This is a genomic window from Streptomyces sp. NPDC051662 (assembly GCF_040681655.1).
Taxonomy (GTDB): domain Bacteria; phylum Actinomycetota; class Actinomycetes; order Streptomycetales; family Streptomycetaceae; genus Streptomyces.
Map to the genome: position 1 here is coordinate 1 of NZ_JBFAZD010000022.1, position 115,343 is coordinate 115,343.

83 protein-coding genes and 5 pseudogenes (1 of these 88 running past the window's edge) are annotated in these 115,343 nt (G+C 70.0%); 50 read left to right on the plus strand and 38 right to left on the minus strand.

Features of this window, described 5'->3' with window-relative positions; genetic code table 11:
• Both AB0M67_RS30010 and AB0M67_RS30015 read left to right on the plus strand, forming a co-directional pair.
• On the plus strand, positions 1-1,030 hold a 1,030-nt coding region (locus AB0M67_RS30010; RefSeq protein WP_365750541.1), incomplete at its 5' end, for an alpha/beta hydrolase.
• Positions 1,031-1,175: 145 nt separating this feature from the next.
• A pseudogene (locus AB0M67_RS30015) lies at positions 1,176-4,564 on the plus strand (LamG-like jellyroll fold domain-containing protein).
• A 117-nt stretch (positions 4,565-4,681) separates the two neighbouring features.
• On the opposite strand, the gene AB0M67_RS30020 reads toward AB0M67_RS30015, so the two are convergent.
• Complete coding sequence (locus AB0M67_RS30020; protein WP_365750729.1) at positions 4,682-6,952, minus strand: AbfB domain-containing protein; 2,271 nt, start codon at positions 6,950-6,952, stop codon at positions 4,682-4,684.
• A gap of 597 nt (positions 6,953-7,549) precedes the next feature.
• Between AB0M67_RS30020 and AB0M67_RS30025 the strand changes: the two genes are divergently transcribed.
• The 7 genes from AB0M67_RS30025 (at position 7,550) to AB0M67_RS30055 (ending at position 15,851) form a co-directional block, all read left to right on the plus strand.
• Positions 7,550-8,635, plus strand: a complete 1,086-nt coding sequence (locus tag AB0M67_RS30025; RefSeq protein WP_365750543.1) for an ABC transporter substrate-binding protein — start codon at positions 7,550-7,552, stop codon at positions 8,633-8,635.
• A 147-nt stretch (positions 8,636-8,782) separates the two neighbouring features.
• On the plus strand, positions 8,783-10,411 hold the full coding sequence (locus tag AB0M67_RS30030) for a sugar ABC transporter ATP-binding protein (RefSeq protein ID WP_365750545.1): 1,629 nt from the start codon (positions 8,783-8,785) through the stop codon (positions 10,409-10,411).
• The gene (locus AB0M67_RS30035; RefSeq protein ID WP_365750547.1) at positions 10,408-11,394 is read left to right on the plus strand and encodes an ABC transporter permease; all 987 of its coding nucleotides are present in this window, start codon (positions 10,408-10,410) and stop codon (positions 11,392-11,394) included. Before AB0M67_RS30030 ends, AB0M67_RS30035 begins: the two co-directional genes overlap by 4 nt.
• Positions 11,391-12,452, plus strand: coding sequence for an ABC transporter permease (locus AB0M67_RS30040; RefSeq protein WP_365750548.1), 1,062 nt, complete (start codon positions 11,391-11,393; stop codon positions 12,450-12,452). The genes AB0M67_RS30035 and AB0M67_RS30040 overlap by 4 nt, the downstream gene beginning before the upstream one ends.
• Positions 12,453-12,553: 101 nt before the next feature.
• Positions 12,554-13,597 (plus strand): LacI family DNA-binding transcriptional regulator, encoded by a 1,044-nt coding sequence (locus tag AB0M67_RS30045; protein ID WP_365750550.1) that lies wholly within the window; start codon positions 12,554-12,556, stop codon positions 13,595-13,597.
• Between the two features lie 95 nt (positions 13,598-13,692).
• On the plus strand, positions 13,693-14,793 hold the full coding sequence (locus tag AB0M67_RS30050) for an aldose epimerase family protein (RefSeq protein WP_365750552.1): 1,101 nt from the start codon (positions 13,693-13,695) through the stop codon (positions 14,791-14,793).
• Between the two features lie 173 nt (positions 14,794-14,966).
• The gene (locus AB0M67_RS30055) at positions 14,967-15,851 is read left to right on the plus strand and encodes an NAD(P)-binding domain-containing protein (RefSeq protein WP_365750554.1); all 885 of its coding nucleotides are present in this window, start codon (positions 14,967-14,969) and stop codon (positions 15,849-15,851) included.
• A 77-nt stretch (positions 15,852-15,928) separates the two neighbouring features.
• On the opposite strand, the gene AB0M67_RS30060 is transcribed toward AB0M67_RS30055, so the two are convergent.
• The gene (locus tag AB0M67_RS30060; RefSeq protein ID WP_365750556.1) at positions 15,929-16,675 is read right to left on the minus strand and encodes a class I SAM-dependent methyltransferase; all 747 of its coding nucleotides are present in this window, start codon (positions 16,673-16,675) and stop codon (positions 15,929-15,931) included.
• Positions 16,676-16,804: 129 nt separating this feature from the next.
• Here AB0M67_RS30060 and AB0M67_RS30065 point away from each other — a divergent pair, with 129 nt between their 5' ends.
• The 3 genes from AB0M67_RS30065 (at position 16,805) to AB0M67_RS30075 (ending at position 19,962) form a co-directional block, all read left to right on the plus strand.
• Positions 16,805-18,070, plus strand: a complete 1,266-nt coding sequence (locus AB0M67_RS30065) for a glycosyltransferase family 4 protein (protein ID WP_365750558.1) — start codon at positions 16,805-16,807, stop codon at positions 18,068-18,070.
• Complete coding sequence (locus AB0M67_RS30070; RefSeq protein WP_365750560.1) at positions 18,067-18,972, plus strand: hypothetical protein; 906 nt, start codon at positions 18,067-18,069, stop codon at positions 18,970-18,972. Before AB0M67_RS30065 ends, AB0M67_RS30070 begins: the two co-directional genes overlap by 4 nt.
• Positions 18,973-19,248: 276 nt before the next feature.
• Complete coding sequence (locus AB0M67_RS30075; RefSeq protein WP_365750731.1) at positions 19,249-19,962, plus strand: nucleoside/nucleotide kinase family protein; 714 nt, start codon at positions 19,249-19,251, stop codon at positions 19,960-19,962.
• Between the two features lie 79 nt (positions 19,963-20,041).
• Here the strand turns inward: AB0M67_RS30075 and AB0M67_RS30080 are convergent, their stop codons facing one another.
• From AB0M67_RS30080 to AB0M67_RS30090, 3 genes are all read right to left on the minus strand, one after another.
• Positions 20,042-20,965, minus strand: coding sequence for an alpha/beta hydrolase (locus AB0M67_RS30080; protein ID WP_365750562.1), 924 nt, complete (start codon positions 20,963-20,965; stop codon positions 20,042-20,044).
• Positions 20,966-21,194: 229 nt separating this feature from the next.
• Positions 21,195-22,184 (minus strand): LLM class flavin-dependent oxidoreductase, encoded by a 990-nt coding sequence (locus tag AB0M67_RS30085; protein WP_365750564.1) that lies wholly within the window; start codon positions 22,182-22,184, stop codon positions 21,195-21,197.
• 103 nt (positions 22,185-22,287) lie between these two features.
• On the minus strand, positions 22,288-23,496 hold the full coding sequence (locus tag AB0M67_RS30090) for an MFS transporter (protein WP_365750566.1): 1,209 nt from the start codon (positions 23,494-23,496) through the stop codon (positions 22,288-22,290).
• Between the two features lie 169 nt (positions 23,497-23,665).
• Between AB0M67_RS30090 and AB0M67_RS30095 the strand changes: the two genes are divergently transcribed.
• A complete protein-coding gene (locus tag AB0M67_RS30095) occupies positions 23,666-24,598 on the plus strand; it encodes a UTP--glucose-1-phosphate uridylyltransferase (RefSeq protein ID WP_365750568.1) in 933 nt (310 codons plus the stop codon).
• An 85-nt stretch (positions 24,599-24,683) separates the two neighbouring features.
• Here AB0M67_RS30095 and AB0M67_RS30100 read toward each other — a convergent pair whose 3' ends face one another.
• Positions 24,684-25,358: a ScbR family autoregulator-binding transcription factor gene (locus tag AB0M67_RS30100; protein ID WP_365750570.1), complete on the minus strand. Its 675-nt coding sequence runs from the start codon at positions 25,356-25,358 to the stop codon at positions 24,684-24,686.
• Between the two features lie 118 nt (positions 25,359-25,476).
• Entirely contained in the window at positions 25,477-26,112 is a 636-nt protein-coding gene (locus AB0M67_RS30105) for an SRPBCC family protein (protein ID WP_365750572.1), read from the minus strand.
• Between the two features lie 280 nt (positions 26,113-26,392).
• Here AB0M67_RS30105 and AB0M67_RS30110 point away from each other — a divergent pair, with 280 nt between their 5' ends.
• From AB0M67_RS30110 to AB0M67_RS30125, 4 genes are read left to right on the plus strand one after another with little or no spacing between them, the layout of a single operon-like run.
• A complete protein-coding gene (locus AB0M67_RS30110) occupies positions 26,393-26,701 on the plus strand; it encodes a hypothetical protein (RefSeq protein ID WP_365750574.1) in 309 nt (102 codons plus the stop codon).
• A gap of 26 nt (positions 26,702-26,727) precedes the next feature.
• Complete coding sequence (locus tag AB0M67_RS30115; protein WP_365750576.1) at positions 26,728-27,225, plus strand: toxin; 498 nt, start codon at positions 26,728-26,730, stop codon at positions 27,223-27,225.
• Positions 27,222-28,427 (plus strand): MAB_1171c family putative transporter, encoded by a 1,206-nt coding sequence (locus AB0M67_RS30120; RefSeq protein WP_365750578.1) that lies wholly within the window; start codon positions 27,222-27,224, stop codon positions 28,425-28,427. Before AB0M67_RS30115 ends, AB0M67_RS30120 begins: the two co-directional genes overlap by 4 nt.
• Positions 28,424-29,857, plus strand: a complete 1,434-nt coding sequence (locus AB0M67_RS30125) for an amidase (RefSeq protein ID WP_365750580.1) — start codon at positions 28,424-28,426, stop codon at positions 29,855-29,857. Before AB0M67_RS30120 ends, AB0M67_RS30125 begins: the two co-directional genes overlap by 4 nt.
• Positions 29,858-29,890: 33 nt before the next feature.
• Here AB0M67_RS30125 and AB0M67_RS30130 read toward each other — a convergent pair whose 3' ends face one another.
• Positions 29,891-30,124, minus strand: coding sequence for a hypothetical protein (locus AB0M67_RS30130; RefSeq protein ID WP_365750582.1), 234 nt, complete (start codon positions 30,122-30,124; stop codon positions 29,891-29,893).
• A 210-nt stretch (positions 30,125-30,334) separates the two neighbouring features.
• Here AB0M67_RS30130 and AB0M67_RS30135 point away from each other — a divergent pair.
• A pseudogene (locus AB0M67_RS30135) lies at positions 30,335-31,216 on the plus strand (FAD-dependent oxidoreductase); the annotation flags it as partial.
• Between the two features lie 59 nt (positions 31,217-31,275).
• Here AB0M67_RS30135 and AB0M67_RS30140 read toward each other — a convergent pair.
• The gene (locus AB0M67_RS30140; protein ID WP_365750584.1) at positions 31,276-32,052 is read right to left on the minus strand and encodes a MerR family transcriptional regulator; all 777 of its coding nucleotides are present in this window, start codon (positions 32,050-32,052) and stop codon (positions 31,276-31,278) included.
• Positions 32,053-32,407: 355 nt separating this feature from the next.
• Between AB0M67_RS30140 and AB0M67_RS30145 the strand changes: the two genes are divergently transcribed.
• Positions 32,408-33,007, plus strand: a complete 600-nt coding sequence (locus AB0M67_RS30145; RefSeq protein ID WP_365750586.1) for a hypothetical protein — start codon at positions 32,408-32,410, stop codon at positions 33,005-33,007.
• A gap of 146 nt (positions 33,008-33,153) precedes the next feature.
• Here AB0M67_RS30145 and AB0M67_RS30150 read toward each other — a convergent pair whose 3' ends face one another.
• Complete coding sequence (locus tag AB0M67_RS30150) at positions 33,154-33,681, minus strand: universal stress protein (RefSeq protein WP_365750733.1); 528 nt, start codon at positions 33,679-33,681, stop codon at positions 33,154-33,156.
• A gap of 344 nt (positions 33,682-34,025) precedes the next feature.
• Here AB0M67_RS30150 and AB0M67_RS30155 point away from each other — a divergent pair, with 344 nt between their 5' ends.
• Positions 34,026-35,180, plus strand: a complete 1,155-nt coding sequence (locus tag AB0M67_RS30155; RefSeq protein ID WP_365750588.1) for a site-2 protease family protein — start codon at positions 34,026-34,028, stop codon at positions 35,178-35,180.
• 27 nt (positions 35,181-35,207) lie between these two features.
• On the opposite strand, the gene AB0M67_RS30160 is transcribed toward AB0M67_RS30155, so the two are convergent.
• The 3 genes from AB0M67_RS30160 to AB0M67_RS30170 form a co-directional block, all read right to left on the minus strand.
• The gene (locus AB0M67_RS30160; protein ID WP_365750590.1) at positions 35,208-35,723 is read right to left on the minus strand and encodes an MgtC/SapB family protein; all 516 of its coding nucleotides are present in this window, start codon (positions 35,721-35,723) and stop codon (positions 35,208-35,210) included.
• 90 nt (positions 35,724-35,813) lie between these two features.
• Positions 35,814-36,341, minus strand: a complete 528-nt coding sequence (locus AB0M67_RS30165; RefSeq protein ID WP_365750592.1) for a carbonic anhydrase — start codon at positions 36,339-36,341, stop codon at positions 35,814-35,816.
• A 331-nt stretch (positions 36,342-36,672) separates the two neighbouring features.
• Complete coding sequence (locus tag AB0M67_RS30170) at positions 36,673-37,044, minus strand: VOC family protein (RefSeq protein WP_365750594.1); 372 nt, start codon at positions 37,042-37,044, stop codon at positions 36,673-36,675.
• A 224-nt stretch (positions 37,045-37,268) separates the two neighbouring features.
• Between AB0M67_RS30170 and AB0M67_RS30175 the strand changes: the two genes are divergently transcribed.
• The 10 genes from AB0M67_RS30175 to AB0M67_RS30220 all read left to right on the plus strand — a co-directional run bounded on the left by AB0M67_RS30175 (position 37,269) and on the right by AB0M67_RS30220 (position 52,384).
• Entirely contained in the window at positions 37,269-38,261 is a 993-nt protein-coding gene (locus tag AB0M67_RS30175) for a substrate-binding domain-containing protein (protein WP_365750596.1), read from the plus strand.
• Between the two features lie 68 nt (positions 38,262-38,329).
• Complete coding sequence (locus AB0M67_RS30180) at positions 38,330-39,391, plus strand: galactitol-1-phosphate 5-dehydrogenase (protein ID WP_365750598.1); 1,062 nt, start codon at positions 38,330-38,332, stop codon at positions 39,389-39,391.
• Positions 39,392-39,416: 25 nt separating this feature from the next.
• Positions 39,417-40,928, plus strand: coding sequence for an FGGY-family carbohydrate kinase (locus AB0M67_RS30185; protein ID WP_365750600.1), 1,512 nt, complete (start codon positions 39,417-39,419; stop codon positions 40,926-40,928).
• A 95-nt stretch (positions 40,929-41,023) separates the two neighbouring features.
• Positions 41,024-41,989: a sugar-binding domain-containing protein gene (locus AB0M67_RS30190; RefSeq protein WP_365750602.1), complete on the plus strand. Its 966-nt coding sequence runs from the start codon at positions 41,024-41,026 to the stop codon at positions 41,987-41,989.
• 55 nt (positions 41,990-42,044) lie between these two features.
• On the plus strand, positions 42,045-43,586 hold the full coding sequence (locus tag AB0M67_RS30195; RefSeq protein WP_365750604.1) for a sugar ABC transporter ATP-binding protein: 1,542 nt from the start codon (positions 42,045-42,047) through the stop codon (positions 43,584-43,586).
• Complete coding sequence (locus tag AB0M67_RS30200; RefSeq protein WP_365750606.1) at positions 43,583-44,602, plus strand: ABC transporter permease; 1,020 nt, start codon at positions 43,583-43,585, stop codon at positions 44,600-44,602. Before AB0M67_RS30195 ends, AB0M67_RS30200 begins: the two co-directional genes overlap by 4 nt.
• Positions 44,595-45,536, plus strand: coding sequence for a deoxyribose-phosphate aldolase (deoC, locus tag AB0M67_RS30205; RefSeq protein ID WP_365750608.1), 942 nt, complete (start codon positions 44,595-44,597; stop codon positions 45,534-45,536). The genes AB0M67_RS30200 and deoC overlap by 8 nt, the downstream gene beginning before the upstream one ends.
• A 16-nt stretch (positions 45,537-45,552) precedes the next feature.
• Entirely contained in the window at positions 45,553-47,013 is a 1,461-nt protein-coding gene (locus tag AB0M67_RS30210; protein ID WP_365750610.1) for an aldehyde dehydrogenase family protein, read from the plus strand.
• Positions 47,006-47,908, plus strand: coding sequence for an aldehyde dehydrogenase family protein (locus AB0M67_RS30215; RefSeq protein WP_365750612.1), 903 nt, complete (start codon positions 47,006-47,008; stop codon positions 47,906-47,908). The genes AB0M67_RS30210 and AB0M67_RS30215 overlap by 8 nt, the downstream gene beginning before the upstream one ends.
• 159 nt (positions 47,909-48,067) lie before the next feature.
• The gene (locus AB0M67_RS30220; protein ID WP_365750614.1) at positions 48,068-52,384 is read left to right on the plus strand and encodes a trypsin-like peptidase domain-containing protein; all 4,317 of its coding nucleotides are present in this window, start codon (positions 48,068-48,070) and stop codon (positions 52,382-52,384) included.
• A 127-nt stretch (positions 52,385-52,511) separates the two neighbouring features.
• On the opposite strand, the gene AB0M67_RS30225 is transcribed toward AB0M67_RS30220, so the two are convergent.
• Positions 52,512-53,627 carry an ABC transporter substrate-binding protein gene (locus AB0M67_RS30225; protein WP_365750616.1) on the minus strand — a complete coding sequence of 372 codons (1,116 nt, stop codon included), beginning with the start codon at positions 53,625-53,627 and terminating at the stop codon, positions 52,512-52,514.
• A gap of 230 nt (positions 53,628-53,857) precedes the next feature.
• Here AB0M67_RS30225 and AB0M67_RS30230 point away from each other — a divergent pair, with 230 nt between their 5' ends.
• Positions 53,858-54,268 (plus strand): hypothetical protein, encoded by a 411-nt coding sequence (locus AB0M67_RS30230; RefSeq protein WP_365750618.1) that lies wholly within the window; start codon positions 53,858-53,860, stop codon positions 54,266-54,268.
• Between the two features lie 136 nt (positions 54,269-54,404).
• On the opposite strand, the gene AB0M67_RS30235 is transcribed toward AB0M67_RS30230, so the two are convergent.
• The 8 genes from AB0M67_RS30235 to AB0M67_RS30270 form a co-directional block, all read right to left on the minus strand.
• A complete protein-coding gene (locus AB0M67_RS30235) occupies positions 54,405-55,652 on the minus strand; it encodes a cytochrome P450 (protein ID WP_365750620.1) in 1,248 nt (415 codons plus the stop codon).
• 114 nt (positions 55,653-55,766) lie between these two features.
• Entirely contained in the window at positions 55,767-57,491 is a 1,725-nt protein-coding gene (locus AB0M67_RS30240) for an NAD(P)/FAD-dependent oxidoreductase (protein ID WP_365750622.1), read from the minus strand.
• A gap of 121 nt (positions 57,492-57,612) precedes the next feature.
• Positions 57,613-59,277: an NAD(P)/FAD-dependent oxidoreductase gene (locus tag AB0M67_RS30245; protein ID WP_365750624.1), complete on the minus strand. Its 1,665-nt coding sequence runs from the start codon at positions 59,275-59,277 to the stop codon at positions 57,613-57,615.
• The gene (locus tag AB0M67_RS30250; RefSeq protein WP_365750626.1) at positions 59,267-68,782 is read right to left on the minus strand and encodes an amino acid adenylation domain-containing protein; all 9,516 of its coding nucleotides are present in this window, start codon (positions 68,780-68,782) and stop codon (positions 59,267-59,269) included. Before AB0M67_RS30250 ends, AB0M67_RS30245 begins: the two co-directional genes overlap by 11 nt.
• 146 nt (positions 68,783-68,928) lie before the next feature.
• On the minus strand, positions 68,929-69,849 hold the full coding sequence (locus AB0M67_RS30255) for a sterol desaturase family protein (RefSeq protein WP_365750628.1): 921 nt from the start codon (positions 69,847-69,849) through the stop codon (positions 68,929-68,931).
• Between the two features lie 241 nt (positions 69,850-70,090).
• The gene (locus AB0M67_RS30260; RefSeq protein ID WP_365750630.1) at positions 70,091-71,536 is read right to left on the minus strand and encodes an MFS transporter; all 1,446 of its coding nucleotides are present in this window, start codon (positions 71,534-71,536) and stop codon (positions 70,091-70,093) included.
• A 489-nt stretch (positions 71,537-72,025) separates the two neighbouring features.
• Positions 72,026-74,380 (minus strand): glycoside hydrolase family 95-like protein, encoded by a 2,355-nt coding sequence (locus AB0M67_RS30265; protein ID WP_365750632.1) that lies wholly within the window; start codon positions 74,378-74,380, stop codon positions 72,026-72,028.
• Positions 74,381-74,467: 87 nt separating this feature from the next.
• Complete coding sequence (locus AB0M67_RS30270; protein ID WP_365750634.1) at positions 74,468-76,387, minus strand: glycoside hydrolase family 97 catalytic domain-containing protein; 1,920 nt, start codon at positions 76,385-76,387, stop codon at positions 74,468-74,470.
• Positions 76,388-76,659: 272 nt separating this feature from the next.
• On the opposite strand from AB0M67_RS30270, the gene AB0M67_RS30275 reads away from it, so the two are divergent.
• From AB0M67_RS30275 to AB0M67_RS30285, 3 genes and pseudogenes are all read left to right on the plus strand, one after another.
• Positions 76,660-77,376 (plus strand): SDR family NAD(P)-dependent oxidoreductase, encoded by a 717-nt coding sequence (locus tag AB0M67_RS30275; RefSeq protein ID WP_365750636.1) that lies wholly within the window; start codon positions 76,660-76,662, stop codon positions 77,374-77,376.
• A 274-nt stretch (positions 77,377-77,650) separates the two neighbouring features.
• Positions 77,651-78,385 (plus strand): 2OG-Fe(II) oxygenase, encoded by a 735-nt coding sequence (locus tag AB0M67_RS30280; RefSeq protein ID WP_365750638.1) that lies wholly within the window; start codon positions 77,651-77,653, stop codon positions 78,383-78,385.
• An 87-nt stretch (positions 78,386-78,472) separates the two neighbouring features.
• A pseudogene (locus tag AB0M67_RS30285) lies at positions 78,473-78,607 on the plus strand (DUF6461 domain-containing protein); the annotation flags it as partial.
• A 43-nt stretch (positions 78,608-78,650) separates the two neighbouring features.
• Here the strand turns inward: AB0M67_RS30285 and AB0M67_RS30290 are convergent.
• The 4 genes from AB0M67_RS30290 to AB0M67_RS30305 form a co-directional block, all read right to left on the minus strand.
• Complete coding sequence (locus AB0M67_RS30290; protein WP_365750640.1) at positions 78,651-79,964, minus strand: lanthionine synthetase C family protein; 1,314 nt, start codon at positions 79,962-79,964, stop codon at positions 78,651-78,653.
• Entirely contained in the window at positions 79,961-83,146 is a 3,186-nt protein-coding gene (locus tag AB0M67_RS30295; RefSeq protein WP_365750642.1) for a lantibiotic dehydratase, read from the minus strand. Before AB0M67_RS30295 ends, AB0M67_RS30290 begins: the two co-directional genes overlap by 4 nt.
• A gap of 128 nt (positions 83,147-83,274) precedes the next feature.
• Entirely contained in the window at positions 83,275-83,433 is a 159-nt protein-coding gene (locus tag AB0M67_RS30300) for a hypothetical protein (protein ID WP_365750644.1), read from the minus strand.
• A 378-nt stretch (positions 83,434-83,811) separates the two neighbouring features.
• Positions 83,812-84,507, minus strand: a complete 696-nt coding sequence (locus AB0M67_RS30305) for a type 1 glutamine amidotransferase domain-containing protein (protein WP_365750646.1) — start codon at positions 84,505-84,507, stop codon at positions 83,812-83,814.
• Between the two features lie 279 nt (positions 84,508-84,786).
• On the opposite strand from AB0M67_RS30305, the gene AB0M67_RS30310 reads away from it, so the two are divergent.
• Positions 84,787-85,206, plus strand: a complete 420-nt coding sequence (locus AB0M67_RS30310; RefSeq protein WP_365750648.1) for a nuclear transport factor 2 family protein — start codon at positions 84,787-84,789, stop codon at positions 85,204-85,206.
• Here the strand turns inward: AB0M67_RS30310 and AB0M67_RS30315 are convergent.
• A pseudogene (locus AB0M67_RS30315) lies at positions 85,197-85,322 on the minus strand (RNA polymerase subunit sigma-24); the annotation flags it as partial. The gene AB0M67_RS30310 and the pseudogene AB0M67_RS30315 sit on opposite strands and share 10 nt — an antisense overlap.
• Before the next feature lie 43 nt (positions 85,323-85,365).
• Here AB0M67_RS30315 and AB0M67_RS30320 point away from each other — a divergent pair.
• Positions 85,366-86,235, plus strand: a complete 870-nt coding sequence (locus AB0M67_RS30320; protein WP_365750649.1) for an alpha/beta hydrolase — start codon at positions 85,366-85,368, stop codon at positions 86,233-86,235.
• Positions 86,236-86,496: 261 nt separating this feature from the next.
• Here AB0M67_RS30320 and AB0M67_RS30325 read toward each other — a convergent pair whose 3' ends face one another.
• Positions 86,497-86,874 carry an HGxxPAAW family protein gene (locus AB0M67_RS30325; protein WP_365750651.1) on the minus strand — a complete coding sequence of 126 codons (378 nt, stop codon included), beginning with the start codon at positions 86,872-86,874 and terminating at the stop codon, positions 86,497-86,499.
• A 101-nt stretch (positions 86,875-86,975) separates the two neighbouring features.
• Between AB0M67_RS30325 and AB0M67_RS30330 the strand changes: the two genes are divergently transcribed.
• Together AB0M67_RS30330 and AB0M67_RS30335 are read left to right on the plus strand one after the other, a co-directional pair.
• On the plus strand, positions 86,976-87,443 hold the full coding sequence (locus tag AB0M67_RS30330; protein WP_365750653.1) for a MarR family transcriptional regulator: 468 nt from the start codon (positions 86,976-86,978) through the stop codon (positions 87,441-87,443).
• A 349-nt stretch (positions 87,444-87,792) separates the two neighbouring features.
• A complete protein-coding gene (locus AB0M67_RS30335; RefSeq protein WP_365750654.1) occupies positions 87,793-88,491 on the plus strand; it encodes an SDR family oxidoreductase in 699 nt (232 codons plus the stop codon).
• A gap of 108 nt (positions 88,492-88,599) precedes the next feature.
• On the opposite strand, the gene AB0M67_RS30340 is transcribed toward AB0M67_RS30335, so the two are convergent.
• Both AB0M67_RS30340 and AB0M67_RS30345 read right to left on the minus strand, forming a co-directional pair.
• A complete protein-coding gene (locus AB0M67_RS30340; protein WP_365750656.1) occupies positions 88,600-89,313 on the minus strand; it encodes a TetR/AcrR family transcriptional regulator C-terminal domain-containing protein in 714 nt (237 codons plus the stop codon).
• Positions 89,314-89,953: 640 nt separating this feature from the next.
• Positions 89,954-90,580: a helix-turn-helix domain-containing protein gene (locus AB0M67_RS30345; protein ID WP_365750658.1), complete on the minus strand. Its 627-nt coding sequence runs from the start codon at positions 90,578-90,580 to the stop codon at positions 89,954-89,956.
• A gap of 133 nt (positions 90,581-90,713) precedes the next feature.
• On the opposite strand from AB0M67_RS30345, the gene AB0M67_RS30350 reads away from it, so the two are divergent.
• The 3 genes from AB0M67_RS30350 (at position 90,714) to AB0M67_RS30360 (ending at position 95,880) form a co-directional block, all read left to right on the plus strand.
• Complete coding sequence (locus AB0M67_RS30350) at positions 90,714-92,165, plus strand: amidase (protein WP_365750660.1); 1,452 nt, start codon at positions 90,714-90,716, stop codon at positions 92,163-92,165.
• A gap of 426 nt (positions 92,166-92,591) precedes the next feature.
• Positions 92,592-95,297, plus strand: a complete 2,706-nt coding sequence (locus AB0M67_RS30355) for an AAA family ATPase (protein WP_365750662.1) — start codon at positions 92,592-92,594, stop codon at positions 95,295-95,297.
• Between the two features lie 121 nt (positions 95,298-95,418).
• On the plus strand, positions 95,419-95,880 hold the full coding sequence (locus tag AB0M67_RS30360) for an aldo/keto reductase (RefSeq protein ID WP_365750664.1): 462 nt from the start codon (positions 95,419-95,421) through the stop codon (positions 95,878-95,880).
• Positions 95,881-95,985: 105 nt separating this feature from the next.
• On the opposite strand, the gene AB0M67_RS30365 is transcribed toward AB0M67_RS30360, so the two are convergent.
• Positions 95,986-96,792, minus strand: a complete 807-nt coding sequence (locus tag AB0M67_RS30365) for a tat (twin-arginine translocation) pathway signal sequence (protein ID WP_365750666.1) — start codon at positions 96,790-96,792, stop codon at positions 95,986-95,988.
• 377 nt (positions 96,793-97,169) lie between these two features.
• Positions 97,170-97,487: a DUF6086 family protein gene (locus AB0M67_RS30370; protein ID WP_365750667.1), complete on the minus strand. Its 318-nt coding sequence runs from the start codon at positions 97,485-97,487 to the stop codon at positions 97,170-97,172.
• A gap of 483 nt (positions 97,488-97,970) precedes the next feature.
• Here AB0M67_RS30370 and AB0M67_RS30375 point away from each other — a divergent pair, with 483 nt between their 5' ends.
• The 4 genes from AB0M67_RS30375 to AB0M67_RS30390 all read left to right on the plus strand — a co-directional run bounded on the left by AB0M67_RS30375 (position 97,971) and on the right by AB0M67_RS30390 (position 105,763).
• A complete protein-coding gene (locus AB0M67_RS30375; protein ID WP_365750669.1) occupies positions 97,971-99,047 on the plus strand; it encodes a glycoside hydrolase family 5 protein in 1,077 nt (358 codons plus the stop codon).
• A gap of 375 nt (positions 99,048-99,422) precedes the next feature.
• Complete coding sequence (locus AB0M67_RS30380) at positions 99,423-101,276, plus strand: glycoside hydrolase family 76 protein (RefSeq protein WP_365750671.1); 1,854 nt, start codon at positions 99,423-99,425, stop codon at positions 101,274-101,276.
• Between the two features lie 534 nt (positions 101,277-101,810).
• A complete protein-coding gene (locus AB0M67_RS30385; RefSeq protein ID WP_365750735.1) occupies positions 101,811-103,271 on the plus strand; it encodes an alkaline phosphatase family protein in 1,461 nt (486 codons plus the stop codon).
• Positions 103,272-103,483: 212 nt separating this feature from the next.
• Positions 103,484-105,763, plus strand: a complete 2,280-nt coding sequence (locus AB0M67_RS30390) for a right-handed parallel beta-helix repeat-containing protein (protein ID WP_365750673.1) — start codon at positions 103,484-103,486, stop codon at positions 105,761-105,763.
• Between the two features lie 12 nt (positions 105,764-105,775).
• Here AB0M67_RS30390 and AB0M67_RS30395 read toward each other — a convergent pair whose 3' ends face one another.
• Complete coding sequence (locus tag AB0M67_RS30395; protein WP_365750674.1) at positions 105,776-106,699, minus strand: SDR family oxidoreductase; 924 nt, start codon at positions 106,697-106,699, stop codon at positions 105,776-105,778.
• An 85-nt stretch (positions 106,700-106,784) separates the two neighbouring features.
• On the opposite strand from AB0M67_RS30395, the gene AB0M67_RS30400 reads away from it, so the two are divergent.
• Entirely contained in the window at positions 106,785-107,351 is a 567-nt protein-coding gene (locus AB0M67_RS30400; RefSeq protein ID WP_365750676.1) for a TetR family transcriptional regulator, read from the plus strand.
• Positions 107,352-107,396: 45 nt separating this feature from the next.
• On the opposite strand, the gene AB0M67_RS30405 is transcribed toward AB0M67_RS30400, so the two are convergent.
• The 4 genes from AB0M67_RS30405 to AB0M67_RS30420 form a co-directional block, all read right to left on the minus strand.
• Positions 107,397-108,278, minus strand: a complete 882-nt coding sequence (locus AB0M67_RS30405; RefSeq protein WP_365750678.1) for an MBL fold metallo-hydrolase — start codon at positions 108,276-108,278, stop codon at positions 107,397-107,399.
• Positions 108,279-108,537: 259 nt separating this feature from the next.
• The gene (locus AB0M67_RS30410; RefSeq protein ID WP_365750680.1) at positions 108,538-108,969 is read right to left on the minus strand and encodes a VOC family protein; all 432 of its coding nucleotides are present in this window, start codon (positions 108,967-108,969) and stop codon (positions 108,538-108,540) included.
• Between the two features lie 283 nt (positions 108,970-109,252).
• On the minus strand, positions 109,253-109,951 hold the full coding sequence (locus AB0M67_RS30415) for a response regulator transcription factor (protein WP_365750682.1): 699 nt from the start codon (positions 109,949-109,951) through the stop codon (positions 109,253-109,255).
• Positions 109,948-111,258, minus strand: a complete 1,311-nt coding sequence (locus tag AB0M67_RS30420; protein ID WP_365750737.1) for a histidine kinase — start codon at positions 111,256-111,258, stop codon at positions 109,948-109,950. The genes AB0M67_RS30415 and AB0M67_RS30420 overlap by 4 nt, the downstream gene beginning before the upstream one ends.
• Before the next feature lie 213 nt (positions 111,259-111,471).
• On the opposite strand from AB0M67_RS30420, the pseudogene AB0M67_RS30425 reads away from it, so the two are divergent.
• Positions 111,472-111,756 (plus strand): annotated as a pseudogene (locus AB0M67_RS30425) (ATP-binding cassette domain-containing protein); the annotation flags it as partial.
• Between the two features lie 76 nt (positions 111,757-111,832).
• Complete coding sequence (locus AB0M67_RS30430) at positions 111,833-112,468, plus strand: ABC transporter permease (RefSeq protein WP_365750684.1); 636 nt, start codon at positions 111,833-111,835, stop codon at positions 112,466-112,468.
• A 23-nt stretch (positions 112,469-112,491) separates the two neighbouring features.
• On the opposite strand, the gene AB0M67_RS30435 is transcribed toward AB0M67_RS30430, so the two are convergent.
• On the minus strand, positions 112,492-113,406 hold the full coding sequence (locus tag AB0M67_RS30435) for an aminoglycoside phosphotransferase family protein (protein ID WP_365750686.1): 915 nt from the start codon (positions 113,404-113,406) through the stop codon (positions 112,492-112,494).
• A gap of 294 nt (positions 113,407-113,700) precedes the next feature.
• Here AB0M67_RS30435 and AB0M67_RS30440 point away from each other — a divergent pair, with 294 nt between their 5' ends.
• Together AB0M67_RS30440 and AB0M67_RS30445 are read left to right on the plus strand one after the other, a co-directional pair.
• On the plus strand, positions 113,701-114,210 hold the full coding sequence (locus tag AB0M67_RS30440) for an N-acetyltransferase (RefSeq protein WP_365750688.1): 510 nt from the start codon (positions 113,701-113,703) through the stop codon (positions 114,208-114,210).
• A 319-nt stretch (positions 114,211-114,529) separates the two neighbouring features.
• On the plus strand, positions 114,530-115,343 hold the 5' portion of the coding sequence (locus AB0M67_RS30445; protein WP_365750690.1) for an alpha/beta hydrolase. 155 nt of this gene lie beyond the right edge of the window; only the first 814 of its 969 coding nucleotides appear in the window; the start codon lies at positions 114,530-114,532; its stop codon lies beyond the right edge, outside the window.

Sequence of the window (115,343 nt, forward strand, 5' to 3'; positions counted from 1 at the left end):
CCCCAGTACTGGACGTACTGGGGTGATCCCGACAACGCAGCGAGCGTGCGTGCCGGGCGTCGCAGGCCAGGCGGGACTTTCGCAACACGCCCTAGGCGGCCTCGGGATCCACTTCGCGCATGTACGGGCCGTCGCGCCGACCGGGCCCGTGCTGCCGCTGGTCCTCAGCCACGGCTGGCCGGACTCGTTCTGGCGCTATTCGAAGGTCATCCCACTCCTCACCGATCCCGGCGCGCACGGCGCCGACCCCGCCGACGCGTTCGACGTGGTCGTGCCCGACATGCCGGGCTACGGGTACTCGGACCGCCCCACCGGCCGGCCGCTCGACTCCATCGCCGTCGCGGGTCTGTGGGCCGAGCTCATGCACGGCCTCGGTTACGCGCGGTTCGGCGCGGCCGGCGGGGACATCGGCAGCCATGTGAGCCGCTACCTCGCGCTCGACTACCCGGATCGGGTCGTCGCCGTCCACCGCATGGACGGGGGGCTGCCCGTCCTCACCGGCGACCCGGCGGACCTCGCGCCCGAGGAGCGCGCCTGGTTCGAGGACGTCGCGGCCTGGGGCGCGACGGAGGGCGCCTACGGAGCCATCCACCGCACGAAGCCGGAGACCGCCGCCTTCGGGCTCACCGACTCGCCGGCCGGGCTCGCCGCCTGGATCGTCGAGAAGCTCCGGGCGTGGAGCGACTGCGACGGAGATGTCGAACGGAGCTTCACGAAGGACGAGATCCTCACGAACGTCACGCTCTACTGGCTCACCGGGACGATCGGCTCGTCGATGCGCATGTACCACGCGAACGCCGCGATTCCGCCCGAGCAACTCGCCCGCCGGGTCGAAGTGCCGTCCGGTTTCTCGCTCTTCCGCGGCGACATCGTCCGGCCGCCACGAGCGTGGCTCGAACGCATGGCGAATGTCGTGCGGGTGACCGAGCCCGCGCGCGGTGGGCACTTCGCGCCGTTCGAGGAGCCCGAGCTCTACGCGGCGGAACTGCGCGCGTTCTTCCGCCCTTTCCGGGCGGCGGCGATGGACTGAGGGCGCCGTCGAGAAGCGGACCGTCGCGTCCGTGGTGGCGTCCCCCCCCCGCGTGGATCCGGGCCGCACCCCGAGAACGCGGCTGCTTTCCATCGTTGAAAATGTGTCTGCACGACTGTTGTTATGTGTTTGGGGCTGTGGCTCAATGTTCGACTGTGTGCTGCCGCATCCCGCGGGTGCGAGGCACTTCTGTCCCTTCGACGAGGACGACGCCTTGAGACGACAACGACTTCGCCCCCGAACGCTGCTCCGAGCACTCGCGTGTGCCGCCGCGCTGCTGCTGCCCGTGGGCGCCACCCTGGTCCCGGCGGCCGCTGCCGCCCCGGCCGCCGGCGCCGCTTCCGCGACCGTGAACACCGCCACGCCCGTGACCGCCTCCACGCCCGTGACCGCCTTCGCGTCCGACGACCCGGCCACCGAGGTGCACGGTCTGAAGGGGGAGTACTTCCGTATGTCCGCGCCGGGCGCTCGCGACTTCGCCGAGCTCGGTGGCGTGGCACTGGACCCCGAGATCGACTTCCCCGGTCTCACCGGCACGTTCGAGTCCACGACCGGGCGCACCGAGCACACCACGGCCCGCTGGACGGGGCAGATCGAAGCCCCCGCGACCGGTGACTACACCTTCTCCGCGATCGGCGACAACGGGTTCAGGCTCTTCGTCGACGGTGAGGTCGTCATCGACCACTGGCAGCCCGACTGGGACGTTGAGCAGCACAGCGAGCCCATCGCGCTGACCGCGGGCGAACCCCGTGAATTCCGGCTGGAGATGTTCCAGGACACCGGCGGCGCCAACATGTTCCTCCGTTGGGCGGGCCAGGGCCTGAAGAAGCAGATCGTGCCGGAGGAGGCGTTCACACCGCCCGCCGACTTCGAGGTCTACCCGGTCGCGCTGAGCGTGGCCGAGGACGGCAGACGACTCCAGGCGACGTTCGACGACAAGGTCGGGAACACCGGCGGCGTCAAGGACCACCTCAAGATCGAGGCCGACACCTCACCGATGCCGGTGAAGTCGGTGGCCGGGCGGCCGGTAACCCCAAGGCCCTGATCGTCACGCTGGCCGCGCCGGTCCAGAAGGGACAGCGGGTCCGCTTCGGGTATGACGGTGCGGGAGGGCTGCGGGCAGGCGGGGAGACCGTCCCCGAGATCAGCCGTAGCGCCAAGAACCGGTCCACACTCCGGCTGACCACCACATGGGGCGACAAGCTGGACCGTAACCACCCGCTGCCGGAGTACCCCAGGCCGCAGCAGGTGCGCGATCAGTGGAAGAACCTCAACGGCCCCTGGGAGTTCGCCGGAGCCGCCGCGGGCGAGCGGCCGGCTTTCGGCAAGCGGCTCGACGAACGGATCTTCGTGCCGTTCCCGGTGGAGTCCCAGCTCTCGGGTCTTGAGCGGCACGAGGACCATATGTTCTACCGCAAGCTGGTCACCGTGCCCGAGAACTGGTCCATCGGCAAGGGCCGCGACGGCGGCAAGCGGCTGAGGCTCAACTTCGACGCCGTCGACTATCAGGCCGCCGTCTGGGTCAACGGCGAGAAGGTCGCCGAACACACCGGCGGCTACACCGGGTTCACCGCCGACATCACGGACGCCGTCAAGGGCACGGGTCCCCAGGAGATCATCGTCGCGGTCACCGATGTCACCGGACCGAATCAGCCGAAGGGCAAGCAGTCCACCAACCCGGGCGGGATCGTCTACACCCCGTCCTCCGGTATCTGGCAGACCGTCTGGATGGAGCCGGTCGCGCCCGCCGCGGTGGACTCCCTGACCACGACCCCCGATATCGACAAGGGCACCCTCGCGCTGACCGTCAACTCCGCCGACGCCTCGGCCGGTGCCCGGATCAAGGCCGTCGCCCGCGACACGAAGGGCAAGGTCGTCGGCACGGTCACCGGCCCGGCCAACCGCGCGCTGACCCTGCCGGTCAAGAACCCGCGCCTCTGGTCGCCGGACGACCCGTATCTCTATGACCTCCAGGTGAGCCTGACCGACGGCCGGTCCACCGACCGCGTCGACAGCTACTTCGGAATGCGTTCCCTCCGGGTCGAGAAGGTCGGCGGCTACCAGAAGCTCGTACTCAACGGGAAGCCGTTCTTCTCGCTCGCCATGCTGGACCAGGGCTTCTGGCCCGACGGGCTGTACACCCAGCCCAGCGACGCCGCGCTCACCTTCGACCTGAAGGCGCAGAAGGACCTGGGCTTCAACGCGGTACGCAAGCACATCAAGGTGGAGTCACCCCGCTGGTACTACCACGCCGACAGGCTCGGTCTGCTGGTGTGGCAGGACTTCGTCTCCAGCGACATCAACGGCGATCAGGGCAAGCAGGCGTTCCTGTCGCAGGGCAAGGAGATGATGAAGCAGCTGCACAACGCGCCCTCGATCGGCGGCTGGATCGTCTTCAACGAGGGCTGGGGCGAGTGGGACCGGGTCGAGACCGGGAAGATCACCGAGGCCGTCCAGGCCGATGACCCCTCCCGGGTCGTCAACGCCCACAGCGGGGTCAACTGCTGCTCGTCCAAGGGTGACTCGGGCAAGGGCGACATCATCGACCACCACGACTACCTGAACAACGACGCGCCGTTCCCCGACCACCGTGCCGCGATGGACGGTGAGCACGGCGGTTTCACGCTCCGTACCGCCGGACACATGTGGCCGGGCGCTCCCGCGGCGATCTACAGCGGGGTTCCGGACAAGGCCGCGCTGACGGCGAAGTATGTGGAGAACACCCGGACGTACTATCTCGCCGCGGCCGGCGCCGAACTGTCCGGCTCCGTCTACACCCAGGTCAGCGATCTGGAGAACGAGCTCAACGGGCTCTGGACCTACGACCGTCGTGAGATCAAGGTCGACCCGAAGAAGGTGCGGCAGATCAATCAGCAGGTCATCGCGGCCGGCGCGGCGGCGGGTGACCGCGACCGGCTGAAGGGCGGCGCCGCCTGGTCGCTGGACGAGAACAAGGGCACGACCGCCCGTGACAGCGGTCCCAACAAGGCGTCCCTGACCCTCGGCGAGGGCACCACCTGGGCGCCCGGCGTACGGGGCTCCGCGCTCAGGTTCAACGGCCAGGGGCAGTACGCCGAGACCCGCGGCCCCGTGGTCGACACCACCGGGAACTACTCGGTGTCCGCCTGGGCCACGCTCGACTCGCTTCCCGGCAACTACGCCACCGTGGTCAGCCAGGACGGCCGGCGGACGGAGAATCCCTTCTATCTCCAGTACGGCCAGGGCGCGTTCGCCTTCAGCACCCCCGGCGGTCACCGCGCCCGTCTGGAGATGAGGCCCGAGACCGGGAAGTGGTACCACCTCGTCGGTGTACGTGACGGCGACGACCTGAAGCTGTATGTCGACGGCACACTCGCGGCGACGGCCCCGGCCGGTCCCGCCGATGTCAGCACCGGGCCGCTCTCCGTCGGCCGCGCCCAGTGGAACGGCGGGAACGTCGACTTCTGGAACGGCTCGGTCGACCAGGTGAGGGTGTACGACAAGGCGCTCACCGCGGCGGAGGTGAGCACGCTCCACGACGGCGAACAGCCGTAACGCACGTCCGGCCAGGCGGCGACGGCCCCGCGGCGACGGCCCGGCGGCGGCCCGGCGGCGACGGTGCGGTCGCCGCCGGGCCGCCTCCGTGGACCTCATGGCCCGCGGAGGCTCGGATCAGGGTGCCCACGGGGCCTCCACCGCCCAGGTGGTGTCCTCGGTGAAGGTGGCCGGGTTGTCCCACGCGTGACCGCCGCCGGGAGTGGCCAGCCACACTTCGGAGTTGATGTGACGGATAAAGCTGCCGGGGAGGTTGGCGCTGGACAGGCGCACGCCGCCGGTGCCCGCGACCGTGCAGAAGGTGGCGTCCGCCTTGAAGAGGGCCGAGCCGTCGTCCGCGTCCCGCCGGATCCGGAAGTCCCGGTGCCGCAGATACTCGCCGGGGTAGTTGCGGGACTCGAAGGAATAGCAGTTGCTGTTGGCGAGACCGGTGACGACCTTCCAGGTCGCGTCGTTCTTGAGGAGCCCGTCGCTGCCGCCGTCGACGATCGCGGTGTGGGCGAGCTGCTCGTAGTGGCGCAGATACTTGTTGGTGTGGCCCGGGGTGGTGACCCGCAGCGACGTGTACTGCCCGGTGGGCAGGACGACCGGTGGGGCGGGTGTCCGCGAGGCCTGGATCAGCGCCTGGTTCGCCGCCTTGACCCGCGCGGCGTCGACCTTGACGACCTGGCGGTCGTACGTGAGCAGGCCGTTCACCTCGTTCTCGACGTCCGTGATCTCCGTATAGACCGACGCGGAGAGCCCCGCGGGGAGCTGACCGACGCGAATGCTGTCGAGCAGACCGACGAGGCGGTTGTCGAGGGCGGAGAGGCTCGGCTGATCCTCGTAACTGAAGCCGCCGCCCGGATACCACTCGTGCCCCGGCACCTTGTACCCGAGCCCGCCGAACTCGCCGAGGACGGCGGCCCGGGTGGCGGTGGGGGCGGTGTTGCCGGGACCGACGTAGATGTGGTTGTCGATCACATCCCCGTTGCCCCCGTCGACCGAGCCGCAGCAGTTGACCCCGCTCATGTTGTTGACCAGCCGGGACGGGTCGTATGCCATCACCTCGTCGGCGATCCTGGCCTGGTCGTACTGTCCCCAGCCCTCGTTCTGGTTGACCCACATGACCAGGGACGGAGAGCTGCGGTGCTGATCGATGATCGCGCGGTACTCGGCCTCCCACTGGGCGCGGGCCGCCGTGTCGGGGCTCTTCCCGGTGTCCATCGCCGGCATGTCCTGCCAGACCAGGAGCCCGAGCCGGTCCGCCCAGTAGAACCAGCGCTGGGACTCGACCTTGATGTGTTTGCGCACCATATTGAAGCCCAGGTCCTTGTGGGCCTGAAGGTCCGACCGCAGCGCGGCGTCGGTCGGCGCGGTGTAGATGCCGTCCGGCCAGTACCCCTGGTCCAGGGTGCCGGTCTGGAAGACGAACTTCCCGTTCAGCACCGGGCGCAGGACAGTGCCGACCTTCGCCGTGGCGATCGACCGCATCCCCGCGTAACCGCCGACCGAGTCGACGACCGTGGCACCGTCGAGCAGTTCGGCGCGTACGTCGTAGAGGAACGGGTCCTCCGGGCTCCAGAGCCGCGGATTCGCGAGGGATACGGAGATCTCCGCGCCCGTGGCGCCGGTCGCCGTACCGACCACGTTTCCGCCACTGGAGACCGTCACGCGGACACTCCGGCCGTTCGCCGCGGCGGCCCGCGCCGTCACCCGGAGTGTGCTGTCGCCCAGGTTCGGCGTCATGTCGAGACGGGTGATGTGGGCCGCGGCGACCGGTTCCAGCCAGACGGTCTGCCAGATGCCGGACGCCGCCGTGTAGAAGATGCCGCCGCCCGGATGCGGCTTCACGTCGTTGATCCGCTGCTTGCCCACCGCCTGGCCGCCGGTCTGGGTCGGGTCGTGGACGGAGACCACGACGGTGTTCGTACCGCCGTTCAGCCGGGGCGTGATGTCGTACGAGAACGCGTCGTACCCGCCCTTGTGCACCCCGACCTGGGTGCCGTTGACCCAGACGGTGGTCTGCCAGTCGGAGGCGCCGAAGTTGAGCTGGACCCGGCGACCCGTCCAGTCCGCGGGGACGGTGAACTCACGCTTGTACCAGAGCTTGTCGTTCTCGGTGATTCTGCGCTGAATACCGGAGAGGGCGGACTCGGCGACGAACGGGACCCGGATCCGGTCCGGGTACGTCGACGGCGGGCCGGCGTCACGGCCGGTCACCGCGAAGTCCCAGATGCCATTGAGATTGGCCCAGTCGGGGCGGGTGAGCTGGGGGCGCGGATACTCGGGCAGCGGATTGTCGACGGGCACCTGATCGGTCCAGGGCGTGGTCATCGGAGCGGGCTTCGGCGTCCAGGGCGCCGCCTGGGCGGGGGTCGTCGCGCCCCCCACCAGAGCGGTCGCCATCAGCGTCAGCATGGCGGTCGCGGCCGTCAGACGTCTCCACCACGGCCGGCGGCCGGGGATGGGCACACGCTTCATCGGTACGTCTCCTCCACGGATGACGCTCCCCGCGGCCGAACCGGCGTGGGGGAGCGGTGCGGGTGGTCGTGCGGCTCATTGCGTGGGTGTGTGTGGGGCAACTCCCTTGCAACGTTGGAGGATTGAGGGTCGGCGGTATGACAGCACGCCCTCGAACGAGTGTCCAGAGCCCTCGCGGAACCCGGCGCCCGCTGCCCGCCCCGCCGGAATCCCCCGGCCGGCGCGCGCGGCCGACACATTTTGGAAACGCATCGACAACTCTCTTGCCGCCTGCGCCGCAGCGCCTATATAACGTTGTAAACCGAGCCGCCGACAGGCAGCGCGGACTCTCACGACCGCCCTCGTCACCGCTGGTGGCCGGGCGTGAGGACGCGGCGTCAGCAAGCCCTGACGCGGCTGATGACCGTTCAGCGCCACCGCCCAGCGCCACCGTTCAGTGCCGCCCCCCGCCCCGTCCCTGCCTGCCCCAGCCCGACCGCACCCGACCGGAGTGCCGTCATCCCGCCAAGGAGCGTCCCGCGCATGATCAACCAGCGCCGATCCCGTACTCTCACCGTGGCCTGTGTGCTCGCCGCCACCGCCACGCTCGCCGTCGCCGGCTGCTCCAAGTCGGAGACCACCGACAACGCGGGCGGTGACAGCGGCCAGGGAGCCCAGGCGGCCAAGACCCCCGACACCACGTCCGGTTCGGGCTGCTCGCTGCAGACCTACGGCGCGCCGAAGCTGGACCTGAAGGACGCGGTGGTCGGCTTCTCCCAGTCGGAGAAGGAGGCCAACCCCTTCCGTATCGCCGAGACCCAGTCCATCAAGGACGAGGCGGCCAAGGTCGGCGTCAAGAAGCTGCTCACCACCAACGCGCAGTCGCAGCTCTCCAAGCAGATCAGCGACATCCAGGACATGCTGTCCCAGGGCGCCCAGTTCCTCATCGTCGCGCCGCTGAACTCGGACGGGCTGGAACCGGCACTCAAGGCGGCAGCGGCGAAGAAGGTGCCCGTCCTCACCATCGACCGCAAGGTCAACTCCACCGCCTGCAAGGACTATGTCGCCTTCCTCGGCTCCGACTTCGTGGAGCAGGGCAAGCGTGCCGCCGACGCGATGATCAAGGCGACCGGTGGCAGCGGCAAGGTCGCCATCCTGCTCGGCGCCTCCGGCAACAACGTCACCACGGACCGCACCAAGGGCTTCGTCGACCAGGTGAAGGCGAAGGCGCCCGGCCTCGAAATCGTCGCCCAGCAGACCGGCGAGTTCGCCCGGGACAAGGGCCAGCAGGTGATGGAACAGCTCATCCAGTCCAAGCCCGACATCACCGCCGTCTACGCGGAGAACGACGAGATGGGTCTCGGCGCGGTCACCGCGCTCAAGGCGGCCGGGAAGAAGCCGGGCAAGGACGTCAAGATCGTCTCGGTCGACGGCACCCGCAACGCCGTTCAGGCGCTGGTCGACGGGGAGTACAACGCGGTCATCGAGTCGAACCCGCGCTTCGGGCCGCTCGCCTTCGCCACCGCGCAGAAGTTCTACGCGGGCGAGGAGATCCCGGAGAACGTGATCATCGCGGACCGCGCGTACGACGAGTCCAACGCCAAGGCGTCCCTCGGCGGCGCGTTCTGACCCCTCCGCCGCCCGGCGAAGGGCACTGACTCCTTCGTCGCGCGGCGAGGAGCACTGACTGCTCCGTGCTACGGCCGCCGGGGCGCCCCACCCGCCACGGCGGTCCCGGGCCCACCCCCTTGGAACAGCGGAAGGCCAAGAAGACCCATGGCACCACCCGAAGCAGCGGCTCAGGCGCCGGAGGAGACCATCCCGCCGGCGGCCGACACCGTGCTCGAAGCCCACGCGGTGAGCAAGCGGTTCCCGGGCGTCGTCGCGCTCGACAACGTTTCCTTCTCCCTGCGCGCGGGCGAGACCCATGCCCTGGTGGGCGAGAACGGCGCCGGGAAGTCCACCCTCATCAAGGTTCTGACCGGCGTGTACCGGCCCGACGAGGGCGAGGTACGGATGACCGGTCAACAGGTACGGTTCGCCCGGCCGTTCGAAGCGCAGCAGGCGGGCATCTCCACCATCTACCAGGAGGTGAACCTCGTCCCGCTGATGAGCGTGGCGCGCAACATCTTCCTCGGCCGTGAGCCCAAGAACCGCTTCGGCCTCATCGACTTCGGCCGGATGCACCGCGAGACCACGGAACTGCTCGACGGCTTCGGTGTCCAGGTCGACCCGCGCCGACCGCTGCACACCCTGGGCATCGGCACCCAGCAGATGGTCGCGCTGGCCCGCGCCGTCTCCGTCAACGCGCGGGTGGTCGTCATGGACGAACCCACCTCCTCCCTGGAGCCGCGCGAGGTGGAGACCCTGTTCCGGGTCATCGCCGGCCTGCGCGCCCAGGGCATCGCCGTGATCTACGTCAGCCACCGTATGGACGAGCTCTACCGGATCTGCGACCGCGTCACCGTCCTGCGCGACGGCCGCCACATCCACACCGGCGACCTCGCGGAGCTGAACCGGATGCGGCTCGTCTCGATGATGCTCGGCCGTGACATGGCCGAGGTCCGACGCGACGGCGTGACCGGCTTCACCGCCGAGGGACATGACGCGGAGCGCACTCCCGTACTCACCGCCCACGGCCTCACCCGCCGCCACCAGCTCCAGGACGTCTCCCTGTCACTGTACGGCGGGGAGGTGCTCGGTCTCGGCGGCCTCCTGGGCTCCGGGCGCAGCGAGACGGCGAAGGCCCTGGCCGGAGCGCTGAGCCTGGACGCGGGCGAACTCACCGTCGGTGGCCGCAAGCTGCGCCGGCTGACCTCCGCGGGCGCGATCCGGGCGGGCATCAGTCTGCTGCCCGAGGACCGCAAGGCGGAGGGAATCATCCCCGGCCTCTCGGTGCGCGAGAACATCGTGCTCGCCGCCATGCCCCGTCTCTCCCGCGCCGGAGTGGTCTCGCGGCGCAAGCAGGACCGCGTGGTCGAGATCTTCATGAAGCGGCTGCGGATCAAGGCCGCCGGTCCCGAACAGAAGGTCGGCGAACTCTCCGGCGGCAACCAGCAGAAGGTCCTGCTGGCCCGCTGGCTCTGTCTGGAGCCCAAGGTCCTCCTGCTCGACGAACCGACGCGGGGCATCGACGTCGGCGCCAAGGCCGAGGTCCAGGGCCTGATCGACGAACTCGCCCGCGAGGGCCTGGCCGTGCTGCTGATCTCCTCGGACATCGAGGAACTCATCGAGGGCGCCGACCGGATCGTCGTCCTGCGCGGCGGGGCCGTCGCGGGCGAACTGTCCGGCGACGACGTGGGCGAGAGCCAGCTGCTCGAAGTGCTCGCCGACCACGCGCCGATGCCCGAAGGGAGGGCCCCGGCCGCACAGAAGGCCCCGGCCGCACAGGAGGACCCGCGATGACCCAGGCCACTCTCACCCCCACCCCCACCCCCACCCCGGCGCGCCCCCTGGCCCGGCTCCGTGACCCCGCCTGGTACCAGGAGTACGGCGTGTACGCGGCCGTGGCGGTGCTCCTGGTCTTCAACGCGCTGTTCACCGAGCACTTCATGACCGCCGACAATCTGCGCACCCAGCTCGTCCAGGTCGCGCCCATCGTGATCGTCGCGCTGGGCATGGCGCTCGTCATCGGCACCGAGGGCATCGATCTGTCGGTCGGCTCGACCATGGCGCTCGCCGCCGCCCTGCTCCCGCTCTATCTCGGATACGGGCTCGTGCCGGGGCTCGTCGTGGCCCTGCTCGCGGGAGCCGTCGTCGGTGCTGTCAACGGCACACTGGTCTCACTGATCGGGCTGCAGCCCATCGTCGCCACCCTGGCCCTGTTCGTCGGCGGCCGGGGCATCGCCCTGGTCATGGCCGACGGACAGCTCAAGCAGATCATCAACCCCGACGTCCTCGCGCTCGGCACCGGATCCTTCCTCGGTGTCCCGCTGGTGGTGCTGATCGCGGGGGTGCTCGCCGTCGCCGTCGCCTTCCTCGTACGGCGCACCACCTTCGGCCGTCAGATCGTCGCCGTCGGCGGCAACCGGTCGGCCGCCTCTCTTGCGGGACTGCCGGTCAAACGCGTCCTGATGGGTGTGTACATACTCTGCGGGGTGCTCGCGGCCCTGGCGGGAATCCTCGCCACGGCCAGGCTGACGGCGAGCGACCCGTCCTCGCTCGGCACCCTCATGGAGCTCTCCGCCATCACGGCGGTCGTGGTCGGCGGAACCCCGCTGAACGGCGGCTCCGTCCGGGTCCTTGGCACCGTGGCCGGCGCCCTGCTGATGCAGCTGCTGCGCGCCACCCTCGTCAAGCACGACCTGCCCGACTCCACCGCACAGATCGCCCAGGCGGCCATCATCATCGCCGCCGTCTACGTCGCCCGGGAGCGTCGGTCCCGATGAACGAAACCACACCCGCCCTGCGTGCTCCCGCCCCGGCGCCGAAGAAGACCCCCGCGCCGGCCGGCGGCGGGACTCCCCGCGACATGCCCGCCGCCGAGACGCCCCTCACACAGCGTCTCGCCGAGCTGGTGCAGCGTCAGGGCGTCCTCGCGGTCCTTCTCACGGTCATCCTCGTCGCCTCGTTCGTCTACCCGACGTTCGCCACCCTCGACAACGCCCGCGGCGTGACCGTCCAGGCGTCGTTCCTCGCCGTGGTCGCCCTCGGCATGACCATGGTCATCATCACCGGCGGCATCGACCTGTCGGTCGGATCGGTGTTCGCGCTCGGGGGTGTGCTCGCGGCCTGGGCCTCGCAATGGGGCTTCTTCACGGCGCTGCTGGTGCCCCTGGTGGTGTGCGGGGCGATCGGGCTGCTGAACGGCTTCCTCATCGCCCGCGCCGGAATGGCCCCCTTCATCGTCACGCTCGCCACGCTGCTCGCGGCCCGCGGTCTGCTTCTCGCCCTCACGGACGAGGGCGCCACCACCTATCTGGTGCCCAAGGACTCCGCGTTCGCCGAGCTGGGGCAGGGCGGCGTCGGGGGCTTCGGTTATCCCCTCCTGATCGCCCTGGCGCTGTTCGGGGCGGGCGGACTGCTGCTGCAACGGACCTCGTTCGGGCAGTCGCTGTTCGCGGTCGGCGGCAGCGGTGACGCGGCCACGCTGATGGGGCTGCCCGTCGCCCGTACCAAGATCCTGGTCTACACGCTCAGCGGGCTGCTGGCGGGACTCGCCGGCGCGCTGAACGCGGCCAGGCTGTCGTCGGGCGTCACCATCGTCGGCGTCGGCATGGAACTCGACGCCATCTCCGCCGTCGTCATCGGCGGCACGCTCCTCGTCGGCGGCGCCGGCTCGGTCAGCGGCACGCTCTGGGGCGTCCTGCTGCTGGCCGTCATCCAGAACCTGATCAACCAGATCGGCTCGCTCAACTCCTCGTACCAGTCGGTGGTGAGCGGCGGCTTCCTTATCGTTGTCGTCGTGGCACAGCGCTATCTGGCGCGCAGCCGCAGAACCACCTGAACCACGCCGGGTTCCGCGTGGCCGTCCGGCCACCGGGACCCGGCCACCCCAGGTCCCCGGACCTCACCGGGGCCGGGTTCCCTGTCGAGTCAAGGAGTGCCGTGAGCGTCAGCCTCAAGGACGTTGCGCAACGGGCGGGCGTGTCCATCAAGACCGTGTCGAACGTGGTCAACAACTATCAGCACGTCACACCCCAGATGCGTGCCAAAGTGCAGCGGGCCATCGACGAGCTGGGCTACCGGCCCAACCTCACCGCACGCCATCTGCGCAAGGGGCGCACCGGCATCATCGCCCTGGCCGTACCCGAGTTCGGCAACCCGTACTTCGCCGAGCTGGCCGGCGCGGTCGTCGACGCCGCGGCCCGGCACGACTACACCGTGCTGGTCGACCACACCGGCGGGCTGCGCGAGAACGAGCTGCTGGTCTGCCAGGGCTTCCGTTCGCATGTGATCGACGGACTCATCCTCAGCCCGATCCATCTGGAGACCGAGGACCTCATGGCGCGCTCCGAGACCGCGCCCCTGGTCCTGCTGGGGGAGCGCGAGTACGAGGCGCCGTACGACCACATCGCCATCGACAACGTCACGGCGGCCCGCGCGGCCGTACGGCACCTCCTCGACCACGGCCACCGGCGTATCGCCTTCCTCGGCTCACGCACCGGCCGCGAACGCCAGCCCGCGCATCTGCGGCTGCGCGGCTGGCGCGAGGAACTGGCCGTCGAGGGCATCGCGCCCGACGAGAGCCTGGTGATCGTCACCGACGGCTACGGACGGGAGGACGGCGCCGCCGCGATGGCCGCGCTCCTCGACCGCGGGGAGCGGCCGGACGCCGTCTTCGCCTACAACGACCTCATCGCCATCGGCGCGATGCGCACGCTCACCGAACGCGGTCTGAGCATCCCCGCGGATGTCGCCGTCGTCGGCTTCGACGACATCGAGGAGAGCCGGTACGGCGCCACCACACTCACCACCATCGCCCCGGACAAGGAGGCCATCGCCCGGCTCGCCGTCGACAGTCTCGTCGAACGGCTCTCGGGCGAGCCGGTGGCCGAACCCCGCAGGCCCCGCCCCGGCTACCGCCTGGTCGTCCGCGAATCGACCGCGTCCCGAAGGACCCCGGACCCGGGGAAGGCGGGACAGGTCTGAAACGCGGCGGCGGAACCCCGGGGCGTGTCCGTACGCGCCGCGTCCCGGGCGGCCCACACCCCTCCCCGCCATCCGTTTCGTCGCAAGGATCCCCGATGCCCACCCCCACCGTGCACAGCAGGCCGTTCGGCACCGCTCCCGGGCGGTCGGAGGTCGATCTCTGGACGCTCGACTCCGGATCCGGAGTCAGGGCCGAGATCCTGACCTACGGCGGCATCCTGCACCGGCTCATGGTGCCCGACACCGCGGGGAACGCCGCGTCGGTCGTCCGGTCGCTCGCCTCCCTCGACGACTACACGGGGAAGAACCCCTACTTCGGGGCGCTCATCGGCCGGTACGCGAACCGCATCGCGCACGGCCGCTTCACCGTGGACGGCGCGGTGCACCAGATCCCCGCCAACGACCGAGGCCACGCGCTGCACGGCGGTCCCGGCGGCTTCCACACCAGGGTGTGGACGGCGGCGGCCCACCGTACGGATCACACCGCGGCGCTCCGGCTCACACTGCACAGCGCCGACGGCGACATGGGATTCCCCGGCGCGCTCGATGTCACCGTGACGTACACGCTCGACACCGAAGGCACCCTCGCCCTCGACTACACGGCGACCACCGACCGTCCCACGGTCGTCAACCTCACCAACCACGCCTACTTCGACCTCACCGACAGCGGTGACATCCTCGGCCACGCCCTTCAGGTGGACGCCGACGAGTATCTGCCGGTCGACGAGGAGGGCATCCCGCGCGGCCCCGCCGTACCCGTCCGGCACACCCCGTTCGACCTCACCGTTCCGCGGACGCTGGGGGACCGGATCGGCCTGCCCGACGAACAGCTCCGGTCGGCGGGGGGTTTCGACCACTGCTGGGTCCTGCGGGAAGCGGAACCGGGACGCGCCGGAGCCCCGCGCCGGGCCGCCCGTCTCGCCGCCCCCGGTGAGGCGAGGGTCATGGAGATATGGACCACGGAACCCGGTATCCAGGTCTACACCGCCAACCAACTCGACGGCACCCTCGTCGATCCCGTCGGCCGGCTCCACGAACGGTACGGCGCGGTCTGTCTGGAGACCCAGCACCTGCCCGACTCGCCGAACCGTCCCGGTCATCCCTCGACGCTGCTGCGCCCTGACGAAGTGGCTTCCAGCAGAACCGAGTTGAGGTTCCCGCATCTCGGGCGGGAGCGGGGCGACGGCGAGGGCTGAGCGGTACCGCCGGACGGTGACGCCGGCGTCCGGTCTCGCACACTCACACTCTGTGGCGTGGTCCGCGTGCCGCCACTCCATTGGATAGAGCGATCGTTCCAGAGTCCTGCTACCTTGTTCTGGATAGATCGATCGTTCTAGTTCAACCCGTGAAGAACCAAGGAGAGTTCCGGATGAGCAGCCGGATGAGCAAGCAGTCGGTAACGGTCATCGGTCTGGGCCCGATGGGCCGGGCGATGGTGGACACCTTTCTGGAGAACGGCCACGAGGTGACCGTATGGAATCGGACCGCGAGCAAGGCCGAGGCGCTGGTGGCCAAGGGCGCCATACCGGCTCACACCGTCGAGGACGCGCTCGCCGCCAATGAACTGATCGTGCTCAGCCTGACGGACTATGACGCGGTGTACGCGATCCTCGAACCGGTGGCGGCTTCCCTCGCCGGCAAGGTCATCGCCAACCTCAGCTCGGACACCCCCGACAAGGCCCGGGAGGTGGCCACTTGGGCGGCCGGGCACGGCGCGAAGCATCTCACCGGCGGGGTGCAGGTGCCGCCCCCGCTGATCGGGAAGCCCGGATCGTCCACGTACTACAGCGGTCCTCGCGATGTCTTCGAGGCTCACGAGGACACCCTGAGGGTCCTCACCGACGCGGACTACCGGGGCGAGGACGCCGGCCTCGCGGCCATGTACTACCAGGCCCAGATGACCATCTTCTGGACCACCATGCTCAGTTACTACCAGACCCTCGCGCTGGGGCGGGCCAATGGTGTCTCGGCGAAGGAGCTCCTGCCGTACGCCACGATGATGACGTCGATGATGCCGCACTTCCTGGAGTTGTACGCCGAGCACGTGGACTCCGCGACGTACCCCGGCGACGTGGACCGTCTGGCGATGGGCGCGGCCAGTGTCGACCACGTCCTGCACACCCACAGGGACGCGGGAGTCAGCACCGTACTGCCGGCGGCGGTCGCCGAGATCTTCCACGCCGGGATGGCCGAGGGCTTCGCCGAGAACAGCTTCTCCAGTCTGATCGAGGTGCTCAAGCGGCCCTCGGCCTGAGCCGTCGGGCGGGGACCGGGGGCCCGCCCTCGGTCCCCACCCCGCGAGCGGTTGCGAGCACCGACTCGGCATCGCGGTCAGCCGGCGGGTTTCTCCCAGACCGATACGTGCCGGCCGCTCTCGTTCGTGAAGGGTTGCCGCGTCCAGCCGTCCCACCGCTCGCGCAGCCGCAGCCCGGCGAGCTGAGCCATCAGATCGAGTTCCGCGGGCCACACGTACCGGAAAGGGGCCGACCTGTACTCGCCACGCCCGTCGACGACCTCGATGTAGTTCGAACTCATGGCCTGGGTGGCCACGTCGTAGGCGTCGAATGCCCACCGCGTCGGACTCACATGGAAGGGCACGATGTTCTGCCCGGCGGGGAGCTTTCGCAGCTCGGGGACCATGACCTCGATGACGAAGCACCCCCCGGGCGCCAGCTGGGCCGCGGCGTTGCGGAAACACGCCACCTGCGCCGCCTGTGTCGTCAGGTTCATGATCGTGTTGTAGACCAGATACACGACGGAGAACGTTCCCGCCACCCTCGTCGTCGCGAAGTCGCCGATCGTCACGCCGATCGCGTCGCCACCCGGTTTGGCGCCGAGCCGGGCGACCATCGCCCGTGACATATCGATGCCGTGGACCGGAACTCCACGGCGTGCCAGCGGCAACGCGACGCGCCCCGTCCCAATGCCCAGCTCAAGCGCCGGGCCACCGTCCGCCAGCTCCGCCAGAACATCGACCGTCGCGGCCACGACGCTCGGCTCGAACATCTCCCCCGACGACTCGTCGTACGTCGCCGCGACGCTCTCTCCGAAGTAGCCGTCCCCATCGTCATCGTCCATCGCCAGACCATACTGCGGGACCGGTTCACGCGGGTGCGTGTACGGATCTTTGGACACGGAATCGATGCGGTTGTCTCAAGACCGCGTAACGGGTGGAACGCCACGGTGAACAACGTGGTCCGAACATTCATGAAGATTTCTTTACTCATTCACAACGCCTACGGGATCGGGGGGACCATCACCACGACGTACAACTTGGCCGGTGCGCTGGCCGAGCGGCACGAGGTGGAAATCGTCTCCGTGTTCCGGCACCGGGAGAGCCCGAACCTGACACCGGACCCACGAATACGGTTGCGCCCGCTCGTTGACCTGCGACATGAGAAGGAACATCCGCTGCAGCTGAGCCCGGCGAAGGTGTTCCCCTCCTACGAGTACCGCTACGGCCAGTACAGCGCGCTCACCGACGAGCGGATCGAGGAGTTCCTGGGGGCGACGGACGCCGATGTCGTGGTGGGCACGCGGCCGGGCCTCAATGTGCACATCGCTCTCCAGGCCCGGGCCGGGACCGTACGGGTGGGGCAGGAACACCTCACCCTGGACAACCACCCGCCGAGACTGCGCCGCGTACTGCGCCGGGCCTATCCGCGCCTGGACGCCTTGACCACTGTGACCCATGCCGACGCCGCCGCGTACCGCAAGAAGATGTGGCTGCCGGGCGTCCGGGTGGAAGCGCTGCCCAACAGCGTCCCCGACCCGTCGCTCCCGCCCTCGGACGGCACCGCCCCCGTTGTGGTGGCCGCGGGCCGGTTGGTCCCGGTGAAGCGGTACGACCTGCTTATCGAGGCATTCGCGGCGGTGGTGGCCGAACGGCCCGACTGGCAGCTGCGCGTGTACGGCGGAGGTGAGGAGCACGACCGGCTGAGACGGCTCATCGAGGAACTCGGCCTGTACGACAACGTTTTCCTGATGGGTACCGCGAGCCCGATGGAGGCCGAGTGGGCCAAGGGCTCGATCGCCGCCGCGACCTCGAACTTCGAGCCCTTCGGCATGACGATCGTCGAGGCGATGCGCTGCGGTCTCCCCGTCGTCAGCACCGACTGCCCGCACGGCCCGGGCGAGATCATCGCGGACGGCGCGGACGGCCGGCTGGTGCCCGTCGGCGACCGCGAGGCCCTTTCGGCCGCTCTGCTCGACCTCGTACGCGACGACGAGACGCGCCGCCGGATGGGGCGTACCGCGCTGAAGAACTCCGAACGGTACGGCCCCGGGCCGATCGTGGCACAGGCCGAGGCGCTGTTCGACGCGCTGGTGTCGGCGAGGCGGGCCGGACGCCCGGCCGCCGCGCGCACCGCGGGCATTGACCGCGCTCTGGTGACCGGCGGCTACGCGGCCCGGGACGCCGCCTACTCGGCGGCCGGCACCATCCTCAAGACCGTACGGAAGGCGAAGCGATGAGCCCGGACCGCGACGGAGACCCGCGCGACGGAGACCCGCGCGACGAGAACGCGCGGGCCGGGAACGCGCGGGCCGAGAGCCCGCGCCCTCGCGCCGACTGCACGGTGGACGGGGAGAACCGCCTCACCGTACGGCTCACCGCCCCGGACACGCCGGAGGCCCCGGCCTCCCGGCCCCAACTGCTGCTGCGCCTGCGCCCGCCGAAAGGACAGCCCGAACAGGTCAGGCGGGTGTTCGACCTGGAACCGGCGCCCGGCCAGGACCGCTGGCAGGCCACCATCGAACCGGCGCCCGCCTTCGCGGAGGGCCGGTGGGACGCCTATGTCCTCCCCTCGCCCGGCGCACCGCGCCGACGGCTCCTCCCCGGCGTCCGTGATCTACGGGCCCTGGTGACGGGCCGCGCGCCCGAGGGGACTTCCTCACCCCTGGCGGTCCTGGTCCCGTACGCCACGCTGGACGGTTACTTCGCCGTACGCGCCTGGCTGCGCCCCACACACGCGGAAGCGGACCGTATCCGTGTCGCCGACGGCGCGATGACGGTACGCGGCCGGCTCTTCGGCACCGAACTGGGCGCCGGAGCGGCGGCGTTGCTGCGCCGCCGGGGTAAGGGCGGCATCGCACGGGAGGTGGAGCTGACCGCGGAGGGCGGCCACGCCTTCTCCCTCACCGTCGGCTACCGGGATCTGCTGAGCACACCGGGCGTCGATGCGGGCCCGGCGGTGTGGGACGTGTTCGTACGCCCGTCCGCGGACGCGCGCCCGGTGCGGACGGCTCGGCTCCTCGATGACCTCGCCGACCGCAAGAGGGTGTTCGTGTATCCGGCCACGGCACTCGATGGTCTGAACGCGCGCCCGTACTACACGGTCGACAATGAGCTGTCGGTGGAGATCAAGGAAGGCTGACCGGACGCGAGTGCGGGGGGCTTTCGGCCGCCCCCGCACACCGCCCTGACGCACGGGTCACTCCGGATGCCCCGGGACTTGTTGCCTACGATGAGGGAGGCCGCCCGCGCGCCGGAACGGCCACCGGCCCTCGCTCCCCTCACTCCCCTCGTACCGCCGCTCAACCCCGCTCCCTCCACGTTCATTCACCACCGCGCCGGGTCACCTCGCGCATGACCGTCTGAGAGTCATCACATGAAAGCCACCGCCGTCCCCCAACCCTGGAGCGCCGAGGAGATGACCCTCTCCGCACTGCGCGACCGAGCAGGCGCTCTCGCGGAATCCGGGCGGCGGGCGATTCTGGGGATCGTCGGGGCGCCCGGTTCGGGAAAGTCGACCCTGGCTGCCCACTTGGCCGCCGCACTCGGCCAGGACACGGCCGTTGTGGTGCCCATGGACGGCTTCCATCTGGCCAACGGCGAGCTGGACCGGCTGGGCCGCCGACAGCGGAAAGGCGCACCGGACACCTTCGACGCGGCGGGCTACGCGGCGCTTCTCCGCCGGCTGCGCGATCAGGCGGAGGAGTGTGTGTACGCCCCCCGGTTCCACCGCGAGTTCGAGGAAGCCGTCGCCGGCGCCATCCCCGTACCGGCGGAGGTGCCCCTGGTCATCACCGAGGGCAACTATCTGCTGCTCGACCAGGGCCCTTGGGCGGGCGTCAAAGCACTCCTCGACGAGGCGTGGTACGTCGCCACCGATGAGGAGACCCGGCTGAACCAGCTCATCCAACGGCACGTGGCCTACGGCAAACCCTTCGCCGAGGCCCGCGCGTGGTCTCTCGGCAGCGACCAGCGCAACGCCGATCTTGTCGTGGCCACCGCGCACCGAGCCGATCTGGTGCTCGCCCCGCCGCCTCTCGACCCGAGCCCGATGGAGCGGGTGGCGACCGGCCGGGCGCCGGACCGCACGGAGCCCGGCTCCTCCGCCGACAACCGTCCCCCGGACGCGTAACCCCGATTCCGGGCGCCCGGGCGGCGCTACGGGACACCGCCCGCGGCCCTGGGTACGCCCGCCCTCTGTACGCCGGTCCCTACTGGTTCTTGGCCAGGTGGGTCCGGAAGAAGTCCGTCAGCCGGGTGACGGCGTCGCCGACATAGGGCTCCTTGTCGTAGAGGTCCACATGGCTGGCGCCGGCCACCCAGTGCAGTTCCTTGGGACCCCGGGCGTTCTGGAAGGCTTCGACGCTCATCCAGGAGGTGACGGCCTCGCGGCCGACGATGAGCAGCAGGGGGCGCGGGGCGATCAGGCCGACGAAGCGGAACCCGTCGAAGAAGGCCATACGGTCGACGCTGGACCAGGTGAAGGACCGCGCCGAGCGTGGGTGCTGGGCGCGGGGGGTGCGGTAGTAGTCGAATCCCTCCACGCCGTGCTCGCCGCCCGCGGCGTCCGCCTCCTCGGCGGTGTCGGGGAAGAGCGGGAAGGCCGGGACGCCCTCACCACGGGCCTCGGCGGTGCGGGAGGCCGCGGCCACGTCAAGCATGGTCCGGAAAGCGGCCGGGTCCTGGGTGCCGTCGGCGCCCTCGCGGAACTGGCGCGCGATGTCGACGGCGGAGACGGTGCCGACGGCCTTGACGCGGTGATCGGACGCGGTCGCGGTCAGCGCGTATCCGCCGGAGGCGCAGATGCCCAGTGCCCCGATGCGCTCGGAGTCGACCTCCTCACGAGTGGTGAGGAAGGAGACCGCGGCCTTGATGTCCTCGACCCGGTGGGCCGGGTCCTCCAGACCACGCGGCTCGCCCTCGCTCTCTCCCTGGTAGGCGGCGTCGAAGGCGAGGGTGACGAAACCCTGGTCGGCCAGGCGCCGCGCGTAAAGGCCGGCGGTCTGCTCCTTCACCCCGCTACCGGGGTGGCCGACGACGATCGCCGGGCGCGGGCCGCGGGCCTCGTCGTCCGGTGTGTAGAGGTGTCCGGCGATCGTGATACCGGCGCTGGGGAAGCTGACGTTGGTCCTCACGGTGGTGCTCCAAGTCGCGTGAAAGGCGGGAGCGGGCTCGCGGTGGGGCGGGCTCCGGTGGCCGCCTTGCTCGCGGCCACACATCAACGGTGAGGTCGGCGGTCCGGGGGTGCCAGGGACGGTGTTGCCCAGGGAGGCCAGTACCAGGCTCATCGTCGGCCCGGACGTGGATGCGCCGCGGCCGAGCCCTGCCGGAGCAGCGTTTCGACCCGGCCACGGCGCGCACCGGTCAGCGCCGGCTGAGGACGCGGGCGAGCTGGGTGAGCGCGGCCGTCCTGTCGGCCTCGACCGGCGAGAGGACGACGCTGGTGGCTCCCGCCCGATACCGGGCGGCAACGCGTTCGCGGACCTGGTCGGGTGTTCCGGCGAGGGCCAGCTCGGCGACCCACTCCGCCGGCATGGTGGCGGCGAACTCCTCCGGTCCCGCGCACTGTCGGCGGTGCCGGGCGAGCTCGTCGGCGAACGGCAGTGCGGCCAGGTGCGGCGCCCAGTCGGGCTCCCCGATCCACGTCAGGCCCGCACGCGCCCGCTCCAGGGCGGCGCCGGAGTCGTCGTCGACCACGGCGACGTCATAGGCGATCACCTCGACACCTTCCGCGCCCGGAGTCGTGCCCATGTGGCCGAGGGCCGCGGCGATATACGCGGGCGGGGACGGCTCGGACAGCAGGACACCGTCGGCGACCCGTCCGGCGACCTCCAGCGACTTGGGGCCCCGCACACCGAGCACGACCGGCGGAACGAGGTCCGGGGTCTCGCCGATGACAACGTCCTGGGTCGTCACGTACCGGCCGTTCACGGGCCCCGGCTCACCACGCAGCAGTGCGCGGACCGCGGTGGCGTATTCACCGATGAAGGTGAGCGGGCTGGCCGGCCACGCTCCCAACTGGCGCATCCACACCGGCATGCCGTGCCCGATCCCCGCGATCAGCCGTCCCGGAAAGAGCTGCGCCAGGGTCGCCAACTCCATCGCGGCGAAGGCGGGGTTGCGCGCGCCGGCGGGCATGATGCCGATGCCGACGACGATGCGTTCGGTGGCGGCCAGCACCGCACCGGCCTGGGCGACCCCGCCGCGGAAGCCGAGATCCTCGACCACCCACAGTTCGTCGAAGCCGAGCTCCTCCGCCCGGCGTGCGAAGGGCAGCACCTCCGCGGCCGGCAGATCGCGGGGGAGCATGACACCCACGCGCTCGCGGGGGAGTGGTGTGTTCGGCACAGTCATGAAAGGCAGCCTTTCCTCGGGACGTGCGGTCGCTCGGCGGGACCGCACGGGTGGACGTTCTTCGGTCGGATCGATCCTCAAGGGACATGGCCCACGGTGCCGGTCACCGGAGCCGCTTTCGCAGCACACCGGCGAGCAGTACGACGAGCAGCCCGGCGATGGGGACGACCAGCAGGCCCACGCGCAGACTGGTCGCGTCAGCGATCAGTCCTACGACCGGCGGGGAGAACAGGAAGCCCAGGCGCATGAGCCAGGAGACGATGGTCAGCCCGGACCCCGGGCTGAGGCCGGGCAACTCGTCCGCCTCGTGCATCGCGGCGGGTACCAGTGTGGCCACTCCGAGCCCGGCGGTGGCGAATCCGAGAATCGTCCCGGGCACCGTCGGAACGGCCAGCGCCAGGCCCATACCCGCCGCGGCGACGAGACCGCCGACGCGCGCCACGGCGCGCTGCCCGAACCGGTCGACGAGCCGGTCGCCGATGAGACGCCCGATGAACTGGGCGCCCACGAGAGCGATGTATCCCGAAGCCGCCAACGCGACCGACGCCTCCAGCGAGTCCGACAGATAGACAGCGGCCCACGAGCTACCCGCGTCCTCCACCAGTGCGCCCGCCGTGGCGATCAACACCAGAGCGCCCAGCACGAAAAGGGTCCGCGGTCCTCTTCCGGAGGCTTCCTTCCGCCGCGCGTCAGGAGCATCGTCGACGGAGTCCCCGGCCGGTTCGGTCTCCTGGCCGGGCAGACAGAACCTCGAAGCGGCGAGCGCGGCGACCGCGAACACGACCGCCGAGATCCCCAGATGCACTCCCCGCGACAGGCCTAGCGCGATGGCGCCGGCGGCCATCGCCCCGCCGGTGACGGCGCCGATGGACCAGATGGCATGGAAGGAGTTGATGATGGAACGCCCGTAACGGCGCTGGACCCGAAGGCCGTGTTCGTTCTGGGCGACATCGGTGATCGCGTCCATCGCCCCCGCCAGGAACAGCGCGCCGGCGAACGCCGACACCGAAGCGGTCAGCCCCGCCGCCAGAATCCAGGCCCCGGTCAGGATGGTGCCGGTCACCGCCACCCACGCCGAGCCGAACCGGCGAATGAGCACCCCGGCCGCGAGCCCGGCCACGATCGCGCCGGTCGGGAACGCCGCGACCGCCAGCCCGTAGGCGGCGTTGCCCATCCCGAGTTCGGCCTTGATCTGGGGAAAGCGCGGCAGGAGATTGGCGAACAACGCGCCGTTGGTGAAGAACAGCACGCTCACCGCCACACGGGCCTGCCGTTCTGTCAGACCCGGCCGTGTCGGCATAACAAGACTCATGCGCAGGAGCCTATAGCCAAAGCGTACGAACGTACACTCCTGGTGGGACAGTCATCCCCGCACGCTCCGTGACCGTGCGCACGACCTCTTTCAGGGGCAGTCGCGCACGTTGGTAGCGTCGACGTGAGCCGTGCCGGCCGGTGCGGATCCGTTCGACCGAGAGAGACTGATGTCCCCGACGATCCGCAGGGCCGTGATCCCCGCCGCCGGACTGGGTTCCCGTCTGCTGCCCCTGACCAAGGCCACTCCCAAGGAAATGCTGCCGGTCGGCGACAAGCCGGTGATCGAGCACACCGTGCGCGAGCTGGTGAACTCCGGCATCACCGACATCACCATCGTCGTCTCCGGCGGCAAGAGCCTGATCCAGGACCATTTCCGGCCCAACCCCGCGCTCTGCGCGCAGCTGCGGGAAGACGGGAAGGCGGGATACGCGGACGCGGTGGAAGAGGTCGCCGAGCTGGCCCGTCGCGGCCACATCACCTATCTCGACCAGCACGGTCCGTACGGCAACGGCACCCCCGTACTGAACGCCGCCCGCTCCTTCGGGGACGAGCCGGTGCTGGTGCTGTGGCCCGACGACGTGTTCGTGGCCGAGGTGCCCCGGGCCCAGCAGCTGATCCGCGCCCATGAGCAGACCGGCTGTCCGGTACTGGCCCTCATGCCGATGGACCCCGACGACTCCCAGCGCTACGGCGTGCCGATCGTCAAGGAAGACCTCGACGACGGCCTGCTGCGCATCACCGGCCTGGTCGAGAAGCCCAAACCGGCCGACGCGCCGTCCTCGTACGCGGCCATCGGCGGCTATGTGATCACCCCCGGCATCATCGACGAACTGCGCGAGCAGACCCGCCTCTGGTACGACCGGCGGGAGGGCGAGATCTATCTGACCGACGCGATCAACGCCTACGCGGCCAGCCGTGCCGTGTACGGGCAGGTCATCTCCGGCCGCTGGTACGACACCGGCAACCCGGCCGACTACCTCGTCGCCCAGATGGCCTTCGCCCTCTCCCACCCCGAGTACGGGCCAGTCCTGCGGGGGCTGGTGAACGAACTCGACGGCGACCGTCCCGGCGCGGCGGCGGACATCACCGCGACGCTCTGATCCACCGCTCCCCTGTCCCCTTCGGTGGTGCGGCGGTCCCCGCCATGACAGCGGGTGGGGATCGCCGCACCACCGAGCGGGCTCGTCAGCCGTCCTGGCTCGCTGCCCGCTCCTCTTCGGCCGGCCGGGGCCGCAGTTCGGCGAAGACGGCCCCGCCCCGGTTCGGGGTGAGGTCCACGGAGGCGAGTACGGAGGACAGGGTGACGCTGGGCAGGAGATGCCGCAGCAGGACCGAGGTCCGGGCCAGCAGATCCTGGTGCTCGCATACGGCCTGCGACATGGCCTGGACACCGGCGAACGCCCCCACCGTGACCTCGGCGGTCTCGGCCGTCTTCACATGGGGGAGCAGCTCACCCTGGGCCTGGGCCTTCTCCAGCAGTTCCCCGATGATCCCGCCCCAGCGCAGGAAGGGGCCGCTGCGGTCGACCCCGTGAGCCTGCTGGTCGAGTGAGAGCCGGACCCCCGCCCGGACCATCGGGTCGGTCTGCAGGCGGTAGGCGTGCAGCAGAACCGTGTCCACGAACTGCTGGAGCTTGCAGGGGCGGTCCGGCACGGGCAGCCACTGGTCCTGCTCGCGGAGCACGCCCTGAGCCAGATGTTCCTTCGAGGGGAAGTGGAAGTACAGAGCCCCCTTGGTCACCCCGGCCTCGGCGAGTATCTCGCTGATGGTGGCCGCCTGGTAGCCGCGCGCCTCGAAGACCTTGGCCGCCGCGGTCAGGATGGTCAGGCGCGTACGGATCGCTCGATCCTGCTTCGCCATGTGGGCCCCCTCTGAATCGATGAGCCCAGAGGCCCGGAAAAGACCGTCCAGATTCTATCCGGCCGATGGGTGGCCTCTATGGCCCGCTGCGCTGGGGGAACGCCTCGTACCGGCCAGTTCAGTGGGGCCGGTGGCCGGCGCGGGCTTCGGCGGCGGTCTTCAGGTCGGCCATCCATCCCTTCAGACCGTCGCCGAGGATCTTGGTGGCGGTGGGGACATCGGCTTCGACCTGATCTCCGGTGTGGGTCTCTTCGGTGCGCACGAGCACGCCGCCCTTGACCTTGGTGAAGTTCCATACGTGGACGCCGTCGATGCGCAGTCCCTCACCGATGGCGGGGCCGCTCCAGCGAAGGCAGGAATTGTGCTTGAGCTGCTTGACGGTCGAGGTGATCTCCAGACTGGTGGCGGGAGTCGCGGGGTTGGGCGGTATCGGGGTCGTCCACCGGAACGCCGAACCCTTCCGGAGGGGGCCGTGGTCGAGGCGTTCCACGGTCTCGACCGGGGCCTGCCAGGTCGGCCAGCGCTCCACGTCGGTCTGGAGCTTCCAAATGGTGCTCAGCGGCGCGTGGATCACGGTCTCGGTCCTGGAGCGGACGAGGGCATGGGGGTCGACGCCTTCGCCGCGGCAGGTGAGGGACGCGCCGGGGTGAGGGGTGGCGCCGGCGGGCGCGGCGGCGGTGCCGAGGACACCGGCGACGACGAGCGGGAGGGCGAACAGGGCGGCGGGGACGCTGGTACGGCGGCTTCCGGACATGAGGTTCTCCTTGTCGGCGAGCTGGGTGACTGGCGAGCTAGAGGCTCGTTCGTTCGTTAGAAGTTATAACGTATCGCGAGTTGGTGAGGCAAGCGGTTCCGTGATGGCTTCTTACGAAGTCTTGAGGCTGTAGCTCGGAGGCCTCCATGGGCCGGGGCCGGAAGCCAGGACCGGTGCCCTTGCGGTGACATGGCCGGGCGATAGGCTCGATCAACCTCAGTTGATATCGGGGTTGAAGTGAGGTCATATATCGCCTGTGTGGTAAACGGCGGTGAAGGGGATGGGGACCGTGATGGCGGCGGCGGAGCGTGACGTGCCCGACGTGCCGAGCGGGCACCAAGTCGCCGGGGCATCCGTCGCGATGCGACCGAACCGGCTGTTCGCCGTCGTCCACCCGAAGAACCGGGGCGCGTACACCAACGCGGAAGTGGCCGCGGACATGGGCGTCTCAGCCGTACTGGTAGGGCAGTGGCGTACCGGACGGGCGGCGGATCCGCGGCGCACACCCGAGAGTATGAGGACGGTCTTGACGATGATCAATCACGTCCGGGCGTCAGAGGGGCTCCCGCCGCTGCCGGACGAGAACTAGCGAGCCGTCACAGGAGAGAGCGGAGCATGGAATCAGCCTTGCGGCGTACCTGTCGGCTACTGGTGGAGAATCTCGACGTGCCCTCGACCGTCACCAGCGTCCGCGACCTCCTGCCGCATATCGAGGAGGTCTCCGGACGGCCCATCCGCCTGGAGCCTACGGTCACCAACACCGCCGAGCCGTGCGGCATGTGGGTCCGCACCACAGACGTGGACCACATCTTCTACGACCCACGGACCAGTCCCGCCCACGCGGACCACATCATCGCCCATGAGCTCGGACACATCCTGCGCGGGCACAACAGCCTGGCCGCCGCGCCCGAACAGCCCGTCACCGAGCGGTTTTTCAACACGCTGGACCCGGAGACCGTACGCATGATCCTTGGCCGTACCACCTATGAGTACCAGGACGAGGAAGAGGCGGAGACCATCGCCTCGCTCCTCCAGCAGAGCATCCACCGCCGGCTGCCGGACGCCGCGGACCGCGTGGCGCGCACCCTGCTGAACGGGAGGAACCTGCGGTGAAAGAGGTCCTGCACCCCATTTCGCTGACGTTCGCCCTGATCGGGTTCGCCCTGCTGCTGCTCCGGGCGCGGAGCTTCCGCGATGATCCGGCCCTCGCCGCGCTCGCCGCCGTATTCGCCCTGTCCGGGGCTTCGTTCGCGGTGTCCTTCGCTCCGGTGTGGACACGGGTCGACCGGGCACTGGACGTGCCGAACGCGTCGGCCCTCATCGCGCACATCTGCGTCATCACCATGATCGGGTGTCAGCAGGTCATCCTCGCCTGCTGGGGACCGCCCGAGCGGGCCCGCCGCACGATCCTCGTCTGGGGCACGGCCTGCGCCGCCGTGATCGTCGCCCTGGTGGTCCTGTTCGCCAACCTCACCCCGAGCGCGTCGCGGCCGGTCGGCTTCACCGCGTACTTCGTGCACACGGATGTCTACCGGGCCTATCTGACCCTCTACATCGTGGCGTACGCGGTGGGCGAGGTGTGGCTGGCCCGAGCCTGCTGGCGGCACGCCCGCCGTACCGGCGCGGTATGGGTGGCCCGCGGCCTCTACACCGTGGCCGTCGGATCAGTGATCACCCTCGGATACAGCGGGATCCGTATCGGGGGAGTGGTCGCCTCGCTGGCCGGCGGGCATCTCGACGAGCTGGACGCGCTCGCCTGGATCTGCGGGGACCTCGGCGCCGCCGTGGTCCTTCTGGGCTGGCTCGTGCCCACCCTCGCGCTGACGGCCGTACGACTGCGCACCCGCCGCCGCGAGCGCGACCAGTACCGGCAGTTGGGGCCGCTGTGGGAGGCGCTGCACGCCCAGGCCCCCGGCATCTCCCTCGACTCGCCCCCCAGCCACGACGGCCTGAGCGACCCCGGTGTCGATCTGGGATGGCACCTGTACCGGCGCACCGTCGAGATCCGCGACGGCCAGCGCGTCCTGCGCCCCCACCTCGCTCCCGCCGCACGGTCCGACGCGGAGACACGCCACCGGGCCGCCGGACTCACCGGCCAGGACCTCGCACTCGCCGTCACCGCCGACCAGATCCGCGACGCACTCGACGCGATGGCCTCCCGGCACCCGCCGCAGACCGAACCCGCCGACTACGCCGAGATCCACGGCGACACCGGCACCCCGGACGACAACCTCCGCGCCCTGCTCGGCATCGCCAAGCACTTCACCTCCCACCGCACCATAACCGCCCCCGTCAGCACAGGAGATCACCGTTGAGCGACCTCATCCAGCAGTCCGCCGTCGACCAGCTGCGCACCCTCTCCAGCCGAGAGGTCTCGGCCCGCGAACTGGCCGAACTCCACCTGGAGGTCATCGCCGCCGACCCGGGCTTCAACGCGGTGGTCACCGTTGACCCCGACGCGGTACGCGCCGCGGCGGACGCGGCGGACAACCAGCGGGCCCGGGGCGGCGAACTGCCGCTCCTCGGCCTCCCGGTCGTCGTCAAGGACTCGTTGGAGACCCGCGGTCTCCGTACCACGTGCGGCCTGCCCGAACTGGCCGACCACATCCCCGACCGCGACGCGGACGCGGTCACCCTCCTGCGCCGCGCGGGCGCGATCATCCTCGGCAAGGCCAACGTTCCGCCGAACTGCCAGGACATCCAGACCTCCAACACGCTGTTCGGGACCACCCCCAACCCGCACGACCGTCTCCGTACGGCCGGCGGGTCCTCCGGCGGACCGGCCGCCGCCGTCGCGGCCGGGCACGCGCCGCTCGCCCTCGGCAGTGACCTGGCCGGATCCGCCCGACTGCCGGGCCACTACTGCGGTGTTCACGCCCTGCGTCCCAGCCACGGCATCGTGCCCACCCGCGGCCATATCCCGCGACCGCCCGGCTGGGCCACCAGCGGCGACATGCTCACCCTCGCCCCCCTCGCCCGCACCGCGGCCGATCTCGACCTCGCCCTGGATGTCCTCGCGGCACCCTCGCCCAGGGACGCCACCGCATGGCAGCTCCGCCTCCCGCCCGCGCGCCACGACCAGCTGCGCCACTACCGCGTCGGATGGTGGCCCGACGATCCGTTCTGCGCCGTCGACAGCGAGACGCGCCAACTCATGGATCACGTTGAGCAGTTGCTCCGTCGGGCCGGGGCCCGGCTCGACGCCGCGACCCGACCGGTCGACCTGGCCACCAGCAACACCCTCTTCACCACGCTGATGTTCGCCACCGCCTCGGCCACGGCACCGGAAGACGCGTTCGCCTCGGAGTGCGCACAGGCCGACACGCTCGCCACGGACGACCCGTCCCCGTACGCCGCCTTCCTGCGCGGACGCACGAGCCGTCACCGGTCCTGGCTCCTCGCGCACGAGCAGCGCACCCAGCTACGGGACGTCTGGAGCACCTACTTCGAGACCCATGACGTGCTGATCACGCCCGTCGCGCCGACGGCGGCCGTCGAGGACCAGACCGGCCTGCCGCCGATGGAGCGGCACATACTGGTCGACGGCAAGCGGCGGCCGTACTACGACCAGACGACCTGGACGAATCTCGCCGGCCACGTTCATCTCCCCTCGGCCACCGTGCCGATGGGGCGCACACGCGACGGCCTGCCCATGGGCGTCCAGATCATCGGGCCGTACCTCGAAGACCGCACCGTCACCCGGGTCGCCGCGCTGCTCGCCGATGCGAGTGGCCAGGACCGATGACCCGCGTCGGCGCCACCGGCGGGGGCGCCGTGTTCAGGCCAGGTGGTTGGTGGTGTCGGTGTCGTCGTCGGCGGTGGGCAGTTGCCGGTGGCCCTCGGAGTGGTGGTTGACCCAGCCGCATACGCCGCAGCTGTAACGGCCGTCGAGGCCGGCGATATGCGTGCCGCACTGCCGGCATTCGGCCTGCGTGATCTGCGGGCCCTCGTCCGGCACGGGGGCGGGACCGGCTTCACCGTCCCTCACGGGCGAGTCACTGCGTGCGCTCATGAGGGGAGGCTACCGCTGTGCGGAACGGAGGCCGTCCACGTTCCGCTGATCGAGCCCGGGCACGGGGGGAGTGGCGGACTCGCCGCGGGAGCGGCCCACGGTGGTGCTTATGGGCGCTCTTGGTCATTCCCGCGGCCGGGGTCCGATGGTCGGTACAGGCAGCACGGTTATATGACCAGGATGCGCGCCGAGGGGCTTCGCGCTCCGCCCTACTGGGCCTGCGTCCCCAGCAAGGCGCTGTTGAGGCCGGTCATCGCGGTCGCCGACGCCCGTCGTGTGGATGGTGCCCGGCAGGCGGTCACCGGCGGACCTGACACCGCGGCGGTCTTCTCCCGTCGCGACCACTACGTCAGCGACTGGGATGACACCGGGCAGGCCGAATGGGTCAAGAGCATCGGCGCCGTCCTCTTCCGCGGCCACGGCAGGATCGACGGACCCCGCCGGGTCACGGTCACCAGGGACGACGGCGCACAGCACACTCTCACCGCCCGCCACGCCGTGGCCGTCGCCACCGGCAGCCGGCCGCTCCTGCCCGACATCCCCGGCATCGAGGAGGCCAGAGCCTGGACGAACCGGCAGGGTACCGACTCCAGCACCGTGCCCGGCCGGCTCGCCATCGTCGGCGCCGGTGGGGTCGGCATCGAGATGGCCACGCTCTGGCAGGGCCTGGGCTCCCAGGTCACCCTGCTCGCCCGCCGCCGTCCGATCCCCCGTATGGAACCCTTCGCGGGCGATCTGGTCACCCGTGGACTCACCGAGGCGGGCGTGGATGTGCGGACCGGCACGCGGGTGACCGCGCTACGGCGTCCGGACCCCACCGGACCTGTGACCCTCACCCTCGACGACGGCGACGAGGTGGAGGCCGACGAGGTCATGTTCGCCACCGGCCGGACCCCCAACACGGACGACATCGGCCTGGACACGGTCGGGCTCACGGCCGGCTCCTGGCTGGACGTGGACACCACCTGCCTGGTCCGCGGCGTCGACGGCGCCTGGCTCTATGCCCTCGGCGATGTCAACCACCGCGCTCTGCTGACCCACCAGGGCAAGTACCAGGCGCGAACCGCGGGCGACGCCATCGCAGCCCGCGCCGCGCACCGCGACCACGACTGAGCCGCGTCACGCCGTGAGGGCCCGGGCTCGGCAGTGATCTACTGACGCGGGACGTCGATGCCGGCCGCGCGCAGGTTCGCCTCGATCAGCGCGTTCAACCGGGCGACGGACGGCAGCTGTTCTTCCCGGTGGTGGTTGACGAGTCCATACCGGGAAGCGGCGTCGGGCCGGTTCAGAAATCCGGTCGGCATCGCCAGCAGCGCGCGGTTGGCCAGCAGCTTGTCGGCCATCGCGGACGCCAGCTCCTCGATCCGCGGGTCGTCCTGGTCCCAGGACATCGCGTCCCAGCCGCGCTTGGTCAGCTCGATGAACCCGGGATCGTCGATCCAGTGCTCAAGCATGGTCAGGAAGCTGTCGAAGACGTCCGGGACCACCGCCCTGGCCAGCACCAGAGCCTCCCGTTGCGTGGCCACGTAGTCGGGGCTGAAGCCGAGACCGGCGAGTCGGTCCAAGACCGTGCAGGCCCGTTCCGGCAGCAGGACCCGGTCGCCATGGGCGAGCCGATGCAGTGTGTCGCGGCGCGCGACCAGGTCCTCGATCCGTTCGGTGAGCCGGCGGTGCACATCGTCCAGAGCGGCGGTGAACCGCTCGGGCTCGGCGTCGAGCAGGTCACCGATCTCGGCGAGCGGTACGCCGGCCCCGGCCAGCGTCCGCACCTGGACCAGCCGGAGCAGATCGACCGACCCGTAACGCCGGTAGCCGGAACCGTCACGCACCGGCTCCCGGACCAGGCCGAGCCGGTGATAGTGCCGCACGGTCTTGATCGTGACGCCGACGTACGCCGCCGCCTGACCGATCGTCAGCCCGTTCGCCATCGGCTCAGCGCACCTCCCCATCGTGGCCGGTTCTGGGACAGGGGTCGGGGGCGATCACAGGGGTGAGCGTAGCGCGCGTCCGTTCCGACTCATCACCCCTGTCGCCGAAGCCGGCACCCGGGCGACCACGTACCGCACCGCCGGAAAGGGTGAGCTCGACCTCGCGTCCCCTCGATTCTTTTGGTTCAGGCAGTGCTTCCCCGAGAACCGTGAGAATGGTCGCGTTCTCTGCAAGGCGATACCGGCCGGCCAGTACTATCCGTAACCGAGAAGGCATACATAACGGCAACTGGCCTGGCGTTTTCGTGATAGAGTTTCGATGAATTCACAGGGTGCCACAAAAAAGGGGAATGGCGTGAATATCGAGAAGGTTGCGGCTCGACGTCTTACGGCCGGGGAGGTCTCAGAGTTGGGCCTCCAGGACGACATCTTCGTCTCGGCGGAGATGGATGGCCTTCCTCTCGACTGCTATGCCCCGGCTTTCCTTACGGAGCCGGGTAAGAATTTCGAGGGAGGATCCTTCACCGCAAGGACGATTTTCGGTAAGGAAATCCATATTCTCCCGGACAATTCCGAGGAGCGCGGGATCTGGATAGCCGACGAGGCGGGGGAGGAAATAGAGGTTCTCCAGAGTGCCGGCGTTCTGCTGAATCTCGCTCTCTTCGTTCCCGACGGGAGCAAGGAATCTCTGGATTCGCTCTACTCCGCCGCGCGGGACGCGTTCGGTGTGGGGATCGTTCAGCGCTGGAGCGAGGAGGTCGTCGCGGTGCCGGACGTCAAGGTCGACCTGTTCGAGGAGCCGATCCGGGGGCGGAAGGGCGCGAACAGTCAGAACCGCGACCGCCGCGCCTTGGACATCTACCCGACCCGCGTGCGGTTCCTGGAGCCCAGCGATGGCTGGAAGTTCATTGTCGAACCGCACAAGGAGGTCGTCGATGACACACCGACGATCTGAGACACACTGACGATCTGACCTGATGGCAGCCTGAAGGCCGTTGTCAGTAGCGTGGCCGGACGCCCGGCCGGGGTCTCCCGGCCGGGCGTTCTGTGCGCGGCTCGTCGAGGGCCGTGGAGTCCCCACCCCCGGTCGGGATGCGCCGATCAGTCCGCCAACTCCCGCGTGTCCAGGGGCATGTGCCAGGCGATCCGGCGCTTTACGGCGTCGATCTCGTCCTGAAGTGGCGAGGGCGGCACGGCGAGCACGGGGCAGGACGCGCGCGCGAGGCAGTACCGGGCGACCGAGGGCCGCAGCGCGCGGCGCAGCCGTCCGCGTACCCCGGCGCCGACGACCAGCAGGTCCTCGGGGCTGTTGGCGGCTCCGGTGAGCACGGCGCCCGGTGTACCCCGTATCACCAGACCCTCCATCGGCACTCCGGGCCCGGCCACGCCGAAGGCGGTGTGTACCGTCTGGAGCAGCCGCTCGATGGCCGCCCGGCGGCACTCGTCGAGCAGCGACGGGCTGGGCGATCTGCGCTGCCCCAGTTCTCCGCCGGGCGGCGCCCAGGCCAGCACGGCCCACAGCTCCGCATCCGTCCGACGGGCCTCGGCCGCCGCCCGGTGCAGGGCGGTCAGACTGCCCAGCGTGCCGCTCACCCCGGCCACCACGCGCCGACCGCCGTATCTCTCCATCACGCCACCACCCCTCGCCGGATCTCACCGTTGCTGCTCCCATCAAAAGACCCCAGGGGCGATATCCCGGTTTGTTGGCGACTTTCTGACGTGGAGACGGCGGACCCTGACGGGCCCATGACGGCGTGACCCATGACGGCGTGACGCGCGAGGGTCGGTCCTCCGGGCGGGCGGTGACAGGAGCCGGCGGGCCCCGTGCTTCGGATGCCGCACAGTGCTGACGGCCGCACCATGGGAGGACAGCAGTGGGGAGCACAGCCAGGGGGAGGACAGCCGAGCCGGCGCCGCTTGTGCCGATTTCGCCGCGACAGCGGGCGGCACGCCGATCACACAGGGAGACCAACGTGCGAGCAACCTTCTCGCTGGGGCGGATCGCCGGGGTGAGGATCGGGGTTCACTGGAGTGTTCTGGTGATCTTCTTCCTCCTCGCGCTGGGCCTGGCGCAGGGTCGCTTCCCGCAGGTGGAGCCGGGACACTCGCCCGCGCTGTACTGGGGGGCCGCACTCGCCACCTCTCTGATCTTCTTCGCCTCGCTCCTCGCCCATGAACTGGCCCACGCCATCGTCGCCCGGCGGAACGGGGTACAGGTCGACGACATCACGCTCTGGCTTCTCGGCGGCGTGGCCCGGATGAGATCCGAGGCGTCGAACCCGGCCGCGGAAGTGCGTATCGCCGGGGTCGGCCCCTTGGTCAGCCTTCTGCTCGGAGTGCTCTTCGGGCTCTGTGCCTGGCTCCTCCATCTCGGGCATGCCCCGGGACTGCTCCTGGAGGCGGTGACTTGGCTGGCCGCGATCAATATCCTGCTGGCCCTGTTCAACTCCATCCCGGCAGCACCTCTGGACGGAGGCCGACTGCTGCGGGCCTTGCTGTGGCGTCGGAGCGGAGACCCGCTGCGGGCGACGATCAACGCGAGCGCCGCGGGGCGCGCCTTCGGCTGGCTGCTCGTCGCGGCCGGTTTTCTCCTGTTCATCGTGACCCGCACCTTCGAGGGACTCTGGCTGTCACTGATCGGCTGGTTCCTTATCGCCGCTGCCACCGCGGAAGGACGCCAGGCGCATTTCCGGACCCTGCTGGCGGGTATCCCGGTCCGGCAGGCCATGACCCCCGACCCGGTCACCGTTCAGGGCGGGCTGACCGTCGCACAGTTCCTCACCGACCCCCGCTACCGGTATCGGTTCTCGGCTTTTCCCGTGGTCGGTGAGGGAGGCAGGGCAGCGGGGCTGGTCACCCTGGACCGTGCCAGGCACGTACCCGAGGGGCAGCGGGACTCCCATACGGTCGCGGACGTGATGCTGCCGTTGGAGCAGGTCACCACAGCTGCCCCGGACGCTCCCCTCGCGGACCTGCTGCCGCGTATTCAGCCCGGCGCGGAGAATCGAGTCCTGGTACTGGACGACCACCGGGTCCTCGGCATCATCTCCGCCAGTGACATCAGCCGAACGGTCACCTGGCTGATGGCCGCCCGCCAGCACACCGGGGAATGGCGGAGACCGCGGTAATGACGCGGCGCGGCGCCGGATACCGTCTCATGTCCGGGTGCTCAGGTCCGGGCGTTCGGGTCCGCTGCTAGGTCGTGAAGGCCGGGTTCCAGGGACAGCCGGGTGATGACGGGCTCCAGTACCTGAGCGATGTCGCCGCTCACCTCGACGGTGGCACGCACACTGCTGATGTCCTGCCCCTCCCGTCGCGCGCGCAGCCTCGTCGTGGGGGAGCCCGCAGGCGGCCATGACTCCGACGGCGGCGGAGCACCACAGGGTGGCGGCGGTGTTGAGGCCGCGTACCCGGGCGCCGTGGCGCAGGATGACGCCGCCGCCCAGGAAGCCGATTCCGGAGACGACGTAGGAGGCGACCCGGGTGGAGCTGCCGGTGTTGTCGACGGCCACGCCGTACAGGACGAACAGGGTGGCGCCCGTGGCGACCAGGGTGTTGGTGCGCAGACCCGCCATGCGGGCACGCCATTGACGCTCGACACCGATCAGAGCGCCGCAGCCCACGCCGGTGGCGAGCCGGATCAGGAACTCGATCGCGGTCAGCGAGCGCATGGGCCACCTCCTCCCGGGTGGGCCTCCCCGGTGGGCCGGAGCCTCCGCGGTTCGTGGCAGCGCCCCGCCGGCACCCGCTTCACAGCGGTCCTAGTCGACGAGCGTGGTGAGCAGGCCGGTCTCCAGGTCGTACAGGTGCCCCGAGACCTTGACGTGGGAGGACAGGTGCGGACTCCGCCGCAGGAGCTCGACGTCCTTCCGCAGTGTCACGGCGGGCTCGACCACGGCGAGATCGGCGATGGTCGCGTCGTCGTAACCGAAACGCGCGACAAAGCCATGACGCAACTCGTCATCCGCGAACAGGCCGGATCCGCAGTCGGTGTGGTGGATGACGGCCAGCTGGAACCAGTCGGCATCCGGCGTCTTGACCTCGTGGAGATAGCTGATCCACGCCACGTCCTGGAGGACGGCGGGAGTCACCCGGCCGCCCACGTTGCGCAGGATGATCGCCTCACCGAGCTCGACCCCGAGAATGGCGGCCGGCTCGACGCGCGGATCGATACAAATGATCACGAACGCCTGCTTGAACGGGATGAACGGGACGGCAGGCACGTTGAGCCTGGCATCGGTCTCCGCGAACCTCTTGTTGCGCTCGATGTACGTCGAGAAGTCGGACACAGGCCTCACGTTGGCACACAGAACCCGTCTCGGCGATCGGTGGAGCTCTCGGACGCCGAATGAGCTGACCACGCGTTGACCACAGGAGCAGAGCCGCCGACACGGATACCGCGGCCCTGCTCGTCCTCGTCGACGGACGGGTGCGGATCGTCAAGCTCTCGGCCAACCGCACCTTCGGCACCTCGCCCGACGAAGCCACCAACCGTGAGCGGGAAACCCTGACACTGCTCCGGGCCATCGCCGCACACAACACCTGACACACCGCCACACGACAAGGAGTTCCGTACCCGCCATCGCGCCCTTACGTGTCGCGTCGCCCGAGCCCCGTGCGTCAGCCGTGACTGGTGTCGATGACGCAGAAGCGGTTGCCCTCGGGATCCGCGAGCACGACGAAGTCGGCGTCCTCGGGATAGGAGTCCCAGTCGACACGTTCAGCGCCCAGGGAGATCAGCCGAGCCACCTCGGCCTCCTGATCGGCGGCGTCGCCGGCATAGAGATCGAGGTGGATCCTCGGGTGCTCCTCCGCGAGCGTCGTCGTGCGGTCGAGGGCCAGCGCGGCACCGGAGCCATCGGCCGGCACCAGCACCACCCAGTCGTCCTTCACCTCGCCGTCCCGAGGCACATAGCCCAGGGCCCGGCTCCAGAAATCCGCGGCCCGCCGCACATCGCCGGCCCCCATCACGATCGTTCCGATGCTCAGCATCCGCCGATTCTGGCAGAGACCGGAATCGGGTGCCGCGCGCCTGCCGTCGGCACAGTGTGTGCGGGGGCCGCGCGGGCGGGCTTCCCCGCGTCACCCGCCGCGTCCAGCGGATCACACCAGGTCAGCAGCGCCCTTGCTCATGAGAGCAAAAAAAACCGCATGTGTTGCCGTGAGGTTAACCCCGGACCTACTGTCCCTCGCCAGGACCACATTTGGAGGCCCACATGCGTATGAAGCGCGTCTTCGGGATCTTTATCGCGACATCGACCCTTGCGTCACTTGCCGCCTGTTCCGTCTCCACCACTCCCGGTGGCACCGAGAGCGGTGGCAAGAAGTCCACGGGCAGCCTCTCCATCGGCTTCAGCCAGGCGACCCAGCAGTCGCCCTTCTACGTCCAGCTGCGCACCGGAGCCGAGCAGGCCGCCAAGAAGGCCGGAGCCAAGCTGAACTTCGCCGACGCCGGTGACGACGTGACGAAGCAGAACAACGACATCCAGGACCTGATCACGCGCGGCGTCGATGTCCTGCTGGTCAACCCCGTCGACCCCAAGGGCGTCAAGGCGGGGCTGGCCGCGGCCAAGGCCGCCGGTATCCCGGTGGTGAGCGTGGACCGCCCGGTGCCCTCGGGCGCCGTCGCGCAGGTCGGCCGCGACAACAAAGAGATGGGCCGGCTCGTCGGCGCGGAGGTCGCCAAGGCGCTCGGCGCCCAGGGCGGCAAGGTCATCGAGATCAAGGGCGACGCCGGCGGCGCGGTGGCCCGCGACCGCGGCGCCGGGTTCCACGAGGCCGTGGCCGCCAACAGCAAGATCAAGATCGTGTCGGGTCCCTACTGCGACTACATCCGCTCCAAGGCCGTCACCGCCATGCAGGACCTCCTCCAGACGAACCCCGACGTCAAGGCGGTCTACGCGCACAACGACGACATGGCTCTCGGCGCGCTCCAGGTGCTCAAGGAGAACAACCGCACCGACGTCAAGGTCGCCGGGGTCGACGGTCTGATGGAGGCGGTCAAGTCCATCGCCTCCGACGGCCCGTATCTCGCCACCGCGCTCAACGACCCGATCTCGCTGGGTGCCACCGCCGTGACGACCGCGCTGGACGTCCAGGCCGGCAAGAAGGTCCCCGCCTCCGTCGACGCCGGAACCGGTCTGATCGACCCCGCCAACGCCGCCACCTACACCGGCTCCAGCACCTTCGCGCTCACGGGCAAGGAATGACCCCGCGCCCCACGCCACCCGCCCGATCCGACCGTGTGCCGGGCCCCACCCGAGAAAGCGATACGAACATGCCGCAGACCATGCGAGCCGCCCTGCTCCACGCCCCGGGCGACATCCGCGTCGAGGAGGTTCCCGTACCGGAACCCGCGCCCCGGGAAGCACTCGTCCGCGTCGCCGCCTGCGGGGTCTGCGGCTCGGACATCCCCCGGATGCTGCGGCCAGGCGGCGCCTACCACCTCCCGCTGATCTGCGGCCACGAGTTCTCCGGCCATGTCGTGGCGCTCGGCGCGGAACTCGCCGAGGCCGGCACGGTCAAGGAGGGCGACCTCGTCGCCGTACCGCCGCTGATCCCCTGCCGTCGCTGCGCCCCCTGCGCCCAGGGGCATTTCAGCCTCTGCGAGGACTACGACTACTTCGGCAGCCGGCGGGCCGGCGCCTACGCCGAGTACGTCACCGTCCCCGAGGGCAATCTGATGGTCCTGCCCGCCGACCTCGATCCGCGCGCCGCCGCCATGCTCGACCCGGCCGCCATCGCCCTGCACGCCGTCTGGCGTACCAAACTGCGCACCGGACACCGGGTCGCCGTCGTCGGCGCGGGACCCATCGGGCTGTTCGCCATTCAGTGGGCGCGGCTGGCCGGCGCGAGCGAGGTGCTCTCGATCGATGTGAGCGAGGAGAAGGCGGCCATGGCCCTGGAGGCCGGCGCCACCCACACCGCCGCCACCCCGGCGCGGGCGGCCGAGCTCGCGGGCACCGGATACGACGTGATCATCGAGTCCGCCGGGGTGCCCGCCACCGCCGACCAGGCGGTCACGCTCGCCGCCAGGCACGGTCAGGCCGTCTTCATCGGCATCCCGCACGACCCGGTCGTCCTGCCCAAGTCCACCTTCAGCAACTTCCTGCGCCGGGAGATCACCCTGCACGGCGCCTGGAACTCGTTCTCCGCGCCCTTCCCCGGCGACGAGTGGCGCACCGCCGCCCGTGCCATGGGCGACGGCAGTCTCCGCTGGAAGTTCATGATCACGCACGAGCTGGGCCTCGACGACGTGTCGAGCACGCTGCACCGGCTCGGTGAGCGTTCCATGTTCAGCTCCAAGGTCCTCTTCCTGCCGAACGGAGACCGTCTGTGACCGTCCTGACGAACGGAGTCCGCCCATGACCGCGCTCCTCGCCATCGATCTGGGGACCGAGAGCGCCCGCGTCGCCGTGTACAGCGCGGGGGGCGAGGCGCTCGGCCTCAGCCAGAGCGGCTATCCGACCTCCTTCCCGGCCCCCGGCCGGGCCGAGCAGGACCCCGAGGACTGGTGGCGCGCCGTGGTGACCGCCACCCGCGCCGCGCTCGCCGAGGCGGGCTCGCCCCCGGTGGCCGGCGTCGCCGTCGCGACCACCGCTTCGACCGTCGCCGTACTGGACGGCGCGGGACGGCCACTGCGTCCCGCGCTGCTCTGGATGGACAGCCGGGCCAGCGCCGAGTCGGAGCTGACGGCCCGTTCGGACCACCCCGTGCTGCGGTACGCGGGCGGTTCCGACGCCGTCGAGTGGCTTGTGCCCAAGGCGATGTGGCTGGCCCGTCACGAGCCCGACGTCTACCGCGCGGCCCGCCACATCACCGAGGCCGTGGACTATCTCGTATGGCGGCTGACCGGCGAGTGGACCGGTTCGCGGATGAACGCCGTCTGCAAGTGGAACTACGACCCGCGCGGCGCCGGGCTGCCCGACGATCTCTACGCCGAGTTCGGTGTGCCCGATCTGCGGGACAGACTTCCCGAGCGGATCATCCCGGTCGGCGACCCCGTCGCACCGGTACGGGCGGCGGCCCGCGCGGAACTCGGCATCACCGGCGGGGCCGTGGTCTGCGCGGGAGGCATCGACGCCCATCTCTCCCTGCTCGCCATCGGCGGCGCGCGGCCGGGCCGGGTCTCGGTCGTCTCCGGTACGTCCACCGCCTTCGTCACGGAGATCGACGAACCCGTCTTCCCGCCGACCGTGTGGGGCCCCTACCCGGACGCCCTCAACACCGGGCGCTGGCTGGTCGAGGGGGGTCAGGTCACCTCGGGATCCGTACTGACCTGGGCCGGCGAGCAGCTTCTCGGCAGGCCCCGCGCGGAGCTGCCGGAACTGATCAAGGAGGCCACCGCGCTGGAGCCGGGCGCCCACGGGCTGACCGTCCTCGACTACTTCATGGGCAACCGCACCCCGCTGCGCGACCCCCGGTTGCGGGGCGCCGTCCTCGGGCTGACCCTCGGCAGCCGGCCGGCGGAGGTCTACCGGGCAGCCGTCGAGGGTGTCGCCTACGGCACCCGGCAGGTGCTTGAGTCGTTCGTCGACGGCGGGATCGCCGTGGACGAGGTGTTCGTCTCGGGCGGCATCAGACACAACCCGCTCTGGCTGCGTACCACCGCCGATGTCCTGGGCCGTCCGCTGCGTCTGGTCAGCGAGGACAATCTGACCCTGCGGGCCTGCGCGGTCACCGCCGCCGCCGGCTCAGGCCAGGCGGGCTCACTCACCGAGGCCGCCGCGGGGTTCGCCCCCCGGGTACGGATCGTGGAACCCGACCCCACCCACCGCGATGTCCTCGAACGCGGCTACGCGGACTACCGCGCCGCCACCGAGGCCACCCGCCCGATCGCCCACCGGCTCAGCGCGCCGGACCGCCGGCCGGGCTGACCCGGACAGCTGGCCGGACGGCCCAGGAGATCCCGGCGGCGCCCAGGAGATCCCGGCGGTGGACGCGGATCCCGGCAACGGACAAGGAGGTCCGGATGACCAACATCGAGGACGAGGCCCTGCTCTACCAGGTCGCCTCCCTGTACTACGAGCAGAACAGGACGCAGGAACAGATCGGGGAGGAACTGCACTTCACCCGCTGGAAGGTCGGCAGGCTGCTGGCCGACGCCCGGCAGGCCGGGATCGTACGGATCGAGGTCGTCCACCCCAAGGCCCGGATGCGCGGCCTGGAGGAACGGCTGCGGGAGGTCTTCGGGCTGCGCGACGCCGTCGTGGTCGCCGCCGACCGGGGCGACGACGAGGAACGCCTGCGCGCCCGGGTCGCCGAGGCGGGGGCCGACTACCTCGCCAGGCTCCAGCCCGCGCCCCAGCAGCTGGGCGTCTCCTGGGGCCGTACGCTGGACCTGCTCGCGGCCCGGCTGCACCCGGGCTGGGCGACCGGCGTCCATGTCGTCCAGATCAACGGCGGGCTCAGCCGCTCCCGTACCCCCACCTCCGCACAGGACATGGCGGGACGGATCGCGCACCTCGCGCGGGGCACCCTCAGTGTGCTGCCCGTGCCGTCCATCGTGGAGCAGGAGGCCACGCGCCGGCTCCTCGAACAGGACAGCGCGGTCGCGGACGTCCTCACCCAGGCCGCCGCGGCGGACACGGTCCTGTTCAGCCCCGGTGGCATCGGCGCCGACTCCGTCCTGGTCAGCTCCGGATATCTGACGGCGGAGGATCTGGCCGGGCTGGCCGCCGCGGGAGCGGTCGGAGATGTCGCGGGCCGGTTCATCGACGCGCGGGGAGCGATCGTGGACCGCCCGCTGGACGACCGTACCCTCGGCCTCCCCCTGGACCATCTGCGCCACAGCGCCGTATCGGTGGCCGTCGTCTCCGGCGCGGCCAAACACGCGGTGTGCGCGGCCGTGGTCTCCAGCGGACTGTGCAACACCCTCATCACCGACCATCACACCGCGTCCCATCTGCTCAACCCGGACCAGTGCGAGGAGCGATGAGAGCGGAGAGTCCCGGCATCCGGAGGAGAGTCCCGACATGCGGAAAGGAGAAGCCATGAGCCACCGCGACACCGGGGGCGTGACACCGCGGCTGTCGATGCGCGGCATCGTCAAGCGCTTCCCCGGAACCCTCGCCAACGACGGCGCCGAACTGATCGTGCGCGCCGGGGAGACCCACTGTCTGCTCGGTGAGAACGGCGCGGGCAAGAGCACCTTGATGAAGATCCTCGCCGGCTCCTACCGGCCGGACGAGGGCGAGATCCTGCTCGACGGGGAGCCCGTCGAACTGACCAGCCCCCAGGCGGGAATGGCCGCCGGGATCGCCGTGATCTACCAGGAGCTCGATCTTGTACCGGATCTGACGGTCGCTCAGAATCTGCTGCTCGGGCACGCGCCCTCCTACGGCCCCTTCGTACGCCGCAAGGAGCGCACCGAGCTGGCCCGCGCCGCCGTGGCCAGGGTCGGCGGGGAATTCCCCGTAAGCACCCTCGTACGCGATCTGCCCATCGCGGCACAGCAGTTGACCGCCATCGCCAAGGCGCTGACCGCCGACGCGCGGGTCATCGTCATGGACGAGCCCTCGGCCACCCTCGGCGAGAGCGATCTGCGCAAGGTGTTCGAGGTGATCCGCTCGCTCACCGCGCAGGGCCGCTCCGTCATCTATATCTCGCACCGGCTGGACGAGGTGATGGAGATCGGCGACCGGGCCACGGTGATGCGCGACGGCCGGTCGGTCGCCGTGCGGGAGCTGGCCACCACCACCCCCGACGAGCTGGTCGCCGACATGATCGGGACGGCCGGGAAGCTCACCGGCACCACCGAACGGCCCCTTCCGCAGGGGTCACCACTGCTGGAGATCCACTCCGTGCGTCGCCCGGGGCTGATCGATGTCGCCGGGATCGAGGTGCGGGCCGGCGAGATCGTGGGACTCGCCGGGCTCGGCGGGGCCGGTCGCACCACGCTGCTCAAGGCGCTGTTCGGGGACACCGGGGCCGCGGTCTCGGTCACGCTGGACGGCGCCGCCGTACGGCTCAGCAGCCCCGCCGCCGCCGTACGGGCAGGGCTGGCCCTCGTACCGGAGAGCCGTAAGGAGCAGGGCTTGATGCCGGGCCTGTCGGTCGGCCGCAACGCCGCCGTCACCGCCCTCGGCCGACCGCCCTGGCTCGGGCCCCGCCGGCTGGGCCGCCGGCTGGCCGCGCCGGTGCTCAAGGATCTCGGGGTCCGCTTCTCCTCGGCGGACCAGCCGGTCGGCAAGCTGTCCGGCGGCAATCAGCAGAAGGTGGTCCTGGCCAAGTGGATCACCAAGGGCGGGATCCGGGTCCTGCTGCTCGACGAGCCCACCCGCGGTCTGGACGTGGGAGCCAAGGCCGACCTCTACCGCCAGGTCCGCCAACTCGCCGATCAGGGCGTGGCCGTCCTCCTCGCCAGCAGTGAACTGGGCGAGCTGACCGCCAACGCCGACCGGATCTGGGTTCTGCACGAGGGCCGCAATGTGGCCTGCTTCGACCCCCGTACCACCGACGAGACCACCATCGCGCACACCGTCATCACGGGCGCGACACCTACCGGAGCGATACCCCCTGGAGCACCCTCATGAGCACACGCACCACGGCGGCCGAGCCGAAGCAGGCCACCGACGACCGGAGTCCGGGGACCGGATCCACCCGCACGCGCGGTGCTGACCTCATCGTCAAATTCAATCTGGTGCTGGTCTTCCTGGCGCTCTGTGTGGTCGCGAGCCTCCTGGCGCCGGAGTTCCTGACCACCCGCAACATGTCCAACCTCCTCCAGCAGTCGGCGCTGACGGGGATCGTCGCCGTCGGGATGACCCTGGTCATTCTCACCGCCGGGATCGATCTGTCGGTGGGGAGCGTGGCCGCGTTCGGCGGGATGACCGTCGCGCTGCTGATCGACAAGGACATCAACTTCCTGCTGGCGATCGCCATCAGCCTCGCCGCCGGCGCGCTGTTCGGCGCCGTCATGGGCGGACTGTCCGCCTATCTGTCGCTGCCCGCGTTCATGACGACGCTCGCCGGGCTGACCGCCGTGCGCGGTCTGACCTATCTGCTGACCGACGGCGAGCCGGCCGGCGGCGACCTCCCGCACACCTTCCAGCTGCTGGGCGGCGGGTTCATCGGCTATGTGCCGATCGTGGGCCTGATCTTCGTGGCCGTCGCCGTCGCCGCCGGACTGGTCCTGCGCGGCACCACCTTCGGCGAGTACATCTACGCGGTCGGCAGCAACAAGGAGGCCGCCCGCCTCTCCGGTCTCCCGGTACGCGGTGTGATCACCGCGGTCTTCGCGATCTCCGGCGCGCTCGCCGCGCTGGCCGGGGTGCTGCTGACCTCGCGGCTCACCATCGGCCAGCCCACCGCGTTCAACGGTCTCGAACTCGACGCCATCGCCGCGGTCGTCCTCGGCGGCACCAATCTGTTCGGCGGGCGCGGCGGGGTGATGGGCACGTTCGTCGCCGTACTGCTGCTGTCGGTCCTGCGCAATCTCTGCAATCTGATGGGCCTCGGATCGTTCTTCCAGATGGTCGTCACCGGACTGATCCTCGTGGTCGCGCTCATCCTCAACATGCTCATAGAGAAGCGAGGTTCACGTGCCTGACACCGCCACCAGCAACACCGCGCTGCGCGCCTTCCTGTACGGTCTGCCCGGCGTCGACGAGGCGGGGGTGCACGCCCGCGTCGCCGATCTGGCCACCCGCTCGGTCAAGACCACCGCCAAGGCGCGCGCCATCGATCTCGCGATCCGGATGGTCGATCTGACCACGCTGGAGGGCGCCGACACCCCCGGCAAGGTACGGGCCCTGGCCACGAAGGCGCTGCTGCCCGACCCCGCCGACCGGAGCGTGCCCCCGGTGGCCGCCGTCTGTGTCTACCCCGACCTGGTGCCGGTCGCCGTACGCGCCCTGCGGGACACCTCGGTCGGCGTCGCCTCCGTCGCCACCTCCTTCCCAGCGGGCCGCGCCCCGCTGGAGGCCCGGCTCCTCGACACCCGGGCCGCTGTCGCCGACGGGGCCACCGAGATCGACATGGTGATCGACCGCGGAGCGTTCCTGGCCGGGGACTACCGCAAGGTGTACGAGGAGATCGTCGCCGTCAAGGAGGTCTGCGCCCGTCCCGATGGCGAGGCGGCCCATCTGAAGGTCATTCTCGAAACCGGTGAGCTGGCGGGGTACGACGACGTGCGCCGCGCCTCCTGGCTCGCCATGCGCGCCGGGGCCGACTTCATCAAGACCTCCACCGGGAAGGTCGCCCCCGCCGCCACGCCCGCCGTCACCCTGATCATGCTCCAGGCGGTACGGGACTTCCGCGCCGCGACGGGCCGGCAGGTCGGCGTCAAGCCGGCCGGCGGCATCCGTACCACCAAGGACGCCCTGCGCAACCTCGTGCTGGTGAACGAGATCGCCGGGGCCGACTGGCTCGACCCGCGCTGGTTCCGTATCGGCGCCTCCAGCCTCCTCAACGACCTGCTGATGCAGCGGACGAAGCTGACGACCGGCACGTACCCCGGTCCCGACTACTACTCCGCGGACTGAAAGGGACCAGGCACAGATGTCAGAGAACACCGGCCCCGCCCCCGGCGCGCTCGGCTACGCGCCCGCGCCCGAGTCGAGGGCGGCGGTCCGACTACGGTCCGCCTACGGGCTCTTCATCGACGGCGAGTTCACCGAGCCCGGCGAAACGACCCTGACCACCGTCAACCCCGCCGACGAGCAGCCGCTCGCCGAGGTGACCACGGCCACCGACACGGACCTGGACCGCGCGGTCGCGGCGGCCAGGCGCGCCTTCGACGGTGCCTGGTCCCGTACCACCCCCTCGGAACGCGGTAAGTACCTCTACCGGATCAGCCGGATCATCCAGGACCGCGCCCGCGAACTGGCCGTCCTGGAATCCCTCGACAACGGCAAGCCCATCAAGGAGACCCGGGACGTCGACATCCCGCTGGCCGCCGCCCACTTCTTCTACTACGCGGGCTGGGCCGACAAACTGCCCTTCGCCGTGCCGGGCTCACCCAGCCCCCGGCCGCTCGGTGTCGCGGCCCAGATCATCCCGTGGAACTTCCCGCTGCTGATGCTCGCCTGGAAGATAGCCCCGGCCCTCGCGGCCGGAAACACCGTGGTCCTCAAGCCGGCCGAGACCACCCCGCTCACCGCCCTGGTCTTCGCGGAGATCTGCCAGGAGGCCGAACTGCCGCCGGGCGTCGTCAATATCGTCACCGGCGCGGGCGGCACCGGGCGCGCCCTGGTCGCCCACCCCGGTGTGGACAAGGTGGCCTTCACCGGCTCCACCGGCGTCGGCCGGGAGATCGCCCGTACCGTCGCGGGCACCGCCAAACGCGTCACACTCGAACTCGGCGGCAAGGGCGCCAACATCGTCTACGCCGACGCCGCGCTCGACCAGGCCGTGGAAGGCATCGTCACCGGAATCTTCTTCAACCAGGGGCATGTGTGCTGCGCCGGTTCCCGGCTGCTGGTCCAGGAATCCGTCGCCGAGGAGGTCCTTCACCGGCTCAAGGAGCGCGTGGCCACACTGCGGCTCGGCGATCCGCTGGACAAGAACACCGATATCGGCGCCATCAACTCCGCCGCCCAGCTCGCCCGGATCCAGGACCTCGCCAGAACGGGACGCGAGGAGGGCGGCGAGCAGTGGTCACCGGCCTGTGAACTCCCCGCGCACGGCTACTGGTTCGCCCCGACCGTCTTCACCGGCATCACCCAGGCGCACCGGATCGCCCGCGAGGAGATCTTCGGCCCCGTACTCTCCGTCCTGACCTTCCGTACCCCCGAGGAGGCCGTCGAGAAGGCGAACAACACCCCGTACGGGCTGTCCGCCGGAATCTGGACGGAGAAGGGCAGCCGGACGCTGTGGACGGCGGGCCGGCTGCGCGCCGGTGTGATCTGGTCCAACACCTTCAACAAATTCGATCCCGCCAGCCCCTTCGGTGGCTACCGCGAGTCCGGTTACGGGCGCGAAGGCGGACGGCACGGACTGGAGGCATACCTCAATGGCTGACCCGGCCACCACCCCCGACCAGGCGACCGCTCCCGTACCCGCGCGGCTGCCGGTCCACAAGACCTACAAGCTCTACGTGGGAGGCGCCTTCCCCCGTTCCGAGTCGGGCAGGAGCATCCCCGTGACCTCAGCCGACGGCGACCACCTCGCCCACGCCGCGCTGGCCTCCCGCAAGGACGCCCGGGACGCGGTCGTCGCGGCCCGCGAGGCGTTCGGGCCGTGGGCCGCCCGTACCGCGTACAACCGGGGCCAGATCCTCTACCGGATCGCCGAGATGATGGAGGGCCGCCGCGAGCACTTCGTCCAGGAGACCGTGGACGCGCGGGGCATCACCCGCGCGAGGGCGCGGGAGCTGGTCTCGGCCGCCATCGACCGCTGGGTCTACTACGCGGGCTGGACCGACAAGATCGCCCAGGTGCTGGGTACGGGGAACCCGGTCTCGGGTCCCTACGACAACAACTCCGCCCCCGAACCCACCGGTGTCGTCGCCGTCCTCGCCCCGCGGGACGCGCCGCTGCTCGGGCTGGTCTCGGTCCTCGCCCCGGTGATCGCCGCGGGCAACACCGCGGTGGTGGTCGCGAGCGAGCGCGCCCCGCTGCCCGCCCTCGTTCTCGCCGAGGCGCTGGCCACCTCCGACCTGCCCGGCGGAGTCGTCAACATCCTCACCGGCCGCACAGCGGAGCTGGCCCCCACCCTCGCCGCACACGCCGGCATCAACGCCATCGACCTGGCCGGGGCGGGCGATCTCGCGACAGAACTGGAAGCCACGGCGGCGGCCACCCTCACCCGCGTACTGCGCCCGGACCCCTCTCCCGACTGGGCCGCGCTGCCGGGACTCACCAGGATCACACCGTTCCTGGAGACGAAAACGGTGTGGCAGACGGCCGGACGGTAGGGACACACCCCACCGGGTCGACGTCCGAGGCGTCCTCACGGCGGCCCGCTCCGCGCTCACTCCGGCCGGGAATAGAAGTGACGCCGCGGAGGCCAACGGGGATACTGTGCAGGGGAGTTGGCCTAAGGCGCGGGGGCGCGGTGACGCGGAGGTCTGGGTGTGACGGCTACGGGGACAGGCACGGGGGACGGGTCACGGAGCCCGGAAGAGGCACTGGCCGCCGCCGTGGTCCGGGTCAAGGGTCCCGGCGGCGAACTCGCGGGCGCCGGCTTTCTCGTCGCCCCCGAACTGGTGCTGACCTGCGCCCATGTGGTGAGCGACGCCCTGAACCTGCCTCGTGAGGACGAGGTGGCGGCGGGCACCGAGGTCCTCGTCGACCTGCCCTTCGCCGAGGGCGGCAGCGCGGCGGCGGTCGAGCGCTGGGTGCCGGTACGGGCGGACCAGACCGGGGACATCGCGGTCCTGCGGCTGCGGGCACCGATACCCGGCGCCCGCCCGGTGAACATGGCCGACACCGAGCGGGTGTGGGGCCACGACGTACGCGTGCCGGGCTTCCCGCGCCGCTCCCCGGGCGGCGTCTGGCACTACGGACGGCTGCGCGGCGGCACCGCGGAGGGCTGGGTCCAGCTGTCGCAGGCGGATCCGCACGGCGTGCCGGTCGAGCAGGGGTTCAGCGGCAGCCCGGTCTGGGACGAACAACTGCGGGCCGTGGCCGGCATGGTCGTCGTGATCCAGCCCGGCGGAGTCCAGCAGAGCTTCCTGATCCCCACCCGCACCCTCGTCGCCGAACTGCCCGGACTGGCGCCCGTGGTCCGCCCCGCGACACCGTACCGCGGCCTCTCCACCTTCCAAGAGGCCGACGCGGACGTCTACTTCGGGCGGCAGGACGACATCGCCGATGTCACCGCCCTGCTCCTCGGCTCTCACCCATGTGTCACCCTCGTCGGTCCCTCCGGCAGCGGAAAGTCCTCGCTCGCCCGCGCCGGGGTGGTGCCGCGGATGCGCGCGCGGGGCCATGTCGTCCTGGTGGTGCGCTCCGGCGAGGGCGGCTCCCTGCGGGCGGCACTCGCCTCGGAGCTGGTCACGGCCGTACGTCCCGAACTGCGCGGGGCCGCCAGGGCCCAGGAGGTGGGCCTGCTGGAGGACCTCCTCGCGGAGCGCGGCCTCATGGACGCCCTGCGCAGGACCGGCGGGGAGTGGGAGCGGCGACTGCTCGTCCTGCTCGATCAGGGCGAAGAGCTGCTCGCCGGACCGGTCAGCGAGGTCGAGGAGGCCGTACGGCTGCTGTTTCCCGCGCACCACCCCGACGGACCACGGGTGTGTGTCACCCTCAGATCGGATTTCACGGACGCGGCCCTCAACCACCCGCTGCTCGGCCCGGCACTCGGCCGCGGCCAGGTACGGCTGCTCGCCCCGATGTCCCGCGCCCGGCTGGAACAGGTGATCCGGGGCCCCCTTGAGTCGACGCCCGCCGTGACATACGACGACGGGCTCGTGGAGCGGATGCTCGACGACGCGGGGGACGGTCCCGGCGCACTGCCCCTGCTGGGCTTCGTGCTGGCTCAGCTGTGGGACGGGCAGGCCGGGGGGCGGCTGAGATTCGACACGTACCGAGAAGTCGGCGGTGTTCAGGGCGCGTTGGGACGGTATGCCGAGACCGTGTGGCGGCAGTGCGTCCGCGAGGCCGACGAGGCCGAGGCCATGCGGCTGCTCACCGATCTCGTCCGGTTCCTGCCGGGCGGCGAGGCCCCGATACGCAACGTCCTGAGCCGGGAGGAGGCGGGCGCCGGCCGCTGGCGGATCGCGACCGCGCTCGCCGAGCGGCGGCTGCTCGTACTGCGCGGCGGTGACGGGGCCCCGGTGACCGTCGAACTCGCCCACGAGGCACTGATCGGCGCCTGGAAACGGCTTGAGGCGCGGGTACAGCAGGACCGGGAGTTCCTGGGCTGGCGGGCTGAGCTGCGGCACGACGTGGAACGTGGGCAGCTCCTGGAGGACGAGCCGCTCGCGGAGGCGGAACAGTGGGCGGAGCTCCGTGGTCTCGAACTGACCGACACAGAGAGGCAGTTCATCGACCGCTCGGTCGAGAGGCGGGTGGCGCGGCAGGAGCGTGCCCGGCGGCGGGTACGGCAGACGCGGTGGTTCATCGGCGGCCTCGCCGTCCTGACGGTGCTCGCGGTGGTCGCCTCCGGGCTCTTCCTGTCGCGCAACGCGGAGCTGGACGGACAACTGCGGCAGGCGGCGTCCGAGCAGTTGGCGGTGCGGGCCGAGCAGCTCGACGACGTGTCGGTGGTGACGTCGGCGCTGTTCTCGGGGGCGGCCTACCGTACGGCTGAGGAGCCGGAGGCCCGTACCGCGTTGATCAGGCAGTATCTGCGGCTGCGCCGTGTGGAGCGGGTGGTGTGGGACAACCACGCCCCGGTCCGTGATGTCGCGATGAGCGAGGACGGCACGCGCGTCATTGTGGGCATGACCTCAGGCGACGCCGTCGGTCTGACCCTCGGCAGGGACACGGTGGACGATCGCGGTCTGCCGAAAGGATCGAGGATCGTCACGCTCTCACCCGACGGGCGGATCTTCGCGCGGGCGTCCATCAACGGGAAGGTGTCCCTGGGAATCCCTCCGGAAGGCCCGGAAGGCCTGGAGAACGTGGGCGGCTGGCGCACGGTGGTCCTGCGGGACGGCGACGCCGTACGGAAGAACGCCCGCGCCGCCGTCGACCTCCGGTTCGACGGTACCGGGCGCAGAGTGCTCGCCGCGCTGCCCGGCGAAGGCGTCCTGGCCTGGGAGTCCGAGAGTGGCCGGCGCGTGGGCAAGGCGCTGCGCGCACCGACGGGATGGGAGACGGCCGAGGCGTGGTTCGGTCCCGGCGGAACGGTGATCGGCCGGATCATCCGGGAAGGCGCGGCCGAGGGGGCCGAGGGCCGGCTGGTCCGCTGGAACCTCGCCGACGGCGAACGGGACTCGACGACCTGGGGTACGGACCGGACCGGTGCCGTCACGGTGAGCGGCGACGGCCGGACGCTGGTGCGGTGCACCCCCGAAGGGCTTCTCCAGTCCTGGGACCTGACCGGCACTCCGAAAGTGCGCCAGCAGTACAGCAGGAGCCAACTGGGCCTGGTCTGCCCGCTGTATGTGCCGCGCCTGGACCCGACCGGTCGCTTCCTCATCAACCCGGCGCAGCGCTTCGGAACCTCTCTCGGCCGGTTCCGGTTCCTGGTCCTCGACCTGGTGAAGGGGCGCCCCGGCACCCTTGACCTGCCCTCGCCCACCGAGGAGGACGAGTCGTTCACCGGCAGCTCGCAGCCGCTCGCCATGGCGCTCACCGGGCCACCCGGGAATCTCCGGGCCGTGGTCGGCGTCGGGGCGACGGTGATGGTGGCGCGTGTTCCGGAGCCGTCCGCGTTCGACACCGCCATGCTCACCGCCCGGATCAGGACCGTGGACGCCGACCACAACCGCGTCATCAGTGTCGACGCCGACGGCAACGGGCTGCGTCTGTGGGACCTGCGTACGCACAGGCTGCTGACGGCGATGCGGCCGTCCCGTCCGCTGGCCGCCCTGTACAGCGCGTACAGCCCGGACGGGAAACGGGTCCTCACGCCCGCGGCGGACGGCCGTACCGTCCTGGTCTGGGAGATGGACGGGAGCAGACTCAGAGAGCTGGACCGGATCGATCTGCCACGACCGCCGGACATCGACCCAACAGGTCCCGACCCGCGCTCCGGGCGCACACCGGCCTGGGTCAATATCAGCTTCGACGGCCCGGACCATGTGGTGATCTCGGCGTTGTCCTACGTCGTGCGATGGGACCTGACGCGGAGTCGGGAAGCGGGCACGGCCTACCGGCCCAGGGCCCAGGAGTCGGTCGAGGTCTCGCTCGCGGCCGCCGGCACCTGGGCGGTGGCGCGCCCGGGTCATGGGCAGGCGGCGGTGCGCACGGCCATCGGGGACTACGACATCGCGATCTGGGACTTCGAGGAAGGCCGGGAAGTCGGCTCGATCGAGACCAAGGGGTTCGGGGCCGTCAAGCAGTTGGGCTTCGACCCGACGGGCCGGCTGCTCGCGGTGCTGACCTACGACGGCGGCGTCCGGGTGTGGGACATGGACAAGGAAGGCAAGGACAAGTGGCTCGCGCCGCTCGCGTACCGGGGTGTCCAATGGCTCGCCGCCTTCGCCTCGGAGTCCACCCTGAGCACCCAGAGCACGCTGAACGAGTACACCTCCTGGGATGTGCGCAGCGGCACCGAGCGCTACCACTTCACGCCGGGGTACGGCGCGACCGCCGATCTGACCCGGGATGGTGCGTTCATGGGTCTGGTCGACGGGTCGGACGGCTACATCCTCGAACTCGATCCGGAGCGATGGCTGGAGAAACTCTGCGCGGTGGCGGGGCGTGGCCTCTCCCAGGCGGAGAAGTCCCTGGCCCCACCGGGCAGCCGGACGGACCAGGTCTGCGACCCGGTCAGCGACTGAACCTCACCTCAGGGCCTCCGGAACTCGACCCGTTAAGGTCCTGCGTCAGCGACGAAGGATTCACAATGGCCTTCGTAAGTAAGAGAGGGTTGGGCACCACGTGAGGATTCCGCTGCCCCGCCCTCGCTCAGCCGGTGTGGAGGATCCGAAAGCGACCGGGTTCCGCCGGATCTCGATCAACGACTTGGATGGGCGTCCAAGCCCATTGCCAAACGCCGATGCCCGGCACCCGGGAGAACCGGATCTGCCCGCGGGTGCCCTCGACCGCGACGCGCGGCCAGGATTCGGCAGTGCGCGCCCGGTCCGTGCCGTGAGAACGCAGCACATCGGCGAGAACGACGATCGTGTCGTAGCCCTCGAAGGCGACGAAGGACGGTGCTTCGGCCAGCCGCTCACGCAGGGCCGTCTCGACTCGTGCGCCGAGTGGGCCGAGGCGCTCGGGCAGGTAGAGCAAGAACGGGATTCCGGCGCCGTCGTCGCCCAGAGACGTCTCCCATTCGGCGAACTCCGGCTGCCCGGCCGGAGCACCGATCATGATCTCGGCGAGGCGCTGGTCGCGGCGGACAGCCTTGACGATCGACACGGCCGGCTCCGGGTGGCCGACCAGAAGAAGGAGCGCTGTCGCGTGACCGTCGGCGAGTTCGTCGCACACCGCCGTAGGGGCGAGCGCGCGCATGTCGAGTTCGACGACGCTGCCGCCCCGTGGAGAGAGATAGTCCCGCAGAACGCGGGCCCCGGACGTCCAGTAGACACTCGACTCGGCCGCTACGGCGATTCGGCCGTGACCCGCGCCGAGGAGGAAGTCCGCATAGATCCGCCAGCCCCGGGACTGCGCCGGGGCAAGGCGCGCGACGTATTCCGTAGGGTGTTCGGTGAGCGTGTCGAGCACCGCTGACGAGCAGAGGAACGGCAGACCGAGGGCATCGGCCCTGGCAGCAGCGACGCGAGCGACGACGCTGTGATACTCCCCGGCCAAGGCCGCCACGCCCAGGCGAGCCAGTTCATCCACGGCCGCGGCGGCCCTCCGCGGATCAGCCGCGGTGTCGCGGACCACCAATTCGAGCGGTCTTCCGACGATCCCGCCGGCCTCATTGACTTCACGAACAGCCAGCTCCAGTCCGGCGAGCAGGTGTCGGCCCGCCTCGGCCCAGCCAGGCCGAGTCAGCGGAACGAGAGCGCCGATCAGGACGGCTGCTGACGCGTCGGTCCGTTCCGCTCCAAGTGGCGACGGAGGTGCATTCATGCGTTGGCGTCTCCCGAGTGACGGTCCGGCATCGACGTCAGTGGCGCCGAGAGTAGCGGAGTCGAGAATGGCGCGCCGCGGCGCCCCGTCCCGAGACCGCCGGTTGGCCCCAGTGGCTTTCGCCGAGCGTTCTCGGAGTGCGCGTCATGAGTGTCCGTACTCATGTGCGCGGGACTCTCCTCGCCGCACACTGTCTGTGTCATGACAAGTAATCGGGAGGGGCAGGCGTGATGCGTGCGAGAGGCATGGTGACCGTCGCGGTGGTGGCGGTGTGTGGCCTGGCGGGGGTGGCGGCCGGGCCCGCCGTGGCGGCCGGGGGGCTTCTTCCCCACCCGGGTCCGGATGGTCTGGTGTGGGTGGAGGAGATGACGGGAGACGGTGGAGTCGCGTCGGGGGGCGCGTGGGACCGGCTGCCGACCGTGCTCACCGTGGCCTGTGAGGGCGGCGGCAGCGTGGCGGTGACGATGGATTCGCAGGACGTGCGGGTGGCCGAGTTCGCCGTGGACTGTCCTGTCGGCAGTGCGGGCGTGGGCTCGGTGACCATGGACGCGGGTGTGGTGCGGTCGGGGTCCTTCACGGTGGGGGTTGACGCGTCGGACGACAGCGTCCGGTGGGCGCTGACGGTGACGCAGCCCGAGTAGCGACCCGCCGGGAATGTACGCGGGTGCGGTGGGCATGGTCGATTCGGCCGCCGCGACCGGCGAGCGAGGCTCGCACCACCGAGCCCGGATCGGCCGCTCCGGCCGGCTGATCCGGGCTTCTCGTGTGGTCAGTGGGTCACCAGATGACGGGCAGCTCGTGCAGGCCGCTGAAGAACTCCTTGGAGCGCCAGCGCAGTTCGTCCACGGGAACGGCCAGACGCAGGTCCGGCATACGGCTGAGTACGCGTTCCAGAGCCACCTGAAGCTCCAGCCGGGCGAGGTGGGCGCCCAGGCAGTAGTGCGTCCCGTACCCGAAGCTCACATGCGCGTTGTTGGCACGGTCGAGAATCACCCGGTCCGGGTCGTCGAAAACACCGGGGTCCCGGTTGGCGGCGGAGGGGGAGACGATGACGGGGTCGCCCGCGCGGACCAGCACGCCGCCCAGCTCGGTGTCCTCCGTGGCATAGCGCGGCAGGCTCAGTCCGTTGAGCAGCGGCACGTAACGCAGCAGTTCCTCGACCGCCTTCGGGATGAGACCGGGATCGGCGCGCAGCCGGGCCATCAGGTCCTCCTCGCTGTCGCGGGGGAGCAGCAGGAGAGAGAAGAAATTGCCGATCTGGTTGGTAGTGGTGACGAATCCGCCGACGAGGAGTTCGTTGAGCAACCCCATCAGTTCGCCCTCGGAAACACTTCCGTCCTTGTCACAGGCCCGGACCATGAGCGTGAGCAGATCGTCGGCGGGCTCCCGGCGGCGCGTCTCCGCCCAGCCCCGCATCAGGGCGAAGAAGTCCATGGCCTGCCGCTGAATCGTCTCGGGTGTGGCGCTCCCCGAGCACACGGTGTCGGCCCAGGCCCGGACATGAGGCCGGTCCGAGTGGGGCACGCCCACCAGTTCGCAGATCAGTGTCATGGGCAGCGGGAAGGCGAACTCCTCGATCAGATCGGCGGGCGGCCCGGTGTCGATCATCCGGTCCAGCAGACCGTCGGCGGTCCTTCGGATCTCCTCGCGCAGCCGCTCGATACGGCGCGCGGTGAACTCCTTGCTCAGGAGGGAGCGCATCCGGGTGTGGTCGGGGGCGTCGCTGGCGATGAGGCCACCGCCCGTACGGGGCATCCGCCCGATCCGGGGCTGGTCGCGGCTGACGGCCGTGGCGAGGCTGAAGCGGGGGTCGGACAGGACGGCGCGGACATCCTCGTGACGGGTCGCCAGCCAGGCGTCCTCACCGTAGGGGAGACGCACCCGGGCCAGAGGCTTGTCCCACAGCTCACGGTATTCGGGGTGCAGATCCAGACCTTCGCTGGTCCAGAAGGGATAGGAGAGCGGCTCCGGGTGCGGTGCGGAGCGCTGGTCCGGGCGGGGGGACAGAGGGGACAGGGGAGACATGGGGGTGTCCGCCTTTCCTGGTGCGGTCTTGCCTGGCGCGGTCGTTCCTGCTGCGTGCTGGGGCAGTGCGGTCCCTGACGAGCGGTCCGCGGCGCTCACCGTGCTCGGTGGTGCTCAGCGCGGGAGGCGCACGGGCTCGGGCGGTGGGGACATCTCCGGCTCGCGCACGGGAGACCCGGGACCCACGGGGATGAGGACATGGGTCGGCGGGGGCGCGGAATCGTCGACGGAGGCGGTGAAGTCGATGCCGTCGTCGCGGCAGATGAACTGCATGACCTGCCGTCCGGCGCCGGCCGCCCTGATGAGGCCGCCCGTGGTGGCCCAGACGCCGGAGAGGTAGAAGTTCTCCAGGCCGGGCAGGACCGGTCCGTTCTTCTTGACCAGCTCCTCCATGGCCTCGCCGCTCTCGACGAAGGGCTGCCAGCCGAGGAAGGTGCCCTCGTAGTTGCCCGTGTAGCGGATCTGGGTGAGGGGGGTGGAGGTGTCACGTACCTGGATGGAGTCCTTGAGTCCCGGATAGCGCTCGTCCAGGAAGTCGACGACCGTGTCCCGGACCCGGCGTTTGGCGAGGGAGTACGCGCGTCCGCGCCGTACGGGCAGTGTGTGCAGCTCCCCTCCCCGGCGCAGCCGGCTCAGCTGTTCCGGGCCCTCGCTCAACTCGCGCCAGGGCGCGGTGTCGGAGAAGTACGTCGCGTAGATGACGGTCGTGTCGCGCGGTGAGAGCTCCGGGTAGTACCGGCTGCGGAACTGGACATTGAGGCTGGGATGGCGGATCCCGCGCAGCCGCGAGGCGGTCTCCTCGCCGAGGAGATGCGTGGTGGTGGGCTCCCCCTGCGGAAAGGGCCGCCGCAGGCCCAGGAACACACTGACATAGCCGGGGAAAACCATGCCGGGCTCTTCGATGGTCCGGGTGAAGAGCCGCCGGTAGTCGTCGTCGAGATACCGGCCGCCGAGGAACTTCATCAGGGTGGTGGGGCCGTCGCAGGCCGAGACGATGAGGTCCGCGTGGTACTCGCGCCCGTCAGCGAGCCGCACGCCGACCGCGCGGTCGTTCTCGACGAGGATCTCCTCGACCTTGGCGTTGTACGTGATCTCACCGCCGAGCCGGGCGTAGCGCTGGGCGATCGACCGGGCGAGCCCCAGGGAGCCGCCCTCGGGCACCCCCGCCGACAGGTTCGCCTGCGCGGCCATCTGGAAGTAGAAGGGCAGCACGGGGAACGCGGGGTGCTTCTCGTACAGGATGTAGTTGAACGCCTCGCGCAGGAGCGGGTCCTTGAAGCGGGACGAATACTCCGTCATCAGTACGGACATCGAGGTCCGGAAGAGGTTGAAGTACGGGATGAAACCGGCCAGCATGCGCCAGCGCTCCCACCGGCTCATCAGGCCGACCGGCTTGAGGAACGGATAGGCGGGAAGGCAGGAGCGGAACTTCCGCAGTCCCGCGCAGAAGGAGCGGATGGGGCGGGCGTCGGCAGGTGACAGGGACAGCAGATGGGCTTCGAGCCGGTCCGGGTCGCAGTAGAAGTACACCGCCCGCCCGTCCTGGCCGCGCACGATGTTGAACACGTCGAAGTGGCGCATCTCCTTGCCCTGGAGGGCGCCCAGTTCGAGCCAGATCTGGTGCATCTCGTTGCCGGGGCCGTTGCCCAGCAGCCAGCTGACGCAGCAGTCGAACGTGAAGTCACCCCGGCCCCAGCCGGTGCAGCAGCCACCGGGGATCTCGTGCATCTCGAAGACCTGGCTGCGGTAGCCGTTCATCTGCGCGTAGCAGCCGGTGGACAGACCACCGAGCCCGCCGCCGATGATGATCACGGATTCCCTGCGCTTGGCAGGTGCCATACGCTGCTCTCCTCCTCGGTTTACCGGGCTACTGGGACAGGAGCTCGGGGCGTGGTCGGGGGCGTGGTCGGGGGCGGGGGCAGGGCCGGGGGCTCGGGTCGCCCGGGCGCTCACCACGCGCTCACCGGACACCCCGCTGTTCGAGCTGTGGCAGCCGGCCCAGCTTTCCCGGATGCCATGGCTCCGTTCCGCCGCTCTCCCAGGCGCGGAACTCCAGCCCCAGTTCCTGGCAGATGAACTGGGTGACGAACCGTCCGCTCGCGGCGGCGCGGATCAGGCTGCCACCACCGAACCACTGCCCGGCCAGCGAGAAACCTCGCAGGCTCGGCAGCCGCATCCGGTCCTTGTTGATCAGTTCCGTGATCACGTCATCGGCGTCGGTGAAGGACTTCCAGCCCAGGATGCTGCCGCCCCGCACGCCGGTGTACCGCTCGGTGGTCGTGGGGGAGGCCACATCGATGACCTCGATGGTGTCGGCGATGCCGGGGTGGTGCCGCTCCAGAAAGGCGCGGACGAAGTCGGCCACCTCCTGCTTGCGCGCCCAGTACGCCTTGCGGTCGGTGCGCCGTAGGTCCTTCCAGTACGTGTAGTCGCTGAAATACGTGCAGTGCACGACGGACTTGCCGGGTGGGGCGAAACCGTCCGAATAGCGGGAGCGCAGCTGGACGACCATGCTTTTCTGCAGCACGCTCGGCAGGGCGGCGCTGTCCTCGTCGGACAGCAGATAGGTGGTGCTGTGCCTCTCCTCGGGGTCGAACTCGCCCTTGAGGCCCACGAAGGCGGAGACGACCCCGGAGTAGACGAGCTCAGGCCGGTCCATCATCCCGAAGAGCTTGTCGACCCTGGGGCTGGTGTACCGGCCGTCGAGCAGTCCGTGGATCGTGGTGTAGCCGTCGCAGGCGGACACGACATGATCGGCGTAGTGCCGCTCGCCACCGCGCAGCTCCACACCGACCGCACGATCGTTCTCCACCAGGACGCGCGCCACCCGTGTGCGGTAGTCGACACGTCCGCCCAGCGAGGTGTACCGCTCTTCGACCGACCTGGCCAGGCCCAGCGAGCCGCCCTGTGGGAAGCCCGCGTTCCGGTGGTGGGCGCTGGCCATGTTGAACAGGTACGGCAGCAGCGGGAAGACCTCGTGGTCCTGGAAGAAGATGAACGGGAACGCCCGGCGCAGCAGCGGGTCCTGGAACCGGTCGGAGAAGCGCTCCATACGGGTCACGGCGGTCCGCCAGAACAGCAGGAAGTCCGGCAGGATCACGCGTAGTTCGGCCAGCTTCTCCCTGGGTGTCCGAAGAGGCGGGGGAGTGATGAACGGATAGTGGTTGATATCGATGAAGCGCCTGAGATCACGGCAGAAGGCACGGATGGGCCGTGCGTCGACGGGCGAGATCTCCAGCAGGTGCTTCTCCAGCCGGTCGGGGTCGTTGTAGAACGTCACCGCGCGCCCGGCCTCGTCGACAACGGTGTTGAACATCTCGAAGTTGGCGATGGTCTTGCCGTCCAGGGCCCCCAGCTCCCGCCACACCCGGTTGGCGTCGTTGCCGGTGCCGGTGCCGGTGAGCCACTCGATGCAGTAGTCGAAGACGAAGCCCTGCCGGGACCACGCCGTACAGCAGCCCCCCGGCAGGACATGCCGTTCGAAGACACGGGTCTCGGCGCCGCTCATCTGCGCGTAGCAGCCGGTGGACAGCCCTCCGATGCCGGCGCCGACGATGATGACCCGGGGCTTGTCGCCCGGAGTGCGCTCACGGCGCTGCCACACGGGCCTGGTCTCACGCGACATGCGTCTCACCTCCGGCGAGACCGGTGACGCCGGTGAGGATGGCGACGGTGAGTTCCGCGTTCCGCGCGAGGTGCTTCTCGTCGAGCATCTCGGCGTGTGTGCCATGGCCCCGCAGCAGTTCGGTGCGAGTGGTCGAGCTGCCGTGCCAGGTGCCGCGCCGGCCCGCCGAGTAGAGGGCCGCCTTCCGCTCGTCGGAGATCACGCTGACGGTCCCCGCGACCGTGCCGAGATTGGGGGTGCGGCCGCAGAAGTCCAGATACTCCCTGGCCTGGGCGAGCGTTTCGTCGGCGACGGCCGTGGAGCGGGTGTGGCGGTGCAGATGGCCACGCAGCTCGTGCTCGAACGCCTCCATGTGCTCTGCGGCGAGCGAATGGGCCTCCAGGATGCGGTACGAGTCCATGATCACCACATGCGGCACCTCACGTCCGCGCCCTTCCAGTTCCTTGGCGACCTCGAAGGCGAGGTTGCCGCCGAGCGAGTACCCGAACACCGGGCAGGGACCCTCGGGGCGGAGTGTCTCGATGAGGTCCGCGTAGCGGAGCACCTTGTCGTCGCCGTCGATGTGGTTGAAGGCGACAAGCTCGTACTGGGGGAGATGCATGGCGAACCGACGGTAGACGAGTCCGTGTCCACCGGCCGGCGGGAAGCAGAACAACGTGGGGCCCTGGCCGGTGTTGAACATCAGATAGGGCCGGCCGCCGGAGATCCTGCCGGTGATGATGTCCTCGACCGTTCTGGCCATGCCGTGCAGTGTCGTGACCTTGAAGAGCAGGCTGACCGGGACGGTGATGTTGAACTCGGCCTGGAGCCGGTGGATCAGTTCGATGAGCTTGATGGAACTGCCACCGGAGGCGAAGAAGTCGCTCCGCAGCCCCACAGCTCCCAGCGAGAGCAGGGACTGCCAGTGGGCGGCCATCCGCTCCTCGTAGAGCGTGACCGGTGGTTCGTGGCTCTCCTCGCCGGACTCGGCCCGGGGCTCAGGCAGCGCGGCGAGGTCGACCTTGCCGTTCGAGGTGAGCGGCAGGGTGTCGAGCGCGGTGAAGTGGGCCGGGATGAGATACGTGGGCAGCCGCTCGGCGAGATGACCGCGCAGCTCGCCCGGGTCCGGCTCGCTTCCCGCCACCGGTACGTAGTAGGCGCACAGGGCCGCCTCCCCCCGGGCGTCGGTACGGACCGTGACGACGGCCTGGGCGAGGCAGGGCAGGGACATCAGCGGATACTCGATCTCGCCGGGTTCGATGCGATGGCCGCGCACCTTCAGCTGCGCGTCCGCGCGGCCGAGAAGGTGGATCAGGCCCCTGGCGTCCCTGCGGGCCAGATCGCCGGTGCGGTAGAGCCGCTCGGGGGCGGCGCCGGGACCGCGGTCCAGGGTCAGGGACACGAAGCGCTCCGCGGTCTGTTCGGGGTCGCCCGCGTACCCGAGGGCGAGGCCCGCGCCGCCGACCCACAACTCGCCCGTGACACCGGGCGGTACGGGGTCATGGTGGTCGCTCAGGATGTGCAGGGAGCAGTTCGGCAGGGGCTTGCCGATCGGCACCTGCTGGTTCGGTTCGAGTCCTTCCGTGGGGCCCTCGAAATACGCGCTGTCGATCGTCGCCTCGGTCAGCCCGTACGAATTGATCACCCGGGTGTCCGGGCCGCACAGGCCGCGCAGCCGCTCGTACTCCTCGACCTTCCACGCGTCGGAGCCGACGATCAGCAGCCGCATGAAGTCAAGCCGGTGGCCGCCGTAGGCGCAGTGGTCCATGAGCGCGCGGGCGACGGCCGGGACGAACTCCGCGCGGTCGACGTCCTCGGCGGTCATCGTCTCGTACAGCCGGGCGGTGTTGAGCAGCAGATCGCGGCCGATCAGGACCAGCCGGCCGCCCGAGCACAAGGCGCGGACGAGATCGCCGGTGAACACGTCGAACGAAACGGCGGCCAGTTGGAGATGAACGCCGGGCTCCGTGCCGAGGCCGTACTCCTCCTGCCAGGCGGCCTGCAGGGCGGCCAGGGCGCGGTGGCTGACGCGCACGGCCTTGGGGCGGCCCGTCGACCCGGAGGTGTGGATGACATAGGCGGGCGAGTCCAGCTCGCTGCGGGGTCCCTGGCAGCCCGGCGTGCCGCTGCCGTCCGCCCCGGCGGGACCGGCCGCCACGAGGACATCGGTGAGGATCTCGACCCCCGGGGCCGCGAGCCGTTCCCGGTCCGCGGCGCCGGTGATGACAAGGGCCGCCCCCGCGTTGTCCCGCATATGGGTGAGCCGGTCGGTGGGATGGTCGGGATCGAGGGGCAGATACGCGGCGCCGGCCTTCAGGACGGCGAGCAGTGCGACGATCAGCTCTGACGACTTGGGCAGGCACACGGCGACGACGTCCCCGCGCCCCGCGCCCCGGTCGACCAGACGGCCGGCCAGACGCCGGGCACGGCTCTCCAGCTCGCCGTACGTCAGCTGCTCGGTGCCGCCGGACTCGGACGGTACGGAGACCGCGACGGCGTCCGGGTGGCGGGCGGCGGCCTCGGAGATCAGCTGGTCCACCGGCTTGTCATGGGGGAGCGAGCGCCCCAGCGCGGTGGAGTCATGGACGAGGCGTGCGCGCTCCCCGGCGCCGAGCAGGTCGAGCCGGGCCACCGGCTGCTCGGCGGGCGCGCGGGTGAGGGCGTCGAGCACATTCACGTAGTGCCCGGCCATCCGGCTCACGGTCTCGGGCAGGAAGAGATCGGTGTTGTACTTGAGGACGCAGTGGAAGCACCGCTCCGCCTCGTCCTCGTACGCCGACAGCGTCAGGTCGAACTGACCTTCCTCCTCGGGCAGTTCGATGTAGTCCAGGTGGTATCCGTACTGCTCGGAGGCCACCTTGTGGGCCAGCAGGATGAACATCGCCTGGAAGACCGCCGACCGGCTCGGGTCGTGCTGGAGACCCAGCTCCTCCACGAGCAGGACGAACGGGTACTCCTGGTTGTCGAGCCCGCCGAGAACGGTCCTGCGGACCTGGGAGAGCAGCGCCGCGACGGACGGGGAGCCGGACAGGTCCGCGTACAGCGGGAGCGGATTGACGAAGTAGCCGTAGACGGAGGCGAATTCCTCATCGGTGCGGCCGGTCACCGGGCTGCCGACGATGATCTGGTCCTGGCCCGAGTAGCGGTGCAGGAGGACGTAGTAGGCGCTCAGCAGCACCATGTAGACCGTGACGTCGTGCTCGCGGGCCAGGGCGTGGACGCGGGCGCTGAGGTCCGCGTCCAGGACGAAGAACTCGGACGCGCCGTTGTGGGTCTGCACCGCCGGCCGCGGTTTGTCGGTGGGCAGATCGAGGGCCGGCACCTCGGCGGGCAGACTGCCGCGCCAGTAGTCCAGCATGCGCCGTGCGTCGGGAGAGGCCAGGAACCGATTCTGCCGGTTCAGGAAGTCCAGATACCGGGCCGGTACGGGCGGCAGCGCGACGGGACGGCCCTCGCGCGTCCCCTCGTACAGCGCGAGGAGTTCCTCGATGAACGTGAAGGTCGAGATGGCGTCCGAGATGATGTGATGGACGGCCTTCATGATGATCCAGCGGTCCGGGCCGCGCTTGAACAGGCGGATCCGGATCAGCGGGTCGTTCTCAAGGTCGTACGGACGGCGGTACTCGCGGACGATCAGGTCGTGAATGTCCTCCCAGTCGCGGCCCTGCACGTCGAACAGCCCCACGTCGGGTTCGCCCCCGGCCGAGACGCGCTGCACCGGCCGGCCGTCCTCCAGCGAGAAGTTGGCGCGGAGCATGGGATGCCGGGCCACGAGCGTACGGACGGCGTCGAACATCAGCTCCGGTTCCAGCCGGGTCCTGACCTCGACGGCGCCGCCGATGTTGTAGGCGAAGCCATCGGGGTTGAGCTGCTTGAGGAACCACAGCGCTTTCTGGTTCTGGGTGAGGGGATGGCAGGACTCGTCCTCGTACATCTCGACCGCGGCGCCGGTCCCCGAGGCGCCCGCCGTCTCCGCCGTCTCCTCGGACTCCGCGACGAGAGTCGCCGCCGCCTGATGCAGCTGACCGCTCAGTTCGGCGGCGGGAGCGCCGCTGAGCAGAGCCACCAGGGGCAGGGCGACACCGGTCTCGGCGAGGACGCGAGCGCGGAGCTCCATCGCCAGGAGCGAGTCGAGACCGAGGGCGGCCAGGCTGTTCGTCCGCTCGACCTGTTCGATGGGCGCACGCAGCACGATGGCCGCCGCCGCCGTGAACCGCTCGGCGACCAGTTCCGTACGGCGCTCCTCGTCCGCCGCGCGGAAGACATCGAGGAAGCTGCTGTCCTCGTCGGACCCGGCACCGCCGTCCGCGCCGTCGGCGAGCTCCGAGACGAGCGGTGGCGGCGATTCGTACCAGGCGAGGAAGACCTTCCAGTCCACCACCGTCGCGACCAGCAACTGGGGGCGGTCCTGGCCGAGGACACGCTCCAGCACGGCCATGCCGGCGTCCGGCGAGAGTGAACTCATGCCGCGGCTGGCGCGGTAGTGCTCGACCAGCCCCAGCTCCTCGATCATGCCGGTAGCCCAGGGGCCCCAGTCGATGCTGAGCGCGGGCAGCCCCCGGGCGCGGCGGTGGTGGGCCAGCGCGTCGAGGAAGGCGTTGCCCGCCGCGTAGTTGGTCTGGCCCGCGGTGGTGAGCAGCGAGGCGATCGAGGAGAAGAGGACGAAGTGATCGAGCGGTGCGTCACGCAGATGCCGGTGGAGCAGCCAGGCACCGGCCGCCTTGGGCGTGAGGACGGAGTCGAAGGCCGCACGGTCCATGGCGGGCACGAGTGTGTCCCGCACATGCCCGGCGAGGTGGAACACACCGCGCACGGGCGGGGCGTCCTGGCTCCGGTAGGCGTCCAGCCAGGCGGCCAGGGCCGGTTCGTCGGTGATGTCCAGCCGTGCGTGGACCGCGTGCGCGCCCAGGGCCTCCAGTTCCTTGACGAACCGCGCGTTGCGCCCGGCGGGCGAGTCGCCGTCCAGGTCGCGCCAGGTGGCGCGGTCGGGGAGGGGGGTACGGCCGACGAGGATGAGATGACGGGCACCGCGCCGCACGAGGAAGCGGCACAGGAGCCTGCCCAGGGCGCCGAATGCCCCGGTGACGAGGTAGGCGCCGTCCGGACGCAGCCGCGGCGGCAGAGGGCGGGTGAGGTCGCCGGGGCGGGTGAGTCTGCTGATGAGGCGGCGGCCATGGCGCAGAGCGATCTCGTCCTCGTACGGACCGGGATGCGCGGCGGCCGTCAGGATCTCGTCCAGCAGGGACCGCGCCTCGGCCCCTCGCGCGTCGGCTGACCGCGCGCCCTCGGGGACGAGGGGGAGGTCGATCAACTTACCCCGGTGCGCGGTCAGTTCCTGGTGGCGCAGGACGCGGCCGATGCCCCAGGCCGGGGCGCCCAGCGGCTCCACGGCGTCACCGCGATCCGCGGCCTGCGTACCGCGCGTGACGATGTGCAGGGCGGCGGGCGCGCCGATCTGACGCCGGTCCTCCTGAAGCGCCCGCGCGAGGGCGACCAAGGAGTACGCCCCGGTGGTGCTGTGCTCTTCGAGGCGCCCGCGCTCGGTCTCGTCGAGGGCCGGCAGGTCGAGATTCCAGAGGTGCACGACGGTGTCGACGGCGGCGCCGGAACCCTCCGAATCCTGCGCCAGGTCGGCCAGAAGCCGGCGCAGATCGTCGACGCTGCCGGGCACCACGGTCGAGGTGCCCGCCCGTCGGTTGACGGTGTACGAGTCGCCGGGGCGTACGAGGTGACAGCGGCCACCGCCCGCGCCGACCAGCTCCGCGAGCGCGTCCGCGACTCCGCCGGGCGCGTCGGCGAACAGCAGCCAGCCGCCGGGCGCGGGAGCGGTGGCCGGATCGGAGCCCAGAGGGCACGCGGTCCAGGTGGGTTCGGCGAGCCAGTTGTCGATCGTGCCCAGCCCCACGGCGGCCGACGCCTGTTCCACATCGGCGGCCCGGAACCCGCTCACCTGCCCGAGCGGGAGTCCGTCGTCGCCGTACAGGGTGATGTCCCCGACCAGTTCGCCGTCCCGCTGCCGGGTGACGTTGGCATGGACCCACAGCGCCCGGTCGCCGACCGGGCCGGTACGTACCTCGGCGATGGACAGGGGCAGCAGGATGCCGGTGGCGGTGGACCCGCCCGCCGGGCCGTCGTCCTCCGCCGGGGTGGGCAGGGCGCGCGGACCGCCGAGGCTCCCGGCGGCGAGAAGAGCCTGGAAGCAGGAGTCGAGCAGGACGGGATGGAGGTGATGGCGCGCCGCGTCGTCACCGATGGCCTCGGGCGGCCGGATCCTGGCCAGCGCCTCGCCCCGGCCGGTCCACAGCTCCTCGATGCCCTGGAAGGCGGGACCGTAGTGGTAGCCGAGCGAGCCCAGCGAGGCGTAGCAGGCTCCGCTGTCGAGATGACGTTCGCCGCGTGCCCTGACCGCGTCGATGTCCAGCGGCGCCAGGGGGGCGGGGCGGTGGTCGGCGCGGGCGACACCGCTGGCGTGGACCGCGCGCTCCCCGCTCTCGCCGGTGCCGGTCGCGACGGTGAACGAGGAGTCCTCCAGGGAGAGCGCCAACTGCACGGTGCGGGACGCGTCATCGGGAAGGAACAGGGCCTTGCGCAGCTCGATGCCGCCGAGCGCGGTCGCCGTGCCGCCGGTCAGGGTCCGTACGGCCTGAGCGGCCATTTCGAGATAGCCGGCGGCCGGGAACAGGGCTCGCCCCTGGATGCGGTGGTCGGCCAGATACGGGGCGGTCTCAAGGTCGAGCTCCGTCTCCCACACCGGCTCGGCGGTAGCCAGCCGGCGACCGAGGAGGGGATGGTCGACCCGGCCGAGCCTGACCACTGCCACGGGATCCGGCTCCGTCCAGTACCGGTCGCGCTTCCACGGGTAGCCCGGCAGGGATACGGGCCTTCCCGCGGGCTGGAGCACGTCCCAGTCGATGTCGGCGCCGAGGCTGTGGAGCGCGGCGAGCGAGGTGGTGAAGCGGATCTCCTCGTCCTCCTCACGGCGGATGGAGGGCAGGGTCACCACCTCGGTGCCCTGCCCGGCGGGTCTGTCCGCGAGGCATTCCCTGATGGAGTGGGCCAGCACGGGATGCGGGCCGATCTCCAGGAAGACACGGTGGCCGTCGTCCGCCATGCGCTCGACGGCCGAGCGGAAGAGGACGGTGTCGCGGACGTTGTGCCACCAGTAGTCCGCGTCGAGTTCGGTGCCGTGGGCCCGGCCCTCACGCGCGGTCAGATACAGCGGCACCCGGGCGGGGCGTGGTTCGATGCCGGAGAGGCAGGACAGCAGTTCGTCCTTGATCTCCCCCATGCGGGCGCTGTGGTAAGGCACATGTACGGTGAGGAACTTGGCGAAGACGTTCTCCGCGCGCAGTTCTTCGGCGAGTGCGCCAAGGGCCGTCTCGTCCCCGGCGAGGGTGATCGCGGCCGGGCTGTTCACCGCGGCGACGGACACCAGCTCTCCGTAGGGCCGGACGCGGCGCGCCGCCTCGTCCTCCGTGAGGCTCACGGCGAGCATCTTTCCGGTACCCGCCAAGCGTTGTTGCAGACGGCTGCGGTGCACGACGATCCGCGCCGCGTCGCGCAGGCTGTACACGCCCGCCTCGTGGAACGCGGCGACCTCGCCCGTGCTGTGACCGACGACGGCGTCGGGATGCACCCCATGAGCGCGCCAGAGGGCGGCGAGGCCGATCTGTACGGCGAAGTTGGCGGGCTGGGCGAGCCAGGTCTCCGCCATCCGGGAGTCGGCCGCGTCCGCGCCCATCGCCTCGACGAGGGACCAGCCCGTGAGCGCGGCGATCTCGCGGTCGCAGCGTAGGACGGCGTCCCGGTAGACGGGCTGGGAGGCGAACAGTTCGCGGCCCATGCCCCACCACTGGGGACCCATGCCGGTGAACACCCAGGCCGGCCGCCGCCGGTCCTCGCGCCGTCGGCCCACGAGCACACGGGGGTGGGCCTCGCCCCGCACCTGCGCGGCCAGTGCCTCGTCCAGGTCGTCACGGGAGGAGTAGACGACGGACAGCCGGGCGTCATGGTGCTGGCGGCGGTGCGCGAGCGTGTGGCCGAGGTCCGCGAGGGACACGGCCTGCCCCGGGGCGCCCGCGGCGGGCTCCGCCAGCTCCCGGCGGATCGCCTCGGCCAGTACGGGCAGGGCGGACGCGTCGCGCGCGCTCAGCGGGAGGACGCTGTGGCGCGGGCGGGGTGCCGACGGCCGCGCCTCGGCGGTGGACGGCGGTGCCTCCTCCAGCAGGACATGCGCGTTGGTGCCGCCGAAGCCGAACGAATTGACGCCGGCCCGCGCCGGGCCCTTGTGCGCGGGCCAGTCGGTGACCTGGGCCGGAATGCTGAAGGGCGCGGCGGCGAGGTCGATGGCGGGGTTGATCCGCTCAAGGTTGATGTGCGGCGGGATCGTACGGTGCTCGATGCTGAGGGCGGTCTTGATGAGTCCGGCGATTCCGGCGGCCGATTCCGTGTGCCCGATGTTGGTCTTGACCGAGCCGACATAACAGGGAGCGTCCGGTTCGCGGCCGACGGCCAGGGCCCGGGTGAGCGCGTCGGCCTCGATGGGGTCGCCGACCGGGGTGGAGGTGCCGTGGGCTTCCACGTACTGGAGGCTGCCCGGTGCGATCCGGGCCTCCGCGCACACCCGCTCGATCAGGGTGACCTGGGCGTCGGCGCTGGGCACCGTGATGCCATGGGTGCGTCCGTCCTGGTTGACCCCGCTCGCGGTGATCACGGCGTGGATCGGATCACCGTCCCGCAGAGCGTCGGACAGGCGCTTCAACGCCACGACACCGACGCCTTCTGCGCGTACGTATCCGTCCGCGCCGGCGTCGAACGTACGGGAGCGGCCTTCCGGGGACAGGAAGCCGCCCTTGGTCTCGGCGATCGTGTACTGCGGCGTCAGATGCAGCAGGGTGCCGCCGGCCAGGGCGAGGGTGCTCTCACGCCGGCGCAGGCTCTCGCAGGCGAGATGCACGGCGACCAGGGATGAGCTGCACGCGGTGTCGATGGAGAGGCTGGGGCCGCGGAAGTCGAAGCAGTGCGAGATGCGGTTCGACACCATCGTCATCATCGTGCCGGTCGCCGTGTGCGCGGCCAGGGTGTCGAACCGGAGGTCGGAGAACTGGAGGATCTTGTAGTCCAGCGTGAACGCGCCGATGAACACACCGACATCGCCTCCGGCCAGTTCGGCCGGCTTCTGACCGCCGTCCTCCAGCGCCTCCCAGGTCACCTCAAGCAGCTTCCGCTGCTGTGGGTCCATATGGTCGGCCTCGCGGGGGCTGATGCCGAAGAACGCGGGATCGAACTCGTCGAAGCCGTCGATGTATCCGCCCCGGCCACCCACCAGGCGGCCGGGTTTGGTCCGGTCCCGGCTGCCGAGGGTGGTCACGTCGTACCGGTCGCGCGGAGTCGGTGTGATGCAGTCCTTGCCGTCCAGCAGGTTCTGCCAGAAGGTCCGGTGGTCACCGGCTCCGCCGGGGAACCGGCAGCCGATGCCGATGAGTGCGATCTTCTCGGGAGGCGTGGTGGGAAGCGATTCAGCCATGGAAGGGTCCTAGAGTCGTCAACACGCAACGTGCGCGAAGAGCAGGCGCGGGCACCCGGGCCTGTGCGCCGAAGCGGGGGCGGAGTCCGGGTGCGGTGCACGCGACGCCGAAGCGTGGGTATTCGCGGGAGCGGGGGCCCGGGAGGTCAGCCAGCGTTTTCACCGGCCTTCACGGACCGTCGCCAGGGATGCACCAGGGTGGCGACGATCGAGCCGGTCCCGGGGAACGAATCCGGGTTCACGAGGCCGACCGCGGCCGGTTCGCGACCGGGCCGCCAGGTGAAGCTGCCGAATACCCGGTCCCAGATGGAGAGGTCGGAGCCGTAGTGCCCGGCCTCGGCCAGATCGGTGCTGTGGTGCAGCCGGTGCAACTCGGGCCCCACGAAAAGGTGGTTGAGCGGGCCGAGCCGCACGGCGACATTGGCGTGGACGAAATACCCCTGGGCGACGACGAACAGGCCCACTCCGAAGACGGCCGTCTCCGAGAACCCGACGAGTGCCAGTGCCAGTTGGGTGAAGCCCTGGGAGATCAGCACGTCCATGACGTGATTGACGCCGTTGTTGGCGACGTTGACCTTGTCGGGCACATGATGCACGCCGTGCAGCCGCCAGAGCCACGGATTGGTGTGTCCGAGCCGGTGCACGGCATAGCTGGCCAGTGAACCCAGCAGCAGGGCGAGGGGTATCTCTCCCCAGAGCGCAAGCGCCGGGTCGGCGGGGGCCACGGCGCCCGCAGCGGTCACTACCAAGGACTGCGCCAGCCCGCCGCCCACCGCCGTGAGGACGTAGTAGACGGCGTACCAGCGCCACTCACGCCTACTGGGGTGCCACGTGCGCTCGTACGGGATCAGCCGCTCCAGCCCCGCGAGGTAGCAGAGCACCGTGAGCTGAAAGACGAAGGTGACACGGCTCGGGTCCCAGCCGTACCGCGCGGTCATCGCGAAGACGACCACGATCGAGAGCAGCAGTATGGGATGAGCGGCCCGGGCCAGCAGCGCGCGTGCGGTGTCACGCGCGTCCCGGCCCGACTGGGGCCGGCCCGCGCCAGATATCGAAGAACCGGACATTTCACCCCATCGTTCACGTTCACAGGTTGCCAGGGGGGCATGCGTCGACACCCCGAACGGCGGAGATGCCTGTAACAGCATGCTGTGGATCAACTACACGTAGCAATATCACCTGGTCAGCGCGCGGGGGCGCACCGCGCCATCCGGCCTTCGGCGCGCGCCCCCGGCGCACCCCCCCCACCCGACTGCCGCGAACACGCCCGTATCCACGGCGAGATGGGCGCCCGCGACCGAGCCTTACTTACGGCTTCCTGGTCGTGGCGCGAGTGGCCGGCGAAGGGATCAGGGCCGTCGGCGAACCCTCGGGCCGGGACGCCGTACCGATGTTCTCCAGTGACAGCCCTCTGGTCCGCACGCCGAACGCGACAGCGGTCGCGGCCAGCAGTATCGCCGCCGCCCCCACGATGAACACGGCACCCACTCCGGCGCCGTAGAAGAGCGGGATCATATAGAAGGGCGCCGCCGCGCTGGACAGCCGGTTCAGCGAGAACAGCCAGCCGTTGGCCGTGGTGCGCAGGCTCGTCGGGAACTGTTCCAACTGGTAGATGTGGGTGGCATTGGTCTTGATGTTGGTCACCACGGTGAAACAGAAACCGAGAGCCGTGATCATCACCGGCGACTGCGCGTATCCGTAAGCCAGTCCGATCACCGCCATGGCCGTCAGCGCCGCGCACAGGATCCACTTCCGCTCGGCCCTGTCCACGATGTGCATGGACAGATACGAGCCGATCGGCGATCCGAGGAGCGACAGCGTCATGAACGTCAGCGAACTGCCGAGATCGAAGCCCTTCGCCTCCAGTGCGAGCGTGGCGAGGTTGTGGAAGCCGTAGTATCCGATCGGCCCGAGAGCCCACAGCAAGGCCATCAGGGCGGTACGGCGGGCCAGGGGAGCCCGGAAGAGCGCCCGGACGGGCAGGCTCCTCTCCACGGGCGGGGGGACCGTCTCCTCCTTCGTGGGCGCGGGCGGCGGCCTCCACCCCTCCGCCTCCGCGGCCTTCTCGAAGACGGCGGTCACCTTGTCCGCTTCCGCCGACCGGCCGACCGTCTCCAGCCACCGGGGTGACTCGGGCAGACCTCTGCGGACGAAGAAGGTCAGCAGCGCGCCGAGGGACCCGATCGCGAACATCCACCGCCAGCCCGCGACACCGAACGGGGCCTTGTCGACGAGCAGCAGGCCCAGCACCCCGACAACGGGTACGGCGACATGGGCACAGGTGTATGCCCTCGCCGCGTAGTAACCGCGCCGGGCCGGCGGCAGAATGTCGGCCAGATAGGAATCCGTTACCGGAAGTTCGCCGCCGAGCCCGATGCCGATGACGAAACGGCAGGCGATCAAGGTCCAGATGTTCGGCGCACAGGCACAGGCGATCGTCCCCGCCGAGTACAGGCTGAGCGTGATCATGTACGCGCCGCGCCGCCCGATCCGGTCCGCCACCCGACCCACCACGACCGCGCCGACGAAGCTTCCGACGACGGTCGACGCGAGGAACAGCGACAGGGTGAAGCCGCTCAGGGAGAAGGTGTTCTTGAGAGTGCTCAACAGAACACTCGTCAGGAAGAGTTCGTAGATTTCGAAGAAGTTGCCGAGCGCCATGACATTGACGAAGCGCTTGTGGTGTGCGGTCACCGGAAGTCGGTCGAGCCGGGCTCCGATTGACGGTCCGACAGTACCTCGCGAACTGTGCATACGTTCTTCCCCTCAGGGGCTCCGAAAGGGAATCCCTTGGTCTGGGAATTACTTGAGCGGGGCTATCTACCAAGAGAGTAGGGAGGTTGTCCGCGTGACACGCGCAACTACCCTCTGTGCCCACTGGAAGTAGGTATCGACGCACGGCCGTACGAAGGTCGCCGGCGGAAAGGTGCCTCGGCCTGGGAGAGGGATACGGCGGCGGTTGAGCGGCTTCTGCCCGGTGAGCGCGGTTGGTTACTCATGGTGTCCGACCGTGCGCCAATCACATCAAGGCATTTACGGATGGACGGAGTTGCCCGGACCGGGTCGGCGATGTCGGCTCTCCGCGGAGGAATGAGCGCGCCGGACGCGCTTCCGTATGTCGCGGTGGCAAAGGGGGCGCCGGATAGGAGAGAAACGATTCCTGAATCGAAGACGGGCGGCCGACCGCCAATGCCGGAGTGACAAAGGCGGTCGGCCGGGATCCTTCCGCTGAGACGAGACGGATCAGGCGGGCAGCCCCCACCGGGTGGCCGGTTCGTTGGGTGTGACGGGGCGGACGGTGAGGTCCGGGGCGTCGCCGGCCGCGGTGATGAGCGCCGATTCACCCGTGCGGAGGGGGATGCGGATCTCGCCTTCGCCGGTCCGCTCGTACCTCATGCGCCGACCCCGGCCGTCCCGGACGTCGACGGCTCCCACGAAGCCGTGGCGTACGACGCACGGGGCGCCCGCCTCGCTGGTGAGCCGTACCCAGCGGGTCGCGCCCTGCTCCCTCACCGCGCTGAGCAGGAAGGCGCCCTGCGTACGGAAGTCGTGTACGGCCAGATCGAGCCAGACGGCCGGGAGAGCCGGGAACACCCTGATCGTGCCGCCCCAGGACTGGCACACCATGTCGTGCAGCGACTGGGCGGCGGACAGCGGGGTCTCGATGACCGGGCCAGACTCCTTGTACATGGTGTTGGGCTGGATGAAGCGTGTCATCAGCCGGCCGAGATAGCCGAGCGCGTCGTCGCCCTTGCCGAGGAGCGCCGACATGGAGGCCGCACCGGTGAATGTGTAACCCTGGAGGGCTCCTTCGAAGCCGACCCAGTGGGCGAGCGAAGTCTCGATCAGCGCGCGCTCGTCGGCCGTCCGGCCCGTGACCTCGTACAGCGGATAGACGGCGAGCATATGCGAGTAGTGGCGGTGTGACTTGGCGAACGGGACCCCGGCCCCGATCATGTAACCGTCGCCGTCCACCGGATACGGCGTGAGCTTGGCCAGCACCTCGCGCCAGCGGTCCGCCAACGGGTCCCGCCTGCCCAGCAGTTCGGCCGAGTCGAGGAGGGTACGGCAGCCCCAGCGCAGCAGCATCAGATCGTAGTTGCAGTCGGGCGCGTTGACCCCGTACTCGGGGGAGAAGGTCGCCGGGAGATGCAGCTTGCCGTCGGCGCCGGGGGACAGGAAGTGCAGATAGTAGTTGACGGCCCCGCGCAGCAGCGGGAAGAGGACATCGCGCAGGATCGCCTCGTCCATGGTGTGCCGGTAGCTGAGCCAGACGTTGTGCAGTGCCCAGGTGAGATTGCCGACCTCGGGAGTGGGCGGGTCCTGGCCGGGGATGCCGACGCCGTAGCCCAGATCTCCCGACGTGGCGCCACCGTTGACGAGTTGGGGGTCGGTGGTGCGCGGAATGCCGTACGAGTCCCCGCGATAGGGCGGGGCGACCTCCTTGCTCAACTGATCCCGGAACTCACTCAACGCCCTTGTGACGGCGTCGAGTTCCAGATGGTTGGAGCCGTGGATCAGCCAGTACTCAAGCTGGACGTTGAGGTTCCACCAGGTGTTGGGCCAGGGCGTCGGCTCCAGCCAGGGCCCGGAGGTCGCCATCACCGGCGCGTCCTTGCGGGCCGCCGCCGCGACCTTGTAGAGCTGGAGCCAGTAGAAGCGCTGCAACCGGGCGTCGGGCAGCGACAGGAAGCCCTTCCGGTAGTAGCGCTGCCACCACGCGCGATGGGGGAGCGCGTGCACGCCGTACGGCACCGCCCGAGCCGTCCGCACGAAGCGCAGCGCACGGTCGCGGGCGGTGGTCGCCGGGTGGGAGTGCGCGACCGTCGCGTAGAGGGTGCGCCCGCCGCGACGGGCCACTTCCTGCCAGGCGGTGACATGCCGGCCGCCCGCGAGCAGCTGCTGTACGGCAGCGGTCACATCCCCGTGCCGTTCGATCGTGGCCGGTGGATTGGCCGTGTATCCCGGGGGGAGGGGTTTGAACGCGGCGCGCGGGCTGATCGCCACGGCCGGGTGGAAGACCCAGCGGAAGCCGCGCTCTCCCTCGCTCGGTGTGACCTCGACGGCGAGCAGGTCGGTCGAGGAGTGCACGAAAGCGTGCAGTGTCAGGGAGCCCGCGGTGGTGGTGAGGGTGCCGGTCAGCTCGGCGTCGCGCAGCCGCAGCCGCCAGTCGAGACCGGTGATGGTACCGACGGGCTCCAGGGTGAAGTAACCGATCGGCAGCCGGGCAAGGCCGAAGAGTGAACCGAACTCCGGCCGGTGATCCTGGACTTCGGAGTGCTGGACATTGAAGCGGATCGCGTTCGCGCCCGGTTCGGCGTAGATGCCGGAGCCGAGGAAGCCATTGCCGAGGAACGGGCCCTCGTACCAGGTCGTCGGCATCCGTTGCCATACCGGGTCGGCGTCGTCGAGGACGGTGCGCCAGGTGTCCGGGGATATGTGCGGTTCCGTCGGCGCGTTCCGTGGTGATCCGGATTCCCCGGCGGGGGAGGCGGCTTGGGCCGGTACGGCCGTGCCGCCTCCCACGACCAGCGCGCCGCCCAACGCGGTGCCTGTAGCGAGCAGAGTCCTTCTCGATGGATCTGGTGCGGTGGCCATGGTGCCTCCCGGTGGCTCACATGAATCGGGCGTGATTGATCCGAGCTGTCGCTTGAAGGAAGGTGTGAAGGCAGGAACAGGGGGGATCTACCGGTCGCAGCCGGTGCGGCCCTGATACCAGTGACACGCCAACGCCGCGAAGCCGCCGTCCGCGATCACCGGCACGGAGAGCTTCGCGTCGCCGCGCAGCACCCTGCCCTCGCGCACCAGGCCACCTGGCCCATCGGTGACCGTCTCCACCAGCCACTCGCCGTGGCCGAGGCGCAGCGGCACCTCGGCGGTGCGGGCCGCGCCGGCGAAGGTGCCGCCGATGAACCAGCGTTCGCCGTCACGCCGGGCCAGGACCGCGCTCCTGCCCGGGGCACCCGCCAGCAGTCGCGTCTCGTCCCAGGCCGCCGGGATCTGCTCCAGGAAGCGCCGGGCCTCGGGGCGTGCGTCGTACGACTCGGGCGTGCCCGCGAGGTTCTGGATGCCGGACTCGTAGAGCACGGAGAGTCCCAACTCCCCGGCATCCGAGGCGGCGTTGGGACGCTCCGCGCGATGGAAGGCGCCCGGCGTGAAGTCCATTCCACCGATGACATTACGGGTGAAGGGGAGCGTCGCCAGATGCTCCGGGGTATTGGTCTTCTTCTCCTCGCCGTTGACGCCCTCCATGGTCATGACCTGCGGCCATGTGCGATGGATGCCCTTGGGGACCGTCGAGCCGTGGAAGTTGACGAGGAGGTGGTGCTCCGCCGTCCCGGCCAGGATCGCTTCGTACCAGCGGAACGTCTCCTGCGCCTCGGAGTCCATGAAGTCGATCTTCACGCCCTTGACGCCCCACCCCTCCAGGGTCGGCAGCCACCGTTCCCGCTCCTCGGGGGTGTCGAGATCACGGTGGTGGATCCAGACCTGGATGCCGACGCCGCGCTCACGGCCGTACCGCACGAGCTCCGGCAGCCAGCTGTTCGTCTGCCAGTCGGGATCGGTGACGTCCCACTGGTCCGGATCGAAGTACCAGCCCGCGTCGACCACGGTGTACGGCCAGCCGCGCCGGTCCGCGTAGTCCACGTACGCCTTCTGCTTCTCCAGACTCTGCCCAGCCGGCCTGCCGCCCGCGAGCCAGGTCCAGAGCGCGGGCGCCGGCTTGATCCAGGAGGTGTCACGAACCTTCGAGGCGGGGGCGATGTCGTCGATGAACGTGGACTCGGTGACGGTCGCCAGATCGCCCGTGATCACAGCACGCCAGGGCGTGGTGAGCGGCCCGTCGACCCGCACCCGCTCGTCCCAGAGCCTGACCCGGTAGGTGGCCGACCCCGTGTCATGCACGAGGCGCGCGCCCGAGTAGGTCCCGGTGAGGTCGGACTCCGCGACCAGCGCGTAGTTGTCACCGGCCTTGAACAGCGCCTGCGTCATGTACTCGCCGGTGGGGGCGGCGGCGGCGTCGTACTGGACGAACAGGTTCTCGTTGTCCTTCCGGTACGTGCCGAGCCAGGCCGCCGAGCCCGTGGGCAGGGTGAACGCGGAGACCTCGCCGACCACATCGCCGGTGTCGGCAGGAAGGACATAGCGGTAGGCGACCCCGTCGCCGGAGACCCGCACGAGCACATCGAGCCTGGCGCCGTCCGCGGTGCCGAAGCGGAAGCGCGCCTCGGTCATCCGGGCATGACGGGTGCGGTCCTTGCCGACGGTGGTGCGGTACGACTCGAAGACCTTACGATCGCCGCGCCCGAGAAGGCGCAGCCCGGTGGAAAGGTCGGCTCTCTCCGTGACGATTCCGAGGGGAGAAGGCTCGATGACGGTCTGCCCGTCGTGGGTCACCTCCAGCGAGAGGCGGCCGCCGGAGGGATCGAGCCTGAGGACGGCACCAGGACCGTGCCCGGCATGTGCGGATGGGGCGGAGACCTTCCAGACGGCGGGCTCGGCGCCGGTGGGCTCGGCGCCGGCGGGCAGCGCGGCGACCAGTACTGCCGCGAGCGCGAGACACAACATCAACACAGTGGTGCGCATACGGACATGGATCGCCATGCGGATCCACCCTCCTCCAGTCATCGGATGAATCGGAGCGTGACGGAGATACGTGGGCCTGTCAATGAACATGACACGTAATTCATCGGGTGGCTGGGTGGCTCAGCTTGATCACATGTCCTGGAACACCAGGTTCTCGCCCCGACCGCGGCGGCTCCCACGAGCCACCCGGCGCCGGTCACCCAACGGGCCTACGTCGGGAGCCCGGTGCTGTGCCGCCTGGTATAGCTTTACCCTGGATGAGGACTGGGGGCCGTGGAACGGTGACCGGTATGGATATCTCGATCGCGCTGGTAACCGGCGCGAACAAGGGCATCGGCAAGGCGATCGCGCGGGAGTTCGTCCACCGGGGTCTGACGGTCTACGTCGGCTCGCGCAGCGTCGAGCGTGCCGCTGACGCCGCCGCCGAGATCGGTGGCGATGCGCGGCCCCTGCTGCTGGACGTCACCGACGCGGCGAGCATCGCGGCCGCCGCGGAGCGGATCGACGCCTTGGACGTGGTGGTCAACAACGCCGGGGTATCGGACGACGCCCTGCCGGCCCAGGACGAGGACGTGAACGCCTTCCGTCGCATCTACGAGACCAATGTGTTCGGCCCGGTCGCGGTCACGAACGCGCTGCTGCCTCTGCTGCGCCGCTCCGCTCACCCCCGGATCGTGAACATCTCCAGTGGCACGGCGTCCCTGGCCTGGGCGGCGGAGCGGATGGCCGGATATCGAGGTGTCTTCGCCTCCTACCGGTCGTCGAAGGCGGCGCTGAACGCGCTGACCGTGTTGTACGCCCAGAGCCTGGCCGAGGACGGCATCAAGGTCAACGCGTTCGCCCCGGGACTGCGCAGGACCGGTCTGAACGCCACCACCGCCACCACCGCCGCTGACGGCGGAGATCCCGCCGAGGCCGCCGCGGCGGTGGTCCGTCTGGCGCTCATCGGCGACGACGGCCCCACTGGAACGTTCGTCAACTGGGACGGAGCGCCGGTGCCCTGGTAGGGGGCATCGGCGAGGCCGGGCTGACCGACACCCGGACCGATGTGTTGTGGCGGCTGAGCCGCGGGGAGGAGGTGACGCCCGCCGCCCGGCCGCCCCCCCCGCAGTGTGATGTCCGAATGCCGCCAGCGCATGATGCCGGCCGCCCCCAGCATGGAGCGTGCAAGGAGAGCTCCATCCTGTCCATGACCTGTCCATGACCTGTCCATGACGGTCAGTGCGACGAGTTCCGGCGGCGGTCATGGCCCCCGACGTCCACCGCCCCAGGGAGGGCACCATGATCGGCACTACCACCCACCTTGAGCCCACGCTCGCCACACGGGTCGACGCGGCGGACTGGGCGGCGCTTACGGACGAGGTCAACACGTACGGCAGTGCGCTCACCGGCCGGTTGCTCACATCGGACGAGTGCGCCGCGATCGTCGCCCTGTACGACGAGACCGAGCGGTTCCGTACCACCGTCGACATGGCCCGCCATCGCTTCGGCTCCGGCCAGTACCGCTACTTCACCCATGAACTCCCCTCCATGGTAGGAGAGTTGAGGGAGGCCTTCTATCCGCGTCTGCTGCCCATCGCTCGCGACTGGGCGGACAGACTCGGCCGGCCGTCGCCCTGGCCGGACACCCTGGAGGAGTGGCTCGGGCGCTGTCATGCGGCCGGCCAGACCAAGTCCGCGCAGATCCTGCTCCGGTACGGCGCCGGGGACTGGAACGCCCTGCACCGCGATGTGTTCGGCGAGGCCGTCTTCCCCCTCCAGGTCGTCATCGGCCTGGACGTGCCCGGAGTCGACTACAGCGGCGGCGAGTTCATCATGACCGAGCAGCGCCCGCGCGCCCAGTCCCGTGGATCGTCCACGACCCTGCCCCAGGGCCACGGGCTGATCTTCACCACCCGCGACCGGCCCGTCGCGTCCAAGCGCGGCTGGTCCGCCGGCCCCATGCGGCACGGGGTGAGCACCGTCCGCTCCGGCCGGCGGCACACCCTCGGCCTCGTCTTCCACGATGCCTCATGACTCGCCACTCATCGAACCCGCCGATCTCGCCCGCCGGTTCCGGCGGCAGAGCCGAGGACCTGTGTCAGTGGCCGCTGGCACTATGCGGTGCAGGGAGGGGAGTGGACCCTTGCCCTGGAGTTCGGTGGCGATCTGGGGACGCGACCGCGCTTCATGGAGGCCCTCTCCGCCGGGACTCGCGCCGTCTCGCATTCGAGCAACGGAGGGAAGCCCATGGACTTCTTCCACTGGACGGCCCGCCCACCGTCCCGCTTCCCGGCTCGTCCTAGGCGAGCAGCAGGGCCATGTCCCAGTCCGTCGTGGTACGGCCTTCCGCGTAGGCGTCGAGGGCGAGGGCCGTGCCGGTGGCGCCCTCCAGGAACGCGGGGACGTCGGTGCCCTGCGGGGCGCCGGTGAGGGGGGCCCGGAACCCGAACCGGTACTCGGGGTGGAACTGGGCGAGAGTACGGGCCGCCATGTCGTCGACGAGGTCGGCCAGACGCTTGTCGCCGATGGACTCGTTGAGCACGGCGAGGAGATGCATCATCCCGCCCCACCCGTGACACACGTTGGGATTGTCGATGCTCCAACTGTCCGGATCGGTGGTCAGGAACGGCAGCAGGGAGCGGTGGGCCAGTCCGCGCCACTCGGCGTGGTCGAGTGCGAGCCCCGCGAGCTGGAGCGCACGGGAGATCCCCGGCGCGCCGTAGCACCAGGAGGGGCGCTGGCGCGGTGACGGGATGCCCGGCCCGGCCACCCAGTCTTCGAGGGTCAGATGCGGAGGCCAGAGCGGTCCGCCCTCGCTCTCGTACGTCCAGTGCTTGAGGAGACCGACCAGTCGTTCGATGGCCTCGCGCTGACCGTCGACGACCGCGCCCTGCTGCCAGGCCAGCGAGAGCAGGGCGAGCGGCCCCGCCACGCCGTGCGAGAGCCCGAGGTTCAGGTGCCCGTCGGGCATCTCGACCTCCTGCCCCAGCTTGGGCGCTGCCCATGTCCACCAGCGGGGGACTCGCCGGCCCCGGTGGCTGATCTCGCCGTGCGCCATACGTGTCAGATAGGCGAGAACGAGCCGTAGCTCCTCCTCGCACTGCTCCCGGCGCGCCAGCAGATAGCGGCCGACTCCGCTCATGCCGCGGACCACCTCGAACTCGCCGTTGGTCGGCGCCGGGACGTCACGGACTTCGGGAAGCGCACGGCGGACCAGGCGGCGCTGATGGTCGTCGAGCCGGCCGAGAGCGGAGCGGTAACCGCCGGTGGCGCGATGGGCGACGAGGACGGCGAAGGCGACGGCGCCCGGACCGGTGTAGATGCCGCCCGGGGCGTGGGCGGTGGCGGACGTGGCCCGCATCGCCCGGACGAGATACGCGTGCGCTCGCGCGGCGTCGGCGGGGCCCGGGGTGCCGCGGCCGGTGAACGCCAGGGACACCCCCGGATAGCCGCTGGAGAGGGCCAGATCCTGCCAGAGGGGCTCACCCAGGGTGATGTGCGAGGAGTCGCCCGGAATGCGGGTGTCGGCGGCGGTGGACTCCGGGTCGGCGAGCCGGTCGAAGACCTGCGCGGCGACCTCCCGGGCTTCGTCCGCGTAACGCGGGGCGGTCATCCGGTCACCTCCCTGTGCCTGTTCCGGTCCGTGCCTCTGTCCCTCTCCCTGCCTCTGTCCATCACGCTGCCCGTGTCCCTGTCCCTGTCCCTGCCCGCGTCCCTGGTCCGGGCGTGGGCCAGGCGGCCCTGATGGTCGCGGGCCACGCCGCGCAGTACGGCGTAGCCGATGTCCTCGCCGGTTCTGTCGATGCCGAAGAGACGGTTGTGCTGCATATGCAGCAGCGCCATAACGGCTTCGGCGTGCTGTTCGGTACCGGGCGCCCGTCCCCCGTCGGACAGCAGCAGCGCACCGTATTTCGCGGTCTCCGGCGTGGTGCTCCACAGGCCCGCGAGCGGGGCGCCCAGTGCGGGGGCCGCGCTCTGGGCGGTACGTCCGGGCACGATCAACGACATGGCCCGCTCCCGGTACTTCCGGTAGGTCGTGTGGGCGGGCCCCTTGGGCAGAGCGCGGCTGATCCAGGCGGACCAGTCCCAGTCGCCGAGTGACTCCAGCAGCAGCGCGTGGTTGACGGCCGCGAGCACGGGGGAGGGCAGCGCGAGAGCGCCGCGCGCCCGCATGCCGAGCTGGGCCAGTGCCGACTGGCTGTCGACGCAGAACATCCGCTCCGCGTGGGCGAGCGCGTCGGGCCCGCCGTAGCGGTCGGTTTCGGGCCGGTAGGTGTCGAGGACCATGCCCTTGATCAGCCCTGCCTCCTGCCAGGCCCGGCTCACCGTGGCGAGCCGGGGCAAGGCCCTGGTCCGCAGGGCTTCCGCCTCGCCGTGCAGGCGGAGGCGGATATGGGGTTCGGGATCGCGGTAGCGGAGGTAGTGCCAGCTGCGCAGGTCGTCCGCGACCTCGCGGACGAGCGTGGGGAGGGCGGCGTGCAGCAACTCGTCGTGGGTGTCCTGAGTCCCGTAGAACTTGGCGTAGAGCCACTCCTCACCCGGCAGGTGCCGCACGGTGTGGTCCGTGGGCCGGGGTGCGGGCACGGGGCGGCGCGGCCGGCGGGCGGTCTCGGTCTCCTGGCCCTGATCCGGCGCGGTGGACCGGGCGAGCGGAATGACCACTTCGGCGCCGTGTCCGCCGGACCAGCCCAGTGCGCGTCCGCCGTCCGTGAGATCCTCCATGATCGCCAGAGAGCCACCGCCGCGGACTTCCTGGCGGAACACCTCCCGACGCCAGGGGTCCGTGAGATCCACCCGGTACATACGGTCCCACCTGGCGAGGTTCACCTCGTCGGGTACGCGGTAGCGCTCCCGCCACGCCGCGACCGCCTGCTCCCAGCCGGAAGTGCCCTCCGCCGCGTCGCGCAGGTGCCGGTCGGGCACCCAGCGCCGGGGGAAGATCGTGACACGGCCGTATGTCACACGGGGGAGGTAGGGGAGTCCCTCCAGCCCGCACCAGTTCCAGCCCGTCCATGTCCTGGCTCTGCCGGAGGCGAGTTCCACCAGCAGCCGGGCGACCGGCGGCGCCTCCCGGTCCAGCGCGAGCATATGCGGCACGACGGGCAGGACCTCACGTCCGTCATCCGGCAGTGTCAGCCGTAGTCCGAAAGGCCCCGGTGTGACGAGGAGTTGGCGCCAGTCCAGGGTGCCGGGCGCGTTCCGGTCGGCGTACACGCCCACCGGTATCCGGTGCGGCAGCAGACGCGGGACCTGGGCCATGTTGAGCCCGCGCACCGTGTGCGGTCGGTACACCACCTGGGCCGGCACCGTACCGGTGTCGCCGAGACCGGCCAGGAGCGAGGCCAGTTCGTCTTCCATCCCGACGAGCTCGGCGAATCGTCCGACCGTCGCACCGGCGACCCAGGAACCCGGGTACGGCGGGGACAGGAGCGTGAAGTCGCCGCGGTCGATGGCCTGTTCGCTCTCGGCCAGCAGATGGAAACAGAGTTCGAGCGACCTGGGCGGGGGTGGGGTCGAGCCGGCCGTCCGGCCCGCGGCCAGCCGGTCGACGAGGCCGGGGGTGAGCCGTACCTCGTCGTCACCGCTCAGCAGCGCCTCCTGCACCAGGTCGTGTGTGAGCAGACGGCGTTCCTTGGGCAGCTGCTCCGGTTCCTGGTGCCCCGTGGACTCTCCGTCGGCGCGCTCGCCATAGCCGGGCGGGAAGCCGATGCCCCGGTGCCGGTCGACGAGTTGGCCCAGTGGCACCACCCCGGTGGTGCCGTACGCCTCCAGGAACCGGTCCCAGTAGGTGCGCATATGCGTGTGGGTCTGCCAGTCGCCGGAGATCTCCCACATGGCGGAGGCGTAGCGGGCGGCCTCCTCGGTCACCGCCCGCGAGATCCGCAGGTCGGCGTCCATCCGCAGGTCGACGTGGACGGGCGGCCTGGTAGCGGTGCCCTCGGGGTCGGTCAGCCGCATGAGCCCGCGCCAGGCCGTGCGGCCCTCGCCCGGCTTTGTCGCGGCGTAGGCGTTCAGCGCGGCGCGTATGGAAGCGAGTTCCGCCGCCGCTGCCGGGACGGGGGCGATCGCCGCCGCGATGCGGTCGTACAGCTCGTCGCCGAGGTCCTGTGGAGTGATGGAGGTCAACAGGAACCCATGCCGTACGAGTTGAGACAGCGTGGCATCCACCTGGCCAGGGGTGAGACGGGGGAACGAGACGGACGCCTGCTCCAGGAGCGCGGTGTAGCCGACAGGCCGCGTCGTCCGCTCGCACACCCAGGTCACCAGGGCCGTGTTGCGGACGGAGGCCTCGCTTCCGGTGCCCGGGACGACGAGCCGTTCGCCCCGTGTCCGGCACAGGTCGCTCAGCATCACGTCGACGCCCCGGCGTACTTCGGGCAGTTCGAGCCATTCGCTGACGCGCCGTGTCAGCCAGGCGGCGTCCGGCCGTACCGCCTTCTCGCCGGGGCCGGACAGTGTCACTCGCGTGGTGTCCGACGTCCGGGCGGGTGCGACACCGGCGAAGAGTCCGAAGGGCGTCGGCCTGGTCTCGGCCCGCAGTGTGTACCGGGAGAGGGAGAGCGCCGTACGGCGCAGCCGCTTGGCCCCGAGGTCGGCGCCCGCGTCGAGCCGGTCGAGCGAGTCGGCGAGGCTGCCGCTGGCTACGTGGAGAGCCTCGCGCAACAGCGGGTCGGCGGCGGCTTCGCGCACGTGCGCGGCCGAGTCGCCGAGGGGAGGGCCACCCGGTCCGGTGCGGGGCATCGCCGTGATGCGTACGAACAGGCACTCCTGCGGCGTGTAGTGGTCATCCCGCACGTGTTCCGGCCCCCTCCACGATCCCGATCCCCTCGCTCCCCTCGATCCCGAGAACTGGCAGCACCCACGTGGGGCGGGGCAGGGACCCCGCCCCACGCGGGCTTTGTCAGACCGGGCCCAGGGAGCGCCTAGAAACAACAGATGTTGCAGGGCGACCCGAACGTGCTGGGCGAGGTGGCGCCACCGGACGCGAACGCGGGGCCCTCGCCTTCGGTCTCCGAAATCTGGATGTCGAGGTCCAGCTCGGCGAGGTCGGTGGTGTCTTCCAGCAGAAGGTTGGTGCTCATGAGACTCCTCCCGTTCAGTGGATCGCCGACGTCGGCTGGACGCCGGCGAAGGTGAGGTCCTGTTCGAACCAGACAGGAGCATATGCATCTGCGAAAGCCAAACACCATGCGCAGACAGACAAGTTGACCGAAACGGGCGCTCCCTCACGTCGCAACGGAGACGCTTCCCGCGGTTCCGCTGCCCGCGCGGGGAACGGGCACTCTGATGTGAAGCATGTGCTTCGCGAGCTGCCGGCCGAGCGAAGACTTCACGCCATGATCTACTTCGTACCCGCTGGTGCGACGACACACCTGTTAGGCCGTTACCGCGACCGTCGGCTCCGTCCAGCCGCCGAAGAGCCCGGGGGCGGACGCCTCCGGGGAATCAAGTCCGGGGAATCAAGCGAGGATCTGCAGCAACCGCTCGCCCAGAACCGCGGCGGATGCGGGGTTCTGCCCGGTGACGAGGTTACGGTCCTCCACCATGTACGGTTTCCAGGTCTCGCCGCGGCTGTAGTCGACGCCGACCTTGTCCTTCAGATCGTCCTCCAGCAGCCACGTCGCCCTGGAGGCCAATCCCACACCTTCCTCCTCCTCGTTGGTGAACCCCGTGACCTGCCGGCCCTTGAAGGGCGATTCGCCGTGAATCCTGGTGGCCAGCATCGCGGCGGGGGCGTGACATACGATCGCGAGCGGCCTGCCCGAGGCGAGTTGCGCGGTCAGCAGCCGGCCCGCGTCGGCATCGAGCGCCAGGTCCGCCATCGGGCCGTGCCCGCCCGGCAGATAGACCGCGTCGTAGTCTTCGAGGCGGACGTCCGACAGCTTGAGCGGACGCCGCATCACCTCCGCGTCACGGATGATGGCTTCCAGTTCGAGGGCTCCCTGTTCGCCGCCTGCCATTGACGGGCGCAGACTCATCATGTCGACACTCGGGGTCACGCCGCCGGGTGTCGCGACCACGACCTCATGGCCGGCGTCCGTGATCGCCTTGTACGGGTTCGCGAACTCCTCGGCCCAGTAGCCGGTCGCGTATCTGGTGCCGTCCTTGAGTACCCAGTACGTCGCTCCGCTCACAATGAAAAGCACCTTCGCCATCACACATCTCCTCATAACGAATGTGAGGAAATCACCCGATTCCAGCCTAGACACACGTTCGACCAGGCGCATGCGGACGACCCGGTCGACGACCGGCCTGCCATTCACGGGCGGTCACGGGACCCTGATCCGCAGCTGTCGTGAAGCCGAATCGCCGCGTCGGGCGTCTACGCTGTCACCGTCGCTCGCTACGTTCAACGGCCCGGCGTCCTGGTATGAAGCCGCGAAGCGTTCCCAGGTCCTCAGATCGCTCCGGCCGCTTGCTGAAGGGACAACGCGATGGATCCTGACAACCGGACCCCTGATAACCGGACCAGGGCCGCGATCGAGGAACACTGGCAGGCATCGGAACGTGGGGATACCGAAGCCGAACACGCCATCTACGCCGTGGACGCGATTCTCGACTATCCCCAGTCAGGTGAACGATTCCGGGGCCGGGACACGATTTCGGCGCAACGCGGGGGGCACCCGGCCAGCCGGCACTTCACCGTCCACCGAATTGTCGGCGGCGGGGATCTGTGGGTGAGCGAGTGTGTCATCACGTACGACGGGGTGCCCACCTACTCGGTGAGCATCATGGAATTCGCCGACGGGCATGTGGCGCACGAAACGCAGTACTTCGCGGACACCTTCGGCGCGCCGGAATGGCGGACGGCACTCGCGGAACCGATGCCGGGCAGGAACATCACCAGGGCCTGATGGGTAACGGTGCTGGTGGCCGCGGACCAGGTGGCCACCGTGGCCGCGCCCACCACTGGACGCGGGGCCCGGTGGACCTTGCCTCCACCGTCGGTCCACAGCGTGACGTCCGGGGACGGGGACCGATGAGTTCTCGATGCGGAAAGCGTCTACACGGTTATGACTACTCAGATACTCAGGACCCCCGAGGTCGATCTCGCCTACGACGTCCATGGCCCGCTGCCGACCACCGACGGACGTCCGCCGCTGCTCATGATCGGCCAGCCCATGGACGCCAGCGGCTTCGGTGCGCTGACGTCGTACTTCCCCGAGCGCACCGTCGTCACCTACGACCCGCGCGGCCTCGGCCGCAGCACCCGCAAGGACGGCCGGGTCGACCACGCGCCCGGGATCCAGGCCGCCGATGTGCGCGCCATCATCGAGGCGCTCGGTGTGGGACCGGTCGAGATGTTCGCGAGCAGCGGCGGTGCGGTGACCGCGCTCGCCCTCGTGGCGGCGTTCCCCGAGAGTGTGACCACCCTGGTGGCGCACGAGCCGCCGCTCATTCCGCTGCTCCCCGACGCCGGGGCGGCCGAGCGCGCCCGGGCCGGTGTCCGGGACGCGTACGAGGCGAAAGGGTGGGGCGCCGGGATGGCGGCCTTCATCGTGATGACCTCGTGGCAGGGCGAGTTCACCGACGAGTACCTCGCCCAGCCCGCGCCGGATCCCGCCGCGTTCGGCATGCCGACCGAGGATGACGGCTCCCGTGAGGATCCGCTGCTGTCCGACCGGTCCTGGGCGGTCAGCGGCTACCGGCCCGATGCCGACGCGCTGAACGCGGCGCCGACTCGGGTCGTGATCGCGGTGGGCGAGGAGACCGGAGACACGTTCACCGGACGCACCTCGGTGGCGACAGCCCAATTGCTCGGTCAGCGGGCGACGGTGTTCCCGAGCCACCACGGCGGCTTCCTCGATGGCGAGTTCGGCTATGCCGGACAGCCCGAGGCCTTCGCGCACAGGCTGCGCGAGGTCCTCGACGGCGGCAACTGAGCCGCGGTGGCACGGCCGCTCCGGACGGGCAGCGGAACTGCTGTCCGTCCGGGGGCGGCTGCTCCAGAGGCGGCTACACCGGGGGCGGCTACTCCGGGGCGACTGCTCCGGGAGCGGGGAGAGCCTCGCGAACGAGTACGCGCAGCCGGTTTCGTGAAGGCCAACAGGGTTGAGCTCTCCGGTACATACAGTCCTGCCCCCCGACAGTCCTGCCCCCCGACAGTCCTGCCCCCCCGACAGTCCTGCCCTTCGACACCGGAATCAGGACAACAGGTCAGCCTGAGAATCCGCACGAGGGGTGGGAACGGCGGGCTTGGGTACGGCGACCGCGTGTACCGGAACGCCGCGCCGACCGGCCAGCCGGCACCAGAGGCAGCCGACGTGCCCCTCGCGTGCGGAGCGGTCCCGCACCCTCAAACCCCACTGGTCGGCGGCCCGTACGCCGGGCGGCTTGCCCCAACCCGCGAGGTGCAGGCCCCATGCAACCAGAGCCGCCAACGCCATGATGACCGCCCCCAGCCAGATCCCCGGGCGCCAACCGACGATGCCCACGCCGGCGACCGCGGCCCCGGCTGTGGCTATGGCGCAACCAGTCCATCCCGCGATGGTGTGGCCCTCGTCGTACTGATGTCCGCTCATGTGCCTGCCTCCTCGCGCCCGCCAAGCCGCGGCACGGCCCGGAGCAGGGTCTATGATGTCTTAGCAAGTGAGGAATTTATCTTATGTTCTAAGGGAATTCAATGGAGGGCAAGCCCCGTCCCGCCGCCTCCGTGTCAGACGTGAGCAGTGCGATGGACGACCTCGTCGCGTCGAGAATCGTCGGCCAGCAGGAGTTCGCCCGGAACCTGGGGCTGAGCGTTACGGACCTCATCTGCTTCGCGTACGTTCTGGAGGCCGGGGACTCCCCGGTCACGGCCGGCGATCTGGCCGGGCGTGCGCACGTCACGACGGGGGCGGTGACCGGCATCGTCAACCGCTTGGAGCGCGGCGGATTGGTGACCCGCCAACCGGACCCGACCGACCGGCGCCGGGTTCGCATCACCGCGGTCCCGGCCGCCGCCGAGCGTGTACGGGCCGTCTACGGCCCGTACTACGCGCTCCTCGCAGAGCTCCTCGCGGACTACACGGCCGACGAGATCGCCGTACTGGCCGACTGGTTCACGCGCGCCGGTGCGCTGACGCGGGCTTACCTGGAAGAGTCCTGCTAAGGCCTGTCCGGCCGTGCTCGGCCTCGACAGCATCGTCGTCCACGGACACAACGCGCCGGTTGATGAGGCTGTCGCCTTGTTCGCCCGGGGCGCGTGGCGCTCGCCGCACGAGACTCGGCGGGCTGACGGCGAGTCACTGATGCGGGAACGCGGCGCTCTCGGCGGCCCGTTGGGCCGCGAGTGGTCCGCATGTCGGCGGTAGGTCCACCACTCGATCCTCCATCTGAGGGTGGTACGTTGATCTGGCCATGGAACAACGTTCGAGTACCCGATCGGCGTTCGCCGTGGAGCCGTCTCTCGCGGTCATACGCCCGCGGCCGCACCACGTCACCCCGCACAGGAGGAACACGTGAAACTGGTCATCTTCGGCGCGAACGGCCCGACGGGCCGGCTCACCACCGAACAGGCACTCGCCGAGGGGCACGAGGTCACCGCCGTGACCCGCAGGCCGGACGCCTTCCCGCTGACCGGCGCTCGATTAAGCGTGGTCAGGGCCGACATCCTGAACCCCGACGAGGTGCGGCGCGCGGTCGCCGGTCATGACGCGGTCATCTCGACCGTCGGCATCCCGTACACAAAGGAGCCGGTGACCGTCTATTCGGAGGGCACCGCGAACGTCATCAAGGCGATGCACGACCAGGGCATCAGGCGCCTGGTCTGCGTCAGCTCGATCGGGGCCAACTACAAGGACGCACCCGGCGAGAAGTTCGTCTTCCGCAAGGTGATCGTGCCGATCCTGCTCGCCATGGGCCGTCCCCTCTATGAGGACACGAGCCGCATGGAGGACATCGTGAGCGCCAGCGGGCTGGAGTGGACGGTCATCCGCCCCGCCGGTCTCTTCGACGCCACGACCACCACCGACTACATCGTCAGCGAGGCCCGTCACCCCGGTTGGTTCACCTCGCGCAAGGACCTCGCGGACGTACTGGTGCGTGAGGCGGTCGACGGCCTCCACGTCGGCTCCCGTGTCGAGGTCATCACCACCCAGGGCGTTCCCGGCTACTTCGAGGTCTTCAAGAAGGAAGCGCTGCACATCGGCAAGAAGTGAGCCGCCCGGACCACGACGCCCGACCGGCCCGACCGGCCCGGGTGGTCAAGGGTGACGGGGACGGAGGCGCCGCCGGTCTCCGGTCATCTGCCGGGCAGGGAAGGGCTGTCAGCCGGTGGTGGCGAGCTGGGACTCCAGGCCGTCGAGAACGAAGCGCACGCCCGCGCGGAAGTTGTCCTCCCAGTCCTCGTCGAGCATGTACTCGTACTCCACGAGCGTCGGGTACTTGTCCCGCTGCCCCCGCAACTGCTCCTGCGCCGCGGTGCGTTCGGCCCTGGACCAGTCGAGGCTGGACTGGCTCGCGGCCGACCCCAGGACGTGGTTGTACAGAAGCCAGCAGGCGGCCTGCGTTTGCCGTGCCGTGAAACCCGCCCGTGACAGCGTTGCCTGGAGGGACTCAAGCCACGCGAGGAAGTTCGGCCCGATCGACGGCCGCTGAGGCATGGGGAGCGCCGCGCACCACGGGTGCCGCAGGAGCATGGCCCGGTATCTGGAGAGGAGATCCACGACGCTCTCCTGCCAGTCGCCGTCATGCCCGCCGGGGAGCTGGGCCTCGGCGAAGATCGCGTCGGTCGCGAGGTCGATGACATCGTCTTTGGTGTCGATGTGCCAGTACAGCGTTGTGGCGCCGACGCCGATACGCTCCGCGAGATGACGCATGGTCAGCCGCTCCATGCCCTCATCATCCAGCAGGGCGATCGCCGCCTCGGTGATGCGCTCCCTGGTCAGCGGCGGCTCCTGGCGGGGTGCGGGCGGCCGGCGCAGCCAGACGCTCTGCCCGGAATCCGAGCCCGTGCGACCGTTCCCCCGTGGCTTGCTCACGCTGACTCCCACCAACCTTCCGGTTCCTCGGATGCGGGGTGACTCATCGTAGTGCATTGATCGACACGCTCGATCGATGTGCGAGGGACCCGACCGATGGTCGGTGGGCGGCCAGTGGGCTCCGGCACGGCCGGACGACTACTCCCGTACTCCACAACACAACACAACACGGTGTCCGCTGGTCAGCGACCGCGCCTCAGCCGGTCGAACCAGCGACCAGGACCCCTTCGCCACCGCCGAGGACGCGACGGGAGCGGGCGGCGATCCTCCGTACCCGTACGACCGGCTTCGCCGGGACCTCGCCGCCAGTGATCGTCGGGCGACAGGACCGGGGCCTTGCGTTCCGCCTGAGCGCGGATCTCCACGTACGACTCATGAGCCGTGATACGGAAAGCTTCCTCGTAGGAGGCCAAGGCCGCGCTCATGGCCGCGCCCGCGAGGCCCCGGCGACGGATACGTGAGGCCAGCCACGCGAAGAAGCCCATGACTGCCGCCAGGGCCCCGACCAAGATCAGCAACGGTAGGAACACACCCATAGGCACGAGGCTACTTCGCTCACCCTCGATACCTGCCCGGCGGCCTCCCGCCGCCGGTCACCACGGCCGAGCCGAAGGTGCGGCCCCCGGCGGCCACTTGGCGGTCAGTCGGTGCTCGCCCGGGACGCGCCGAGGTCGGAGCGGTGCTGATCCACGATCCCCGCCACGATCCTCATCAGTCGGTCCCCCGCCCGATCGATGCTTCCGTTCTGCGTGCTGACCTGTGCGCCTTCGAGTACGAAGGTGATCTCGGCCGCGGCCTGCGCGGGGTCGGGCAGCCCGGCCTCGGCGCACATGCCGACCAGTCTGCGGGTCTGGAGCGCCTTGTGCTTCTCGATCACCTGCCGTGCGGGATGGGAGCGGTCGGGCAGCTCGGCGATGGAGTTGATGAACGGGCAGCCCCGGTGCGAGATCGCGGGCAACCCCTCGGCGATGAAGCGGGCCATGGCCAGGATCTGCTCCCTGGGCCGGCCGGGATATTCGGCCTCGACCCGGTCGAAGGCCGCCTGGTAGTCCGCGGCGACGATCCGCAGCCACTCCGCGACCAGCGCGTCCTTGGTCTCGAAGTGCCGGTAGATCGCCATTTTGGTGGTCTCCGCCCGCTCGGCGATCGCCTGGACACCCACCCGTTGGATCCCCTCGCTCTGGAAGAGCTCTTCCGCCGCGTCGAGGATGCGCTCACGAGGCGGCAGTTTCGCCACCCTGCTCGGCCTTCTGACGGTCGATGCCATGACTACTCCGTGACGTCCGGTCGGTTGTGGGGCCCACGACTCCTGCTACGGTACCAGTCCGTTCCATGCGATACCGATGGGTATCATCAGGTACTCAACGGTATCGATACCGTGATTTCTCCTGGGAGTGACTGTGAGAGTTTCCGAGTACGTGAGCTTCGACGCGGTCGGGCTCGCGGAGCTGGTGGCCAAAGGCGAGGTGGCACCCGCCGAACTGGAAGCAGCCGCACGCGAGGCCGCGCGGGCGGTCAATCCGCGGATCAACGCCATCGTGGAGACATGGCCGGCCGACGACGAGCCCAGCCCAGGCAGCACACCGCTGGCCGGGGTCCCTTTCCTGATCAAGGACATCGGAGTCGCCATGGCGGGGAGGCGAGCGGAGCTGGGGAGCCGTCTCGCGGCCGGCAATGTGGCCGGGGCCGACTCCTCCCTGATGCTGCGCTTCCGTCGCGCCGGCCTTGTGACGTTCGGGCGTACCGCGAGTCCGGAGATGGCGTACAGCATCACAACGGAACCAGTGCTGTACGGCGCGACCCGCAACCCGTGGAACGTGGAGCGGAGCGCGGGCGGATCCAGCGGGGGCGCCGGTGCGGCCGTCGCCGCCGGGGTGGTCCCGATCGCACACGGCACCGACGCCGCAGGATCGCTCCGTATCCCCGCCTCCTACAACGGCCTCTTCGGGTTGAAACCCACCCGTGGCCGGGTCTCCATGGGCCCCGGCGTCGACGAAGTCTTCAACGGCCTGGCGGTGCAGGGCAGCGTCAGCCGCACCGTGCGCGACAGCGCGGTACTGCTCGACCAGATCCGTGGCCCGGAACCGGGTGATCCCTACTTCGCCCAGCAGCCGTCCCGGCCGTACGCGGAGGAAGTCACCCGCCACCCCGGCTCGTTGCGGATCGGTGTCCTCACTCGGGCATGGGGCGGACGCCGCACCGCCACACCAGTGGCCGACGCTCTTGCTCGTACCGTGCGTCTGCTCGAATCCCTCGGTCACCGGGTGGCGGAGGTCACGGTGGACCTCGGGGTCGACTGGGACGAGTTCGTCCTGGCCAACGCCCGTCTGTGGACGGCGAATCTCACGGCCTCGATCGACGGGCTGGCCGCCGCCTTCGACAGGCCCATCGACTCCTCGACCCTTGAGCCGGTGAGCCTTGCCGCCTACCACTACGGGCAGCGGGTCAGCGGCGCCCAGTTCGTCACCGCTCTCGCGATCCGGAACCGGGTCGCTCGAAGCCTGGCGCGGTACTTCGACACTCACGACATGCTGCTCACCCCGACCGTGCCGGAGCTTCCCGTGCCCCTGGGCACCTATGCCGAGGGCGCGGAGGCACTCGACGGCCTCGGCTGGATCGGCCGCCTCTTCGACCGCTCGCCGTTCACCGCGGCGTTCAATGTGGCGGGCACACCCGCCATGTCCGTGCCCCTGACAGCCGACGCCGGTACGGGACTCCCGATCGGTATGCAGTTCGCTGCTGGATACGGGCTCGAAGGCCGGCTCTTCCGCCTCGCCGGACAGCTCGAACAGGCAAGCCCGTGGTCGGGCCGAACCCCCACGGTGTGGGCGGGGAACCACACGGGCCACTGAGGAGTGTGTGCCGGACGAGTCGGGGGGAAGGGCTCGGATCTGCCCCAGCGCGTGGCGTCCGCGCCGCTCGTGACGTTCTCCGCCGACGATCCAGAGACCTTCCCCCGGCCCCCGCCGGGCCGGACGCCGAGGCACCCGGTGCCGAGAGGACGCTGCCACCGAGTCCGAGTGCGGATGAATGAACGCAGTCGGGCATCCTCGATCGTCGGGGCCGTGTGTCCGGCGAAGCGCGGCGGACCGACATGCTGTCGGTGCGTGCTGTGCCTGGAATTCGAGCCGGATTCGAACCTCGGGTGCCGCGCGAGGACTTGTGAAACCTGCCGTTGAGACAGAGTCATGTCGTGAGTAGCCGGGTACTCAGACCTTCTGCCCCTCCGTATGATGCGGACCTGGTGTGCGGGGCCGATCCGTGCGGAGGGGCTGTCGATGAATGGCCGAAATGACCGTCCGGCATCATCGGAGTATGTGGGACATCAGGCCGGTTCATCTCCTCGCTCCTGGCCGCTGACAGGTCGAGACGCGGTATTGAGCGAGTTGCTTTCGCAGCTGGAGCACTCCGACCGGCCCTGCCTGCTGATCACGGGTGCGGCAGGTGTGGGCAAGACGCGGCTGGCGCGCGAACTGCTGTCCAGGACCGACGCCTCTCAGGGGCAGGCACTGGCGGCATCGGCTTCCGAGAGCACCGCACAGATCCCGTTCGGGGCCCTGGCACATCTGCTTCCCGCGACATGGCCCAGCGCCAACGGGCGCCCCAACCTGCTGCGGGTCCTCGCCGACGCGCTGCTTGCAGACACGGCTGGTGGACAGCGAATCCTGCTGGTCGACGACGCGCATCTGCTCGACGAGGGCTCGGCCGCGCTGCTGCTGCATCTGGCCGTACGCGGCGGTACGCGGATCGTGCTCACCGCACGCTCCGGTGTGGCGATGCCCGACGCGATCGAGGCTTTGGTGCGGGGTGACTACGCCGTCAGAATCGACCTGCGGCCATTGGAGCCCGATTCCGTCCGACACCTGCTGGAGAGGACGCTGCGTGGTCAGGTGCAGACCACGACCGTGCGTCGGCTCTGGGAGTGCAGCAGCGGCAATGTGCTCTGGTTGCAGCAACTCGTCGACGCCGGACTCGCCTTCGGGGCACTGGCGTTGGTCGAGGAGGTCTGGTGCTGGCAAGGACCGTTCCAACTCAGTACACAACTGGTCGATCTGGTGAGTCAGCGCATCGGACAGCTCTCCGCGGAGGTGCAACGGGCCGCCGGATTACTCGCCTTCGGGGAACCGCTGGGCGTGCCGGTCCTCGAAGATCTCACCAGTGCGGCCGTGATGGAGGAACTCGACCGCCGTAAGCTCATCGTCAGTGAGGGGGACGGTCGGCGCATACACCTCCGGCTGGCTCATCCCCTCTACGGTGAGGTCCTGCGCGGGCAAACGCCCGCACACCGGCGCCGGCAGTACTGCAAGGAGCTGGCCGCGGCGGTCCGGCGGACGGGCCTGCGGCGGCGCGAGGACATCGCCCGCGTCGGCGGCTGGCTTCTGGAAGCCGGTGATCTCAGCGATCCGCGGTTGCTCGTCTCCGCGGCCGATCATGCCATCCTGACGATGGACTTCACCCTGGCGGCGAGATTGGCGCAGGCAGCCTGCGACGCCGGTGGTGGAGCCCCGGCCCGGCGAACACTGGCCGTCACGCTCGGCTACGCCGGGCACGGTGTGCGAGCGGAGCAGGTCCACAGCGACCTGCCGGAGACCGTCAGGTCCAGCCGCGGCCATCTGCAGTCGGTGCAACTGCGCGCCGCCAACATGTACCTCTCGCTCGACCGGCCCGCTGACGCACTGGAACTGCTGCGCCGTACCGAACAGGCGATGACCGATGACGCCGCACGAGCGGAGCTGGCCGCGCTGCAGGCCATCCTGCTCGCGGTGCACGCCGACTGGCCGGCGTACGCGCGGGCAGTCACCCGCGCCCGGGGGTACACACCGTCGAGCCCCCGGGCAGCGCTCCGATTACGGTACGCCGAGTGCGTCTACTACTTCTGTCACGGACAGACCGTCGCAGCACGGCAGTTGGCCGAATCCGCGTTATCGGGAACCTCCGGCGATGACGACATACCGATGGTGCGCGTCGGCCTGACGGGCTGGCTGTGCATCATCCAGGCATTCTCGGGGCGGTTGGGCGAAGCCGAGGCGACCGCCGTCGACCAGTGCCGGCAGGCACAGGACTCCGGTTGGATCGGTCACCTGGGTTCCTGGCAGTTCTTTCTGGGCAGGGTCGCCGCCCGCCAGGGGCGTCTGAGATCCGCTCAACGATGTATGAGGGAAGCCGTTTCCACACTGCGCGACGACAGCACCTGGGGTCAGCAGGCGTTGATCCTCGGCGAATGGGCCACCGTCGAGGCGCTGATGGGCAACGCCGACAAGGCGAAGGCGTTACTCGACCAGGCGCATCTGGCCCGCGTGGAGTCCTACCGCGTACTCCACATCCCGGCCTTCCAGATGGCCCAGCCGTGGATCCTGGCGGCCCAGGGCCGGGGCCGTGACGCCGCGCGTCAGGCGATACGCGCGGCGGGCGACGCCAGGAAGCAGCAAGCCCCGCTCTGGGAGGCGGAGTTGTTGCACCTGCCGATACGCCTGGGCCGGCCGGCGGCCGTATCCGGCCGACTGGCCGAGCTGGCCGCGGCCTCGGACGCCCCGCATATAGGGATCTACGCCGAACACGCCGCCGCGTTCGCCGCCCGGGACGCCTCCGGTGTGGAGCGGGTCTGTACCGCGTTCGAGTCCGCCGGTATGTACCTGCACGCCGCGGAGGCGGCAGCCCACGCGGCGCTCCTGTGGTCGCGCGATTCCGATGGGACACACGCCCAACAGGTCGCCGACCGCTGCCATCAACTCGCACAGCGCTGCGAGGGGGTCACCACACCGGCCGTCCTCGCCTGCTGGACCCCCGAGCTGACCGATCGCGAACGCGACATCGCACGCCTCGCCGCCATGGGCCAGAGCAGCCAACATATCGCCGGGCAACTCGGCATCACCGTACGCACCGTTGACAACCATCTGCACCGGGTCTACCGCAAGACCGGTGTGAGTGGCAGGAGCGAACTGCGGAAGGTTCTCTCCATCGGCCTGCCGGACGCTTCCCAGTAGAGCTGACCCGCCGCCCCGTTCGTCCAGGACGGATGCCCGCATTCGGGCTCGATGGGGGGGCGAGCGCTGCGCGGCGGGCGCGGTTCGCCCGGCGCGCCGCCGCTACGAGACGTGCCTGGGTGTGCCTGGTACTGAAGTGCACAGGCACGGTCTTCCCTGGCACGCCGGGGGCGTACTGTCCGGCCGCTACACCCGCGCCGACCGTACCTCCGAGGGTGTGGCACGGGCGGGCACACCGGCGACCCGAACACACCTGTCGGAACGCGCCTTCGAGGTGCTGGACACTCTCGGCGATATCGCGCGGCGGCAGGACAGCACCGTCCCTTCGGTCGCACTCGCCTGGGTGCTTCAGCAGCCGCTGGTCACCTCGCCCATCATCGGCACCCGCGGCGTCGCCCACCTCGACAGTGCCCTGGCGGCCCTCTCCGTCACGTTCACGCCCGACGAGCTCACAGCCCTCGACCAGCTGACCACCCCCGCAAGCGCGTTCCCCCACCCGTATCTGGCCGGCATGGCGCGGCTCCAGCAAGCAGGCGCCACCATCAACGGCAGGTCCTCCCAGGTCTTCGGCGCGGCGTCCTGACGATGTCTCACATGCGGTCCCGCTGTTCCGAGTTCCCGGTCCGGGCCCCGAGCCGGTCGCCGGTGTCCTCAGCAGACAGAAGGGCCGGGAAGGGCGGTGGCTGTCTCACCACCCCCCGGCGAAGAAGTTGGCGAGAGCCTGGGGCGAGTCCGCCGCACTCGTGGTGTTCGCGAAGGCGATGACGAGCACAACGGCTGTCAGGAGCGCCGAGGCGGTACCGCCGAACTTCATCGCGCGCCTTGAACGTATGTCGGACGATGTCTTCAGCCGCCTCCACAACATGACACTCGCGCCGGCCAAAGCGAGTGCGACCAGGGCGGCCATTGTGGCCAGTACGGCGTGGTAGGTGGCGAATTCGCTGATCATGAGGGTGAGGGCGGGGGAGTGCTGACCGCCGGGATGGACGGCGAGTTGCTGTTGAACCTGGGTGAGGGTCGCGGTGAGTTCGCCGTCCGCACCCTCGCTCGTCAGCATGGGAAGCAGCGAGGCGAACGGAGCCGCCGCGCCCTGCAGATTGGCCACCAGCGCGACAAGGGCGAAGAGCCCGAGTACCCCGACGAGGGCCCCGGGCAGTACGAGGTGGACGTGGCCGGCCTGCGCGCTGATCTGCTGTCGGAAACGCCGCCAGAGGACGACACCGAGCGCCACGGCCACCGCGAGAAGCAGCGCGGAGACGCCTGCCTTGACGAGATGGAAGCGGAACCAGAAGGCGACTGTGGTTTCCAACTGCGCGGGGAAGTCCTGGCTGCCGGAACCCCAGTAGGCGATGAATCCCCGGCTGAAGGAATCGCTGACGTTCGCCGTGTTGACGGAACTCCGGGCCAGCGCGTTGGGCGCGAGGAAGAAGGCGACGAGGAGCGCTCCGGCCAGAGAGGTCAGGAGACCGATCTGCCTCCGTGGCGCGGCGGTCAAGCGGGACAGGGGGAGGAGGCCGTTCATGGAGGGCTTTCGGTTGGTAGGAGGCGGCGCCATTGCGCGGGGCCGGGGGCCGGAATCCCCAGAACGGGAAGCTATCGCGGGGATGATCGGCCGGTCTCTGGAGCCAGCCTCCCTCTACGAGGTGGGGCTAACCCGACCAGAGGGCGCGAGTCCCGACCGGCGCGCGGTGCCTTGCCGTCGGTATCGAGCGCGTCGGCTGCCCCGCGGGAACGAACTGACCGGCACCCAGGAGACGGGAAGGTTGAAGAAGGACGGGCCTGTCCTTTGTTCTGCGTCAAGGGCCCCGACCGTGGCTAGGGCCTGTCCGACGGTTGGAGCATGGGCAGCTTCCGCGCCCTCACCTCTTCGAGTTAGACACTCTCCTCCGGCGAACGGGCGCAGAGTCCCAGCTTTCCCCGGTCCGCCATGGCGATGAGGAGCGGCAGGATTCCGTCCAGCATCATGCTTTTGTACAGGTGCAGGCTCTGTGCTCGTTCGGCGAGAACCCGCTGGACGAAAGCGGTGAACTCCACGGGATCGATCTCCACCATTCCCATGAGGTCGTCTCCGACTCCGGACGGCAGACGGTATTCCTCCGAGAGCGTCTTCACCGTTCCCAGGAAGATATGCGCGACGGAATTGGCCGGGCCCCAGATCGTGTCGTCCCCGATGTCGAAGGTGTAGCTCACGATGGCCAGTTTAGGTGCGTGTCCGTGCCCAGAATGGGTCACCCGGAGTTCCTTGCCCGCCCTGTGCCGGGGCGAGGGAGCCCCAAGATGACGAGGCAGGGTCGGCGTCGTAGCCGATGGCCGTGACATGCCCGGCCAGGGGTGATCGACGTACGCCGTACGACTATCGGCGCCCGGTTCCGCCCGAGCGAGAGCGATGCGGAGGGCTGCGCGACCGACGGGGACTCCGTGAAGCGGGAGAGATCGTCGCAGGTCGCGGCCTGTGATGGCGGCAACGGTGGTGCCGGGAGCGGAAGTTCGCTCCGGGCGCCGCCGCGCGCCCGGGCTCTCCCCGGCCCTCGACGGCTAATTGGAAATAAACCTAACTAGCCCTTGACGGCCAACTGGAAACAAACCTAACTTTCAATCACCACTCCCCGTGGAGCACGCCACGTCCATGGACCCCCCGCCGGATTGTCATGTCCGCCTCATGAAGGGTCAGCCATGCCCTCAACGCTCCTCAAGAGACTGCGTCCCACCGCGATCCTCACCCTGGCCATAGCCCTGTTCCTGGGTCTCGGTGTCACCGCCCAGGCCGGTGCCTCCGCTCCGGCCCCCGGCCAGGACCGCATCACCCCGGCCGCCCGCGCGGCCGACACCCCGGTCAGCATCAACGGCAAGGTCCGCGTCTGCGGCACCAAGCTCTGTAACGCCTCCGGCGTCCCGATCCAACTGCGCGGGATGAGTACCCACGGTACCCAGTGGTACGCGCAGTGCGTGACCGATGGCTCGCTCGACGCCCTCGCCAACGACTGGAACGGCGACATCCTCCGCGTGTCCACCTATGTGCAGGAGGGCGGTTACGAGACCGACCCGGCCAAGTTCACCGACCTCGCGAGCCGGATCGTCGACCAGGCCACCGCGCGTGGTCTGTATGTGATCGTCGACTGGCACCAGCTCACCCCGGGCGACCCCAACGCCAACACCGCCCGGGCCCGCACCTTCTTCACCGAGATGGCTCGCCGTCACAAGGACAAGGTCAACGTCCTGTGGGAGATAGCCAATGAGCCGAACGGCGTCTCCTGGCAGCAGATCAAGAGCTACGCCGAGACCATCATCCCGGTGGTCCGGGCCCAGGACCCCGACGGCGTCGTCCTCGTCGGCACCCGCGCCTGGTCCTCACTCGGTGTCTCCGACGGCGCCAACGAGACCGAGGTGGTCAACAACCCGGTGAACGCCGGGAACATCATGTACACGTTCCACTTCTACGCCGCGTCCCACAAAACGGAGTACCTGAACACGCTCTCCCGGGCAGCGGACCGCATCCCCATGTTCGTCACGGAGTTCGGCACCCAGAACTACGCGGGTGAGGGCGCCAACGACTTCGCGCAGTCGCAGCGTTACATCGACCTGATGGCCCAGAAGAAGATCAGCTGGACCAACTGGAACTACTCGGACGACAACCGCTCCGGCGCTGTCTTCAAGACCGGCACCTGCGCACGCGGCCAGTGGACCGGCACCTCGGTCCTCAAGGAGGCCGGTGTCTGGATCCGTGACCGGATCCGCAGCGGCGGCTTCTAGGCGGTAGGTCCGAAGAAGTAAGCCCGAAGGAGCATCGCCCCGCCCGGGTCCTCCCGGACGGTGGCACAAGGGGCCCTCTCCCAGACCCGGGGGAGGGCCTCGCCCGTTGGCCCTGCCCGCTGCTCTCGTTGCGTTTCGTTCGGGACAAGGGCACGCGGCCGATTGACAGTTACCTGTCAAGGCGGTTCACTTCCCCGAATAGGTACGAATCAGCCCAGGGGGCCTGGTTGGCATGGCGAGGCCGTCGTGTGATCGACGCACGTGCCCGCTCATCGGGTTCCCTGCCACGAGAGTGAGGCGACTTCGATGCCGAACATGCGCGGAGACAACGTTGTCGGCCGCCGGTCGCGACACGGCGTGGAGCGGTGTGCGGCCGTGGGAGCACGCCTGATCAGGCTCCTCCTGGCGACCGTCGTCGCCGCCACGGTACTGGTCCCGGTATCGGCGACCGCCACCGCTTCCACCGCTTCCACTGCCGCCACCGCGGTGTGTGCCCTGTTCTGCGACACACGGGATGCCTCGCTGGCCCGGCAGGAGAGCTTCCCCGCGCCGGACAAGGACCTCAACGGCCGTCGGCTTGAGCTGCATGTGTCGGACGTGGACGACATGGCCTGGGCGAGCATCGACAACGGGGCAACCGGTGACTCGGTGTGGCTGGACCGTTCCTGGGACGGTGGTGTGACCTGGGAACCGCTGCTGGGCAAGGCGAGTATCCCGAGCACATGGACCGGTACCAGAACGCTGATGTTCAACATCACCGACCCGGTGAATCACCGGCGGGGCCTGGTGCGTGCCTGCGGTGACGCCAGTGCTGTCGCCTGTACGAGCTGGGCCTACCCGACCGTGTGCGACACCTTCTGCGACGGCGTCGACACGGGGCAGGCCGCGGGTGACGACCAGCCCGTACCCCCCACTTCCCTGTACGGCCGCACCATCCGACTGCATGTCGACCAGAAAAACTCCATGGCCTGGGGCAGCATCGAAGGCGGCGGCCCCGGCGACGAGACTTGGCTGGACCGCTCCTGGAACGGCGGGGGCGGCTGGCCGGACGGGTCCTCGCTCGGCCGTACCAGCGTGCCGGCCGGCGCGACCGCGTCCCATACCTCGATGTTCGCCACCCGCGACCCCCGAGGTCTCCTCTACGGCGGCGCCGTGCGCGCCTGCGGCCGGGAGGCCACTCATCAGGAGGGCAGTTGCACCGCGTGGGTGCGGCCGGTGCCGTCCAGGTCCCGTGCGGCGGCGGACGCCCTGATGTCGTCCTACGACCCGTACGAGGGCTGGTGGAAGAGCAGTTGGTGGAACTCTGCCGCCACCCTCACATCTCTGATCGACTTCGCCCGGCGCACCGGAACGCATGACTACGACTGGGTCATCGCGCGCACCTTCGACCAGAACAAGGGAACCTTCCCCGCCGGCGCGCGAGGCACGGACCCGATCGAGGGCCACTTCATCAGCCGGGCCATCGACGACGCCGCCTGGTGGGGGATGGCCTGGCTGGCCGCGTACGACTACACCCACGATCCCCGCTACCTGAACGAGGCGGTGACCATCACCAGCTATGTGCACCAGTACTGGGACACCAGCACCTGCGGTGGCGGGGTGTGGTGGGACCGCGAGCGTACGTACAAGAACGCGGTGACCAACGGGCAGTATCTGTGGCTGACCGCGTCACTGCACCAGCGCGTCAGCGGCGACACCGTATGGGGGCAGCGGGCGACGACGGCCGCGGCGTGGTTCCGTTCCAGCGGGCTGATCAATTCCTCGGGGCTGGTGAACGACGGGCTGAACTCCGCCTGCCTCAACAACGGCGGCACGGTGTGGAGTTACAACCAGGGGCTCGCCATCGGCGGCCTGCTTGAGGCGTCGAAGGTGAGCGGAGACGGCTCGCTCTCGGCTGTCGCCCGCGCTCTGGCCGATGCCGCGATGTCCAGCCCGCGACTGACCACGAACGGGGTGCTCACCGAGTCCTGCGATGTCGGCCAGGCGGCCTGTGACGACAATCAGAAGCAGTTCAAGGGCATCTTCACGCGTTTCCTGTACGACCTTCAGCAAGCGACCGGTTCCGCCACCTACCGTTCCTATATCCAGCGCCAGGCGGACTCACTGTGGGCCACCGACCGTGACTCGCTCAACGCGCTCGGCGTGCGGTGGGCCGGCGGCAGTCCGAACCAGACGGACTGGCGTACTCAGGCCAGCGCCCTTGGCGCGCTCACCGCGGCCGAGAGATGACTGACGGTTCGTCAGGTCGTCCCAGGGCATGTGCCCGGTGCGCGCGGCCGATCCGTTGACGACGCCGGTCGGCGCCGCCCACTGCGCCTGCTGAGGGCTTCTACGGTGCGAGCTGATGTGCCCCTCCTTCCGGGCCGGCGGTTCGCACCGGGCCGGCAAGCGGCCTCCCGGTGCCGGGGCCGGCTGCCGTAGACCGGAAGTTCACGGTTCGGTCCGAGAATTCACCTGTGGTCGAAGGGAGTTCACCGGAGCCGCCGGGAGTTCACCGGAGTGCTCTGGCGACTCGGCCACGGGTGACGGAAAGATAACGGGTCTGGACCCAAAGTCGGTACCTGGCACGGGAAGTGAGTACGCGCCCTTCCCGGGTTCGGTCCCGGCCGCGGGCACCCGGCGGACGTACGTCCGCGAGCTCTTCCCCGAGCTCTTCCCCCGCCTTTCCTCATCCCGGAGGAACCCGTGACCTCACCCAAGACCTCACCCAAGACCTCGCCCGTGACCTCGCCCAGGACCTCAGGTGTCTCCCGCCGCTCGGTGCTGATCGGCGCCGCCACCCTGGCCGCCCTCGCGGGGCCGCTCCCCGCGGTCGCCCGTGCTGCCGCCAGGACCCCGAAGGTCCTGGTCATCGGCATCGACGGCACGCTGCTCAGCAGAGTCAAGGACGCCGAGGCACCGAACCTGGACAGGCTCATGGCCACCGGTCTCACCGCGCCGAGCGCCCTCTACGCCAACCCCATGGCTCCCACGATGTCCGGGCCCGGCTGGTCCACGATCATCACCGGCGTCTGGCCCGACAAGCACAAGGTCAAGGACAACAACTTCACCGGGCAGCAGTTCGCCCGGTACCCCGACTTCCTCACCCGGATCGAGACCGCCCGGCCCGCCCTGCGTACCTGCGCCGTCTCGTCCTGGGCGCCGCTCACCGACACCGTCTTCTCGTCGAAGGTCGACACCCGGATCTCCACCCCGGGCGCGGAGTACGACACGGGCACGACGTCACGCGTCGTCACCGAGCTCGGCTCCGGGAATCCGGACGCCGTGTTCGTACAACTCGACAACGTCGACCACGCGGGTCATTCCCACGGTGCCGCCAGCCGGCAGTACCTGGACGCCATTCACGGCGTGGACAGCCAGATCGGCCAGATCCTGGCCGCGGTCAACGGCCGGTCGACGTACGGCTCCGAGGACTGGCTGATCATGGTCACCACGGATCACGGACACACCGACGCGGGCGGCCACGGCGGGTCGAGCCGGCCCGAGCGCGAGACCTTCCTGATCGCCACCGGACCGACGGTCACCGCGGGTTCCACGCGCTATGACATCCGGATGCCCGACGTCGCGGCCAGCGCGCTGGCCCACCTCGGTATCGCCCTCGACCCGGCCTGGGATCTGGACGGGCGGCCCCTCCAGCAGCCAGGGCCCGACGACTTCAACGCGCTCCGGGGCTCGCTCCTCACGCGTACGGACGAGACCGGCATCGGGGCGAGCGTCCTCGGCTACACCCATACGCCGCCCAGCGGCTGGTCCATCGACAACTCCAGGATGGGTACGGGCGGGATGACCGAGTGGCGCGGCTGGTCCTTCACCACCGACGAGTTCTGGACCGCGGCACAGCGCGACCAGCAGCGCGAGTGCCATATCCGGGGGCGGAACGTCTTCGCGGTCGCCGACGGTGACGAGTGGTCGGACAAGGCGGTCTCCGGCACCTTCGACTCCACCCTGATCAGCGGGGCGTACCCGGTCACCGGCGGCGCCACCGCCACACTCACGTACACGACGTTCTACCGGCACGAGGCGCCCCAGAAGGGCGACGTGCTCGTGTCCTACGACGGCGGCGCCCCCGTCTCCGTGCGGACGTACGCCGCCGACGCGGCCTCGCGCGTCGAGAGGATCGCTCTCCGGGTCCCGGCGGGCGCCACCAGTGCGCGCGTCCACTTCCGGTACACCGGCGGCAACAACTGGTTCTGGGCTGTTGGTGAGGTCTCCATCAGCGGGTGAACTCCCAGGGGCCGGGGGAGGGGAGGTCTCCCCACCCCGGCCCCACCGAACAGCACCGGTACACCGGTACATCGATACATCGGCCCGGCAAGCGTGGCGGAGAATGTTTACTTCTGTTGTTCCTCTTGTTCTTTTTTGGTGATGGCCCTACCTTCCAGCTACGACCTCGGATGAATGGCCCCGGACACCCCCGGAGGAACAACATGAGACCTATGCGACCGGGCTTGGCCCGCACCGGTTTCGGCGGGCGCAATGCCATCCGCGCAGCCGTCTGCGCAGCCGCAACCCTCATCGTCGGGGTGTTCAGCGCCCCGATGGGAACGGTCACCGCGCAGTCCGTCGCGCGTCCGCAGAACTCCCCTGTCATCGGAGGTCTTCAGCGCGCGGCCGTCGTGGACAACACCGGCCGCACGGTCATCGACGTCACCGACTTCGGCGGGGACCCTTCGGGCAAGGCCGACTCCGCGGCTGCCGTCAACGCCGCGATCGCCCACGCGAAGACCGTCGGCGGTCCCACCACCATCCACTTCCCGGCCGGTACGTACCACATCTGGCCCGAGCGGACGCCGAAGCGGGAGCTGTACGTCAGCAACACGGTCGGCAGCGATCAGGCGTTCAAGACGAAGAACATCGGCATCCTCGTCGAGGACATGCGGGACGTCGTCGTCGACGGCGGCGGGTCGAGGATCGTCAACCACGGCTTCCAGACCGTCTTCGCGGCGATCCGCTCAAGGAACGTACGCTTCACCAACTTCTCGCAGACCTGGGTCGCCCCCAAAACGGTCGACATCACGGTCGCCGACACGGGAGTCGACTCCGGGCAGGCCTACCGGATCATCGACATCCCCCCGACCTACGACTACGCCGTGGACGGCACCTCGGTGCGCTGGAACGGCGAGCGGAGTCCGGCCACCGGAGAGCCGTACTGGACCGGCACGGACTCCTTCAACTACTCCCAGGTCCACGACCCCGCGACCAACAGGACGTGGCGCACGGCCAATCCGGTCTTCCGGAACGTCGCGCGGATCACCGACCTCGGCGGCGACAGACTGCGGTTCACCTACAACGACGGCACCGCCCCCACCGACCGCGGATACGTCTATCAGATGCGGGAGGACACCAGGGACACACCGGGCGCCCTGTTCTGGGAGTCATCGCGTGTGACGGCCGATCACCTCCGGCTCGGCTACCTGCACGGCTTCGGCATCGTGGGCCAGCTCAGCGAGGACATCAGCATCGACTCGGTCACCTTCAAGGCCGACCGCGACAGCGGCCGTGTCACCTCGGGTTTCGCCGACCACATCCAGATGTCCGGTATCAAGGGCACGGTACGCGTCACCAACAGCCTCTTCGACAACCCGCAGGACGACCCGATCAACATCCACGGCACCTACCTCCAGGTGACCAGCGCCGAGCCGAGAGCGCTGGGGCTGCGCTACATGCACGACCAGACGTCCGGATTTCCCCAGTTCCACCCGGGCGACACGATCGAGCTCGTCGACAAGCGCACCATGCTCGCCGTCCCCGGCGCGACGGCGAAGGTGGTCTCGGTGACCGGACCGACCGGTAGCGGTGTCCCGGCCGGCGCGGACCCGGCCACCTACCTGCGCGAAATGAGCGTGCTCCTCGACCGGGCGCTTCCCGCCGCGGTACTCGCGGCCCCGGGCGACTACGTGGCCGAGAACACCACGTACACGCCCACTGTCGAGATCAGGGGCAATACGTTCCAGGCCGTGCCGACGCGTGGAATCCTCGTGACGACGCGCAGGCCGGTACTGATCGAGAACAACCGCTTCGACGGTATGAGCATGGCCAGCATCTATATCTCGTCCGACGCCCGCGCCTGGTACGAGTCGGGCCCGGTGCGGAACGTCATCATCCGCGGCAATGTCTTCGACCGCCCCGCGAGCCCGGTCATCTTCTTCGACCCCACCAACCAGGACTTCGTCGAAGGGCAGCCGGTGCACCGCAACGTCCTCATCGAGGACAACGACTTCCACCTCACCGGCGGGACCATCATCTCCGGCCGCGGCGTCGGCGATCTGACCTTCCGCGACAACCGCGTCGAGCGCTACGCCCACCTACGGCTCACCGGACCCTCGCGGGCCCTGCGCGTGGGGGACACGACGACCGTGACCACGGACGCGCCGCCCGCGAGCCATACGTCCCCGCTGTTCACCTTCGACGGCGCGGATGACATCACCCTGGCGAACAACACCTACGGCGAGGGCTTCAACAAGCGGGTCAACACGGCCGATATGGACGCCTCCGAGGTCACGGTCACCGGTGACGGCCTGGCCCTCAACGAGGACAACATCTCGTCCGCGCCGGTCGCCGTCAGTTTTTCGAGCTCCCACTCGAACGTGGCCACGGTCGACAGCGCGGGTGTGGTCAGGGCGGTGAGCGACGGTACGGCGACGATCACGGCCCGCGCCGTCATCGGCGGCGTCCAGGTGACCTCCAACCCGGTGCGGGTCTCCGTCACGCGGTGACTCCCGCGGGGGTCAGCCGGTGGTGGCCGGGGCGTCGAAGTAATGGCCCTTGTCGAGATCTTCGAGAAGGCCGGGCTGGGTCGGCTGCCAGTCCAGCAGTTCGCGGGTCAGGCTGCTGGACGCCGGGCTGTCATGGCCGAGGAAGGCGCTCAGCCAGGTGAAGTGCTCGGCCGCGGCCTGGGGGGCCACGGAGGTTACCGGTACGTCGAGGTGGCGGCCGATCACCTCGGCGATGTCGCGGATCGCGACGCCCTCCTCCGCGACACCGTGCAGCACCGATCCGGCGGGGGCCTTCTCGACGGCCTGACGGAACAGCCGTGCGGCGTCGAGGCGGTGGACGGCCGGCCAGCGGTTGGCGCCGTCGCCGAGGTAACCGGAGACGCCTTTGGCGCGGGCGATGGCGACGAGGGTCGCCATGAAGCCCTGGTCTCCTTCGCCGTGGCAGGTCGGAGACAGTCGCACCACGGATGAGCGCACGCCGCGCGGCGCGAGTGCGAGCACCGCCCGGGCGGTGGCCGCTCGCAGCGAGATCGGCGAGCCGTCGAGGGTGGGCATGTCCCGCTCGGTCGCCACACGTCCGGGCGTGACGCCGCCCGTGCCGGAGGCGACGACGAGGGGGCGGTCGGTGCCGGCGAGCGCGTCGCCGAAGGCGTCGACGGCGCGGCGGTCGGCCTCGGCGGCGCCCCGGAAGTCGCCGGTGAAGGCGATGTCGTGCTTGAAGGCGAGGTGGATCACCCCGTCCGACGCGGCGGCCGCCTCCCGCAGGACCCCGAGGTCGTCGACGGTGCCACGGACGACCTCCGCCCTGGCCGCGGTGAGCGCGGCGGCGGAGGCGTCGGAGCGGGCGAGCCCGACGACCTGGTGCCCCGCGTCGATGAGTTCCGGAACGACGGCGGAGCCGATCCAGCCGGACGCGCCGGTCATGAAGATACGCATGGGAAGAGCCCCAAACTGTTGATGTCAGTCGCTGTCATCGACGGTACACCTGATGTCATCCGCTGTCATCGCGTAGGATCCCCGTATGGGTAGATGGGAGCCGAACGCGCGGGGGCGCCTGGCGGAAGCGGCGTTGGGGCTCTACACCGAGCGTGGCTTCGAGCAGACCACCGTGGCGGAGATCGCCAGAAGCGCGGGGCTCACGGAGCGGACCTTCTTCCGGCACTACGCGGACAAGCGCGAGGTGCTGTTCGCCGGCTCCGGCGAGTTGCAGGAGCTGTTCGTGCGGGCGGTGGCCGACGCTCCGGAGTCCGCGGCGCCGATCGACGCGCTGGCGCTGGGCCTTGACGCCGTCTCCGAGGTGTTCGTCGACCGGCGTGAGTTCGCGCGGAAGCGCCAGGCCGTCATCGTGGCGAACGCGGAGCTCATGGAGCGCGAGTTGATCAAGCTCGCCTCGATATCGGCCGCGCTCGCGGACACCCTGCGCCGACGCGGCGTCGCGGAGCCGGCCGCGAGCCTGACCGCGGAGACGGGGGTCGCCGTCTTCAAGGTGGGCTTCGAACGCTGGATCCTGGCGGCCGAGAAACGTGGGATGGCGCGGGTGATGCGGGAATCGCTGGACGAGCTCAAGGCCGTGATCGCGGGCGGCTAGGACGACCTCCCGGGCTCGCGGCGGGCTCCGTCCGTCAGGCGAACCTCATCCGAGCGCTCTGGGGGCGGGCAGGACCGTTTCTGTCTCAACGGGCTCCCACCGCGTGCCGTTCAGACGTCCGAATGCCTGATCGCCGAAGTGGAAGGCGAAGCCGGTCGTGCCTGGCTGTGCGAGTTCCCTGGCGATACGCTCGCGCGCCGTGATGACCGCGGCGACGTCGGAGTCGGGGCGCGACCCCCAGTGCGGATGCGCGATCTGCGCCGGGATGTGGAAGACATCGCCGAAGACCACGGCCCGCTCGTCTCCAGCGGTGATCACATACGAGGTGTGGCCGGGAGAATGCCCCGGCGTCACCAGGGCGTGCACGCCGGTGAAGATCTCCTCCCCGTGTGAGATCAGGGCGTGCGCGTTCTTCATCGGCTCGATGGTCTCCCGAGCCGGCGCACCGGGAACTGTCTCGCCACGGCCGTGCGGAGCCCACTCCTCGGCGGCGACGAGATACCGGGCATTGGGGAAGAACTTCCGCGGTGTGAAGGCCCAACCGGTGTGGTCGACGTGCAGGTGGGTGAAGGCGACGGTCTCGATGTCGTGCGGGGCGACACCCAGCGCGGCAAGGGTTTCCGGGAGCGCGCCGGAGTTCGTGTGTCCGACAGGCTCACCGGAGACCCGGGTCGGCCCGGACACCGGGCCGAGGCCGGCGTCGATGAGCAGACGGCGGCCGTCGCGCTCCACGAGCAGTCCTCCCGCTGACATGGCGACGAAGCCGTGCTCGTCGAGCGTTTCCGGATGCTCCTGCCAGTATTCCGCGGGTACCGCGGGGAGGAAGCTCTCCGGCAGCATGCCCATGGCCCCGTCGACGACGTAGGTGAGGCGGGCGTCGCCCAGCGTGATTGAGCGGACGGCGGACTGTTCGTTGAGCGCACCCATGATGTCGTGCCCGCTCCCTCGGTATGCGGTGGTACGAGGCTGGTGCCGTCGGCCAGTTGCTGTCCGTCGCACGTCGCCATGGACATCATGCGGGAACACGGCTTCCCCGGGAACCTGTTCGACAGCGTCAGGGGAAAGGTCCGCGGCGAAGGACGCCGGCGCGGATCTTCGCCACCCGACACGCCCTAGCCGTGGGCGCCGCGGACCTCGGCGACCTCGAAGCACGCAGTCGGCGCGCGCCGAGCGGAGGAGCGCCGGATCAGGCGGCGAAGACCTGGGAGTCGTCGGCGAACGCCTTGAACTCCAGTGCGTTGCCGGCCGGGTCGAGGAGGAACATCGTCCACTGCTCGCCCGGCAGGCCCTCGAAGCGGACATAGGGCTCGATGACGAACTCCGTGCCCGCCGCGCGCAACCGCTCGGCCAGTTGCTGGAAAGCGGGAATCGTGAGGATCAGACCGAAGTGCGGCACCGGGACGTCGTGGCCGTCGACCGGGTTGTGTACGCGCTGGGCGCGCTTCGGTGAGAGATGGGTGACCACCTGGTGGCCGTGCAGATTCCAGTCCACCCAGGTGTCCGTGCTGCGGCCCTGCTCCAGGCCCAGTACGCCGCCGTAGAAGCGGCGCGCGGCGGTCAGGTCGTCGACCGGCATGGCCAGATGGAACCGCGGGATGGGGGAGTCGAGAACGGTCATGGCACAGCCCTTCTGCGGATGTGGACCCGAACGCACTGGCATTGTCCTCATGCTGACATCCTCACGCTGAGATGACGACGATGAACCGTCCGCCGTGATGGACGTCGGCCACGGCCCGTACGCGAAGCACCGCGCGTGGCACCGCGGGACGACGGTGACGACGCCGTCGCCCGAGGATGTCGCCGAACTCGACTGCCCGCGCGGCGCGTTGGAAGACCTCGCGGTCCGGCGGGTGAGCGCCCGCGCCTCGGCTTCGGACCTACTCGTCTCGGCCGGACAGGCCCTACGTCTGCTCGGTGGTCTGCTGGGCGGACGCGTGTGCGCCGGCGCTGACCAGTCCTGTCTCGTAGGCGACGATGACGGCCTGGACACGATCACGGAGTCCGAGTTTGGCGAGGATACGGGCGACGTGCGTCTTGACGGTCGCCTCGGCCAGGTGGAGACGGGTGGCGAGTTCGGCGTTGCTCAAGCCTCGGGCCAGCAGGCCGAGGACCTCCAGTTCGCGCGGGGTGAGTGAGGCGAGGCTGCGGTGGAGGGCCGCGGTGTCGCTGCCGCGCTGGGTGAACCGCTGCACGATGCGGCGCGTGATGGCGGGTGCGAGGAGAGCGTCGCCGGTACGCACCGTACGGACCGCCGCGGTCAGATGCTCGGGGGTGACGTCCTTGAGAAGGAAGCCGCTGGCTCCGGCGGACAGCGCCGCGTAGACATACCGGTCGAGGTCGAACGTCGTCAGAATGATGACGCGAGGTTCGCCCGGGGCTCCGGTGAGGATGCGGCGAGTGGCCTCCAAACCATCCATCTCGGGCATCCGGACGTCCATCAGGACCACGTCGGGCCGGCTGCGGCGGACCGCTTCGACGGCTTCGGCCCCATTGGCCGCCTCGGCGACGACGTCCACGCCGTCGGCGCTGAGGATCATCCGGAATCCGGTACGGACCAGTGTCTGGTCGTCGGCGAGAAGCACACGCAGCGGCTCGGTCACGGTGCCTCCAGGGGGATCAGCGCTTCCACACGGTAGCCGCCGGTCACGCGCCGGGCGGTGTTCAGGGTTCCGTCGTGGACGGCGAGACGCTCGCGCAGGCCGATCAGGCCCCGGCCGTTTCCGGTGGGCGCGCCCGCGCCCGGTTGTCCACCGGTGTCGGTGACTTCCACCCGGAGCCGTTCCGGGCCGTAGTCGACGGTCACGGCGGCGGTGGCGCCGCACGCGTGCTTCACGGTGTTGGTCAGGGCTTCCTGGACCACGCGGTAGGCGGCGAGTTCGAGGCCGGGCGGGAGAGGGCGGGGCGGGCCGGTCACGGTCAGGTCGACGGACAGTCCGGTGTCCCGGACACGCCCGACCAGCTTCTCCAGCTGGTCCAGGCCGGGTTGCGGGGCCAACTCCGCCTCCGTGGCGGCCAGGTCAGCGCTTCCGTCCGTCCCCTCGCCCTCGTCGGACATGGTGAGCAGCCCCATGACGTGGCGCAACTCGGTCATGGCGGCCCGCCCGCCCGCCTCGACGGCGAGCAGCGCCTCGCCGGCCTGCTCGGGGGAGGTCTTCATGATCTTGCGGGCGGCGCCCGCCTGGATGATCATCACGCTGACGTTGTGCGTGACGACGTCGTGCAGTTCGCGGGCGATCCTGGCCCGCTCATGCTCGACGGCCCGGCGCAGCGCCTCGGTCTGTTCGCGTTCCAGGGCGGCGAGCCGGGTGCGGCCCTCGTCGGTTCGGAGTTTCCACGTACGCAGCCCGACAGCGGCCACGGCCATCGGGACCAGGATCAGCAGGGCGATGTATTCGTTGGGGACGATCGGGGTCACCGAGTTCCCCGAGGTGCCGACCAGGACGACCGACAACGGCAGCGCGACCAGGGTCGCCACCCGGTACGGGCTGTACACGGCGGCGCTGTAGACGGTGATGACGAACGCGTAGAAGGTCAGCCGCAGGACGCTCTGCGGTGTCGCCAGTGTCGCGGCCGTCACGACGCACAGCACGGCGAGCGGGTAGCGGCGGCGCAGCGCCAGGGCACCCGAGGCGATGACCGCGAGGGTCACCATGAAGGCCAGGCCGCCGGGGCCGGCCGGGCGTGGCACGACGTGCTCCACGCCGGGTGCGATCTCGCGCACCACGACGTTGTCGGCGTTGTCGATGCCGTAGTAGACGGTGGTGATGCCGAGTGCCAGTGCCACCAGCACGTCGAACCGCCAGGCGCGCCGGGTGGGCCGCAGCGGTGGAGCGCTCGGAAGCCCCGCGTCGCGGACCGCCCGGCGGGCGGCTTCCCGCAGCCGCTCCAGCGTCGTACGTACGTCCATCACCGGTTCATTGTCGCCGCCGCGCGGACCCGCGGAGTCCGTCCCGGTGGCCATTCCCACCGCGCCGGATACATCACCCGCGTACATCGCGGGGATGACGTTTCCGGGGCTCATCCCCACGCGGTACCGCAAGGGGTTCGGGCGGGCGACGCGTGCGGGCCGGGCCCGCTCCTAGCGTTCAGGCAGCCAACCGCCCCTATGCGAGGAGCCCTCATGACCCTGCCGGTGATCGAACTGCGCGAGGTGAGCCGCCGGTACGACGACGGCCCGCCCGCTCTGCACGAGGCGTCGCTGACCGTGCGGCCGGGCGAGGCCGTCGCGATCCTCGGCCCTTCCGGCAGCGGCAAGTCCACACTGCTCAATCTGATCGCGGGCCTGGACAGGCCCGACACGGGGACCGTCACCGTGGACGGGGTACGGGTGGACAAGCTGGGCGAAGCCGGATCGGCGCTCTACCGACGGTCGAAGATCGGCATGGTTTTCCAGTTCTTCAACCTGACCGCCACCGGCACCCGTGTCGGCGACACCGTCACGCTGAACGGCCTGGGCGAGCCGGTCACGGTCCGGATCGTCGGTGAGGTCCTCGACCCCCCGTAACGGCGGCATGCAGGTCTTCACCGACTCCTCGACCCTCACGGCCGCGCATCCTGACCTGACGGAAACGAGCCATCACGTCGCGGTCACGTCGGGCACCGATGTGACCGGCTATGTCGACGCGCTGAACAGGGACCTGGCACCGCTGGGGGCCACCGCTCGGGCCGGCGGGCTCAACGCCGGCGGCGACATGGTCGTCACACTCAACGTGCTGTCAGCGATCCTCACGCTGATGCTCGTCGGCGTCGCCGCGCTCGGTGTGCTGAACGGCGTGCTGCTCGACACCCGCGAGCGCGTCCGGGAGATCGGCGTCCACAAGGCGCTCGGTATGACCCCCCGGCAGACCGACGCGATGGTCCTCACCTCGGTCGTCGTGACGGGACTGGCCGCGGGCGCTCTGGGCGTGCCGCTCGGCGTGGCCCTGCACGGCTGGGTCCTCCCCGCGATGGGCGACAGTGTGGGGCTCCGCCTCCCCGGTTCCGTCATCGCCGTCTACCACGGGGCCGAACTGCTTTCGCTCACACTCGGCGGCCTGCTCATCGCCACCCTGGGTGCGCTCCTGCCCGCGGGCTGGGCCGCCAGGGCCCGTACCGCCACGGCCCTGCGTACTGAATAGGAGGTCGGGTCCGGCCCGGTCGTTCAGCGGGCCGTCGCGATGAGACGTCGCAGTGCGGCGTGCGCGGGTGGGCCCCAGGTGGGCTTGCCGCCGGGGCGGCCGTGGACGCCGGCATCTCCGACGAGAATGCCGACGAGGGCGCGCTGCACGGCCCAGCCGCGGGCGCGACGCAAGGCCGCGGCGTCCGGGGCCGGCTGGTAGGCGGCGTGGAAGTGGTCGGTGGCGCCGTCCGGCAGCAGGATCCACGCGGCGGCGAGATCGTAGGCCGGATCGCCCGCGCAGAGATCGCCGAAGTCGATCACGCCGCAGAAGGTGCCGTCCGCGGTGAGGATATTGGCCGGATGGAGATCGCCATGGAGCCACAGTGCCGGGCCCACCCGGTCGGGCGCGGCGGTCGCGTCCTCCCAGATCGCGCGGACGGCGCTCGGGTCGGGGATCAGTCCCAACTCGGTGGCCGAGGCGAGCTGCTGGGCGAACTGCTCGGCTCCGTCGGCCAGCGTCCCCCCGCGGCCGCGACCGGTGGGCGCCCCGTCGGGGGCGGGTCGATGAAGAGCCGTGAGGAAGGTGGCCAGGGCATCGGCCGCCTCCTCGGCGCGTGTGACGGGAGCGCGGTCGGCGGGGGTGCCCGGTACCCAGGTGGTGACGATCCAGGGGCGCGGAAACCGTTCGGAGGGCTCACCGAGGCGCTGCGGGACGGGGACCGGCAAGGGAAGGTGCGGGGCGAGGGCGGGCAGCCAGGCGTGCTCCTTGCGCAGTAGCGCGTCCGCGGACTCCGTCGCCCAGGGCAACCGGACGGCGAGGTCGTCGCCGAGCCGCCACAGCTGGTTGTCCCAGCCGCGTGCGCCGAGCCGCACAGGGTGGTCGGCCAGATCGGGGTGCTGGTCGCGCAGCAGATCTCGGACCAGTTCCGCGGTGATCTCGATGTCGGTGAGAGTCATGCGGAGCAACAGTAGTCGGGCAGCGGCCCGCCCCTGCCTGATGTCCCCGCTCTCCCCGAACCCTCCGATGTCGGCTCGATTCGGCCCGGTGATAGGCTGTTCGGCGTTCGTATCGGATCCAGATCGAGGAAGTGGGGAGGTGGGGTTGATGACCGCGCTCAAGGCCGCGACGCGCTCCGCCCGGACCGTCCTCACGTCCCGGGCCTGACCCTCATCCGGATTCGCCCCGCTGGGAGCGTGAGCTCGCGGGGCAGCACCCATACGAACCAACCATGAAACGGATCTCCATCCATCATGAGCATCAACTGGATCACGCGTGCTGAGACCAGCGCCGACATCCCCACCCTTCGCGAGATCAACCTCGCCGCGTTTGACACTCCGTCGGAGGCCGACCTCGTCGAGGCCCTGCGCGCCGACCCCTCGTGGATCGACGGCCTGTCCATCGTCGCCACCGACCCCGACGGCAAGCTCATCGGCCACGCGCTGCTGACCCGCTGCCACATCGACGACACCCCGGCGCTGTGTCTGGGGCCTGTCGCCGTCCGGCCCGAGTACCAGCGGACCGGCGCCGGCTCCGCGGCGATCCGCGCCTCACTGGAGGCCGCCAAGCGGTCGGGCGAACACTTCGTCACTGTCCTCGGACACCCGACGTACTACCCGCGGTTCGGCTTCACTCGCGCTTCCACGTACGGCATCGGACTCAGCATCGACGTCCCGGACGAGGCCATGATGGCCCTCGCCCTCGACGCCGGCCACCCGCTGCCCAGCGGAACCGTGCACTACGCCGCGCCGTTCGGTATCTAGCCGTTCGACCCAGCCGTTCGATCTGGACGAAACCGCTGTGCCGGGGCTCCGTCGGCGAGCCCCGGTACGGCGGGCGGCTTCACGACCGCTCGATACGTACGTCGACTCCGACCACGAGAAGAGCGGCTTCCTCGGCGTGGACGATGCCCTCGGGACCCGCGTTCGAGTTGCGTGGGGCGTGTCCCCCTGGAACATGGCGAGAGGAGCGAACTCCCGACGTCGGCCGCATGATCCTCGCGCCATGGGCCCCGCCCAGCGGTGCCGGCCGGTGAGCCGCGCTCCCTCACCATCCGTTCGCGCGACCCCACAGGAGACCGTCATGGCCGAGCTGCCCCCTCCGCCCGCCCCCGTCCTCGAACCCGCCGCGAAGGAGCTCACCGAGGCTACATCGCCGCATCCGAGGATCTACGAGGTCCCACCGGCGCAGGGCAGGGACATCCTCGCCGGGCTCCAGACCGGTAAAGGCGTCGACAAGCCGGAGATCGACGAGGAGTGGGTGACGGTCGACGCGGGCGAGTACGGCAGGGTCCGCACCCGGATCGTCCGCCCCAAGGGCGCGGTCGGCGATCTTCCCGTCATCCTCTACATCCATGGGGCGGGCTGGGTTTTCGGCGACGAGAACACCCACGACCGTCTCGTACGGGAACTCGCCACCGGAGCGAACGCCGCCGCGGTCTTCCCCGTCTACGACCGGGCACCCGAGGCGACATACCCGACGCAGATCGAGCAGAACTGGGCCGTCGGCGAGTGGGTCGTGAAGCACGGTGCCGCGCATGGTCTCGACGCCTCCCGTATCGCGGTCAGCGGTGACTCGGTGGGCGGCAACATGGCCGCGGTGTTCGCCCTCATGGCCAAGGAACGCGGTGACGTGGGCGTGAAGGCGCAGGTGCTGCTGTACCCCGTCACCAACGCCGCCTTCGACACGGCCTCGTACCTCCAGTTCGCGGACGGGTACTACCTGACGCGGGACGGCATGATCTGGTTCTGGGACCAGTACACGACCGACCCGAAACAGCGGGCCGAGCCCTACGCCTCCCCGCTGCGGGCGAGCGCCGGTCAGCTCAAGGGCCTGCCTCCGGCCCTCGTCATCACCGATGAGGCGGATGTCCTGCGCGACGAGGGCGAGGCCTACG

Bases quoted from the DNA above. Each gene is read 5' to 3' on its own strand.
- AB0M67_RS30100 (WP_365750570.1), bottom strand. From the start codon at position 25,358: ATGGCGAAGCAGGATCGAGCGATCCGTACGCGCCTGACCATCCTGACC.
- AB0M67_RS30290 (WP_365750640.1), bottom strand. From the start codon at position 79,964: ATGACCGCCCCGCGTTACGCGGACGAAGCCCGGGAGGTCGCCGCGCAG.
- AB0M67_RS30040 (WP_365750548.1), top strand. From the start codon at position 11,391: ATGAACGAAACCACACCCGCCCTGCGTGCTCCCGCCCCGGCGCCGAAG.
- AB0M67_RS30275 (WP_365750636.1), top strand. From the start codon at position 76,660: ATGGATATCTCGATCGCGCTGGTAACCGGCGCGAACAAGGGCATCGGC.
- AB0M67_RS30060 (WP_365750556.1), bottom strand. From the start codon at position 16,675: ATGGACGATGACGATGGGGACGGCTACTTCGGAGAGAGCGTCGCGGCG.
- AB0M67_RS30240 (WP_365750622.1), bottom strand. From the start codon at position 57,491: ATGGCACCTGCCAAGCGCAGGGAATCCGTGATCATCATCGGCGGCGGG.
- AB0M67_RS30170 (WP_365750594.1), bottom strand. From the start codon at position 37,044: ATGCTGAGCATCGGAACGATCGTGATGGGGGCCGGCGATGTGCGGCGG.
- AB0M67_RS30250 (WP_365750626.1), bottom strand. From the start codon at position 68,782: ATGGCTGAATCGCTTCCCACCACGCCTCCCGAGAAGATCGCACTCATC.
- AB0M67_RS30085 (WP_365750564.1), bottom strand. From the start codon at position 22,184: ATGACTGTGCCGAACACACCACTCCCCCGCGAGCGCGTGGGTGTCATG.
- AB0M67_RS30260 (WP_365750630.1), bottom strand. From the start codon at position 71,536: ATGCACAGTTCGCGAGGTACTGTCGGACCGTCAATCGGAGCCCGGCTC.
- AB0M67_RS30320 (WP_365750649.1), top strand. From the start codon at position 85,366: ATGACTACTCAGATACTCAGGACCCCCGAGGTCGATCTCGCCTACGAC.
- AB0M67_RS30175 (WP_365750596.1), top strand. From the start codon at position 37,269: ATGCGTATGAAGCGCGTCTTCGGGATCTTTATCGCGACATCGACCCTT.
- AB0M67_RS30115 (WP_365750576.1), top strand. From the start codon at position 26,728: ATGGAATCAGCCTTGCGGCGTACCTGTCGGCTACTGGTGGAGAATCTC.
- AB0M67_RS30055 (WP_365750554.1), top strand. From the start codon at position 14,967: ATGAGCAGCCGGATGAGCAAGCAGTCGGTAACGGTCATCGGTCTGGGC.
- AB0M67_RS30140 (WP_365750584.1), bottom strand. From the start codon at position 32,052: ATGGCGAACGGGCTGACGATCGGTCAGGCGGCGGCGTACGTCGGCGTC.
- AB0M67_RS30440 (WP_365750688.1), top strand. From the start codon at position 113,701: ATGAGCATCAACTGGATCACGCGTGCTGAGACCAGCGCCGACATCCCC.
- AB0M67_RS30265 (WP_365750632.1), bottom strand. From the start codon at position 74,380: ATGGCCACCGCACCAGATCCATCGAGAAGGACTCTGCTCGCTACAGGC.
- AB0M67_RS30245 (WP_365750624.1), bottom strand. From the start codon at position 59,277: ATGTCGCGTGAGACCAGGCCCGTGTGGCAGCGCCGTGAGCGCACTCCG.
- AB0M67_RS30210 (WP_365750610.1), top strand. From the start codon at position 45,553: ATGTCAGAGAACACCGGCCCCGCCCCCGGCGCGCTCGGCTACGCGCCC.
- AB0M67_RS30150 (WP_365750733.1), bottom strand. From the start codon at position 33,681: ATGGAGAGATACGGCGGTCGGCGCGTGGTGGCCGGGGTGAGCGGCACG.
- AB0M67_RS30435 (WP_365750686.1), bottom strand. From the start codon at position 113,406: ATGACTCTCACCGACATCGAGATCACCGCGGAACTGGTCCGAGATCTG.
- AB0M67_RS30345 (WP_365750658.1), bottom strand. From the start codon at position 90,580: ATGGCATCGACCGTCAGAAGGCCGAGCAGGGTGGCGAAACTGCCGCCT.
- AB0M67_RS30330 (WP_365750653.1), top strand. From the start codon at position 86,976: ATGGAGGGCAAGCCCCGTCCCGCCGCCTCCGTGTCAGACGTGAGCAGT.
- AB0M67_RS30160 (WP_365750590.1), bottom strand. From the start codon at position 35,723: ATGCGCTCGCTGACCGCGATCGAGTTCCTGATCCGGCTCGCCACCGGC.
- AB0M67_RS30105 (WP_365750572.1), bottom strand. From the start codon at position 26,112: ATGTCCGGAAGCCGCCGTACCAGCGTCCCCGCCGCCCTGTTCGCCCTC.
- AB0M67_RS30180 (WP_365750598.1), top strand. From the start codon at position 38,330: ATGCCGCAGACCATGCGAGCCGCCCTGCTCCACGCCCCGGGCGACATC.
- AB0M67_RS30310 (WP_365750648.1), top strand. From the start codon at position 84,787: ATGGATCCTGACAACCGGACCCCTGATAACCGGACCAGGGCCGCGATC.
- AB0M67_RS30185 (WP_365750600.1), top strand. From the start codon at position 39,417: ATGACCGCGCTCCTCGCCATCGATCTGGGGACCGAGAGCGCCCGCGTC.
- AB0M67_RS30235 (WP_365750620.1), bottom strand. From the start codon at position 55,652: ATGTCTCCCCTGTCCCCTCTGTCCCCCCGCCCGGACCAGCGCTCCGCA.
- AB0M67_RS30050 (WP_365750552.1), top strand. From the start codon at position 13,693: ATGCCCACCCCCACCGTGCACAGCAGGCCGTTCGGCACCGCTCCCGGG.
- AB0M67_RS30300 (WP_365750644.1), bottom strand. From the start codon at position 83,433: ATGAGCACCAACCTTCTGCTGGAAGACACCACCGACCTCGCCGAGCTG.
- AB0M67_RS30030 (WP_365750545.1), top strand. From the start codon at position 8,783: ATGGCACCACCCGAAGCAGCGGCTCAGGCGCCGGAGGAGACCATCCCG.
- AB0M67_RS30375 (WP_365750669.1), top strand. From the start codon at position 97,971: ATGCCCTCAACGCTCCTCAAGAGACTGCGTCCCACCGCGATCCTCACC.
- AB0M67_RS30065 (WP_365750558.1), top strand. From the start codon at position 16,805: ATGAAGATTTCTTTACTCATTCACAACGCCTACGGGATCGGGGGGACC.
- AB0M67_RS30075 (WP_365750731.1), top strand. From the start codon at position 19,249: ATGACCCTCTCCGCACTGCGCGACCGAGCAGGCGCTCTCGCGGAATCC.
- AB0M67_RS30130 (WP_365750582.1), bottom strand. From the start codon at position 30,124: ATGAGCGCACGCAGTGACTCGCCCGTGAGGGACGGTGAAGCCGGTCCC.
- AB0M67_RS30390 (WP_365750673.1), top strand. From the start codon at position 103,484: ATGCGACCGGGCTTGGCCCGCACCGGTTTCGGCGGGCGCAATGCCATC.
- AB0M67_RS30225 (WP_365750616.1), bottom strand. From the start codon at position 53,627: ATGAATGCACCTCCGTCGCCACTTGGAGCGGAACGGACCGACGCGTCA.
- AB0M67_RS30090 (WP_365750566.1), bottom strand. From the start codon at position 23,496: ATGAGTCTTGTTATGCCGACACGGCCGGGTCTGACAGAACGGCAGGCC.
- AB0M67_RS30215 (WP_365750612.1), top strand. From the start codon at position 47,006: ATGGCTGACCCGGCCACCACCCCCGACCAGGCGACCGCTCCCGTACCC.
- AB0M67_RS30095 (WP_365750568.1), top strand. From the start codon at position 23,666: ATGTCCCCGACGATCCGCAGGGCCGTGATCCCCGCCGCCGGACTGGGT.
- AB0M67_RS30420 (WP_365750737.1), bottom strand. From the start codon at position 111,258: ATGGACGTACGTACGACGCTGGAGCGGCTGCGGGAAGCCGCCCGCCGG.
- AB0M67_RS30280 (WP_365750638.1), top strand. From the start codon at position 77,651: ATGATCGGCACTACCACCCACCTTGAGCCCACGCTCGCCACACGGGTC.
- AB0M67_RS30110 (WP_365750574.1), top strand. From the start codon at position 26,393: ATGGGGACCGTGATGGCGGCGGCGGAGCGTGACGTGCCCGACGTGCCG.
- AB0M67_RS30400 (WP_365750676.1), top strand. From the start codon at position 106,785: ATGGGTAGATGGGAGCCGAACGCGCGGGGGCGCCTGGCGGAAGCGGCG.
- AB0M67_RS30195 (WP_365750604.1), top strand. From the start codon at position 42,045: ATGAGCCACCGCGACACCGGGGGCGTGACACCGCGGCTGTCGATGCGC.
- AB0M67_RS30270 (WP_365750634.1), bottom strand. From the start codon at position 76,387: ATGGCGATCCATGTCCGTATGCGCACCACTGTGTTGATGTTGTGTCTC.
- AB0M67_RS30255 (WP_365750628.1), bottom strand. From the start codon at position 69,849: ATGTCCGGTTCTTCGATATCTGGCGCGGGCCGGCCCCAGTCGGGCCGG.
- AB0M67_RS30070 (WP_365750560.1), top strand. From the start codon at position 18,067: ATGAGCCCGGACCGCGACGGAGACCCGCGCGACGGAGACCCGCGCGAC.
- AB0M67_RS30035 (WP_365750547.1), top strand. From the start codon at position 10,408: ATGACCCAGGCCACTCTCACCCCCACCCCCACCCCCACCCCGGCGCGC.
- AB0M67_RS30200 (WP_365750606.1), top strand. From the start codon at position 43,583: ATGAGCACACGCACCACGGCGGCCGAGCCGAAGCAGGCCACCGACGAC.
- AB0M67_RS30190 (WP_365750602.1), top strand. From the start codon at position 41,024: ATGACCAACATCGAGGACGAGGCCCTGCTCTACCAGGTCGCCTCCCTG.
- AB0M67_RS30025 (WP_365750543.1), top strand. From the start codon at position 7,550: ATGATCAACCAGCGCCGATCCCGTACTCTCACCGTGGCCTGTGTGCTC.
- AB0M67_RS30230 (WP_365750618.1), top strand. From the start codon at position 53,858: ATGCGTGCGAGAGGCATGGTGACCGTCGCGGTGGTGGCGGTGTGTGGC.
- AB0M67_RS30020 (WP_365750729.1), bottom strand. From the start codon at position 6,952: ATGGCGACCGCTCTGGTGGGGGGCGCGACGACCCCCGCCCAGGCGGCG.
- AB0M67_RS30355 (WP_365750662.1), top strand. From the start codon at position 92,592: ATGAATGGCCGAAATGACCGTCCGGCATCATCGGAGTATGTGGGACAT.
- AB0M67_RS30405 (WP_365750678.1), bottom strand. From the start codon at position 108,278: ATGGGTGCGCTCAACGAACAGTCCGCCGTCCGCTCAATCACGCTGGGC.
- AB0M67_RS30325 (WP_365750651.1), bottom strand. From the start codon at position 86,874: ATGAGCGGACATCAGTACGACGAGGGCCACACCATCGCGGGATGGACT.
- AB0M67_RS30410 (WP_365750680.1), bottom strand. From the start codon at position 108,969: ATGACCGTTCTCGACTCCCCCATCCCGCGGTTCCATCTGGCCATGCCG.
- AB0M67_RS30395 (WP_365750674.1), bottom strand. From the start codon at position 106,699: ATGCGTATCTTCATGACCGGCGCGTCCGGCTGGATCGGCTCCGCCGTC.
- AB0M67_RS30305 (WP_365750646.1), bottom strand. From the start codon at position 84,507: ATGGCGAAGGTGCTTTTCATTGTGAGCGGAGCGACGTACTGGGTACTC.